At 47.0% G+C, this 107,081-nt stretch carries 104 protein-coding genes, 1 tRNA gene and 1 other annotated feature (1 of these 106 running past the window's edge); of the genes, 61 read left to right on the plus strand and 44 right to left on the minus strand.

Annotated features, from left to right (window positions below; all coding sequences use genetic code 11):
• A protein-coding gene (locus N7U64_RS11630) for a hypothetical protein (protein WP_012369461.1) crosses the window boundary here: on the plus strand, positions 1–649 show its 3' portion. The gene continues 284 nt to the left of window position 1, outside the view; only the last 649 of its 933 coding nucleotides appear in the window; its start codon lies off the left edge, out of view; it ends in the stop codon at positions 647–649.
• Here the strand turns inward: N7U64_RS11630 and N7U64_RS11635 are convergent.
• Positions 638–1,480 (minus strand): GNAT family N-acetyltransferase, encoded by an 843-nt coding sequence (locus tag N7U64_RS11635; protein ID WP_318929861.1) that lies wholly within the window; start codon positions 1,478–1,480, stop codon positions 638–640. The two genes, N7U64_RS11630 and N7U64_RS11635, sit on opposite strands and share 12 nt — an antisense overlap.
• Before the next feature lie 109 nt (positions 1,481–1,589).
• On the opposite strand from N7U64_RS11635, the gene N7U64_RS11640 reads away from it, so the two are divergent.
• Entirely contained in the window at positions 1,590–1,853 is a 264-nt protein-coding gene (locus N7U64_RS11640; RefSeq protein WP_318929862.1) for a hypothetical protein, read from the plus strand.
• 67 nt (positions 1,854–1,920) lie between these two features.
• Here N7U64_RS11640 and N7U64_RS11645 read toward each other — a convergent pair whose 3' ends face one another.
• Positions 1,921–2,832 (minus strand): hypothetical protein, encoded by a 912-nt coding sequence (locus tag N7U64_RS11645; RefSeq protein WP_318929863.1) that lies wholly within the window; start codon positions 2,830–2,832, stop codon positions 1,921–1,923.
• Positions 2,833–3,020: 188 nt separating this feature from the next.
• Here N7U64_RS11645 and nfsA point away from each other — a divergent pair, with 188 nt between their 5' ends.
• The 5 genes from nfsA (at position 3,021) to N7U64_RS11670 (ending at position 6,966) form a co-directional block, all read left to right on the plus strand.
• Positions 3,021–3,767, plus strand: a complete 747-nt coding sequence (nfsA, locus tag N7U64_RS11650; protein ID WP_318929864.1) for an oxygen-insensitive NADPH nitroreductase — start codon at positions 3,021–3,023, stop codon at positions 3,765–3,767.
• Positions 3,768–3,781: 14 nt separating this feature from the next.
• Entirely contained in the window at positions 3,782–4,999 is a 1,218-nt protein-coding gene (locus N7U64_RS11655) for an LCP family protein (RefSeq protein WP_318929865.1), read from the plus strand.
• Positions 5,000–5,078: 79 nt separating this feature from the next.
• On the plus strand, positions 5,079–5,789 hold the full coding sequence (locus tag N7U64_RS11660) for an NAD(P)H-binding protein (RefSeq protein WP_318929866.1): 711 nt from the start codon (positions 5,079–5,081) through the stop codon (positions 5,787–5,789).
• A 177-nt stretch (positions 5,790–5,966) separates the two neighbouring features.
• A complete protein-coding gene (locus N7U64_RS11665; RefSeq protein ID WP_318929867.1) occupies positions 5,967–6,512 on the plus strand; it encodes a TlpA disulfide reductase family protein in 546 nt (181 codons plus the stop codon).
• Between the two features lie 4 nt (positions 6,513–6,516).
• Positions 6,517–6,966, plus strand: a complete 450-nt coding sequence (locus N7U64_RS11670; protein WP_214767334.1) for a hypothetical protein — start codon at positions 6,517–6,519, stop codon at positions 6,964–6,966.
• A gap of 87 nt (positions 6,967–7,053) precedes the next feature.
• On the opposite strand, the gene N7U64_RS11675 is transcribed toward N7U64_RS11670, so the two are convergent.
• Both N7U64_RS11675 and nhaC read right to left on the minus strand, forming a co-directional pair.
• Positions 7,054–7,263: a DUF3006 domain-containing protein gene (locus N7U64_RS11675; protein ID WP_012369470.1), complete on the minus strand. Its 210-nt coding sequence runs from the start codon at positions 7,261–7,263 to the stop codon at positions 7,054–7,056.
• A 427-nt stretch (positions 7,264–7,690) separates the two neighbouring features.
• Positions 7,691–9,064, minus strand: a complete 1,374-nt coding sequence (nhaC, locus tag N7U64_RS11680; RefSeq protein WP_318929868.1) for a Na+/H+ antiporter NhaC — start codon at positions 9,062–9,064, stop codon at positions 7,691–7,693.
• A gap of 502 nt (positions 9,065–9,566) precedes the next feature.
• Here nhaC and argC point away from each other — a divergent pair.
• Genes argC through argF form a run of 7 tightly spaced genes read left to right on the plus strand, consistent with a single transcriptional unit; the run spans position 9,567 to position 18,714 of the window.
• The gene (gene argC / locus N7U64_RS11685) at positions 9,567–10,598 is read left to right on the plus strand and encodes an N-acetyl-gamma-glutamyl-phosphate reductase (protein ID WP_318929869.1); all 1,032 of its coding nucleotides are present in this window, start codon (positions 9,567–9,569) and stop codon (positions 10,596–10,598) included.
• Positions 10,599–10,612: 14 nt separating this feature from the next.
• Positions 10,613–11,830 (plus strand): bifunctional glutamate N-acetyltransferase/amino-acid acetyltransferase ArgJ, encoded by a 1,218-nt coding sequence (gene argJ, locus N7U64_RS11690; RefSeq protein WP_318929870.1) that lies wholly within the window; start codon positions 10,613–10,615, stop codon positions 11,828–11,830.
• Positions 11,827–12,600 (plus strand): acetylglutamate kinase, encoded by a 774-nt coding sequence (gene argB / locus N7U64_RS11695; RefSeq protein ID WP_318929871.1) that lies wholly within the window; start codon positions 11,827–11,829, stop codon positions 12,598–12,600. The genes argJ and argB overlap by 4 nt, the downstream gene beginning before the upstream one ends.
• A complete protein-coding gene (locus N7U64_RS11700) occupies positions 12,566–13,708 on the plus strand; it encodes an acetylornithine transaminase (RefSeq protein WP_318929872.1) in 1,143 nt (380 codons plus the stop codon). The genes argB and N7U64_RS11700 overlap by 35 nt, the downstream gene beginning before the upstream one ends.
• Positions 13,705–14,760 (plus strand): carbamoyl phosphate synthase small subunit, encoded by a 1,056-nt coding sequence (locus tag N7U64_RS11705; RefSeq protein WP_318929873.1) that lies wholly within the window; start codon positions 13,705–13,707, stop codon positions 14,758–14,760. Before N7U64_RS11700 ends, N7U64_RS11705 begins: the two co-directional genes overlap by 4 nt.
• Entirely contained in the window at positions 14,747–17,779 is a 3,033-nt protein-coding gene (carB, locus tag N7U64_RS11710) for a carbamoyl-phosphate synthase (glutamine-hydrolyzing) large subunit (protein ID WP_318929874.1), read from the plus strand. Before N7U64_RS11705 ends, carB begins: the two co-directional genes overlap by 14 nt.
• Entirely contained in the window at positions 17,776–18,714 is a 939-nt protein-coding gene (gene argF, locus N7U64_RS11715; RefSeq protein ID WP_214767349.1) for an ornithine carbamoyltransferase, read from the plus strand. The genes carB and argF overlap by 4 nt, the downstream gene beginning before the upstream one ends.
• Before the next feature lie 53 nt (positions 18,715–18,767).
• On the opposite strand, the gene N7U64_RS11720 is transcribed toward argF, so the two are convergent.
• Together N7U64_RS11720 and N7U64_RS11725 are read right to left on the minus strand one after the other, a co-directional pair.
• The gene (locus N7U64_RS11720; protein ID WP_318929875.1) at positions 18,768–19,577 is read right to left on the minus strand and encodes an MBL fold metallo-hydrolase; all 810 of its coding nucleotides are present in this window, start codon (positions 19,575–19,577) and stop codon (positions 18,768–18,770) included.
• A gap of 171 nt (positions 19,578–19,748) precedes the next feature.
• Positions 19,749–19,822, minus strand: a tRNA-Gly gene (locus tag N7U64_RS11725).
• Positions 19,823–19,994: 172 nt separating this feature from the next.
• On the opposite strand from N7U64_RS11725, the gene N7U64_RS11730 reads away from it, so the two are divergent.
• Both N7U64_RS11730 and N7U64_RS11735 read left to right on the plus strand, forming a co-directional pair.
• Complete coding sequence (locus N7U64_RS11730) at positions 19,995–20,540, plus strand: imm11 family protein (RefSeq protein ID WP_318929876.1); 546 nt, start codon at positions 19,995–19,997, stop codon at positions 20,538–20,540.
• On the plus strand, positions 20,537–20,956 hold the full coding sequence (locus N7U64_RS11735; protein ID WP_214767353.1) for a hypothetical protein: 420 nt from the start codon (positions 20,537–20,539) through the stop codon (positions 20,954–20,956). The genes N7U64_RS11730 and N7U64_RS11735 overlap by 4 nt, the downstream gene beginning before the upstream one ends.
• 42 nt (positions 20,957–20,998) lie before the next feature.
• Here N7U64_RS11735 and N7U64_RS11740 read toward each other — a convergent pair whose 3' ends face one another.
• Positions 20,999–21,970: an alpha/beta hydrolase gene (locus N7U64_RS11740; protein WP_318929877.1), complete on the minus strand. Its 972-nt coding sequence runs from the start codon at positions 21,968–21,970 to the stop codon at positions 20,999–21,001.
• A 10-nt stretch (positions 21,971–21,980) separates the two neighbouring features.
• A complete protein-coding gene (locus tag N7U64_RS11745) occupies positions 21,981–23,660 on the minus strand; it encodes a formate--tetrahydrofolate ligase (RefSeq protein WP_318929878.1) in 1,680 nt (559 codons plus the stop codon).
• Between the two features lie 167 nt (positions 23,661–23,827).
• Between N7U64_RS11745 and N7U64_RS11750 the strand changes: the two genes are divergently transcribed.
• The 5 genes from N7U64_RS11750 to N7U64_RS11770 all read left to right on the plus strand — a co-directional run bounded on the left by N7U64_RS11750 (position 23,828) and on the right by N7U64_RS11770 (position 28,054).
• On the plus strand, positions 23,828–24,718 hold the full coding sequence (locus N7U64_RS11750) for a carbohydrate ABC transporter permease (RefSeq protein WP_012369485.1): 891 nt from the start codon (positions 23,828–23,830) through the stop codon (positions 24,716–24,718).
• Entirely contained in the window at positions 24,715–25,602 is an 888-nt protein-coding gene (locus tag N7U64_RS11755) for a carbohydrate ABC transporter permease (protein WP_290829777.1), read from the plus strand. The genes N7U64_RS11750 and N7U64_RS11755 overlap by 4 nt, the downstream gene beginning before the upstream one ends.
• A 142-nt stretch (positions 25,603–25,744) precedes the next feature.
• Positions 25,745–26,004: a binding site (T-box leader), on the plus strand.
• Positions 26,005–26,071: 67 nt separating this feature from the next.
• Positions 26,072–27,046, plus strand: a complete 975-nt coding sequence (gene asnA / locus N7U64_RS11760) for an aspartate--ammonia ligase (RefSeq protein WP_318929879.1) — start codon at positions 26,072–26,074, stop codon at positions 27,044–27,046.
• Between the two features lie 175 nt (positions 27,047–27,221).
• Positions 27,222–27,443, plus strand: coding sequence for a hypothetical protein (locus N7U64_RS11765; RefSeq protein ID WP_012369488.1), 222 nt, complete (start codon positions 27,222–27,224; stop codon positions 27,441–27,443).
• Positions 27,444–27,460: 17 nt separating this feature from the next.
• The gene (locus N7U64_RS11770) at positions 27,461–28,054 is read left to right on the plus strand and encodes a DedA family protein (protein WP_012369489.1); all 594 of its coding nucleotides are present in this window, start codon (positions 27,461–27,463) and stop codon (positions 28,052–28,054) included.
• Positions 28,055–28,094: 40 nt separating this feature from the next.
• Here the strand turns inward: N7U64_RS11770 and N7U64_RS11775 are convergent, their stop codons facing one another.
• Positions 28,095–29,558, minus strand: coding sequence for a potassium/proton antiporter (locus N7U64_RS11775; RefSeq protein ID WP_318929880.1), 1,464 nt, complete (start codon positions 29,556–29,558; stop codon positions 28,095–28,097).
• 190 nt (positions 29,559–29,748) lie between these two features.
• On the opposite strand from N7U64_RS11775, the gene N7U64_RS11780 reads away from it, so the two are divergent.
• On the plus strand, positions 29,749–31,035 hold the full coding sequence (locus tag N7U64_RS11780; protein WP_012369491.1) for an ABC transporter substrate-binding protein: 1,287 nt from the start codon (positions 29,749–29,751) through the stop codon (positions 31,033–31,035).
• Between the two features lie 49 nt (positions 31,036–31,084).
• Here N7U64_RS11780 and N7U64_RS11785 read toward each other — a convergent pair whose 3' ends face one another.
• Positions 31,085–32,377 (minus strand): NCS2 family permease, encoded by a 1,293-nt coding sequence (locus N7U64_RS11785; RefSeq protein WP_012369492.1) that lies wholly within the window; start codon positions 32,375–32,377, stop codon positions 31,085–31,087.
• Positions 32,378–32,585: 208 nt separating this feature from the next.
• Between N7U64_RS11785 and N7U64_RS11790 the strand changes: the two genes are divergently transcribed.
• The 11 genes from N7U64_RS11790 to N7U64_RS11840 all read left to right on the plus strand — a co-directional run bounded on the left by N7U64_RS11790 (position 32,586) and on the right by N7U64_RS11840 (position 43,610).
• On the plus strand, positions 32,586–34,343 hold the full coding sequence (locus N7U64_RS11790) for a histidine kinase (protein ID WP_318929881.1): 1,758 nt from the start codon (positions 32,586–32,588) through the stop codon (positions 34,341–34,343).
• Positions 34,343–35,047 (plus strand): helix-turn-helix domain-containing protein, encoded by a 705-nt coding sequence (locus N7U64_RS11795; RefSeq protein ID WP_012369494.1) that lies wholly within the window; start codon positions 34,343–34,345, stop codon positions 35,045–35,047. The genes N7U64_RS11790 and N7U64_RS11795 overlap by 1 nt, the downstream gene beginning before the upstream one ends.
• 25 nt (positions 35,048–35,072) lie before the next feature.
• Complete coding sequence (gene deoD / locus N7U64_RS11800; protein ID WP_318929882.1) at positions 35,073–35,780, plus strand: purine-nucleoside phosphorylase; 708 nt, start codon at positions 35,073–35,075, stop codon at positions 35,778–35,780.
• A gap of 101 nt (positions 35,781–35,881) precedes the next feature.
• A complete protein-coding gene (locus N7U64_RS11805; protein ID WP_318929883.1) occupies positions 35,882–37,264 on the plus strand; it encodes an aldehyde dehydrogenase in 1,383 nt (460 codons plus the stop codon).
• Between the two features lie 69 nt (positions 37,265–37,333).
• Positions 37,334–38,551, plus strand: a complete 1,218-nt coding sequence (locus N7U64_RS11810) for a CDP-glycerol glycerophosphotransferase family protein (RefSeq protein WP_318929884.1) — start codon at positions 37,334–37,336, stop codon at positions 38,549–38,551.
• Positions 38,548–38,937 (plus strand): glycerol-3-phosphate cytidylyltransferase, encoded by a 390-nt coding sequence (gene tagD, locus N7U64_RS11815; RefSeq protein WP_012369498.1) that lies wholly within the window; start codon positions 38,548–38,550, stop codon positions 38,935–38,937. Before N7U64_RS11810 ends, tagD begins: the two co-directional genes overlap by 4 nt.
• Before the next feature lie 55 nt (positions 38,938–38,992).
• Positions 38,993–40,135, plus strand: a complete 1,143-nt coding sequence (locus tag N7U64_RS11820) for a CDP-glycerol glycerophosphotransferase family protein (RefSeq protein WP_318929885.1) — start codon at positions 38,993–38,995, stop codon at positions 40,133–40,135.
• A gap of 159 nt (positions 40,136–40,294) precedes the next feature.
• Positions 40,295–41,002 (plus strand): Crp/Fnr family transcriptional regulator, encoded by a 708-nt coding sequence (locus tag N7U64_RS11825; RefSeq protein ID WP_012369500.1) that lies wholly within the window; start codon positions 40,295–40,297, stop codon positions 41,000–41,002.
• Between the two features lie 319 nt (positions 41,003–41,321).
• Entirely contained in the window at positions 41,322–41,435 is a 114-nt protein-coding gene (locus N7U64_RS11830; protein WP_318092086.1) for a cytochrome C oxidase subunit II, read from the plus strand.
• 12 nt (positions 41,436–41,447) lie between these two features.
• Positions 41,448–41,918: a cytochrome c oxidase subunit II gene (locus tag N7U64_RS11835; protein ID WP_318929886.1), complete on the plus strand. Its 471-nt coding sequence runs from the start codon at positions 41,448–41,450 to the stop codon at positions 41,916–41,918.
• Positions 41,919–43,610 (plus strand): b(o/a)3-type cytochrome-c oxidase subunit 1, encoded by a 1,692-nt coding sequence (locus tag N7U64_RS11840; RefSeq protein WP_318929887.1) that lies wholly within the window; start codon positions 41,919–41,921, stop codon positions 43,608–43,610.
• A 106-nt stretch (positions 43,611–43,716) separates the two neighbouring features.
• On the opposite strand, the gene N7U64_RS11845 is transcribed toward N7U64_RS11840, so the two are convergent.
• From N7U64_RS11845 to N7U64_RS11865, 5 genes are read right to left on the minus strand one after another with little or no spacing between them, the layout of a single operon-like run.
• A complete protein-coding gene (locus tag N7U64_RS11845) occupies positions 43,717–44,346 on the minus strand; it encodes a response regulator transcription factor (RefSeq protein ID WP_012369504.1) in 630 nt (209 codons plus the stop codon).
• A complete protein-coding gene (locus N7U64_RS11850; protein WP_214766421.1) occupies positions 44,343–45,368 on the minus strand; it encodes a sensor histidine kinase in 1,026 nt (341 codons plus the stop codon). Before N7U64_RS11850 ends, N7U64_RS11845 begins: the two co-directional genes overlap by 4 nt.
• Positions 45,365–46,084 carry a cell wall-active antibiotics response protein LiaF gene (liaF, locus tag N7U64_RS11855; protein ID WP_012369506.1) on the minus strand — a complete coding sequence of 240 codons (720 nt, stop codon included), beginning with the start codon at positions 46,082–46,084 and terminating at the stop codon, positions 45,365–45,367. The genes N7U64_RS11850 and liaF overlap by 4 nt, the downstream gene beginning before the upstream one ends.
• Positions 46,085–46,143: 59 nt before the next feature.
• Complete coding sequence (locus tag N7U64_RS11860) at positions 46,144–46,767, minus strand: PspA/IM30 family protein (RefSeq protein ID WP_318929888.1); 624 nt, start codon at positions 46,765–46,767, stop codon at positions 46,144–46,146.
• A gap of 58 nt (positions 46,768–46,825) precedes the next feature.
• Positions 46,826–47,206, minus strand: coding sequence for a hypothetical protein (locus N7U64_RS11865; RefSeq protein ID WP_318929889.1), 381 nt, complete (start codon positions 47,204–47,206; stop codon positions 46,826–46,828).
• Positions 47,207–47,477: 271 nt separating this feature from the next.
• On the opposite strand from N7U64_RS11865, the gene rsgA reads away from it, so the two are divergent.
• The gene (gene rsgA / locus N7U64_RS11870) at positions 47,478–48,527 is read left to right on the plus strand and encodes a ribosome small subunit-dependent GTPase A (protein WP_318929890.1); all 1,050 of its coding nucleotides are present in this window, start codon (positions 47,478–47,480) and stop codon (positions 48,525–48,527) included.
• A gap of 80 nt (positions 48,528–48,607) precedes the next feature.
• On the opposite strand, the gene abc-f is transcribed toward rsgA, so the two are convergent.
• The 3 genes from abc-f to pflB form a co-directional block, all read right to left on the minus strand.
• The gene (abc-f, locus tag N7U64_RS11875; protein ID WP_318929891.1) at positions 48,608–50,278 is read right to left on the minus strand and encodes a ribosomal protection-like ABC-F family protein; all 1,671 of its coding nucleotides are present in this window, start codon (positions 50,276–50,278) and stop codon (positions 48,608–48,610) included.
• A 271-nt stretch (positions 50,279–50,549) separates the two neighbouring features.
• On the minus strand, positions 50,550–51,272 hold the full coding sequence (pflA, locus tag N7U64_RS11880) for a pyruvate formate-lyase-activating protein (RefSeq protein ID WP_318929892.1): 723 nt from the start codon (positions 51,270–51,272) through the stop codon (positions 50,550–50,552).
• Between the two features lie 24 nt (positions 51,273–51,296).
• Entirely contained in the window at positions 51,297–53,546 is a 2,250-nt protein-coding gene (pflB, locus tag N7U64_RS11885; protein WP_318929893.1) for a formate C-acetyltransferase, read from the minus strand.
• Between the two features lie 347 nt (positions 53,547–53,893).
• Here pflB and N7U64_RS11890 point away from each other — a divergent pair, with 347 nt between their 5' ends.
• From N7U64_RS11890 to N7U64_RS11900, 3 genes are read left to right on the plus strand one after another with little or no spacing between them, the layout of a single operon-like run.
• Positions 53,894–54,325 (plus strand): hypothetical protein, encoded by a 432-nt coding sequence (locus N7U64_RS11890; RefSeq protein ID WP_318929894.1) that lies wholly within the window; start codon positions 53,894–53,896, stop codon positions 54,323–54,325.
• A 28-nt stretch (positions 54,326–54,353) separates the two neighbouring features.
• On the plus strand, positions 54,354–55,529 hold the full coding sequence (locus N7U64_RS11895) for a DEAD/DEAH box helicase (protein ID WP_318929895.1): 1,176 nt from the start codon (positions 54,354–54,356) through the stop codon (positions 55,527–55,529).
• Positions 55,526–56,167 (plus strand): hypothetical protein, encoded by a 642-nt coding sequence (locus N7U64_RS11900; protein WP_012369515.1) that lies wholly within the window; start codon positions 55,526–55,528, stop codon positions 56,165–56,167. Before N7U64_RS11895 ends, N7U64_RS11900 begins: the two co-directional genes overlap by 4 nt.
• Positions 56,168–56,222: 55 nt before the next feature.
• Here the strand turns inward: N7U64_RS11900 and N7U64_RS11905 are convergent, their stop codons facing one another.
• The 6 genes from N7U64_RS11905 to N7U64_RS11930 form a co-directional block, all read right to left on the minus strand.
• The gene (locus N7U64_RS11905) at positions 56,223–58,013 is read right to left on the minus strand and encodes a GGDEF domain-containing protein (protein WP_318929896.1); all 1,791 of its coding nucleotides are present in this window, start codon (positions 58,011–58,013) and stop codon (positions 56,223–56,225) included.
• 135 nt (positions 58,014–58,148) lie between these two features.
• The gene (locus N7U64_RS11910) at positions 58,149–60,044 is read right to left on the minus strand and encodes an ABC-F family ATP-binding cassette domain-containing protein (RefSeq protein WP_318929897.1); all 1,896 of its coding nucleotides are present in this window, start codon (positions 60,042–60,044) and stop codon (positions 58,149–58,151) included.
• Between the two features lies 1 nt (position 60,045).
• The gene (locus tag N7U64_RS11915; protein ID WP_318929898.1) at positions 60,046–60,744 is read right to left on the minus strand and encodes a lysophospholipid acyltransferase family protein; all 699 of its coding nucleotides are present in this window, start codon (positions 60,742–60,744) and stop codon (positions 60,046–60,048) included.
• A gap of 78 nt (positions 60,745–60,822) precedes the next feature.
• Positions 60,823–61,080, minus strand: a complete 258-nt coding sequence (locus N7U64_RS11920) for a hypothetical protein (protein WP_012369519.1) — start codon at positions 61,078–61,080, stop codon at positions 60,823–60,825.
• 43 nt (positions 61,081–61,123) lie between these two features.
• Positions 61,124–61,429, minus strand: a complete 306-nt coding sequence (locus tag N7U64_RS11925) for a hypothetical protein (RefSeq protein ID WP_012369520.1) — start codon at positions 61,427–61,429, stop codon at positions 61,124–61,126.
• A gap of 124 nt (positions 61,430–61,553) precedes the next feature.
• On the minus strand, positions 61,554–61,721 hold the full coding sequence (locus N7U64_RS11930; protein WP_012369521.1) for a hypothetical protein: 168 nt from the start codon (positions 61,719–61,721) through the stop codon (positions 61,554–61,556).
• A gap of 213 nt (positions 61,722–61,934) precedes the next feature.
• Between N7U64_RS11930 and N7U64_RS11935 the strand changes: the two genes are divergently transcribed.
• The 5 genes from N7U64_RS11935 (at position 61,935) to map (ending at position 67,107) form a co-directional block, all read left to right on the plus strand.
• Positions 61,935–62,789, plus strand: coding sequence for a S1-like domain-containing RNA-binding protein (locus N7U64_RS11935; protein ID WP_214766405.1), 855 nt, complete (start codon positions 61,935–61,937; stop codon positions 62,787–62,789).
• Between the two features lie 338 nt (positions 62,790–63,127).
• Positions 63,128–64,720, plus strand: a complete 1,593-nt coding sequence (locus N7U64_RS11940) for a DEAD/DEAH box helicase (protein ID WP_012369523.1) — start codon at positions 63,128–63,130, stop codon at positions 64,718–64,720.
• A gap of 95 nt (positions 64,721–64,815) precedes the next feature.
• Positions 64,816–65,082, plus strand: a complete 267-nt coding sequence (locus tag N7U64_RS11945) for a hypothetical protein (RefSeq protein WP_012369524.1) — start codon at positions 64,816–64,818, stop codon at positions 65,080–65,082.
• A gap of 73 nt (positions 65,083–65,155) precedes the next feature.
• Positions 65,156–66,346 carry an EAL-associated domain-containing protein gene (locus N7U64_RS11950; protein WP_012369525.1) on the plus strand — a complete coding sequence of 397 codons (1,191 nt, stop codon included), beginning with the start codon at positions 65,156–65,158 and terminating at the stop codon, positions 66,344–66,346.
• A 14-nt stretch (positions 66,347–66,360) separates the two neighbouring features.
• Complete coding sequence (gene map, locus N7U64_RS11955; RefSeq protein WP_290829809.1) at positions 66,361–67,107, plus strand: type I methionyl aminopeptidase; 747 nt, start codon at positions 66,361–66,363, stop codon at positions 67,105–67,107.
• Positions 67,108–67,184: 77 nt separating this feature from the next.
• On the opposite strand, the gene menC is transcribed toward map, so the two are convergent.
• From menC to N7U64_RS11985, 6 genes are all read right to left on the minus strand, one after another.
• Entirely contained in the window at positions 67,185–68,264 is a 1,080-nt protein-coding gene (menC, locus tag N7U64_RS11960; RefSeq protein WP_318929899.1) for an o-succinylbenzoate synthase, read from the minus strand.
• Entirely contained in the window at positions 68,261–69,634 is a 1,374-nt protein-coding gene (gene menE / locus N7U64_RS11965) for an o-succinylbenzoate--CoA ligase (protein WP_318929900.1), read from the minus strand. Before menE ends, menC begins: the two co-directional genes overlap by 4 nt.
• A 73-nt stretch (positions 69,635–69,707) precedes the next feature.
• Positions 69,708–70,532 (minus strand): 1,4-dihydroxy-2-naphthoyl-CoA synthase, encoded by an 825-nt coding sequence (menB, locus tag N7U64_RS11970; RefSeq protein ID WP_012369530.1) that lies wholly within the window; start codon positions 70,530–70,532, stop codon positions 69,708–69,710.
• Complete coding sequence (gene menH / locus N7U64_RS11975) at positions 70,529–71,326, minus strand: 2-succinyl-6-hydroxy-2,4-cyclohexadiene-1-carboxylate synthase (protein WP_318929901.1); 798 nt, start codon at positions 71,324–71,326, stop codon at positions 70,529–70,531. The genes menB and menH overlap by 4 nt, the downstream gene beginning before the upstream one ends.
• Positions 71,323–72,969: a 2-succinyl-5-enolpyruvyl-6-hydroxy-3-cyclohexene-1-carboxylic-acid synthase gene (menD, locus tag N7U64_RS11980; RefSeq protein ID WP_214766393.1), complete on the minus strand. Its 1,647-nt coding sequence runs from the start codon at positions 72,967–72,969 to the stop codon at positions 71,323–71,325. The genes menH and menD overlap by 4 nt, the downstream gene beginning before the upstream one ends.
• Entirely contained in the window at positions 72,959–74,338 is a 1,380-nt protein-coding gene (locus N7U64_RS11985) for an isochorismate synthase (RefSeq protein ID WP_318929902.1), read from the minus strand. The genes menD and N7U64_RS11985 overlap by 11 nt, the downstream gene beginning before the upstream one ends.
• A 160-nt stretch (positions 74,339–74,498) precedes the next feature.
• Here N7U64_RS11985 and N7U64_RS11990 point away from each other — a divergent pair, with 160 nt between their 5' ends.
• The 4 genes from N7U64_RS11990 to N7U64_RS12005 all read left to right on the plus strand — a co-directional run bounded on the left by N7U64_RS11990 (position 74,499) and on the right by N7U64_RS12005 (position 77,949).
• Positions 74,499–75,392, plus strand: a complete 894-nt coding sequence (locus tag N7U64_RS11990) for a 1,4-dihydroxy-2-naphthoate polyprenyltransferase (protein ID WP_012369534.1) — start codon at positions 74,499–74,501, stop codon at positions 75,390–75,392.
• Between the two features lie 196 nt (positions 75,393–75,588).
• Positions 75,589–76,500: a PfkB family carbohydrate kinase gene (locus N7U64_RS11995; protein ID WP_012369535.1), complete on the plus strand. Its 912-nt coding sequence runs from the start codon at positions 75,589–75,591 to the stop codon at positions 76,498–76,500.
• 27 nt (positions 76,501–76,527) lie between these two features.
• Positions 76,528–76,953 carry an NUDIX hydrolase gene (locus N7U64_RS12000; RefSeq protein WP_012369536.1) on the plus strand — a complete coding sequence of 142 codons (426 nt, stop codon included), beginning with the start codon at positions 76,528–76,530 and terminating at the stop codon, positions 76,951–76,953.
• A gap of 87 nt (positions 76,954–77,040) precedes the next feature.
• Positions 77,041–77,949: a YihY/virulence factor BrkB family protein gene (locus tag N7U64_RS12005; RefSeq protein ID WP_012369537.1), complete on the plus strand. Its 909-nt coding sequence runs from the start codon at positions 77,041–77,043 to the stop codon at positions 77,947–77,949.
• A gap of 83 nt (positions 77,950–78,032) precedes the next feature.
• On the opposite strand, the gene N7U64_RS12010 is transcribed toward N7U64_RS12005, so the two are convergent.
• Entirely contained in the window at positions 78,033–79,982 is a 1,950-nt protein-coding gene (locus N7U64_RS12010; protein ID WP_012369538.1) for a heavy metal translocating P-type ATPase, read from the minus strand.
• Between the two features lie 187 nt (positions 79,983–80,169).
• Between N7U64_RS12010 and N7U64_RS12015 the strand changes: the two genes are divergently transcribed.
• Positions 80,170–81,099, plus strand: coding sequence for a DMT family transporter (locus N7U64_RS12015; RefSeq protein WP_318929903.1), 930 nt, complete (start codon positions 80,170–80,172; stop codon positions 81,097–81,099).
• A gap of 153 nt (positions 81,100–81,252) precedes the next feature.
• Positions 81,253–81,549 carry a hypothetical protein gene (locus N7U64_RS12020; protein ID WP_318929904.1) on the plus strand — a complete coding sequence of 99 codons (297 nt, stop codon included), beginning with the start codon at positions 81,253–81,255 and terminating at the stop codon, positions 81,547–81,549.
• Positions 81,550–81,589: 40 nt separating this feature from the next.
• Here the strand turns inward: N7U64_RS12020 and N7U64_RS12025 are convergent, their stop codons facing one another.
• From N7U64_RS12025 to yfkAB, 3 genes are all read right to left on the minus strand, one after another.
• Complete coding sequence (locus tag N7U64_RS12025; RefSeq protein WP_318929905.1) at positions 81,590–82,768, minus strand: MFS transporter; 1,179 nt, start codon at positions 82,766–82,768, stop codon at positions 81,590–81,592.
• Between the two features lie 45 nt (positions 82,769–82,813).
• The gene (locus N7U64_RS12030) at positions 82,814–82,996 is read right to left on the minus strand and encodes a hypothetical protein (RefSeq protein ID WP_012369542.1); all 183 of its coding nucleotides are present in this window, start codon (positions 82,994–82,996) and stop codon (positions 82,814–82,816) included.
• A gap of 79 nt (positions 82,997–83,075) precedes the next feature.
• Complete coding sequence (gene yfkAB, locus N7U64_RS12035) at positions 83,076–84,188, minus strand: radical SAM/CxCxxxxC motif protein YfkAB (RefSeq protein WP_318929906.1); 1,113 nt, start codon at positions 84,186–84,188, stop codon at positions 83,076–83,078.
• A gap of 87 nt (positions 84,189–84,275) precedes the next feature.
• Here yfkAB and N7U64_RS12040 point away from each other — a divergent pair, with 87 nt between their 5' ends.
• On the plus strand, positions 84,276–84,488 hold the full coding sequence (locus N7U64_RS12040; RefSeq protein ID WP_012369544.1) for an SE1561 family protein: 213 nt from the start codon (positions 84,276–84,278) through the stop codon (positions 84,486–84,488).
• 37 nt (positions 84,489–84,525) lie between these two features.
• On the plus strand, positions 84,526–85,911 hold the full coding sequence (rlmD, locus tag N7U64_RS12045) for a 23S rRNA (uracil(1939)-C(5))-methyltransferase RlmD (protein WP_318929907.1): 1,386 nt from the start codon (positions 84,526–84,528) through the stop codon (positions 85,909–85,911).
• A gap of 91 nt (positions 85,912–86,002) precedes the next feature.
• On the opposite strand, the gene N7U64_RS12050 is transcribed toward rlmD, so the two are convergent.
• From N7U64_RS12050 to N7U64_RS12080, 7 genes are all read right to left on the minus strand, one after another.
• The gene (locus tag N7U64_RS12050) at positions 86,003–86,884 is read right to left on the minus strand and encodes an aldo/keto reductase (RefSeq protein WP_318929908.1); all 882 of its coding nucleotides are present in this window, start codon (positions 86,882–86,884) and stop codon (positions 86,003–86,005) included.
• Positions 86,885–86,937: 53 nt separating this feature from the next.
• On the minus strand, positions 86,938–87,528 hold the full coding sequence (locus N7U64_RS12055; RefSeq protein ID WP_318929909.1) for a VTT domain-containing protein: 591 nt from the start codon (positions 87,526–87,528) through the stop codon (positions 86,938–86,940).
• Positions 87,529–87,575: 47 nt separating this feature from the next.
• Positions 87,576–88,970: a sensor histidine kinase gene (locus tag N7U64_RS12060; protein WP_318929910.1), complete on the minus strand. Its 1,395-nt coding sequence runs from the start codon at positions 88,968–88,970 to the stop codon at positions 87,576–87,578.
• Positions 88,967–89,653 (minus strand): response regulator transcription factor, encoded by a 687-nt coding sequence (locus N7U64_RS12065; protein ID WP_012369549.1) that lies wholly within the window; start codon positions 89,651–89,653, stop codon positions 88,967–88,969. The genes N7U64_RS12060 and N7U64_RS12065 overlap by 4 nt, the downstream gene beginning before the upstream one ends.
• 136 nt (positions 89,654–89,789) lie before the next feature.
• Complete coding sequence (locus N7U64_RS12070) at positions 89,790–90,347, minus strand: GNAT family N-acetyltransferase (protein WP_012369550.1); 558 nt, start codon at positions 90,345–90,347, stop codon at positions 89,790–89,792.
• A gap of 259 nt (positions 90,348–90,606) precedes the next feature.
• Positions 90,607–91,752 (minus strand): amidohydrolase, encoded by a 1,146-nt coding sequence (locus tag N7U64_RS12075; protein ID WP_290829845.1) that lies wholly within the window; start codon positions 91,750–91,752, stop codon positions 90,607–90,609.
• A gap of 15 nt (positions 91,753–91,767) precedes the next feature.
• The gene (locus N7U64_RS12080; RefSeq protein ID WP_318929911.1) at positions 91,768–92,676 is read right to left on the minus strand and encodes a TIGR01777 family oxidoreductase; all 909 of its coding nucleotides are present in this window, start codon (positions 92,674–92,676) and stop codon (positions 91,768–91,770) included.
• Positions 92,677–92,802: 126 nt separating this feature from the next.
• Between N7U64_RS12080 and N7U64_RS12085 the strand changes: the two genes are divergently transcribed.
• The 5 genes from N7U64_RS12085 to N7U64_RS12105 all read left to right on the plus strand — a co-directional run bounded on the left by N7U64_RS12085 (position 92,803) and on the right by N7U64_RS12105 (position 98,438).
• Entirely contained in the window at positions 92,803–93,624 is an 822-nt protein-coding gene (locus tag N7U64_RS12085) for a RecX family transcriptional regulator (protein WP_318092146.1), read from the plus strand.
• 347 nt (positions 93,625–93,971) lie between these two features.
• Positions 93,972–95,699 (plus strand): ABC transporter ATP-binding protein, encoded by a 1,728-nt coding sequence (locus tag N7U64_RS12090; RefSeq protein WP_318929912.1) that lies wholly within the window; start codon positions 93,972–93,974, stop codon positions 95,697–95,699.
• A gap of 17 nt (positions 95,700–95,716) precedes the next feature.
• Positions 95,717–97,777: an ABC transporter ATP-binding protein gene (locus N7U64_RS12095; protein ID WP_318929913.1), complete on the plus strand. Its 2,061-nt coding sequence runs from the start codon at positions 95,717–95,719 to the stop codon at positions 97,775–97,777.
• Positions 97,778–97,836: 59 nt separating this feature from the next.
• On the plus strand, positions 97,837–98,151 hold the full coding sequence (locus N7U64_RS12100; protein ID WP_290829854.1) for a DUF1811 family protein: 315 nt from the start codon (positions 97,837–97,839) through the stop codon (positions 98,149–98,151).
• Between the two features lie 2 nt (positions 98,152–98,153).
• Complete coding sequence (locus tag N7U64_RS12105; protein WP_318929914.1) at positions 98,154–98,438, plus strand: YfhJ family protein; 285 nt, start codon at positions 98,154–98,156, stop codon at positions 98,436–98,438.
• Between the two features lie 55 nt (positions 98,439–98,493).
• Here the strand turns inward: N7U64_RS12105 and N7U64_RS12110 are convergent, their stop codons facing one another.
• Positions 98,494–99,477 carry a metal-dependent hydrolase gene (locus N7U64_RS12110; protein WP_318929915.1) on the minus strand — a complete coding sequence of 328 codons (984 nt, stop codon included), beginning with the start codon at positions 99,475–99,477 and terminating at the stop codon, positions 98,494–98,496.
• Positions 99,478–99,591: 114 nt separating this feature from the next.
• On the opposite strand from N7U64_RS12110, the gene mutY reads away from it, so the two are divergent.
• The 4 genes from mutY (at position 99,592) to N7U64_RS12130 (ending at position 103,523) form a co-directional block, all read left to right on the plus strand.
• Positions 99,592–100,608: an A/G-specific adenine glycosylase gene (gene mutY, locus N7U64_RS12115; RefSeq protein ID WP_318929916.1), complete on the plus strand. Its 1,017-nt coding sequence runs from the start codon at positions 99,592–99,594 to the stop codon at positions 100,606–100,608.
• Positions 100,608–101,033 carry a hypothetical protein gene (locus N7U64_RS12120; protein ID WP_318929917.1) on the plus strand — a complete coding sequence of 142 codons (426 nt, stop codon included), beginning with the start codon at positions 100,608–100,610 and terminating at the stop codon, positions 101,031–101,033. Before mutY ends, N7U64_RS12120 begins: the two co-directional genes overlap by 1 nt.
• A 117-nt stretch (positions 101,034–101,150) precedes the next feature.
• Positions 101,151–101,693 (plus strand): DUF402 domain-containing protein, encoded by a 543-nt coding sequence (locus N7U64_RS12125; protein ID WP_012369561.1) that lies wholly within the window; start codon positions 101,151–101,153, stop codon positions 101,691–101,693.
• 42 nt (positions 101,694–101,735) lie between these two features.
• Entirely contained in the window at positions 101,736–103,523 is a 1,788-nt protein-coding gene (locus tag N7U64_RS12130) for an ABC transporter ATP-binding protein (RefSeq protein ID WP_318929918.1), read from the plus strand.
• A 53-nt stretch (positions 103,524–103,576) separates the two neighbouring features.
• Here N7U64_RS12130 and N7U64_RS12135 read toward each other — a convergent pair whose 3' ends face one another.
• Positions 103,577–104,875, minus strand: a complete 1,299-nt coding sequence (locus tag N7U64_RS12135; RefSeq protein ID WP_318929919.1) for a glutamate-1-semialdehyde 2,1-aminomutase — start codon at positions 104,873–104,875, stop codon at positions 103,577–103,579.
• Between the two features lie 174 nt (positions 104,876–105,049).
• On the opposite strand from N7U64_RS12135, the gene perR reads away from it, so the two are divergent.
• Entirely contained in the window at positions 105,050–105,472 is a 423-nt protein-coding gene (gene perR / locus N7U64_RS12140) for a peroxide-responsive transcriptional repressor PerR (RefSeq protein ID WP_251027441.1), read from the plus strand.
• Positions 105,473–105,488: 16 nt separating this feature from the next.
• Here perR and N7U64_RS12145 read toward each other — a convergent pair whose 3' ends face one another.
• Entirely contained in the window at positions 105,489–105,851 is a 363-nt protein-coding gene (locus N7U64_RS12145) for a YgzB family protein (RefSeq protein WP_318929920.1), read from the minus strand.
• Positions 105,852–105,985: 134 nt separating this feature from the next.
• Here N7U64_RS12145 and N7U64_RS12150 point away from each other — a divergent pair, with 134 nt between their 5' ends.
• Positions 105,986–106,855 carry a nucleotidyltransferase-like protein gene (locus N7U64_RS12150; RefSeq protein ID WP_012369566.1) on the plus strand — a complete coding sequence of 290 codons (870 nt, stop codon included), beginning with the start codon at positions 105,986–105,988 and terminating at the stop codon, positions 106,853–106,855.
• Positions 106,856–107,081 lie beyond the last annotated feature (226 nt).

Below are 107,081 nucleotides of genomic sequence, written 5' to 3' on the forward strand. Positions count from 1 at the left end.
GAATCAACTTATCACAGTCGAAGGTCACCGGTCGCTTGTCAGACAGCCGTTATCTTTTCCTGTAGGTTTGTATACAGTCTATGACCACGTCTTGTTTCAACTTGCCGTCGATTCGGGGTTGGACCTAAACTACACAACGACATTGCAACGGAGTGACCGTTTTCTTGAAACGGATGAAATCAATACCCTGGACATCGTGTTGTTGTTGACGCATGAGCAGGCACCGGATGAACAGAGTCTTCCGTTGTTTCAACATCCGGCGACAGTCGGTCTGGCAGAACGGCTCCAACGAGCGAAGTTTGAAAGCCTGCAATCCATCATTGAGAACACCCGGTATGTTACAACATTTCGATATGCCAAACATTTTCCGCTTTTTTATGCGATCGTCGGTCGTCAGACGGAACAATTCCCAAAGATGCTAGACGCTGTTTTGATGGAACAAAATCAGGAGGAAATTCTAAAGGATGCCTTATTGGCATTTCATAATCATCAACCGGGTCTTGCAACAAGTATGGGAACGGATTATTACGAAAGTTTATTTGTCATCGGCGACCATTTAAAGCGACAGGCGGGTATCGATTTCAATACGTTGGATGATCAATATATACTCAGCGAATACTCGGAAATCGTTCAACGGTTACGTAGTTAACGAAACCGGTTCACAGGAATAACGGTGCCAATTCGAAAAAATTTGAATATCACAAAAAGTTGTCGGTTGATACAGGCGAAGAGCTTCTTGATGGGTCGAAAAACAATACACTTCAAAAGATAAGATATTTTTCTTATGTAATTTCATTTGGAACGTATCGAGAATCCGGCGCCCGTATCCTTGATTTTTCAATTGGGGTAAACATGTAATTTCCAAAAGGCGGACGACCTTTTGATGTTGTTCAATCAGAATGGTTCCAACAACGGTGTTCTTGTCGTAGACGAGGTAGGGCAGGACACCTTGATCGACTAAATAATCGAGATGGGCAGCACCATAAGGGAAAAGAAAGTCAGAATAACGGATTGCGTCATTGCGAATCGTCAAGAACAACTGACGGTTGCGCAAGGAGAGTGGTTTAAATTGAACGGAGACGGGTCGGCCACGCGTCAGACCAATCAGCCGAAATTGTTCACAGGACAAAGAGTACCCTAAAGCGTTCCAGGTCGTGATGAATCCAAAGTCGTTCGGCGGTATGATTTGGACATCGATATGACGGGGAGAAAACGAGAGTGCCTGCAAATGGACATGGTGAGCGAGAATTTGAAACGCCTGTAGATCGGTATAGGAAGCATTTAAAAGTTGAACGGTATGTTCGAAAACATGAAATCCGAGAGTTGCCTGGACATGATCTTCATGCCAAATCGTCCATTGCTGGTGTTCGATCGGTGGGTAGGAAAATGATGACGGGGAAGACGGAGTGGTACGGAGTAAGCGATGGACCAAACGCCGTTGTGGATGAGATAATTGATCGTACGATAAAATGTTCAACACGTGCACGTCCTTTCAGAAAAAATGAAAGCCAGTGCATTTAGTATAACAAAAATATGGTGTTTTAATGTATTAAATTGAAATTAAAGGTAAATAATCAGGTGGTGATGAGATGACGAGACTACTGATGGCGACAGGTCTTTTTTTGATCCTGGTCGGTATGAACCCTGTTCACGCACAGGAGATTGAAAAAAAAGAAACGACAGTTCGGCAATCTACCACATACGGCAGTTACGGGACGATGGATGAGATTATCACGGATCAAAAGGAACCGACATATGACGGATTCGACTCTCCAAACGATATGGCTTTTTTATTCGCCTGCATTGCTTTGCTTGCGACAGTTGGATTAGGAATCGTAAATGCGACAGATTAAAGAAAAAGACGATCAGTTCTCGGGACTTGCCGAAGAACGTTTCGTCTTTTTTTGCAGGGATTTCAGCTTAAAAGTGAATATGTTTACGTCGTCCGACCCGTTCAATCCGATCATGTTCATCCTTTAATCCGGCTTGTTCAAGTAAACTAAGATAATACCGGAAGGGCGTCGAACGATGTGAGAAATAAGGAATATATTCCGTAAACAACATCGTTTCAGCACGTTCGAGTTCACGTAAAGCGATCAGGGCATGCAGTTCGGCAAAACGGATTTCTTGATACAAGACCAGCATGTCCGCATCGACACGAACTTTCGCCCGGAGTTTTTTGGCATGCGTGTTTAATAAGGCAACATAAGCCTCCCGTTCATTGACGTCCGTACAATGTGTGAGGACGGCGAGGAAGAGGTCACTGCGTTCCGTGTCGACATCGATCGGTACCTTGACGGCAGTATAGATGGCGCGTTGCATCCAAGTCTGATCCGATGCGTCCAGTTTGTAATAACCGACCAGTTCTTCGAACAGTTCGACTTGTGTGACCTTAATCAATCGGAAGGGATCGTTACTTAAAAAGAGCGGTTCTTCTCCGGCGGCTGAAGAAAGTAAAAAAAAGAATTCCTCAAAAGCAACCCGTGTGCCATTTTTTCGACCGATATAATGGCGCAAATGTTTCAGCAGGCGTTTTGCCGTCACGTACCAATTTTTTTGTTCGCGGACGGAGACCAGCTCATTCGGCTCCAAGTACTGTAAATCATATGCGAGTTGAATGAATTGTTCTGTTTGCTCGATCGCCTGTTCGACAGTCGGTTGATCCTGTTCTTTCTGTAATCCTTTATACTTCGCAAACTGGGATAACATCAAATCAAGATCTTTTTCTTCGATGACTTGTTTCGGAAGTTGACGATAGATTTCTACGATGATGTCGCGAAGGGTCGTATCGCCATATTGTTCAAGTAAAAGACGCAGTTTACGAATTCTCATGATCGCCCTCCTTCGACAAAAAAGACACAATAGTAGTCCTATCCTTTTCCCGATTTTTTTAAGAAGTAATCGGCAGTGCATGGAATTCAAAAATGATTGTTTCGGAACACGGGTAGCTAACATTTGCACTTCCGGAAAGGTTTGCCTATCGTTAAGAGAATCATTAACAAAAAGGGAGCGAATTATTCATGAATGAAACAATCGAACATTTACTTAACCACCGGTCTATCCGTAAATTCAAGCCTCATCAATTAGATCAAGAGACAGTCGAAACGCTCGTCCGTTCGGCCCAGTCTGCCTCTACGTCTTCTTATCAGCAGGCCTATGCCATCATCGGCGTGGAGGACGAAGCACTGAAACGCCAATTGGTCGATGTAGCGAGCGGTCAATCTTACGTCGCTGAGAACAGTTACTTTTTCGTTTTTTGTATCGACTATCATAAACACATCCTGGCAGCGGAAATCGCATCCGGTTCCGTGGACCGGACGGTCGAAACGACGGAAGCCTTGATTGTCGGTGCGGTCGATGCCGGTTTAGCCGCCCAAAATCTAGTCATTGCAGCGGAATCGTTAGGATACGGCACCGTCTATATCGGTTCATTACGAAATGATGCTGCCAAAGTGAGTGAACTGTTGGGCTTTCCGGATCATGTCGTTCCGTTATTTGGAGTCGCAGTCGGTATTCCCGACCAACAGCCGGGGAAAAAACCCCGCCTTCCGATGGATGCGGTCTTCCACCGGAATACGTATACTAATGACGACACGATGCGTGAATTGTTGTCGCAATATGAAGAAGAAACGTCTACGTATTATGGAGAACGAACAGATGGACGCCGGACGGAAGGATGGGTCTATCAGATGGCTGCTTCGATGAAAGAGCCGAAACGGACGTATATGCGTGACTTTTTACAGGAAAAACACTTAGCCCGAGATTGATACGGAGGTAACCTATGGAAGAATTTCATTCAGGACGTTCCCGTTTAGAGCGCAGACGTCAGGAAGAATTGCGTGAATCAGAGAAGATGGATCAGGAGAAAGTATCCCACGAATCCATGGATCAAAATCATGAAAGCGAACGTTCTGCCAGTCAACGGTATTTAGATGAGCCGTCGGAAAGAACGCCTGCCCGGAAAGAGGTATCAAGACCATCTGCAAAGCGCTTGCAGGCCGGAGCCGGAATCATCGTGCGTTCAGGAACAAGACTGGCGAGTATGGCCTTGAATCGTTTCAGCCAACGTCGTGCTTCAAGGAGCAACAGAACGAAAGAGCCGGTGCGTGAAGCAGAAGCTGAACAGCGGTTGAAAAAACAGCCTGTTCCGAAAAAGAAACGTCGCTTCAAGTCAAAGCTGTTCGGTTTATTATTACTCGTCCTGATTGCAGCCGTTCTTTTTAGTTCACAACCGTTTACGTTTCTTCTGATCGGAAGTGACGCCCGGCCGGGAGAATCATTACGCGGTTCGAGATCAGATTCACTGTCCGTCATGCAATTCGTACCGCTCTCACGGACGATTCAATTGACGTCGATTCCTCGTGATACGTATACGCCGATCGCCTGTGAAAACGGCAAAAAGGATAAGATCACCCATGCCTTTGCATACGGCGGCGAAGATTGTACGAGCAGTGCAGTCAGCGGACTTCTCGATCAAGACATTGACAGTAAGATCGTCATTTCATTTGACAGCTTCATCGGATTGATTGATGAAATCGGAGGAGTCGATTTAGTGTCGACAGGAACGTTCTCGGAACAAGATGCGAGTGGAAAAGCCAATCAGTATTCGTTCCAAAAAGGAAAAGAATATCACATGGATGGGGCAATGGCGTTAGCCTATTCCCGTCACCGTAAAACGGATACAGACGTGGCACGGGCAAACCGACAGTCGGAAGTCATCCAAGCCGTGGCGACACATTTGATGAAACCGACGGGATGGTCGAGTATTCCCGGCGCACACCGGTATATGAAGGAAGAAATGAATCTCGATGTCAGCGTCCGTCAGATGATGACGGCGGGGCTATCGCTCGCGTTGTTCTCGAAACGGGAACACCTTGAAGTCGAAGGTGTCAGTGAGCGGATGAATGGTATTTTCTATGACTTCCCTAAGGAAAAAGAATTGAAGGACTTGCGTGCGAAACTCGACACGACGTTTTATGGGACATTAAAAAACGATTAATTTTTCAAAACGGGTTTGTTCTTTCTCGAACAGTGGAAATTAGTAAAGGTGACTAATCTATCGAGGAGGGACCTATCATATGAAAGTATTAGTTGTAGGTGCATCAGGTACAATCGGAGCTCGTGTCGTCAAGTCGCTCGCTAAAGGTCATCAAGTCACGGTTATCGTCCGCCATCAGCATTTAGTGGAACGATTTGAGAAACTTGGTGTTAAAGCGCACTATGTCGATATCGAAACAGAACTCGAAAAAGTCATCGAACAGGGTGTTTCCGGTCAAGACGCTGTCATCTGTGCAGCGACAGCCGGTGTTGACGGGGAACCGACTGAAATCGAGTTACTTGATCGGACGGTTGCTTTAAAAACGATTGATGCTGCGAAAAAGGCGCGTGTTCGTCATTTCGTCCTCCTCAGTGCCTATGGTGCTGATCGTCCGAACCAATTCAAAAAAGAGATGTATCCGTTCTACGCCGCTAAAAATGCAGCCGAAGAACAGATTGAACATAGTGGACTCACATATACCATCATTTGTCCGGTTAACGTCGTTGACGGAGAAGGACGCGGATTGATTGAGGCCGACGAAGACTTGAAGGATGTCAAGGAAGCCACGATTTCCGAAACGGATGTTGCTTCCATCCTGGTCGCAGCCGTCGACAATCGGGCACTCTTTAATCGCCGACTGGAAGTCAAAGAAGGTAAAACCACATTAAACGAAGCACTTGGCGGAGATGAGGCGGTTGGCAGCGTTAAAGATAACCGTCAGGTCAAAAAACAATTGCCGCGTTATAATTAATGAATGAAACGATATGAAAATCGTTGACAGGAGTTGGAGAACATCCGACTCCTGTTTTTTTGTACGTCAAATATATTTCATCCGAGCGGAAAAAAAGTCAGCACCAGTCTGCCTTTTTTGTCACAAATCAAGCGGGCGATTCTGCTACACTACATACATAGAGGAGTGACGAAATCAGTGAAAAAATATGTAGTGTATCTGATGGCGGCAATCATCATTTCGGGAATTGCCTATACAAGTTACAGCGCCTATCAGACGAAACAGGACCAACAACAAATGAAAGCAAAACAACAAGCAGAGGGTGGACTTGAAACAGGAATGAACGCGCCTGACCTCGAAATAGAACAAGACGGTCGAATGATTCATTTGTCTGATTTAACGGATCAGCTCATCGTCATTAATTTTTGGGCAACCTGGTGCCCCCCTTGTCAGCAGGAAATACCGGAATTAAATGCCTTTGCCAAATCGACATCAATCCCGGTGTACGGTATCAACGTGACGACTGCGGAAAGACGGTTGAGTGATGTAAAACAGTTTTTGAAAAAAACGCCTATTACGTACTCGGTACTTTATGATACGAAAGGACAATCGGAAAAAACGTATCAGTTAGTAGCGATGCCGGCGACTTACATTATTGATCAAACAGGGACGATTGTCGGAAAACATGTCGGACCCGTTACGCAAGAGATGCTGAAAGAGATGGTACGGAAGATCGGAGGATAACCGGATGGAATTATATTGTGCGGTATGTACGTATCGTCAAATCATTGAAATCGGTCAGCAGGAAGAGTGGAAAGGATTTCCGTCGGTGTTGACGTATGGGATGGAAAGTTATGCATCAGCATTGCCTTTTTTATTTGTTCCACCGTATCAAGAGCCGCTCGTCAGTCGCCAAAAAATTGATGATCGGATACGGGCCGAGTTGATTCGGACGTACCATGCCCATATTGAGGAAATTGAAGACGGATGGGTACCGCATCAATATGATGTCTTTCAGTGTTTGACCTGTCAGCAAATCTCCACCCGGTTTTGGTGCGCCTTGTTTTTGAAAGGGGCAATCATTGAACCGGTCCATCGCTGTGAACAAGATAATTCTGTTTTGGTTCGACTTTCTTTGGATGAGCTCACCCAAACGCCCTGTCCAAGCTGCGCTGAACAGACGCTCCAGATTCGTTAACAGACAAAAGCCATCTGTCGCAAGAAACGACTATTCGAGACAACGTGTCTGCTAGTCATTTTAAGCGGTCAGATGGCTTTTTAAGTGTCAACCCATTTGCCGAAACGAAAACGTTTGAAAGGAAGACTGGGTAGAGTTAGTTGCATCAATTGAATAATTAGATCCGTCGAATAATATTGTATCACCAAGCCTTGCTTCAGTAGGCAAATAGCGGCGTGGGATGAAACTTGAACCATTCTCCCAGAGAAGAACAGCATATTTGCCATCAAGCCGTTCCAGTGTGCCACGTTTGATCATAATCGAACTCCTCCTACAAAATTACATCGAACGCATCCTTAGGATCAGGTGCAAGTTTCTCTTTTTATAATTCGCTGTAATTTTTTAATCTTATGTTTGGTATATTCCCATTTCCTTTTGAATTTACACATGTTTATTTGCAATTGCTGAATTCTGTACAATATTTGTCAAACAAAGTGAAAAGAAATATATTTTCAAGCAATCTTCAAGAAAAAAGCTCCTTTCAAAAGTAAACAGTTTTTCTTATTTCAACTGTCTACTTTTTGGGGAGCATATCACTGACAGCGCAACATGCGCTTTTTCCTGTAGGAGTGGCGGAAACAAGTGATTCCTATTTAAACGAGATCAAGGTGGCAGAATGATCATCTGCCACCTTGATTTTTGAAGAGACTGACTTTTGAGTCAGCCCCTTCAGGAAATCCGTCGATTAAGCTGCCAAATCTTTTGCAGCTTGTTTGGTAGGGCGGGTAAAGGCAAAAACAAAAGTGAAGAAAGGCGACAGTAACAAGAAAAAGGCGAATGGAACATACGCAGTAACTGGGACACCGAGTGTCGAGGTGAAGAACGCACCGGATACACCCCAAGGAATCAACGGATTCACAAGAGTTCCACCGTCTTCGAGAGCCCGTGAGAGAAAACGCGGATCAATCGAACGGTCTTTAAAGATCTGTTTAAACGCTTGACCGGGTAACAGGATAGACAAGTATTGTTCACCGGCCATGAAGTTGACGCCGATTGAAGCGAGTGCAGCCGATGAGATGATGCTGCCGTCCCGTTTTAATTTTGAAACCGTGTTTTCGATAATGACATCGATGACGCCAATTCCACGAAGGACACCACCGAAAGCCAGGGCAAGCATGACAAGTGAAACGGACCACATCATCGACTGGAGACCGCCTTTGCTGACGATACTTGCGACCGTTTCGTTGGCTGTTTCAATCTTTAATCCGTTTTGGATGACGCTCATCCATTGTCCGATGTTCCAGTTGCCTTGTGTTAATCCAGTCAACAGGAGACCGCTCAGGACCCCGACGATCAGAGTCGGAACGACGGGTGTTTTACGTAATGCAAGAATCATTACGAGTAACGGTGACAGCAGTGTCCATGGTGAGAGATTAAACAGACGCGTCAATTCCTGTTGAGTGGAGCCGATAGTTTGTGAATCAATCGAACCGTCTCCCCGTCCGAAGATAAAGAACAGAATGAACGTGATTGTAATGGCAGGAATTGTTGTGCCCATCATAAAACGAATATGATCAAAGACCGAGACATTGATGATTCCCGGTGCAAAATTCGTTGTATCGGATAAAGGGGACATCTTATCTCCGAAACAGGCACCGCTGATGATGGCACCGGCGGCAAGGGCCGGATTAACACCAAGTGCGACTGCGATTCCCATCAAAGCAACACCGACCGTTCCGATTGTTGTAAAGGAACTCCCGGTAAACGTCGAAACAATCATCGTAATGATTAAAGCACTTGGTGCGAACCATGTTGCAGAAAGTGTTTCCAGTCCGTAGTGAAGGAGTGTCGGAACAGCTCCGCTCATCATCCAGACGGCAATCGTCATACCGACAAGCAACATGATTAAGATCGGTTTGATGGCTTCACGAATTCCGTTAATCATATGTTGTTCAAGTTCTTCATAACGGAAGCCGCGGACAGCAGCATAGGCAACGACAAAAATCAAACTGGATAAGATAGCGAGATGCGGTTCGGCTTTGGCACCGAATATGACGGATAATAAGATAATGATACTAATTCCTAGGACAGCTGCGGATTCACGAAAAGACATGCGCATGCTTCCACCTCCTTGAGTTCTATGTTGCGTTTATGCTTGTTTGCTTTTACGTGTGAAAGTAAAGTGAAGAACAGTTGTTATGTTAAAGGATATGAATTCATTCGTCAACTATCTGGATTCCACTAAAAACGACAGGATAAATAGAAAATGTGACGAAAATTTGTCGTAAACGCTTTCTTTTTCGGCAAAAATCTTGCACAATAAGAAATAAGAGATGTCGATTTTGTGAACAGGAGGAGATACATATGTTTACTGCAATTTTTGTCGTAGTCATTGCGTTAATGGGAGCCAGTGTTTACGGAATTGATCACATGGTCGCTCAACGGGCGGAAAAAAGATAATTTCATTTCGGATAAAAAAAGGCTTTAATCAGTCACATCTATTGAGATGTCATTGATCAAAGCCTTTTTTTTATGTTTAAAATAAATAAAAATTCATTTGACAGTATAAATATACATATGTTTAAATCGAGTTATCATTTAAGGTCAAAGGGGTTTCGACGATGAAATGTACGATTGTAGGTGCGACCGGATATGCTGCGATTGAGCTGATACGCCTGATTGAATTACATCCTCATTTGGAAATCGTCTCGTTGATCAGCGATTCGCAAACCAATCAGGAAATGAATAATTTATACAGTTTCATGAATAATAAACAATTTCCTGTACTGACAGCATTTTCACTGGAACAGATTGAAGCGGTGGAAACAGATCTTTTATTTTTAGCGACGCCGAGCGGAATTTCCACGAAATATCTGAAACAGCTGGATGACTGGAAAGGAACGGTCATTGATTTGAGCGGAGACTTGCGTCTTGAAAAATCATTGTATGAAAAATGGTATCCCCATGAAAGCGTCGATGCGGTTCTCCAGAAAAAAGCAACCTACGGACTGACGGAATGGAAGCGGGAGCAAATCAAGGACAGTCGTTTGATTGCCAATCCGGGTTGTTATGCTACGGCTGTCTTACTCGGATTATTACCGCTATTAGAAGAGCGGGTGATTGATCCGTCGCAAATCATCATTCATGCGAGCTCCGGCTTATCGGGAGCAGGAAAAACATTGACGGAACAAACACACCACGTTCGATCAAGCGAAAATGTCCGATTGTACAAAATGAACCAACATCAACATATTCCGGAAATCGAATCGATTGCTGAAGATATCACCGGACAACAGATTACCGTATCACTTGCGACGTATCTCGTGCCACTCAACCGTGGCATCATGGCGACGATGACGTTGCAACCCGTTGTTGAAAAAACGGAAGCCGAGTGGCGGACATGGTTCATTGAAAAATATAAACAGGAACCGTTTATCCGTATCGGACAAACGGATCCGGAAATCAAATCGGCAGCCGGAAGCAACTATTGTGACATTTCGGTCTATCTGGATACACGTACGGGAAGACTGACGGTCGTATCCGTGCTGGATAACATGCAAAAAGGCGCAGCAGGACAAGCGATTCAAAATGCCAATGTCATTGGCGGATATCCAGAAACACTAGGTCTGACACAACAGCCATTCTTTATATAGAGGGGACCATGACTATGTTAAATATACAACTGACATCACCATTGACCGTGACGACACCAAAAGGATTCAAGGCGACGGGAGTTCATGTCGGGCTCAGACGCAAACGGAAAGATTTAGCTCTTTTATTATGTGAAGCGGGTGCCGATGCGGCAGCTGTCTACACGACCAATCAGGTCCAGGCTGCACCGATTACCGTAACGAAACAGGCGATGGCAACATCGGGTGGAAAAGTCCATGCCGTTTTAGTCAACAGCGGGAATGCCAATGCCTGTACAGGTCAGCTCGGCCTCGAACATGCTTATGCCTCCCAACAAGCCGTTGCCGATCAGTTTCAATTGGCACAGGAACATGTCGTCATCGCTTCGACCGGCATCATCGGACAGCCGCTCGCAATCGATACGTTACTTCAAGGAATTGAACAGTTACAGCCGGATGAAGGTGAAGAACAAGCCGATGATTTTGCCCTGGCTATTTTAACGACCGATACCGGTACGAAGACGGCCGGACGTCAAATCTGGTTAGACGGCGAGTTGGTTTCGGTCTGCGGAGTGGCCAAAGGTTCGGGCATGATTCATCCGAATATGGCGACGATGCTTGGTTTTTTAACGACGGATGCCTCAATTCCTTCACCGTTACTACAGGACATCTTGAAGTCTGCGGTCAACCGGACGTTTAACTGTATCACCGTCGACGGTGACAGTTCGACGAATGACATGGTGATGATTCTTGCAAGTGGAGCCGCACAAACACAGCCGCTTCAACCGGAGACGGACGAAATCGAGCAGTTCCAACAAGCGGTCGAGGAAGTATGTCAAGATTTAGCGAAACAAATTGCACGTGACGGAGAAGGGGCGACGAAGCTGATTGAAGTCAACGTCCATGGTACGGCGAACGAATGGACTGCCCGGAAAATTGCCAAACAGATTGTAGGGTCTTCCCTCGTGAAAACAGCGATTTTCGGTGAAGATGCGAACTGGGGCCGGATCATCGCAGCGGTCGGCAGTATCGATGAACCGATTGATGTCGGACAAATTGATATCCGGATCGGTTCCCAGTGGGTTCTGCGTCACAGCATGCCGGTTCTATTCGACGAATCGTTGGCTTCCCGTGAACTGGCGCAAGAGGTTGTGGAAATCGAAGTGAATTTAAATCAAGGACCTGCCAGCGGTCATGCGTTCGGTTGTGACTTGACGTATGACTATATCAAAATCAATGCGAGTTACCGGACATGACGAAACGTAAATTGATCAAACTGGGCGGAAGTGTCTTCGAACAGCTGGACCCGCGTTATTACGAAGAATGGAGTCAGTGGCTTGTCGAGAAAAATGAATTGATCATCCTCCACGGTGGTGGACCGGCTTTATCGGCTTATTGCCGGGACATGAATATTAAAGCGGAATTCAACAACGGGATCCGGGTGACGACAGAGCAGGTTCTGCTGGGAGCGGAACGGGTGCTTGGAGGAGAAGTGCAATCAAAAATCGTCTATGCATTGAATGAAAACGGGCTGCCGGCAATCGGCTTGACGGGAATTGACGGAGCCAGTATTCGGGGGGAGCAGCAACCGGCGTTCGGAGCAGTCGGAGAAGTGACACAGATTAATCCGAAGTTATTTACGACATTGATGGCATCGGGATTCCTTCCTGTCGTCACCTCCCTGATTACAGGGACGGAAGGGACGTTGAATTGTAATGGGGACACCTGTGCGATTGCTGTAGCGAAAGGACTCGCTGTCGATGAATTCGAACTACTGACGGATGTATCTGGTGTCCGGCTGAATGGCACCTTCCAGTCAGAGGTGACGGTCGCGGAACTGGAGGAGGGAATTGAATCAACGGAAGTCAACGGAGGAATGATTCCGAAAGTCGAAGCCGTCATCGAAGCGGTCCGACAAGGGATACATCAGGTCAAGATTCGTTCCGGACACGACGTGACGAGCCAAGGGACACGGATCAAGGAGGAAACCAATGAGCGCTTTACTACCGACGTATTTACGTCATGACATTGAATTGGTCGAAGGGAACGGATCGTTCGTACAAGACAAAGCAGGCAAAAACTATCTGGATTTCGTGATGGGAATTGCCGTCTGCAACACCGGTCATCGACACCCGCATGTGGAACAGGCGTTACAAGAACAACTTCAAAAATTATGGCATACGTCTAATTTATTCATGAGCAGTAAACAGGAACGTGTTGCCGCGATGTTGACGGAAAACAGTCATTTGAGCCATGTGTTTTTTTGTAACAGCGGGACGGAAGCGAATGAAGGGGCATTTAAGCTAATTCGGAAATGGACACAGAAAAAAGAAATCCTGACGTTCAGTCAGTCGTTTCATGGAAGAACCTTTGCCATGATGGGAGCAACGGGTCAAGACAAGATTAAAGCCGGGTTCGGAGAAATGGTTCCGGATTTCAAGCATCTGACCTTTAACGATTTTGACAGTCTTGAAATGATTACGAATCAGACGGCTGCCGTTTGGCTTGAAGTGATTCAGGGAGAAGGCGGTGTCATCGTAGCGGAAAATGCCTGGTTGGAAGCGTTGATGGAGAAAGCTCGACAGTATGATGTGAAGGTAGTCATCGATGAAGTCCAGACAGGAATCGGAAGAACCGGATCCCGTTTCGCTTTTGAACAGACGCCGCTAAAGCCGGATATCATTACCGTGGCAAAAGGTCTCGGAAGCGGATTCCCGGTCGGAGCCATCATTACAATACCGGAAGCAACGGCTGTTTTCACACCGGGTACCCACGGATCGACGTTCGGAGGGAATCCGTTGGCAATGGCAGCGGCAGAAGCGACACTGGACGTCTTGCTAAACGAGCAACAAATGAAACAAGTTCAACAAAAAGGACTTTATTTGATGCAACAACTGAAGCAATTGCCGGAGACGATGGTCGTTGATGTGCGGGGACGCGGACTAATGATCGGAATTGAATTTCATGAACCGGTTTCATCCCTGATTACAGCGTTGCAACAAGCCGGAATGCTCGTCGTCAGCGCGGGACCGAATGTCATTCGGTTGTTACCTTCACTGTGCGTCACGGAACAGGAGCTTGATCTCGCGGTCGAAAAAATCAAAACAGTATGTCAACAGGAGGTCATGATGTGAAAGGAACAGGGGCATTAACATTAGCGGATGGACATGTATATCCAGGTGAATTGATTGGTTCCTCGTCCGTTCAAGGAGAAGTTGTATTTTTCACGGGAATGACCGGTTATCAAGAAGTATTGACCGATCCTTCCTACCGGGGACAAATCATCGTTTTTACCTACCCGCTCATTGGACAATACGGAATTTCAGAACAGGATTCAGAAAGCCGTCAGATTCAAGTATCCGGTGTAGTCGTTCAGACCTTAGCGAACAACGGATTACGGTCAGACTTGGCGGATTGGTTGGCAGCATCGGATATCCCAGTTTTAACACAAGTCGATACACGGGCATTGGTCCATCATTTACGCAATCAGGGGGATCAGATCGGTATCCTCACATGCGGGACATCTTCTGTTCAGGAACAGTCGAACTTGATTGCCACCCTCTCGACCAAACAGCCGGAGATTTATCCAACCGATTACGAGGCCGGACATATCGTGTGTCTCGATTACGGGGTGAAAAAATCGATGATTGAAGCCTTGCAGGAGCGTCAGATGAAAGTGACGGTCGTGCCGTTCGATACACCGAAAACAGTCATCGATGAATTAAAGCCTGACGGATTACTTTTTTCGAATGGACCCGGAGATCCGAGCCAACTCGATCACTTGATTCCAGAAATCAAGAAACTGGCACTTGCCTATCCGACGCTTGGCATCTGCATGGGACATCAACTGATTGCTAAGGCCTTCGGATGTCGAATCGAAAAGCAACACCATGGTCACCGCGGGGCAAATCATCCGGTCCGTCAGTTGAAAACCGGACGTGTCTTCATGACATCACAAAATCATGGTTATGTCGTTCAAGCGGACAGCGTGCAAAATTCTGAACTGAACGTCGCTTATGAACATATCAATGACGGCTCGATTGAAGGACTGCTTCATCCGACGCATCCTATTTTGACGGTTCAGTTTCACCCGGAAGCTCATCCCGGTCCACTGGAAGCGATGGTGATATTTGATCAATTCGTAGCGGGCATCTTAAAGCAGGAGGTAGCATATGCAGGAAGTTAAAAAAGTCCTGGTCATCGGATCAGGCCCAATCGTGATTGGTCAAGCAGCGGAATTTGATTACTCGGGTACACAGGCATGTCAGACACTTCGGGAAGCGGGATGCGAGGTCATGTTGATGAATTCGAATCCGGCTACGATCATGACGGATCCCTCAACAGCGGACCATATCTATATCGAAGCAATGACGCTTGAAAAAGCGACAGCCATTATCAAACGTGAACGCCCGACCCATTTACTGGCAACAGTCGGCGGCCAAACCGCCTTGAACCTGGCACTATCGCTCGAAGAAGCAGGAGTACTGGATCAGTATCAAGTCAAACTGCTCGGGACATCCCTTGAAACGATCCGAGACGGGGAAGACCGTGAACGATTTAAACAGCGGATGCTGGAACTGGATCAACCGCTCCCGATCAGTCAGACGATCGAGACGTTGGAGGAACTGGAAGGGTTCATGGAAAAAGCGGGCGTCCCGCTTGTTGTCCGTCCGGCGTTTACGCTCGGTGGAACCGGTGGCGGGATTGCTCAAACAAAAGAAGAAGCCCGTAAACTTGCGGCGAATGGACTTCAGGCCAGTCCGATTTCACAATGTCTCGTCGAAGCCAGCATTGCTGGTTATAAGGAAGTCGAGTACGAGGTGATGCGGGATGCCTTTGATACGACAATCATCGTCTGCAATATGGAAAATATCGACCCGGTCGGCGTGCACACGGGAGATTCGGTCGTCTTTGCACCGATTCAGTCGATCTCTGATAAAATGAATCAAATCTTACGGACGGCATCGCGGGAAATCGTTTCTGCGCTCGGTGTCGTCGGTGGCTGTAATATCCAATTTGCAATCCATCCGACAGAACAGACCTACTATGTCATTGAGGTCAATCCCCGCGTCAGTCGGTCTTCTGCTTTAGCCTCCAAGGCGACGGGATATCCGATTGCAAAATTAGCGACCCGTCTTGCGCTCGGTGAGCGTCTTGATGACTGCATCAATCCGGTGACAAAGGAAACGATGGCCAGTTTCGAACCTGTCCTGGATTATGTCACGGCTAAAGTGCCCTGTTTCCCGTTTGATCTTTTCCCGGGAAGTGACCGGTCGCTCGGTACACAGATGAAGGCGACCGGAGAGAGCATGGCAATGGGCAAGACACTCGAGGAAGCCTTGCAAAAAGCATGGCGGGGTGCCGGAATCGAACAAGCGCCGTTATATCCGAATTGGATGAAGCAGGCTGATACGGAGGTCTTGTGGCAGGAAGTCAATCAAATCACGGATCGCCGGTTATTGGCCATGCTGGCATTGCTCGATCGAAAAGCGGCGACGCACGAAGAACTGGCTGAAAAAACGCAGATTCAGTCGTTGTTCCTCACGACGCTTGAGACATTGATTTTGATGCAGGAAACATTGGATCTGGAATCAAAAGAGTCACTTCAACAGGCAAAACGCTTCGGATTTACAGACCAGCAGATCGCACAGATTACCGACGTTCCACTTGAAGTCGTGCAACAGCAACGGAATACTTTTTTAATTCAACCAAGTTTTCAAATGATTGACACTTGTGGGGCGGAATTTTCAAGTCTGACACCGTACTTTTACGGCAGTTGGTCCGGCCGAACGGAAGTGACTCCGTCGAGCCGGAAAAAGGTTGCCGTTCTCGGCGCCGGACCGATCCGGATCGGACAGGGAATTGAATTCGATTATTGTTCGGTTCATGCTGTTCGTGCTTTACAGAAAGCCGGTTATGAAACCATCATGATCAACAACAATCCAGAAACCGTCTCGACCGACTTTGAAGTGGCGGACCGTCTTTACGTTGAACCGCTGACGATTGAAGATGTTGTTCATGTACTGGAAGCAGAACAATGCCGGCAGGTGCTTGTCCAGTTTGGTGGACAGACAGCCATTACGCTGGCTGCAGAACTCGAACAGTTAGGATACCAGCTCTTAGGAACGACAGCCGACACGATTGACGAAATGGAAGACCGTGATCGTTTTTATCAATTCTTGGATCGACTTCAGATTGACCGTATACCGGGTCAGGAAGTGTCGAACGAGGAAGAATTGACGGCAATCGTCAAGGAACTGGGGTATCCGCTGATGATCCGTCCATCGTACGTCATTGGTGGAAAAGGAATGCACCGGTTAACGACAGCAAGCGATTTTGAAAAATTATTACCGGGAATGGCGTTTCCGATTTTAGTGGATGCCTATATCGAAGGACACGAGTTCGAAGTCGATTGTATTTCAGACAAAACGACGACCTACGTACCGGTCATCATGGAACAAATCGAAGCCGCCGGTGTTCACTCCGGCGACTCCACAATGATTTTGCCGCCTGTTTCAGCTCCGGCAAGCTTACAGGATGAAATCGAACGGATTGCGCAAACAATCGGTCAACATCTGGATTACCAAGGTGCCTTCAACATCCAGTTCGTCGTAAAAGATCAAACCGTCTACGTTCTCGAGATTAATCCGCGGGCTTCGCGTACCTTGCCGATTGTCTCGAAGGTGACGGGACAACCGTTGCTCGAGTGGGCGGTTCAAGCCGCCATCGGGATGAAGGTTGAAGCCTTGCCGGCAAACCGGTTGACGTTACCGTTCCATGCGGTCAAGACACCGGTATTCTCAACGCTGAAGCTGCGTGGTGTCGATCCGATGACAGGTCCTGTCATGCGTTCGACCGGGGAAACATTGCAGTGGACGGAAGCGGGACTTGCCAAAGAACGGTTCGTCTTCGACCAGACGACGAAAACAGCGATGGCCAAGCGAACGCTTCGAATCTGTGGAGCGGGAACAGACGCGTGGTCAGAAGGAGCGGCAGTTCAGCCGGATACCGAGTTTGATACGTGTCTTGTGTTCTTCTCGAAATCAGAATCAGAACGGGAACAACGGGAAAAAGCGCTGGCCCAAGGAGCGATTGTCATTACTGAAGAACATCTTGCCCAATACTTCGAATCCGTCCAAACGATACCGATGTGTACCGTTAAGCCATTATCCGAATGGACGACACAAAAGGAGCGAATCCAATGACGACTACACAACGATTAAAGCATTTGCTGACACTGGAAGAACTGACAGCAGAAGGACTGACTGATCTATTGGAACTGGCGAAAGACGTTAAAGCTTCTCCAGCGACATATGCCCAAACACTTGCCGGAAAAAAAGTCGCGTTGCTGTTTGAAAAAGCATCGACGCGGACACGGATTTCTTTTGAGGTCGGTGTCGTCGAATTGGGAGGATATCCGGTCGTCTTAAACGGATCGGATATGCAGATTGGTCGCGGAGAGTCCCTCAGCGATACGATTCAAGTCATGAGCCGTTATGTCGACGCCTTGATGATCCGGACGTTTGCACATGAAACGGTCGAGACGTTGGCAGCGCACGGAACGATTCCGATCATTAACGGATTGACGGACCTCCATCATCCGTGTCAGGTCTTGGCAGATTTATTGACGATCGAGGAGCATTTTGGTCAACGTAAAGGAAAGATATTGGCTTATATCGGGGACGGAAACAACATGGCTCACTCGTTGCTTTTAGGCGGCGCGTTAAGTGGAATGACCGTTCGAATTTGTAGTCCGGCTGCTTATGCACCGGATCAAACGATTATTGACCAGGCGAAGATGCTGGCACAACAATCCGGAGGACAGATTGAACAATATACGGATCCTGTTCAAGCGGTTGCGGGTGCTGATGTCATTTACAGTGATGTATTCGCCAGTATGGGTCAGGAAGAGGAGTCAGAAGCACGTCTCAAGGCATTCGAAGGATATCAAGTGAATCAAACGTTGTTGTCGTCAGCAGCAACGGATGTGATTTTCCTGCATTGTCTTCCGGCGCACCGCGGGGAAGAAGTGACAGCGGAAGTCATTGACGGCAGTCACTCCCTTGTATTTGATCAGGCGGAAAACCGCCTTCATGCGCAAAAAGCTTTAATGATTGAACTGATTGGAGTAATGGATTAAAACAAAAAGACAGGCTCTGTTCCTTTGTGGAAACAACAGCCTGTCTTTTTGTTTTAATCGTATTGCCGCCGGGCGAGTTGCTCGGTCTGTTCTTTCGTAATCTGGCGTTTATTTTTTTCGTGCAGACGTCCCATGAAGGACGTGCGTTGCCACGACGGCGACCAGTCCGACTCTTTGTGTGCACGTAAGGCCAAGATGTAGTCGTAACTCAAATGAAGCCGCTCAATCATTTCCGTGCGAACGTCACAAATATGACCATGTCCCGGAATAAGTAACTTTACCTCATATTCATAAATAAAGGATTCGAGTAATTCAAGGGTCGTTAAGTATTCACTCGAATCATGTTCGATCAACGGAATTTCGACGTCGGAGGCATAGTCACCACAGACAAGGAGATGAAGCGGCATGACGACAAAAGACAAATGGGTTGATTCATGACCGGGAGTCAGGAAAAAAATCAGTTTGGTTTTACCGATCGTCAACGTCGTTTCGGATTCTTCGATGACATGTGTGATATGCGGAAACAGAACGGGAGACTCGATGTAGTACTCGTCATTAAAGTTCTGCACTTCTTCAAGCGCTGCTGCCCGGTCGACATCCACGAAACGACGGGAAGCAATCGCAATTGCATCTTTAAAAGCGTAAGCTCCTAGAATATGATCAAAATGAGCATGCGTATACACGATATAGAGAGGCCGATCGTGCCGGATGATTTCCACATCACGGCGGATCGTTGCGATCTCGTCCGGTAACCAACCCGGATCAACGACGATCAGACAATCGGGAGTCTCAATCAAAGTCGAGGTCGTTTTCATTAATGTACTTTGGTAGACCGTGACACCAGGCATCTTCATTTGAATCATGAGAGTCCTCCTCTTTTCGGGATGTAACGTTTTATATCGAACTATACCCGAAAGCAGGGGAAATCTATCCTGGAGACAACAAAAAAGACGACTTGCAAGTTGCAAGCCGTCTGCCCTCGAAGGCATAAAAGTCATTGACCTATGTGTCGTGACCTATGTTATGTCATAAATTGGAGCGGGTGAAGAGAATCGAACTCTCATCATCAGCTTGGAAGGCTGAGGTTTTACCACTAAACTACACCCGCAAGAGTTGCTACATGAAATATAGTAGCATAGCAAAGCGTTTATTTCCATAACTTTTATGAAAAAAGGTAATTCTTTTGATTTTATGTGTACAATAATAAGAGCTAAATCGTTTACATGGGCTTCCTGTAACGAAAGTGAGTGGCTGAGGATGGAAAGAGGAGCGAATGACTGGTGAACAAAGTTCGAGTTTGGAGCGAACAGCTGATGGGAAAAGGATGGATGGCGACATGTCACCATCAAATCGATCGTTATCGCTTCACGACAGGAGAGTGGTTTCTGAACGCAAGCTTACTTGCCTTTTCAATCGAACAGGATGCAGATATGCTACCGGACGTGCTTCCGAACGAATTGAGGATCCCATTAGTATCTGAACGGATGAAACAGATATTGGAGCGGCTGACACCGTTTTCCGTCCAATGTCTCCGTGTCCAATTGAAGACACGAACGGGACTCGTCAATTACTATCTCATCAATATTCTAGCGGTAAGACGGGTGGAACATCTACATAAGACGGAGATTTTCCGCACGCTTCGGAAAAAACAAGTCTACTTCATGACGGAGCGAATCATCAGTACCTCGCTTGGTCCCCACCACATCTTACGGGATGAACGTACGGAACGTATTTTCCTCTCGGATACGCTAGCACGGTGTTTCCAGCAACTGGCCGTGACCGGCATACATTTTGACGAGATAAATCGAATGGAGGAAATCATATGAAACAGTACACGGTCGATAATTGGATTACACTGCAATATCCAAAAACGTTTGAATATCAAGAAGAAGAAACATTCGTCAGTTTTTATTCGACAGAAGAAAACGCGATGGGAACATTACAATTATCCATCTATGAGTCGGATGCAGAAGAACTCACACCTTTTGAAGCGGCGGAACAGGAAATCAATTTACTGGTGGAAGAGTTTGGAATTGAACTGACGGGACCACTCGAAGCACGTCGGAACTCATCTAAAGAAGCACTTCTTGCTGTAGACGGAAAAGAAGAAGGCGTCTTCATCCGGATTTATGCCTACTCAGACGGAGAACGGCTTGTTCTATTGACGTATTCTGCAGATCGGGAATCGTTGGAACTAGAAGAAATCGAAGCGATGATTTTATCATTAAGCTGGATCCATTAAGGACAAAAACGGGGTGTCTCTCAACTGAGAGCACCCCGTTTTTTATTGATGTCCCTGTTTTCGCATGGAAGAAAGCGGATGTGAGCCGACCTGTTTGTTCAACCAGCCCGCGATATCTGCAAAGACGCGGATCCGTTCGAACTCATGGAATAACTCATGCCGCAATCCACGGTAGACGGTGAGTTGAACGCCTTCGACACGGACACGGTTGTAAGCGTCAAACAGCGTGTGGATTCCTTTACCGTCAAAGGCAACCGGATCATCTTCCCCGGCGATCAGCAACAAAGGCAGATGGCGCGGGTGTTGGTACAGATAAGCTAGTGAGTTGACGGATTTGGTCGCCGACAGCAACTCATGGAAAAAACCGAGAGTTACGGTTTGTCCCGATAAAGGATCTTCGTCGTAACGTAAGACCGATTGAGGATCGGAAGATAACCAGGCATTCGATGAGAGTGCCGGGAAGAAACGTAAGTTGTACCGGCCGAAAATCAGCTTACTGATTCCTTCAGCAGGATGCTGAGAAGAAGTTTGTTCGATGAGACGTCCGACAATTTTTTGACTGACGGTTCCAAGTAAACCGCTGTCCGTCGGAGGACCGCTTGCAATGATACCTGCCAGCTCATGACCAAGTGTCTGACCGAGGCGTCTTGAAATAAGCGACCCGAAACTGTGACCGAATACGAAAATCGGCAAATCCGGATAACGGTCCTTGATATCGTAAACCAGTTCTTCAGCATCCTGTATCAGTTGCGCAAAACCATGATTCGGCTCCAGATGCCCCAGTGACTCCAGTTGCTGCGCACGTGCACCGAAACAACGTAAATCCGGGATGATCGTGTGATAATGGTGGGCATAAAGAAATTCAGCAAACTCTTGATAGCGCGCGCCATGTTCCATCATGCCGTGGAAAACAATGACGACCCCTTTCGGAGCAGTAGCTTCTAACAGATGCATCGTCGTCGTATAGCCGTCTGATGCAACCCAGTGTGTATGGTCGATTGTCACATCTATCATCCTTCCCTGATTAAGAAAGTCCATATATCGTTCCGTCTTCAGAAATTCCCATCTTATTGGCAGCCGGTATTTTCGGTAAACCCGGCATGGTTAATACATTCCCGGTCAAGGCGACGATGAATCCCGCACCGATGGATGGTTTGATTTCACGGACAGTAATCGTAAATCCTTCGACACGTCCGTACTTGCTTGGATCATCCGTCAACGAGAAGGGAGTCTTTGCCATGCAGATCGGCAGATGTCCGAGTCCCTGTTCGGTGCAACGTTCAAGCTCACGTAATGCCTTTTCTTCGAAGTGGACATCTGCTGCACCATAGACCCGTTTGGCAATCCGTTCGATTTTTTGTGTCAGCGGCAGTTCAGCCGGATAAAGCGGTGTAAACTGACTCTCTTCCTCCAAAGCCTCAAAGACCTGTTCAGCCAAAGCTTCTCCGCCGGCTCCCCCTTGGCTGAAGACTTCGCTTTCCGCAACACGGATGTTCCGTTCGCGGCACCATTCAAGCACTGTCTCGCGTTCCGTATCGGTATCGGTTGCGAAACGATTCAAGGCGACGACGGCCGGGACACCGAACAGATCCATTGTCTCGACGTGTTTCTCGAGCAATGCCAGCCCTTCGACTAAAGCAGCTAAATTTTCTTCCGCCAATTGATCTTTTGCCACCCCGCCATGCATTTTCAATGCACGGACGGTCGCGACGACAACAACGGCGTCCGGATGTAAATGACCAATCCTTGATTTGATGTTAAAGAACTTTTCCGCACCGAGGTCGGCGCCAAAGCCGGCTTCCGTAACGACATAATCACTCAATTTCAAAGCAGTACGGGTCGCGATCAGCGAGTTACAGCCGTGGGCGATATTTGCGAACGGACCGCCGTGGATCAAAGCCGGTGTGCCTTCGACCGTCTGGACAAGATTAGGACGGAAGGCTTCTTTTAAGAGTAATGTCGCAGCACCGGAAGCTTTGATATCCTTGACTGTCACCGGCTGTTGGTCGTACGAATAGGCAACGACAATTCGGCTGATGCGTTCCTCTAAATCCGTGATGGAATCCGCTAAGCAGAGAACAGCCATGATTTCCGAAGCGACCGTGATATCAAACCCGTCCTGACGCGGAACGCCGTGGGCCGGTCCGCCGAGTCCAATCGTGATTTGTCGCAAGGCGCGGTCATTCAGATCAAGGACACGTTTCCACGTGACACGACGCGGATCAATCCGTAAGTCGTTGCCTTGATGAAGATGATTATCGAGCAGGGCACTGATTGTGTTGTGGGCTGAAGTGATGGCGTGCATATCACCTGTAAAATGAAGGTTGATTTCTTCCATCGGCAAGACCTGGCTGTATCCGCCGCCGCATGCTCCGCCTTTTAATCCCATCGTTGGTCCGAGTGACGGTTCGCGCAAGCAAATCATCGTCTTATGATTGAGTCGGTGTAACGCTTGACCCAGTCCGACCGTGACTGTCGATTTTCCTTCTCCGGCAGCCGTCGGATTGATTGCCGTGACAAGAATCAGTTTTCCATCTGCTTTCGTCGCCAATCGTTTCACCAGTCCGTCTGTCAACTTTGCTTTGTATTTTCCGTACGTGTCATAATCCGCGTCAGTTAATCCGATATGTTCGGCGATTTCGGAGATGGGGCGTAGGATGGTTTGCTGGGCAATTTCTAAATCAGAACGAATCGTTTTTTCCATGGCGTAATCTTCCTCTCAAGATGAGTTTCTCTATATTTCCTTAATAGTAGCTTATCTGAAACGGACACGCCAAATAATCGTTCAATATATTCCACCCAATGGGTCAAATGGTTGCGTTTTCATTTTATGGAAAGTTGCGTAGTCTAGGGGTAGAGGAGGGATGAGCAATGGCAGTAAGCAATAAGAAAAAAGTAAAGCGCGGACTTGAATTTTGGATGTTTGTCGGACCCGTCTTTTTGGTGTTCGCAGTAATCGTTCTCGTACCTTTTTTTAATGGTGTCATGTATTCATTCACGGATTGGAACGGAATTACCGGTGAGTTAAATTGGATTGGGTTTGACAACTATGTCCGGCTGTTCACGGTGGACGAACAGTTCCAACAGTCCTTCTGGCTGACGACAAAATACACCGTCGTAGCCGTGGTTTTAACGAATCTGGTTGGATTTATCTTAGCGTTTTTACTCACGCAAAATATTCGGACTCGAAATTTCTTACGGACGATTTTCTTCATGCCGAACTTAATCGGCGGATTGATTCTCGGATTCGTCTGGCAGTTCATTTACGTTAAAGGATTTGCTTCGATTGGAGAACTAACAGGTTGGAGTTTATTCGAACTTCCTTGGCTTGGTGACGCTCGAACCGGTTTCTGGGGTATTGTCATCGTTTCGATTTGGCAAGGCGGGGGATATATCATGGTCATCTATATTGCGGCCTTGCAAAATGTCCCGCAGGAACTGATCGAAGCAGCCAAAATTGACGGAGCCAACCGCCTGTCGACGTTACGGAACATTACGATTCCGCTGATCATGCCGTCGGTCACGATCTGTCTGTTCCTGACGATTTCCTGGTCCTTCAAACTATTTGATACGAACTTATCGCTCACGAACGGCGGTCCGTTTAAATCAACGGAAATGCTGGCGCTGAACATCTATAAAGAGTCATTCACAAACAATAATCTGGGTCTCGGTTCCGCCAAAGCCATCATTTTCTTTGTGGTCGTTGCCGCGATTACCGTCACCCAAGTGTACTTGACGAAAAAACGGGAGGTGGAAGCATGAGTACCGCACAACCTTTACCGAAACCGGAGCTGACACCTGAGAAGCCGGCACCGAAAAAGCGCGGCCGTTATTCCGTACGACTCGGAACCGTGGAAATTGCCGCTTTGTTGATGGGTTTGTTGTATATGATTCCGTTTTATTATGTCATTTCGAACTCGTTTAAGACGCAAGGGGATATCTTTACGAATACATCGGGACTTCCGAAAGAATGGATTACGGAAAACTATACAAATGCCTGGGAAGCGATGAATTTCGGGAAAGTGTTCCTGAACTCCGTCATCATCACGGTCGGTGCCAACGCCGTCATCGTGATTTTCTGTTCGATGGCTGCTTGGAAGCTCGTTCGGACCAAAACGCGTCTGTCGACCATCATCTTTTTCCTGTTTGTCGCCGCGATGATCATTCCCTTCCAGTCGATTATGATTCCATTGTCGAAACTGTCGGGGGATCTCGGACTGCAAAACAGTTACTGGGGTCTGATTTTAATGTATCTCGGTTTTGGTTCCGGTCTATCGATTTTCTTGTACCATGGATTCATGAAATCGATTCCGGAAGAAATTGAAGAAGCAGCCATTATCGACGGTTGTTCGCAGTGGGGTGTCTTTTGGAGGATCGTTTTCCCGTTGCTTAAACCGATCACGGTAACGATTGTCATCCTGAACACCCTTTGGATTTGGAATGATTTCTTGTTACCATCGCTGATGTTACGTGATGTTGAACTGCGGACGATCCCGCTTGCGACGTTCTATTTCTTCGGCCAATATACAAAGCAATGGGATTTGGCGTTAGCCGGACTGATTCTTGGTATCATTCCGTTGTTACTGTTCTTCTTCGCCATGCAAAAGCAAATTATTCAAGGAATTACGAGTGGTTCCATCAAGTGATATGTAAGCGCGTTCTCGCTTCTGCGGGAACGTTTTTCTTTTGATTGGTTAATCTGATTAGTCAGATTATTTTATTTTTTTTTGAAAAAAAGGCTTTTCAAATACTTGCCGGATGGTGTACGATGTTCTCAATTCAATTGTAACAACGACGTTGAAGGGAAGAGTAACATCTTGTAAAACCGGATTAGCGAGCTGGGGGCGGTGAAAGCCCAGTCGGAAACAAGTTGCGAAGAACATCCCGGAGTCGCTACCCGAACACTGAAGTCAGTAGGCGTAGCCGGAGTTGCCTGTCCGTTATCATATGGCCGAAGATTGAGATGATAATTGATCATCAGTCTTTTGAGTGAGCAGCTGAGCTGTTAACATGGGTGGTACCGCGGAACCGAGTCTTTCGTCCCATATTCTTGGGAGAGAAGGGCTCTTTTTTATGGCTTCTTTTTCAAACACACAATTGAGGAGGAAGATTACCATGACAACACTCGTATCGATGAAACAGACACAGGAAGCTATCACACTTGTAAAAAAACGCTTTGAGGAGCAATTCTCAGCCCAACTCGGATTGACACGCGTCGAAGCACCGTTATTCGTCGAAAGCACACTAGGAGTCAACGATCATCTGAACGGAATTGAACGCGTCATCCGCTTTGATGCGATTGATCATCAGGCAGAACTCGAAATCGTTCAATCGCTTGCAAAATGGAAACGTCAGGCACTCCACACATACGGATTCGCAAAAGGCGAAGGCTTGTACACATTGATGCATGCCATCCGCCGCGACGAAGTATTGGATGAAACGCATTCGATCCATGTCGATCAGTGGGACTGGGAACGTGTGATTTCAAAAGAAGAGCGGACAATCGACTACTTGCAGAAAACGGTGCAAGCGATTTACGCATCGATTCGTCAAGTGGAACGTGAAGTCGAAGAACAGCTCGCGATTGAAGCGATCTTACCGGAAACGATCCATTTCATGACGACACAGGAACTGGAAGATGCGTACCCGACGCTTTCGACGAAAGAGCGTGAGACGGAAGTGACGAAAGAATACGGGGCTGTCTTCTTGATGCAAATCGGTGGAGCCTTAGCGTCCGGAGAAAAACATGACGGCCGAGCGGCTGACTACGATGACTGGACACTCAACGGCGATATTCTAGTCCATCATCCGGAAATCGGTGCATTTGAACTTTCATCGATGGGCATTCGTGTCGACCGTGAAACGTTACTCGCACAAATCGAGACGACAGGCGAGCATGCGAAACTCGATTTCCCGTTCCATCAAGGGGTACTGGCAGAAACACTTCCACTGACGATCGGCGGCGGAATCGGACAATCCCGGATGGCGATGTTCCTCTTGAAGAAACGTCACATCGGTGAAGTTCAGGCGTCGGTCTGGTCGGAAGAAACACGCGCGTCGTACCGTGAGCAAGGTGTGCACCTGCTGTAAGAACGAGTGATGTACTGATAGATATAATGGCAAACCGTACTGCTGACCATGACTTTATGGATGGCAGTACGGTTTTTCTATGTGTCAAAATAAGTTCATCCGACCTCAGACTGAGGAAAGACGTGTGAAAACACGTTATAATGGGCATATGAACTAATAAGAGAGAGGTGAAGACATGTCAGCGATACTCATTACAGGATTAGTGTTTGCCTTGCTGTTCGTCGCGTTCCTTTGGTTCAACATCAAAGGATTGCGGACGATGTGGCGTGATTACAAGCGTACAGGATCAATGATGGCACTGGGCTTCTTTATCGTCGGAATCATCGGGATTTTTACAGGAGTCTGGACGACGCTCGTCGTCATCATTTATTATCTTCTTCGTCCTGCACGAGGCTGATTTAGAGGAGTGGTTGGATGCTGGAATGGTTATTCTCAGCCGGAGAGTCGAATCTCTGGCTGTTTTTAGGAATTATGATTCTTGGACTCGGGACGGAATTAATTCCGGCTGAAGTCGGTTTGCCGTTACTCGGTCTGTATGTTTCAAACGGAACGATCAGTTGGACGGCAGCTGTCCTAATCGGTTTCATCGGCAGTCTGATGGGCGCGACGCTATTTTACTTTCTCGGTCGTTACGCCGGACGTCCGATTTTGGTTCGCTACGGAAAATGGTTGATGATCAAGGAACGGGAAATCATTCAGGGAGAACGAATCGTATCGAAATACGGTTCATGGTCTGCCTTGTTCGGTCGTTTCTTCCCGGTCGTCCGTTCGGTCGTCTCGATTCCGTGTGGTCTGTTCAACTTGTCGTTCAAACGATACGTCCTCGCCTCGAGCATTGGTTTGTTCCCGGTTTCGTTTTTTTATGTTTGGCTGGGAGAAAAGTTTGGGGTGGAACGGGCAGAGTCCATGCTGAAGGGGCTTGAACAGGAATTATGGTGGATTCTCGGCATCATTGTCGTTGGAATCATCGGCTACATCATGTATCGCCGCTTGAAATCGAAGCGTTAAGAATACAAAAAGGGACTGACTATTTAAGTCAGCCCTTTTTTCATGGAGTTTTAGGGAATAAAAATCGTTTGAGCGTTTTAATCCGGTGTTTCGGAGTTAATAGAAGCAACTGATCCCGACCTTCAAAAATCGTGTCTCCACGAGGTGTCACAATTTGGTCGTCCCGGATGATTGCCGTGATTAAAAATTCCTGCGGAAGATCAATATCCATGATGGCTTTCCCGACGAATGGATGGGAATTCGGAATCGTCAATTCGATGATTTCCGCATTCGGTTTACCAATCGACATGAACTCGATAACCGTTTGAATGGCGGAAGAACCCGTGTCGTTCAAATGAAGGCGATCGGCGAGGAACGTCAGCATGCTCCCTTGAATTAACGTCGATAACAGAACGGTGAAAAAGACGATATTAAAAATCATTCCGGCGTTGTCGATGCCGGCGACAAGCGGATACGTCGCAAGAATGATCGGAACTGCTCCTTTTAAACCGGCGAAGGAAACAAACACTTTTTCCTGCCAAGAATATTTAAAGGGAAGCAGACTGAGCCAGACCGACACCGGGCGGGCGATGAAGATTAAAATCAATGCAAGGGCAATCGAAGATAGAATCACCTGCGGATCAAGCAACTGCTTCGGGAAGACGAGTAATCCGAGCACGATAAACATCCCGATTTGGGCCAAGTGCGCCATACTCATCGTAAAACGGACAAGCGTCTGACGGTAAACCAATTCATGATTGCTGATGTAGATGGCGGTCACATAGACGGCTAAGAAACCACTGGCATGAATCGTATCGGCAATACCGAACGAAAGAAAGGCGAACGACATTAAAAGAATCGGATAAAAGCTCGAGGAACTGAGATCAATCCGGTTAAGTAGTGTCGAAGCAATCCAGCCGATGAACAGACCGAGCAGTAGACCGATCACCATTTCCCAGACTAACGAAGTTAAGCCGGAAACGAGTGAAGCCTCTTTTGGATTCGTCACGAATTCCAGGAAGAAGACTGTCAAAAAAACAGCCATCGGATCATTGGTCCCGGATTCGAGTTCTAACGTTGAACCGACTTTTCGCCGGACGGATTGCCCGCTGAGTACTGAAAAAATCGCGGCAGCATCCGTTGATCCGACAATGGCACCAAGGAGAAAAGCATTAGCCCAGCTGAAGCCGAGAATGTAGTGGGACGCCACGGCAACGATTGTCGTCGCAATAAAGACACCAAACGTGGCAAGTGACAGAGAGGGTGAGAGTTCGGTCTTAACTTCTTTCCAAGTCGTTTGAAGACCTCCCTCGAATAAGATGATGATCAGCGCCACCGTACCGAGTAACTGTGCCAGCTCGGCATCATCAAACCGGATGAACCCGGTAATGTCACTGCCGGCAATCATGCCAAGGGCAATGAAAATCAGGAGAGCCGGAATATTGAGACGACTCGACAATTTCGTCGTCCAGACTGCTGTAAACAACAATAAGCCAATTAATAAAATCGTGAACTGTAGGGACATTGCATCAGACTCCTTCATGGAATATCATAACTACTTTCATCATACACTAATCCCGAGTTTTTTTGTCGGATAACGATTGTTCAATATTTTCCACCGCACCGGACAAAATTATCCGTTTTTATTGCAAGCGTTTTCATTTATTGTAAAAGCGTAGCACGATTATCAACTCGAAAATCAGGGAGGTATCCGAATGCGTAAACGTAAATGGGCAGCACTACCAGTTATGACGACCGCAATGGTCGTAGCACTTGCAGCATGTGGTGGCGGTGGAACACTCAATAGTGATGACTCAAAGGACAGTGGCTCTTCTAAGGACGGGAAGACCCTCAACGTATTCCAATTTAAAGCTGAAATCGCAAAAGACATGGAAAAGATGGCAAAGGCGTATGAAAAAGAAACGGGCGTAAAAGTCGTCGTTCAAACAGTCGGCGGCGGATCGGATTATGGCGCCGCCTTGAAATCTCAGTTTGCTTCGGGTAACGAACCGGATGTTTTCAACAACGGTGGATTTACAGAAGCGAAAACATGGCAAGATAAGCTGGAAGATCTTTCGGATGAAAAGTGGGTCAGTGATTTAACAGATCTATCAAAAGAACCGATGACAATTGACGGGAAACTGTATGGTATGCCGATGAACTTGGAAGGTTACGGTTTCATTTACAACAAAGAAATCTTCAAGAAAGCCGGTATTACAGAGTTGCCGAAAACGTTAACAGAATTAACAGAAGCGTCCAAGAAGCTGAAAGCGGACGGCGTGACACCATTCTCGATCGGATACGGCGAGTGGTGGATTCTTGGAAATCACTTGATGAATATCCCGATGGCCCAACAGGATGATCCGGATCAGTTCATCGCCGATCTGAATTCCGGCAAAGGGAAGTTCGAAGACAATAAACAATTTAAAGAGTTCATGAATCTGTTTGATTTAACGATCGAGTACGGAAACAAAAATCCGTTGACGACAGATTACAATACACAAGTTTCACAGTTTGCTGAAGGAAAAACAGCAATGATCCAACAAGGAAACTGGGCGCAACAATTGATTACGGATGTCAATCCGGATATCGAGATGGGCTTCATTCCGATGCCAATCAATGATGACAAAGAAAAAATGGATCGACTTCCGGTCGGCGTACCGAATAACTGGGTCGTCAACAAAAACTCGAAAAATAAAGAAGAAGGTAAAAAGTTCCTCGAGTGGATGGCGACATCTGATACAGGAAAAGATTATATGGTCAACAAATTCAAGTTTATCCCGGCGTTCAAATCAATCGAAGCAGCCGATCTTGGACCACTTGCTGACGATATCATCAAGTACTCTAAAGAAGATAAAACCATCTCATGGAACTGGTTTAAATATCCGGACGGTGCTGTTAACGAATTTGGTGCCATCATGCAGGCATACGTAGGAAAACAAAAAACATCAGAAGAGATGTTACAAGACTTTACGAAGACTTGGCAAAAAATGAAGAAATAATAAAAAACGTGTTGTTTCCAATAAATGGAATCAACACGTTTTTTATTATTTAATGTAAGAAAAACAATTGAATGAAGAAGAGAACAGCGAACAGATAAATCAAAAAGTGAACGCGTTGCTTTTGGACAGCTTTCATAATCGGATAGATGATGAATCCGAAGGCGATCCCTGTTGCGATACTGCCGGACAGCGGCATGATGATGATGATCATGAACGCTGTAAAGGCTTCGCTGAAATCTTCCCACTGGATTTGTTTAATATTTTGAAGCATCAAGGCACCGACCAGGAGTAATGCAGGTGCTGTAATAGCAGGAACACTTGAAATCGATTGAACGATTGGACCGAACACTGCCGAGAGCGCAAATAAGATGCCGACCGTGACAGATGTCAATCCGGTTCGTCCACCGGCTGCGACACCGGAAGCAGATTCGACGTAAGCCGTCGTTGGACTGGTTCCAAACATCGATCCGACAATCATTGCCGTTGAATCAGACAACAGAGCACGTTCGCTGTTCTTAAGAGAACCGTCTTCTTCGATCAGTCCGGCCTGTTCGCCGACTGCGACCATTGTTCCGGTCGTATCAAACATCGTGACGAGGACAAACGAAAGGACACCACTGAATAGACCATATTGAATGACGTCTTGAACCGCAGAGAGCGGATTCGCGACAAGAATGCCTTCCGGTAAAGTCGGCAAAGCAATCAAGGTTTTTGAGAACGTCAATTCACCTGTTAAGAAAGCGAGTACTCCGGACAGGACCATCGCATACAATAGACCACCCGGAACACGTTTCACCGTCAGAATGGCGGCTACGAGTAATCCGACCAGCGTAATCAGGGCTTCCGGTGACGTCAAAGAGCCGATTGTAATCAAGGTAGCCGGATCGGCCACAAGAATACCGGACATCTTTAAACCGAGGGAAGCAATGAATAAACCGATTCCTCCGGTGATAGCTAACTTAATCGTAGTTGGAATGACTTCGATTAATTTCGTCCGTAAAGGAGACAAGGATAACAAAAGGAAGATGATTCCGGCGACAAAAACGACGGATAAAGCTGTTTGGTAAGGAATTTTTTCGCCGATGACGAGCGTATAAGTGAAATAAGCGTTTAAGCCCATTCCCGGTGCCACCGCAATCGGCAGGTTGGCATAAAAGCCCATCAACAATGTCCCGATCAAAGTAGCGACGATCGTTGCCGAGAAAGCTTGATCCTGCGGAATGCCTGCTTCCGATAAAATAGTCGGGTTGACGAAAAGAATATAGGCCATCGTGATGAACGTAATAAAACCAGCTTGAATTTCACGTTTGACCGTTGTATCGTGTGCTGAAAGTTTAAACATGAGTCAAAGACCACCTTAATCTCAAAAGTTTGTTAAAAACGAACATTAACGATGTTATATCAATATTCATTCGGAATCAAGTATTGTTTTTCGGTTAATCTAAATTGGAGTAAATGACAACAGGTATAAACAAATAAAAGACATACATGTAAGCGGATACAGCTATGCTATACTACTTATTAGAAGAAAAAGGATGGAGGAGACGGCGATGAAGAGCATCCGAACACGTTTGATCCGACTTGTCGTCTTAGCAATTCTGATTCCGACGACGCTTGCTACATCAGCTTCTTATCTCTATGTGCGCCACCAGAACATCGAGCAGGCGGAACGTTCGAGCTTGAGCGGTTTGAAAAGAGGAAGCAGCCAAATCAGTCATTATATGGAAGATGTAAGACGGTTGCCGACAAGTTTGTATGCCAATCGCTCCTTACTCAATATTATGAACGTCGGTGCAGATGCCGAGCTCAGTGAATCGGAAGGTGTGATTTCACGGGCGTTGCTCGGACTTTTTTTATCAAGACAAGACATTGAGCAGCTTCATTTTGTCATCTTAAAAGGAAATTCGGAGTACTCGGTCTATAACATGAAAACATCAAGCCGGGGAAAGTTTGATTGGCTGCAGGAGACCGATTATTTTCGTTTGATGAAACAAAAAAACGGATGGCTGATTGATCCGGCACATCAGATTGCCGCCTATAATACACATACGATGATTTTGGACGAGAAAGAAATCGTCAGCTTCCGTTACCGGATCAATCGGGTGGAAACGGATGAACCGCTCGGTTTTCTTTCAGTCGACATTCCGACGAGTGTGTTTGAACAACAATTGAAGCTGTTCGAAAATTTTCCCGGTGAATCGCTTTGGTTGTTGAATGGAAACCAACTGATTGCGAAAACAGGCAAAGAACTTCCGGTCACGAATGACCGATTGACGGGCAAGAGTGGGAGCATGCGCGTCGGAGACTCCTTTATCGTGTATGCCAAAACGACAACACAAGGAGTTCCTATTACACTGATCAAGACGACCCCATATGCATCGGTCGTCAAAGGTGCCAATGAAACAGCGCTGATTTTAATTTTGATCGGGATCGGCTCGTTAGTCTTGATGATTATCGCGGCCAGTCTTGCAGCCCTTAAAATCACGAAGCCGATCAAACAGCTGACAGCAAACGTTTGGCGTGTCGAACAGGGTGATTTATCGGCACAATTCGTTGCGACGACCAACGATGAGATCGGGTTGCTGAATCGGCAATTCCAGCGGATGATTCAACGAATCGACCGGCTGATCAAACGGGAATACCGTCTGGCACTTGAAAACCGGACAAACGAATTGCGGGCTTTACAATCTCAATTAAATCCTCATTTCTTGTTTAATGCCTTGCAATCGATCGGAACGACTACATTACAGGGTGACCGGAAAATCGCATATCGTTCGATTACAGGATTGTCGCAGATGATGCGTTATTCCATGAATAATGAACAGACGATTGTCACGCTGAAGCAGGAAGTCGATCATCTTCAATCCTACATGCGTCTTCAGCAGCAACGTTTTCCGGATCGGTTCCGTTATATCGTCGATGTGCCGTGGCACATGAATTCGATTGAGATCCCGAAAATGATTTTACAACCCTTTGCTGAAAATTATTTTAAACATGCGTTTAATCAACAGGCAGATGCGACGGAAAATTACCTCGCCTATAAAGTCAGAAGCGATGGTGACCAACTCATCATTCAAGTCGAAAACAGCGGTTCAGTCATGGAAGCAGCAAAACTAGAAAGTATTGATCAAACGATGCGGATGCACCGCCGACCGGAAGACCGTCAAACGTCCGGGATCGGTCTTCACAACATCTACGAACGTCTATTAATCTTTTATGGAGAAGAAGCCAGCATGATCCTGCAGTCTCCGGCTGAAGGTGGTTTTAGAATCGTCATTCGAATTCCCGTTGAACAGGAGGAACTATGATGAATGTATTGATCGTAGACGACGAAAAACATGTGCGCGACGCGGTGAAATTGCTTGGAGAATGGGATACCTGGCAGATTGGTAATATCTTTGAAGCGGATGACGGGGTCACTGCCAAACGTTTCTTGGAACAGGAAAAAATCGATTTGATGTTGACGGATGTCGAAATGCCCGGACTCGACGGACTAAGTTTACTCGAATGGACAAAAAATCATCATCCAAAGGTCGTCACGATTGTATTGACAGGGTATGATGATTATACGTATATGCGTCGGGCGATTTTGCACCAATCGTTTGATTACTTACTTAAGCCGATTGATCCTGATATTTTGAATGATGCTCTCGGGCGCGCGATGGAATTGATCGGTCCTGTTCAAGAACAAGGCGAAGCGATTGATCAAATTGCAAAATACATTTCGACACATTATGCGGAAGAACTAACGCTTCAACTCATGAGTGAACGCTTTTATCTAAGTCGAGAATACATTTCAAGACGATTCAAACAGCGTTTTTCCGTTAATCTATCGGATTATATTCAAACCATCCGTTTAAATCGGGCAAAAGAATTGCTGGGTGAGACGGATGCCCGGATTTACGAGATTGCGCTTGAAGTCGGATACCATGATGATAAATATTTTCGGAAAGTCTTTAAAAAGCAATTCGGAATGACTCCGAATGAGTTCCGAGAGTTGTTGTCGGTTTAGTCACTATTTAGAGGAGGAATCGTACATGAGCGTACACATTAACGCAGCAGAAGGTCAGATTGCAGAAACCGTATTACTTCCAGGAGATCCACTTCGTGCAAAATATATTGCCGATACATTTTTAGAGGACGTTGTTTTGTATAACGAAGTCCGCGGAATGTATGGTTTTACAGGAACGTACAAAGGTAAAAAAGTTTCGGTCCAAGGAACTGGTATGGGTGTTCCTTCGATGTCGATTTACGCCAATGAACTCGTTCAATCATACGGCGCAAAAAACCTGATTCGTGTCGGTACTGCCGGCGGAATTACACCGGACGTCCAAGTCCGCGACGTCGTCATCGCAATGAGTGCATCACACGATATGGCACAAAACCGCGTCCGCTTCAACGGACTCGATTATGCGCCGACAGCATCGTTTGACTTATTGCACAAAGCTTATATGACAGCGAAAGAGCACGGCATCGATGCAAAAGTCGGTCAAATCTTCACGACCGATCAATTTTATCAAGATGATTTCCACCACTTCAAGAAATGGGCGGACTTCGGTTGCCTCGCAATCGAGATGGAAGCGGCAGGCCTCTATACACTTGCTGCCAAACATAAAGTCAACGCCTTGACGATCTTGACGATTTCCGATCACTTGTTGACGGGTGAAGAGACGACAGCGGAAGAACGTCAAACGACGTTTAACGACATGATGAAAGTCGCACTTGAAACAGCCATCCAACTGTAAACGAAAGGCGGAGAAAAGACTCTCCGCTTTTTTTATTTGCCCTGACAGCTATGGTAGAATGAGAAGGTAGAAATGAATGAGCTCACAAGGGGGATTTAAGGATGGGATTGACGACAACGGGATTGGATGTAGCACGCCAGATTGAAGTACAACGGGGTTTCTTTAAGACAGGCGCGACACGAAGCATTGCTTTTCGTTTAAGTATGTTGACGTTCTTGAAACAAGCAATTGAAACACATGAAGCAGCCATTTACGATGCCTTGAAAGCCGACTTGAATAAAGGGCGTCAAGACGCCTTTACGACAGAAATCGGTTTTGTCTACGGCGAAATCAATCGGATGGAAAAACAATTACGCCGTCTTGCAAAACCACGGCGAGTCAAAACGCCGTTGTTGCATTTCGGATCAAAAAGCGAAATCCGTTTTGAGCCTTACGGAAACGTGCTCGTCATCGCACCTTGGAATTATCCTTTCCAACTGGCCCTTGCCCCTGTCGTAGGTGCGATTGCAGCTGGGAATACCGTTGTTCTAAAACCTTCGGAATTGACACCAAACGTCTCGCGTGTGTTGCGGGAAGTGTTTGAAACGGCGTTTCATGAGCGTTTTGGTGTCGTGATCGAAGGCGACGCGGAAGTAAGTACAGCTGTGTTGGAAGAGAAGTTTGATTATATCTTCTTTACCGGCTCGACCCGTGTCGGTAAAATCGTTCATCAAGCAGCTGCCAAACATTTGACGCCGGTCACGCTTGAACTGGGCGGCAAGTCTCCGACGATTATCCACAAGGATGCAGATTTAAGACTCGCGGCCAAACGGATTGCCTGGGGAAAATGGTTAAATGCCGGGCAAACATGTATCGCTCCGGACTATGTTTTTGTTCATCGGGACGTCCAGGAAACATTTCTTCGTTTGATTGAAGAAGAGGCGTTCTCCCAGTATGGCAATGGAGTCGGCGTGGGGTCCTATGTCAAAATCGTTTCGGACGGTCACTTGGAACGATTGACAGGATATCTCGAGCAAGGAAACATCGAATTCGGCGGACAAGTCGATCCGGAAACAAGAAAAATGGCTCCGACCGTTATGACGAACGTTCCTCTTGATTCGAAATTGATGCAGGAAGAAATCTTTGGTCCGATTTTACCGGTGCTCGTATATGACGAAATCGAAGATGTCATCACCTTTGTCACGGATCGTGACAAACCGTTGGCCCTTTATCTGTTTACAGAAAATGAATTCGTGAAGGAACGTGTCTTGAACCGGATTTCCTTTGGCGGCGGATGCGTGAACGATACACTCATGCATGTCGCACAGCATAATTTACCGTTTGGCGGTGTCGGTGCCAGTGGAATCGGCGGATATCACGGCAAATACAGTTTCGAAACGTTCAGCCATCGAAAAGGGCTGGTGCACAATACGACGAAGTTTGATTTACCATTCCGTTATATGCGTTCAAATACTGATTCCAAATGGATGCGCTTTTTGTTATGATGGTTGAGGTTTGATTTATATGAAATTCTATAAAAAGTAAATTTTTTGTTAAATTAAGGGGTATAAGTTTTGAAACGTCAATTACGTCAGTGGATTAAGAGAACGAAGCTGGTCGAAACGGGATTGCATCTCGTGATGCGGGTATTTGCGTGTTTACCGGTTCATCCAAATCGTTTCCTGTTTGAAAGCTTTTTAGGGAAACAATACAGTGACAATCCACGTGCAATCTACGAAGCGCTGAAAAAAGACCATCCGGAATGTGAGTTGATCTTCAGTAAGGATCGACACCGTGTCTTCGATGATCCAGGCGTTCGGACCGTGAATCGGATGACGATTCGTTGGATTTATCTGCTCGCCACGTCGCGGGTCTGGGTTTCGAACAGCAGGCTTCCTTCCTGGTTGTTCAAACGCAAAGGGACCATCTACTTACAAACGTGGCACGGGACGCCGCTCAAAAAACTGGCGCTCGACATGGATGATGTACAGATGGCCGATACGACGACCGAACGCTACAAGCGGGACTTTGCACGTGAAGCATCCAAATGGGATCTGTTGATTTCACCGAATGCGTATTCGAGTCGGATTTTTCGACGGGCATTTGATTTTTCCGGTGAATTGCTTGAAATCGGTTATCCGCGGAATGATTTGTTTTACGAGACGGAACGGCATCCGGAAATACGCGAACGGGTCTATTCCCGTTACAACATCGACCGGACGAAGAAAGTCATTTTGTATGCGCCGACATGGCGAGACAATGAGTACGTGGCGAAAGGATCTTATTCCTTTAAGCTGCCGTTTTCGCTGGAGCAGTTTGAGAAACAATTTGGTGCTGAATATACGTTACTGATCCGGATGCATTATTTGGTAGCGGATCAAGTCGATACGGCGGGTTATCCTTCTGTCCGTAACGCTTCAGATTATCCGGATATTTCAGAACTGTACATTGCGGCAGATGCCATGGTCACGGATTATTCATCCGTCATGTTTGACTATGCCCATTTGAAACGACCGATGATTTTTTACACGTATGACTTAGAACACTATCGGGATCAACTGCGCGGATTTTATTTTGACTTTGAGCAGGAAGCCCCGGGTCCGCTCGTTTTACAGCAATCACGGCTATTTGAAGAGATTGACCGGTTGCACGAATGGAGCGATCGATATGGTCCGGCGTTTAACGTATTTGAAAAGAAATTTTGCCAGTGGGATGACGGAACCGCGTCTGTACAAGCTTATCAACGTCTGTTACAATCTGTCAGCAATCAGCATAAAGGAGAATCATCATGAAAAAAGTCATCACGTACGGCACATTTGATTTACTGCACTGGGGACATATCAACATCCTCAAACGGGCAAAGGAAATGGGCGATTATTTAGTAGTTGCGATTTCTACGGACGAGTTCAACCGCTTAAAACACAAAGAGTCCTATCACAGTTTCGAAAACCGTAAATTGATTTTGGAATCAATTCGCTACGTGGACGAAGTCATTGCCGAGAATAACTGGGATCAGAAAATCACGGATGTACAAGAGCACCAAATCGATACATTCGTCATGGGTGACGACTGGGCCGGCGAATTCGATTTCTTGAAAGAATATTGTGAAGTGGTTTACCTGAGCCGGACAGAAGGCATTTCGACAAGCCAGATTAAAACGGAGTTAGGAAAAGGTTGATGAAAAAAGACCACACCTCGCGTGCGGTCTTTCTTCATGGAAAGGAGGGAGTAACGTGAGAGAGAGTATCGTGCAAATCTATTTGTTGCTTTTTCGGATTTTCTATCGAATCTTCTGCTTGTTGCCTTTGAGACCGGTAACGCTCTTTTGGGTCACTTACGGTGATAATGTGAAACCGATTAATGATGCGCTCCTGACGGAATTCCCGAAAGAAAAACGGTATTTGGTGTATGATAAAAAATTTGTAAAAAATCCGGAAGCCTGGTCGACAGAATACGCTTTGCCTTACCGCAGACTGCGTTTTATTCGACTGGCTTATCTTCTCGCGACATCGAAACACCTTTTCATCGATAACTATATCGGTGAATACAGTGTCGCTCCGGTTCGTCCGGGGACAAAACGGATTCAGTTATGGCATGCTGCAGGAACGCTGAAAAAATTCGGACTGACGTCATCGAGGAGTTTGATGGTGCCGAAACATGTCCTGCGGCGTTTCAAACGGGTGTATCAACGCTATGGGGACTTCATCGTACCTGGAGAAGCATGTGCGAAACAATTCATGGCGCCGCATGATCTTCCCCGGACAGTTTTCAAAACATTGGGTGTTCCTCGGACGGATTATTGGTTTAATGAGCAACATCAGATCGTAAAAAAAAGACTTTCCGACATCTATGTCAAACCGAAACGGCGTATTCTATTATATGCACCGACTTACCGGGAATATAATGGGATGGAAGGACAGACCGTTCATCAACTCGAACAATTGACCGATCAAGGATGGACGATTCTCGTCAAATTACATCCGACGGTTCGTTCCCTGTTCACGCATCAAAAAACGCATGTCCACTTCGTTACGGATGAATATTCAATCAATGATTACTTACTGATCACCGACGTATTGGTCACCGATTATTCCTCAATTCCTTTTGAAAGTTGTCTGCTCGGTGTTCCGACCGTTCTGTATACACCGGATATCGACACGTATCGGCAAATTCCCGGTATCATCGATTCCTATCCGGATCCGTTACCGGTTACTTGCACTGATCAATTTGAGTTCATGCTGAACTGGGTTAATTCAGATACAGCATTACAGGAAAGTCGAATGGCGATGGAAAAATTCAAAACGACTTGGTATACGGAACAGCCGGGCCAAGCGACGCGCCGGATTGTCGATCATTATTATCGAAAAGTACGCTGAACCTAAAATGACCTCCGTTTGTAAACGAATAGAGGTCATTTTTTTATCTGCCTTTTTGTGAAAAGGTGAACAATGTTTGACAATCTTTTGAAAAAACGTTTTTTTGAACTGTGATGTTTTATACTAAGGACAGAAGGAATCAGGAAAGGAGAATGCGAAATGCTTGCTTGCGGAACGACTGAAGCCAATACGTTTGTCTTATCGGCAGAAACACGAATGATACTGGAAGACTTCATGACAGAGGTGACGTTTAAAAAGGATTCCATCGTTTGTTGGGAAGGTGAGTTAAACGATAAGTTGTTTTACGTGAAGCAGGGTGGTGTCAAACTATCGAAACTGACGAAAAAAGGCAGTCCTTTAATGATGTTTTTATACTTTAAAGGAGATTTGTTCGGTGAGTTTGATGTCGGTGAAGCATTTCCCAGTTCTTATAGCATTGAAACGATGGAAGACAGTATACTGGGTGTCATTTCGAAAAGTAAGCTTGAGGAATTGATGAAGCAGGATGGTGTGTTTGCCTTGGAAATCATGCGCTGGCAAGCCTTGATGCGGAAGCAGTCCGAAACGAAATTGCGTGACTTGTTATTGTTCGGGAAACAAGGGGCACTGGCTTCGACCTTACTTCGTTTGATTGCCATGCATGGGAAACAAGTCGGGGAAGATTACGTCATATCCAAACGACCGTCCGACAGCGAACTCGGTCAGTTGATCGGGGCACCACGTGAAACGGTCAATCGTATGTTTTCCCAGTGGAAAAAAGACAAGGTCATTTCATCGACGACAACCAAAATCATCGTCCATGATGCGAACTATTTAAGAGATTTGTGTCATTGTGAAGGATGCCCGGTAGGGGTGTGCCGGATTTAATAAATGAACCGAGGGACTGAGTCAGTCTCTCCGACAAAAAGGGTGGCAGATGACAATTCTGCCGCCTTTTTTTCGTTTAAACAGGAATCACTCTTTTGACGCGACTCTTACAGGAAAGAGCGTAAAAGAACGGGTGATTCCTGTTTGAGTCGATTCCTTTTTTCGTTTCTGCACTAATATGTGAACTTTATGTGTGTTTTTAGAAGAGAAAGCGCGAAATCGTCACAAATGGTGTGACATTTATCACGTTCTCGATGGATCTGTCTTTTCTAGAATAAAGACAAGACATCAAGTTGAAATAAGAAGGGAGCCGGACATTATGAGCAGTAAACCAGAGTCGAATTTATCAGGCACGATCGTCGCCGTCTTTATTGTTGCTTCAGTCATCATCGGGATGTGGGGATCGATTTTTCTATTATTTAGTTCGAGATAAGGAGGAAAGACAATGCACATTCATCGTTTGGAGAAAATTTGGTTGGTGTTTGGCTGTATGATGTTAGCCGTTTTTTTAGTCATCATCGGTATTTCTGCTTTCGCCTCCGGCAATCAACCACCGTCCGATGCTACGTTGATTGATCCGACTCAAGTGGATCAGACCAAACCATTTGATAAACCGGGCTTAAAAAAAATTGACGACAACCGCTATGAAGCGGTCATGGTATCACAAGCATTTCAGTTTACTCCGCAGGACATGGTCATCAAAAAAGGAGCGACAGTGGATTTTCTCGTGACATCAAAAGATGTCGTTCACGGCTTTGAAATCGTCAAGACGAACGTCAATATGATGGTCGTACCCGGTCATATCAATTCGATTGAATACACCTTTAAAAAAGCCGGAGACTATTTGATTGTCTGTAATGAATATTGCGGAAGCGGTCATCATATGATGTCAACAAAAATTAAGGTGGTGGAGTAAATGAATGCCATTTCCAAGAAGTTAAAGGAGTTTGAGGTGGAGCGTGGTCTTCCCGCTACAGCCATTGGATTGAAGGAAGCTAAACTGGCCTTTGCCCATGTCAGCTTTTCGCTGGTGGCGTTGCTGATCGGTGGATTGTGCGGGTTGTTGCAAACCCTCGTCCGGACAGGTGTCATCCCGGAAATTGCAGGCATCGGTTATTACGAATTGTTGACTGCTCACGGATTAATGCTGGCGATTGTGTTTACGACCTTATTTATTTTCGGATTATTATTTTCCTTTTTAGGACAATCGTTTGGTCGTTTTGAGGAATTCCCAAGACGTCTCGGTTGGGTCGGCTTTTGGTTCATGATGCTGGGTGTTGTCCTTGTCACATGGATGGTCCTTGCAGGAGAAGCTTCGGTTTTATATACCTTTTATGCACCGTTAAAAGCACACCCGGTGTTCTATATCGGACTCGTCATTTTCGTTGTCGGGACGTGGATCTCTTCAGGTGCGATGTTCCGGATGTACGCGGATTATAAACGGGAGCATAAAGGTGTCCATCCGCCGCTGCAGGCCTACATGAGTATCATGACAGTGTTATTGTGGGTGGTTGCGACACTCGGTGTCGCTGCAACGATTCTATTTCAGCTGTTACCGTTGTCACTCGGTTGGACGGACAAAGTCGGAATTGAGTTGTCCCGGACACTCTTTTGGTACTTCGGGCATCCGCTAGTGTATTTTTGGCTGCTGCCAGCGTATATCGTCTGGTATACCGTCATTCCGAAAATCGTCGGCGGAAAGATTTTTTCTGATGCCTTGGCCCGGATGTCCTTTTTACTATTCTTATTGTTTTCTTTCCCGGTAGGATTTCATCATCAATTGCTGGAGCCGGGTATCTCGGCCTTTTGGAAATACATTCAGGTTGTTCTCACATTTTTGGTCATCATTCCGTCACTCATGACAGCATTCTCGATGTTTGCGACGTTTGAACTGGCGGGGCGCCGTCAAGGTGCAACCGGACTGTTCGGCTGGATCAAGAAGATGCCGTACCGGGATGTCCGCTTTTTAGCACCGTTTGTCGGGATGTTATTTTTCATTCCGGCCGGAGCCGGCGGGGTCATCAATGCGTCCCATCAATTAAATATCGTCGTCCATAACACACTGTGGGTGACAGGACATTTTCATATCACGGTCGGAGCGGCCGTTGCACTGACGTTTTTTGGAACGGCCTACTGGCTGGTTCCGTTGCTCAGAGGGCGGACATTGACGAAACAAATCAATCGGATCGGACTGGTTCAAACGATGTTATGGACGATTGGTATGCTGTTCATGTCGACAGCGATGCACATCTCAGGACTACTCGGTAACCCGAGACGGACCGGTCCTGCGGCTTACTTCAAGGATTCTCTTGTCGCCGACTGGATTCCTTACCACGTGGCGATGGCGATCGGCGGAACGATTTTATTCCTGTCGATTCTGCTGTTCTTATTTGCGATGTTCCAGCTCGCTTTCCGGGCACCGAAAGGGACGGAAGAGTTTCCGGTCGCTGAAACAGAAGAAGCGGCAATGCAGACGCCGTTATTCTTCGAGAATTGGAAACTCTGGATTTTCGTGACGTTTGCGTTAATTGCGTTTGCCTACACGGTTCCGATTTGGCATATGATTGAAAATGCGCCGCCTGGAGCACCGGGGTGGAAACTCTGGTGATCAAACGAAAATAAATAAATGACCGGATTCCTCTTGTGATACAGAAGGAATCCGGTCATTTTCATTGAGTATGAGAGCAAATATAAGTATAGGAAAATGCTGAAGATTACTTAACGATATTGTGTTTAAAGGCATAAACGACAGCTTGCGTCCGGTCGACGACATCGAGCTTCGACAGGATGTTCGACACGTGGGTTTTGACGGTCTTCAAAGAGATGAACAGCTCATCGGCAATTTCCTGGTTCGCCATGCCGCGTGCCATCAGTTGCAAGACTTCCTGTTCGCGTTCCGTCAAATCATCATGCAGATGACTGGTCGGTTTCCGTAATCGTTCCATCATCTTGCCGGTGACCTGAGCCGCCATGACGGATTGACCGTCTGCTGTTTTACGGATCGCTTCCGCAATTTCAAAGGCACTTGCTGTTTTTAAGACGTAACTCATGGCACCGGCTTCGATGACCGGATAGACTTTTTCATCATCCAAGAAGCTTGTGACGACTAAGATCTTTGCTTCCGGCCATTCTTTTCGAATCAACCGTGTTCCTTCGACCCCGTCCACCGGTTCCATGACTAAATCCATTAAAACGACATCCGGACGATGTTTCAGCGCAAGCTCGGCACCTGCTTGTCCATCCGATGCTTCTGCGACGACCTCGATATCCGGTTGAGTGGACAAAAAGGCAGAAACACCCGCACGGACCATTTCGTGATCATCGACTAATAACACTCGTATCATACTTGCACCATCCGATCTTTTCTTAATTTTACTTCAATTTGTGTTCCTTGTCCCGGAACACTGACAAGGCGGATTGTTCCGCCCATCTCAGCCGTTCGTTCCCGCATTGAGTTGATGCCGTAAGAAGCCAGTTTTTTCTCGTCGACGACGAAGCCGACACCGTCATCATTCATGCTTAAGATGACCGTATCATTAAATTGACGCAACTCGATGTCCATATGTGACGCTTTTGCATGGCGCAACGCGTTGGTCAAACCTTCTTGAACAATCCGGAACAATTCGTTTTCAATCGGGCGGGGCAGTTCAATGGCTTCAAGCTTCCAGCTGAGTTCGGTTGACTGCTTTCTCGATAATTCTTCCAGCAATTGAGTCAGACCTTGCTGAAGGGTCATCCCTTCCAGTTCTACCGGGCGCAGCTGCAACAATAAAGAACGCATTTCTGACTGTGCTGTCTGGGCCATCGTTTCGACCAAATCGATTTGTTTGGCTGCTGTTTCCGGTTGCGTCAGAATCGTCTGTTTGGCTGCAGTCGTCATCATCGAGATGGCATACAGTTGCTGGGAGACGGAATCGTGTAAATCACGGGCAAGGCGCTTGCGTTCTTCTGTAATCGCCTGAACACGGACTTGTTCGATATGTTGCGGACGGGTACTGATTTTTTGAACGGTTTCAACCTGTTCATCAATGCGTTTCCCGATACGTGACAGACGTGTCAGCGTATGGAAATAGGGACCGTTGACAATCGTCACTTCTTTTCCCTGCTCCAGTTCAATAATGGCCGTAGTGACTCGCTTGAAATCACGCCGTAAAAAGAAATAATGGATACTGCCAACTGCCAGGGGCAGCAGAAGCGATAAGCCGATGACCAGCAGGAAAACAGGAAAGTCCTGTTGACGGACGAAAAGTACATGCCAATTGACTTGGCGTGTACTTAAAAATAATAACGTCGTCATTACGGCCGTCAAAAAACCGGTCATCACCTGAAGTGCGATGACACCAAGCGGAAATTGATCGCGTTTCATATCGAGGTCACCTCCACGTTCCCGATACCTAGCATGACATGAATCCGGACTTTTCGGACAGCCTCGTCATACTCGGGGGCACGGTACTGGATGCGGCGGTTGAAGAAAGTCGGAATACGACGGACATCTGTCTTGACGCTCCCGAAACCGATTGATGTGTCGAGCGTGTAGTCATAACCGGACGGCAATAAAATCCGGACATCGCCGACGACACCGCTGACGACGATCAGCGTCTCACCTTCCGGAACATACGCATGCGTCAAGTCGATTTCAAGATCACGGACGATGAACTGTTCGCTTAAATCCTTTAAGACATACGGAAGTTCTTGTTGGGTCGCAAACGAATAGGCCGGCTGGATCTTGATTCCTTCCTCTTCATAAAGACTCGGGGAAATTTTTGAGAAAAAGAATTCCCGGACAGAATGGCGGGTCACGAGAATGATTCCGAGATACAGCAGGATGCCGGCGATGACGAAGCCGATTGCTGCTGAACTGAGAACGACACCGGCTAATATGATTGTACCGACGATATAAAACAGGATGGCCAGTTTTTCATGATTTCTTTTTCGGAAATGAATCCCGACATAGTACAGGAGGAAGGGGAAGAGAACCCCGAATAATACATTCCCCGCGCCTGTCATCAAATCATAGAATAGTCCGAGAGCAAACAGGATCGACACGTAGCCGACTAGTTGTTTTGTACTTAATCGTCGCACGGGCAATCTCCTTCCTGACATGACAAAGGGAGGCAAGAATGCCTCCTTCGTCCAAATACTTATTTTTGGAATCGACGTTCGAGATCGGCGATCCGCGCATCGATATCATCTTCTGCGATCGGAGCTTCCTCTTCCTTCGATTCAGGTTCTTCTGTTGTGAATGGATGTTGTTCTTGTTTAATAGTAGCATTTGGTTCGCGTTCTAGCACCTGGTTCATCTTTGATTTTAAATTTGATACGTTTTCCCGCATCATCCATTCATACCGTTTGTTTTGCAAGTCTTCAAGCTTCAGTTTCAATTCCAATGCTTCCCGTTCGAGCTGATTCAATTCACGTTTCGTTTCAACGATCAGTTCTTCGAAGAAGCGGAACTGTTCCCCGTAATGTTTCGACTCGATGGCAGCCCGTTCCGCCAGTTCTTGTTCGCCTGCTTCTTTGGCGATTTCGACCTGTGCAAAACGTTTGTCCGCCAGTTCCTTCGCTTCATCCTGTTTTTGTGTTAATTCGACGAGTAATGTCCGTTGACGTTCGAGTAAACGGTCGATTTCTTTTAAGTCCGATTCGGTTGTCCGGATGTGACGGACGAGCTTTTTAGCGGGTGCTTCCCCTTGATCCGCTGCTTTCTTGACTTCTGTCATCATCTGATTCGCAAATTCGTTTAATTGATCAAATACATTTTTCATCAAAAATTCCTCCTTGGATGTTGAATCTACGTAATATGTTTAAATAACACGGAATGACTCAGTAACGGTTTTTATCGAGATCTTTCCAGTCAGCTTCAAAGTGTGCCGATGAGGTCTTGCGACGACGGGCGAACAGTTGGTTTAAATCGACCCGTTGCATTTTCATACGCATGTATCCGATGTAAAGTGCCAGTGCGGCGGCGATTCCTAAAACGGCCCAAATGTTCGATAAGGCAAAACCTATGCCGATTGCTGCGAGCAGTCCAAATCCGATTTTCGCAAAAACATTTGAGGTTTGGATAAACTTACTGATGGCATAAAAAGCGAGCAGTGCACCGAGCCCGAGTCCGATCATATGCGGTAATGTACCGATGACGACAGCGAGAAGGGCAAGACCGGCAAGTACCATCAAGACCTGTTTTCCTTTTGATTGCTTCATGATGAAGCCTCCTTTTTCTTGATACTCTTATCTTAAGGGAAGAACAGAAGAGGCACGACGCCCTTCGGACCGGAATCGTCTCCGACTTGAGGCGGAGTAGGGAAGTCTGACTTTAACGATTCTGCTAGGTCGGCAAAATGAGATATGGTAAAATACGGCTATAAGAAACGAGAGGAGTGGTGTTTTTATGTATGCAATCAGCCACGTAAAAGAAAACCGTAACGGAACACAGGGAGGGGTTTCCCTCCCTTAAATCAGAGGAGGAAACCATTTGAACGAATGGGGTAAAGTACCGGCGCATGCAGTCGGAACAAATGAACAGTTGGGCCGCGTGACAGCAGTCTTTCAAAAACAGTACCGTGTGATGACGGCTGACGGGGAAACGTTAAGTGAATTATCCGGAAAGCTGCGGTTTGAAGCGTTAACGAAAGCTGAACTGCCGGCCGTCGGGGACTGGGTGATTCAGAGCGGACGAGAAGCCGGTAAGGGACGGATTGAACGTGTTTTGCCGCGGAGTACGCAATTTTCCAGAAAAGCAGCCGGAACGGAAACCGAGGAACAGGTGATTTGCGCGAATGTCGATATTGCATTGCTCGTCATGGCATTTGGGCACGATTTTAACGTTCGTCGCCTGGAACGCTATTTGACGGTCGCGTGGGAAGCAGGCGCCACACCCGTGATCGTCTTAACGAAAAAGAGTCTGACGGCGTCCGCTGACGAATTTCTGTCAGAGGTGGAGGCAGTTGCCTTTGGTACACCGTATTTTGCTGTCGACTCGCTGACCGGAGAAGGACTGGATGATTTACGTGAAGCATTGCGACCAAACGAAACGATCGTTCTCGTCGGATCATCCGGTGTCGGGAAGTCAACGCTCGTCAATGCGTTGGCGGAAGAACAGTTGATGGAAACGGGCGGCGTTCGCGAAGATGATGAACGGGGCCGGCATACAACGACACACCGGGAGCTGAAACGGTTGTCGAGCGGATTGTTACTCGTTGATACACCGGGGATGCGGGAACTTGGACTATGGGACGGAACGGATGGATTGACGTCCACCTTTTCGGATATCGAGGAGCTGGCGGAATCCTGCCGTTTCCGGGATTGTCAGCACGGCGAAGAACCGGGCTGTGCCGTGCAAGCGGCGCTGACAGCAGGCACGCTGTCACATGAACGGTGGGACAGCTTCCTGAAATTGAAGCGCGAAGTTGCCTATGCAGAACGAAAGCAAAACGCGGCTCTTCAGGCGGCGGAAAAAGAAAAGTGGAAGAAGATCCACAAACAGGCACAGGCACGGACAAAATTAAAATATCAAAAGCGATGATTGAATGTAGTAATAAAACGAAACGAACGACGCCTTTCTGATGAATCAGAGAGGCGTCGTTCGTTTCATTGAATTAGCAGTTAATCAAAATCAATTGTTCCCGTCAAATCATCAAGACGCTTTAAATCGTGTTGAATGGCTTGAATGTCACTGGGCTGCTGTTCCCGCAATGGTTTCGTACCGACCGGATGAACGGTCGCATCCCCATCTAAAGTGATGGTCCGGTTCGAGAGACGATCATTAAAATAACGATCATGCGAAACAAATAACAGTTCACCCGGAAAGACATCAAGGGCGGCTTCAATTTGTTCACGGGTCGTCAAATCCAGATAGTTGGTCGGTTCATCCAAAATCAACAAACGGGCACCGGAAAAGTAAAGTCGTAAGAAAGCAATCCGGCATCGCTCTCCCATGCTCGCTTCAGCAATCGATTTATACACCTGATTTCGGCGAAATAGAAAACACGCAAGCAGCGTCCGGGCATCGGTTTCAGAAATCGTCGTCTCCTGCAGTAACGCATCGAGCAGGGAACCGTCAGTCGGTAAATCGGAAAGCGCCTGTGAAAAGTAGCCGACTGTCAGCGCAGGATGGCGCGTGATTGTTCCTCCCGTCGGATCGAGCTCCCCTTGAATCAGCCGGAGCAGGGTCGTCTTGCCGGATCCGTTCCGGCCGATGACAGCAATCCGGTCACCTTGTTGCATGGAAAAGGTCAGTTTTTTAAATAGCGTCCGACCGTCATACGAAAAAGTAACATCGTTTAACGTAAACAGTTGTTTGGCGGCAAAGGATGCTGCTTCGAAGGACACATGAACGGAGGCTGGCTGTTCCGGCTTGGCGACCCGGTGATCGATTGTCTGTTCGAGTTGTTTTTCTTTTGCCTTGAATTTCTTGGCTTGTTTCGCTGCTTTTTTCTTGGCGTAAGGATCCCGTTCGCTGGCGTGAGCAACAGCCTGTTGATGCCAGTTTTGATACTGGGTGATCATCCGTTTGAGTTCCTTCCGTGTTTTTTCCTGCTTTTCATACTCGCGTTCCTGCGTCAGGCGTTCCTGTTCTTTTTGCTGACGATATGCTTGATAATTACCTTTGTATCGTGTCGCTTGATGCGGTGTCAGTTCGATGACAGCATCGGCTGTCGCATCGATGAAAGCCCGCTCATGCGAGACATAAAAAATAGTGATCGCTGTCTGATTGATCCAGTCGATCAACCAATCAAGCGTCTCCGAATCCAAATGATTGGTCGGTTCATCGAGCAGGATGAAATCGGGCTGCTGGACCAACAGACTGGCCAGCTGAATCCGGGTCTGTTCACCGCCGCTGAGTGTATCAAACGAATGAAGCCAGACATGTTCAGGTAACTGGACTTCTTTTAAAGCCCGTGCCGCATCCGCCTCAAGAGAAAAAGCATCGAGATCGAGTGCCGTTTGGTAGATTTCAAGTGAAGAGGCATGCAGCGCTGCTTCCCGCGCCTGATACCGGAGTCGGTCGGCTTGTTCGACGAGCCGGATGGCAGGTGCACTTGAGGTGAGATGCTGGGCGACGTGACCGATCGTCGTATAGCCGCGGAAGATGTTTCCCTCCGTCGGTTGAAGCTGTTTTAAAATCAGCTGGAAGAGTGTCGTTTTACCGACACCATTGGCACCGACTAAAGCAACATGTTCACCGTGACGGATCGAAAATGAAATGTGTTGAAACAGCGTCTGCTCTGGAAGATCAAAGCGGACATCATGAATGGATAAGATTTCAGCAGGCATAGGTTCAGCTCCTTTGGGGTTCATTTCAAATTGTGATGAAATGAAAACACACCATCCGAAAGCGAGCGGATGGTGTGCAGGAGTGCAAATCAAAGAAGGTATATCCCGCATGACGGAAATACCGAAAATGAGCAGACTCGTAGCGTCAGTCATCCGCAACTCATTGCGAAAGTGATGAATTCTTTCATCATTAGACAGTAGCGAGTAAATGCTTCATTTCGGTATTGTACCTCCTGTTCATAGACTATGTGTTCAGTGTAGCAACTTGTCGTCAGCAAGACAAGTAAGAATCCAGCAAGGTTTGTGCATCCGCAGCTTCTTCCGGACTCGGCGGCAGAACATCCGCCAATGGATAGTCAAGGCCGAGTGCTTCCCATTTGTAGACGCCAAGCTGATGATAAGGAAGGACTTCGACCCGTTCGACATTCCCGAGTGTCCGGATGAATTCGCCGGTCTGTCGAAGGAACGTCTCCGTCATCGTCAAACCGGGCACGAGGACGTGACGGATCCAGACAGGAATATTCCGCTCCGCCAATCGTTTGGCAAAGGCAAGGGTATTGGCATTACTGCGTCCGGTCAGAATCCGGCAGGTGGCGTCATCGATATGTTTAATATCAAGTAAAACAAGATCCGTATAGTCGAGAATCCGGTCAATATTTTTCGGGACGACCGAACCGGCCGTATCGATGACGGTATGCAATCCTTTTTGCTTGGCTTCCCGGAGTGCGTCTTCAAGGAACTCCGGCTGGGCGAGGGGTTCGCCACCGGAAAACGTGATGCCGCCGCCTGTTGCGTCAAAGAAGGAGCGGTAACTTTCCGCTTCTTCAATGATTTCCGTTGCCGAGACGGAACGACCGCATCCGAATTCCCACGTATCCGCATTATGGCAGTATTGGCAACGTAAAGGACAGCCTTGTGTGAAGACGATAAAGCGAATGCCGGGTCCGTCGACCGTACCGCAGGATTCAACAGAATGAATCGTTCCGTGTGTCATGGTTATTCCATCCTTTCTGTTCCGTTAAAGTGCACCGTGGAATGTCCGGTTGATGACGTCGATTTGCTGTTCGCGGGTCAATTTGATGAAGTTGACGGCGTAACCGGAAACCCGGATTGTCAACTGGGGATAAAGTTCCGGATGTTCCATCGCGTCAAGCAACGTTTCCCGGTCAAAGACGTTGACGTTTAAGTGATGTCCTTTTGAAGTAGTTCCGCCCATATAGCCGTCGAGCAATCCGACAGTGTTGCGGATTCGTGTCGGTTCATCTTTCCCGAGGGCTTTCGGGACGATCGAGAACGTATAAGAGATTCCGTCGAGTGCGTGTTCGTACGGTAATTTGCCGACGGATGTCAATGCAGCGACAGCCCCTTTCGTATCGCGTCCGTGCATCGGATTGGCGCCCGGTGCGAACGGTTCACCGGCCCGGCGTCCGTCCGGTGTGTTACCGGTTTTTTTGCCGTAGACGACGTTCGAAGTAATCGTCAGGACGGATTGAGTCGGTAAAGCATCACGGTACGTCGGATGTTTCCGGATTTTTTCCATGAACAGTTTGACGAGATCAACGGCCATCTGATCGACACGTTCATCGTTATTACCGAATTTCGGGAAGTCACCTTCGATTTTAAAATCAACTGCAATTCCGTCAGCATCGCGGATCGGGGAGACGGTAGCGTAACGGATCGCAGACAGGCTGTCGGCCACGACAGACAGACCGGCAATACCGCAAGCCATCGTCCGTAAAATTTCCGGATCGTGTAATGCCATTTCAAGACGTTCGTAACTGTATTTATCATGCATGAAGTGGATAACATTCAGTGTATTGACATAAAGTTCCGCCAACCAGTCGAGCTGGCGGTCGTAAGCGGCCATGACCGTCTCATAATCCAGGACGTCATCGAGAATCAAGTCGGTTTTTGGAGCGACCTGCATTTTGAGTTTCTCATCCATACCTCCGTTTAACGTGTAGAGCAATGCTTTTGCCAGGTTCGCCCGTGCTCCGAAAAATTGCATCTGTTTCCCGATTTTCATCGCGGAAACACAACACGCGATGCCGTAGTCATCGCCATAAATCGGCAGCATCAAATCATCATTCTCGTACTGAATCGAACTGGAGAGAATCGACATCTTGGCACAGAATTCTTTGAATCCGCGCGGCAGTTTGGTGGACCAAAGAACCGTCAGATTCGGTTCGGGAGCCGGACCGAGATTGACGAGTGTCTGCAGGAAGCGGAACGAACTTTTTGTGACGTTGGAGCGTCCGTCTTCACTCATTCCGCCGATCGATTCCGTGACCCAGGTCGGATCGCCGGAGAATAGATCATTGTAATCCGGTGTCCGAAGGAATTTGACGATCCGCAGTTTCATGACAAAATGGTCGACGAGTTCCTGTGCCGTTTGTTCCGTCAAACGCCCTGATTGTAAATCCCGTTCAATGTAGATATCCAGGAATGTCGAGACGCGGCCGAGTGACATCGCGGCACCGTTTTGCTCTTTAATGGCAGCGAGATAAGCCAGGTACACCCATTGGAACGCTTCCCGGGCGGTTTCGGCCGGACGTGATAAATCACAGTCATACCGTTGTCCGAGTTCGGTCAGTTCCTGCAAGGCCCGGATTTGTTCGTTCATTTCTTCGCGGTCGCGAATCATCGATTCGGACAGGAAGCCGCCACGGTCCTGCAAATCCTGTTTCCGCTGTGCAATCAGGAAGGAGGTACCGTAGAGGGCGACCCGCCGGTAGTCTCCGATAATCCGGCCGCGTCCGTATGCATCGGGAAGACCGGTGATGATCCCGGCTTTACGGGCGGCGCGCATTTCAGGAGTATAGGCATCGAATACACCTTGATTATGTGTTTTCCGGTATTCACTGAACGTTTTTGTGACGAGCGGGTCCGCTTGAAAACCATAGGCTTCCAAAGCATCATTGACCATCCGGATACCGCCGTTCGGATGAATCGATCGTTTGAACGGTTCGTCGGTTTGGAGGCCGACGATTTGTTCGAGCTCACGGTTAAGATATCCCGGACCGTGTGACAGAATCGTTGAAGGTGTCGAGGCATCGACGGCATAGACACCGCCGCGTAAGCGTTCTTCACTTGTTAAATTCATGATTTGTTGCCACAGTGTTTCCGTAGCAACGGTTGGGCCGGCGAGAAACTGATCGTCCCCCCGGTACTCTGTCCGGTTGCGGCGAATGAAATCAGCCACGTCAATCTGATTGTTCCACGCGCCTGTTTCGAATTGTTGCCATGCTGGTGTTTTTTCAAGTAACATCATGAACACTCCTTTGGTTGTAAGGTGAACAGTGCAAGATACATCCCTTATGTGAATAGTGTAACAAACATGAAGCGGAAAGAGTTTTACATCCCGGTGAAAGCGTAAGAGACTTCAAAAACGTTGGTATAGAAGGAATCTTTTAAATGTGTACTAGTGGTTGGAAGATGTCCGGAAAACAGAAAAAGGTCGAAATCTAGCCGTTTTTTCAAATCTGTATCACTATTTTTATTCTGTTCTGAACAAGACAGTTTGAATCGTGATAAAAGTCACACCGGGTTATCTTGTATTTTTATGACGTATCGTTGACAATGAAAAAGGGAATATAGACCGTGGAGGTGCATAAAATGGATTTTTCAATGTTGCAAGACCGTGCCGATTATAGAGCAGGTGATTGGGTGACGTTAAAGGTATCAACTGAAGGAACGCCGCGAACGGGTATGATTACGGAGTTTGAGGAAGACGGATTTTGGATTCGTTTTGAAGATGACTTTGATTTTGAAGATTTCATCGGATACAACGAAAAATACTTGGCGAAGCTGATCCGCCGTCCGAGTGATGTCCGGTCCGATTATCCGGTACTCAGTCAGTTTCCGAAACTGGCGGATGAACTTCAAGACCGGGTCATTCAAGGGTTCGATATTTTGACGGAAGAAATAAAGAGTGAGCAGGAAGTGGTATATCATATCCGGCTGATCGACGCCGGAAACGAATATACGCAAACGTTGCGCGGGATGCGTGACGAAACGAACGATCAATTTGAATATGTCACAGACTGATGCAGAAGAGAGTAGGAGAATACACGTTATGGACTTTATGAAACCTTTTATTACGGAAGCATGGGAACGCGCCCGCTTCGAAAAAATGATGCCGGTTCAAGAACAGGCAATTCCGTTACTACGCGAACGAAAAGATGTTTTGGTCGAAGCACCGACCGGGACCGGGAAAACATTGGCCTATGTCATCCCGGCACTGGAATTGATTGATGAAAATGACCCGCATATTCAAGTCGTGATTACCGCACCGACACGTGAACTGGTCATGCAGATTCATCAAGTCATTCAACTGTTTTCGCAAGGAAGCGGCATTAAATCCGGTGCCTTCATCGGCGGTGTCGAACTCAAACGCCAGCACGAACGATTGAAGAAAAAACCGCAAATCATCGTCGGGACTCCAGGACGACTCGTCGAACTGATTGATTCTAAAAAAATGAAGATGCATAAAGTGAAACTGATTGTTTTGGATGAAGCCGATCAAATTTATGAGAGCGGAATGAGCGCTTCGGCAACACGTATTGCCAACAGTGCATTGCGTGATCGTCAGCTGGCATTCATCTCGGCGACGTTGCCGGAACGAACGGCTGAATGGGGCAAAACGTTATTTGCGAACGAGCCGGAACGGATTAAAGTGGAACGCGTCATGAGTACACAAGTGAAGTTCGGTTATATCGAGATGTCACGCCGTCTCAAACCGGAATACTTGCGCCGCCTGGCCAACATGCAAGGGGCAAAAGTGTTGACGTTCATCAACAACCGTTCATTCCTCGGACCGTTAAACGGCGAACTCAGTAAGTTTTCCTTAAAGTACCGTATTCTTGACGCCGAAAAAGGAAAACGTGAACGGATGGAGACGCTTCGTTCATACAAACGCGGAGAGTTCCCGTTACTTGTCACGACGGGGCTTGCAGCCCGTGGACTCGACATCGAAGCGGTCACGCATGTCGTTCATTATGATTTACCCGAATCCTTCGATGATTTCGTTCACCGTTCAGGACGGACAGGACGCGGGAATGCATCCGGTATGGTGCTTGCACTCGTCACGGATCACGATTTGAAACACCTGAAGACATTGACTAAACAAATGGGTGTGGAACTAGAAGAAATGGAGATTTACCGTGGGGAAGTGATTCCGAAACGGGAAGAAACTGAACCAAAAACCATTAAACGCCCGGCGAACCCACACCGGAAAGGACCGACACGATGAAAAGCGAGCGAAAGATCATTCCTTTTCCAACGACCGTATCGGAAGCGGAGATGAATACGGCATTAAAAAAGATGTACCAGGAAGCCGCAACGGCCAGAAGTACTGATTGGGTCGCGTTCATCGAAGAAATTGCAACGGAAGGACGATGGTATTTAAAGGACGCTGAACTGTTCCGTGATCTATTCGTCGATTGGGCAATTTTTTATGAAACAGACGAACAAGGCAAAACACCGCACGGCCGTTTTTTAGAACAGGTCAAGGAAGACATGTCACCGAGTTTGTACCGTGCTTTAAGAGGGTTGGCGGATCCGGTGCCTTCTCTGTTTCTTGTTGAGGAAGACCGTGTCGTCGACATTATGTCAAAACAGACCTATCAGACGGATTTAGGAGAAATTGAAGTCGAACCGGGGGATTTACTGGTCGGTAAACTCCTTTATATCTCGGGGAAATGGCGTTTTGCGATTGCTTACATGAAAGTCGCCAAAGCGTTAGTTCCGGAAGTCCGGATTCTTTTAGCGGACTTTGTGGATGAGGTAGGAGAAGATGCCTTGTTACGCCAATATCCTGAATTTTGTGCCGAATTAATTGATTTATTGCTCGATATTGAAGAAGGAAACATCGCACCACGCCCGGAATAACAAAAAACCGGCCTTTCCGTAATTCGGAATGGCCGGTTTTTTTGAGCGGCAATCATCATTCCGTTTCGGAACGATATACGCCGATGCCGTTTTTATCTTGATGCTTCACACGATACATGGCTAAATCCGCCTGTTTCAGCCATTGTTCTAAATCGGATTCCAAATCGTGGCGTGCGACGCCGACACTGGCAGAAATGCGTAACTGTTGTCCGTGATACTGGTACGGTTTTGACAACAGATTCAAGAAAACTTTACAGCGTCTTCTTAAGGAAACTTCATCTTTTGCCGAGGTCAGCAGAGCAAATTCATCTCCGCCGAGCCGGTAAACCGATTCGCCAGCGGATAATTCATTGGCAAGACGTCGTGCCACTTCTATCAAGATATAGTCACCAGCTTCATGACCGTACGTGTCATTAATTTGTTTGAAACCGTCCAAATCAATCAGGGCCAGATAATTCAAGGTGGCTGTTTTTTCATTAAACGTTTTTTCCAACGATCGGCGATTGCCGATGTGGGTTAAACCGTCATGATAGGCATGGTATTCGATTTGCTGTTGACGTGCCATCCGCTCTGTTACGTCATGGAGGATCAAGAAGTGACCAAAGGCAGTATCGCCAATCTGAATCGGGATCGAAATTAATTCGAATTGTTGATTCGCTTCATTTTGATAATGATTCGACCCTATCTTCAAGGCAGTTTGAACATGGTGCAGTTCGCCCGTCACATCATCAATCGTCATGTCTGAAAGGCCAAAAATCCGTTGAGCAGCCTGATTCGCATAAGTCGGTTCCTGATTCTGATTAAAGCGAACGATTGGATCGGGATGTCCCATGAACAGCGGAATGACTTGTTGTTCACTGGCTTTGATTTGTTCAGTTCGTCGATCCACCCGTATCGCCAATTGTTCATTTCGGGTATCGAGTTGACGAACGATCGATGTATGTTGGCGCGTGATAAGAATCTGGCGAACAATCAATAAAAATAAGATGATGAAGACATCCTGTTTTTGTCCGTCCTCATCCAGGAAATAGTGAAGGAATAATGGTAAAGATAACAGCGGGAGCCAAGCACGTTGGACGATCGGCGACTTATTAACCCCTTCAGCGATATGGTCAATATGCCAAAGGATCGCTGCGCTCTGAGCCAAACGGATAAGGATGGGCGAGAAAACCAGATACTGCATCGTAAATGCCGGAAAATAAACGGACGATATTTCATACAGACCTCGAATGAAAATCGATAAGAACAGTAAAAATAGTGTCGTCCGGGGTACCCAGTGGGTGTCCTGGATAAAGAAAAAGTAAAAGAACACGAACAGACCGAGTGATGTATTGATGATGACGACAAGCGAATAAGGGAACGGATTGACAGCGGGATCGACCAGTTCATTCAGAATATGAAACGCAACTAAAGCAAGAAAGATGACTAAAATGATGGCATCGATAAAAGCCAAAAGGTGTTGACTGAAACTCTTTTTAGAAGCAATCCGGTAAAAAATAGCATACAAAAATAAATAATGAGACAAGGAAAATAAAGCGAGGCTGTAGAGTCCGGAAAAACTTTCGGGCGGACTGAACAAATGAATCGTTTCTAAGACGGATCCGATGACGGATAGACATAAAGAACCAAGCGCAAGCAACCAGAAATTCCGTCTGGGAACGATGAGAAACTGTTCTTTTTTATAGGCGACTAAAATGAAAAAGGCAATCAAGATCATCGACAGATACTGCAGAATTTGTTCGACGACAAGGTTGGGAATCGATTCGTTTGCAGAGGAAATTACGAGCAGCGTAGAAATGATCAGCAACGGCGGAAACCATTTTATGAAATAGGGGGATCGTTGCATGAAACTGCCTCCTCACTTGAAGTGTGTTGTCCTTTTTTTTATCATACACTGCTTTTGTCCGGTTCATGTGAATCAAAAAAATAAATCGTATCCGTTCGTCGTGTTGACGAATGGATACGATTCTTAAGAAAAAAATTAGTTTTTATAGTTTTCGTATGCCTCGACTTTTTCGGATAAATAAGTCCAGTATTCCATCAACTGATCGATTTTTGCTTTCGCTTGTTCGATTTGCTGATAAAGATCGTTGACCTGACCTAAATCACTTCCGGAAGAAGCCAGTTGTTGCTCAAGAGATTCCGCCTGAAGTTCCGCTTCCTCGATTTGAGATTCAATCGTCTTCCAGTCGAGCTGTTCCTGATAACTTAGTTTTTTGGGTGTCTCGGCAGGCGGTGCTTCGACGGTCGGCACGTCTTTTACGACAGGTGCCTCGATGACGGAAGGGAGTTCCCGTTGCTCTAAATAATCGGTGTATTGACCGTAGTACGATACGATTTCACCGTTTTCAAATGCTAATAACCGGTTGACGACACGGTCCAGGAAATAGCGGTCGTGACTGACTGTGATGACGGTTCCCGGGAACGAGTCCAAATAATCTTCCAACACGGATAACGTTTCGGTATCCAAATCGTTGGTCGGCTCGTCAAGGAAAAGAACGTTTGGTTCATCCATCAAAATCGTGAGCAGTTTCAACCGTCGTTTTTCACCACCGGATAATTTACCGATTGGTTTATATTGTGCTTCCGGTTTAAACAAAAATTGTTCCAGCATCTGACTTGCCGTGATTTCCTGACCGTCCAGGGTCGTGATGACTTGGGCGATCCGTTCGACTTCTTCAATGACCCGGCGGTTAGGGTGACTGAATTCTGCGAATTGACCGTAAAAGCCGACTTTTACTGTTTCGCCGTGAATAACTTCACCGCTCGTCGGTTCCAGGCGTTTGGCAAGAATCGATAACAAAGTAGATTTTCCACTCCCGTTTCGTCCGACGATTCCGTATCGTTCCTTCCGGCCAAATAACCAGCTGAAATCATTGAACAACGTCCGATCGCCAAATTGCTGACTGACATCCACTGCTTCGATGACTTTTTTCCCGAGTCGGGTGGAGCCGACCTGAACTTCGAGCGCTGCTTCGTCTTCTTCGTAAGACAGTTCTTGCAGAGCATCCACCCGTTGAATCCGTGCCTTTTGTTTGGTCGTCCGTGCTTTCGCCCCGCGGCGCAGCCAGGCGAGTTCCCGCCGAAGGATGTTTTGTCGTTTTTCTTCCATCGAGGCTGTCCGTTCCCGGCGCTCCGCCCGTTTCTCGAGGAATGACTCATAATTGCCAACATAAAAGTAAGCTGTACCGTTCGCGATTTCCATCATATGATTCGTGACACGGTTCAAGAAGTAACGATCGTGGGTGATCAGTAAGATCGCCCCGCGGTATTCCTTAATTTGCGATTCAAGCCAAGTGATCGTCTCGGCGTCAAGTTCGTTGGTCGGCTCATCGAGGAGTAAAAGATCGGCTTCGTCGAGCAACGCTTCAGCCAGTCCGACCCGTTTTCGTTGTCCGCCTGACAAGGAACCGATCGTAGCTTCAAGATTCGTGATGCCGAGTTTATTTAAAATCATTTTGAGACGGGACTCAGTATCCCAGGCGTTCGCAGCATCGATTTCTGTTTGTGCGCTGATGAACCGTGTCAGTAACGTTTCATTTGCCGGATCTTGCTCAAGAGCCAACCGTGCAACTTCATAATGACGAAGCGCATTGATGGTGGGGGTATTGCCGGATAACAAAACCTGCATGACTGTTTGATCTTCCGGATAATCCGTTGACTGCGAAAGCAGGCGGATCCGGTAGTCATTTGGATGTTGAAGCTCACCGGCGTCCGGTGTTTCTTGTCCAGCTAAGATATGAAGCAACGTTGATTTTCCGGTACCGTTGACACCGATGATTCCGATCCGGTCACCGGGACTCACGGAAAAGGTGACATCCTCGAATACGATTTTATCGGCGAATTCTTTTTTTAGTTGATCGACTTTAAGTAACATGTCAGACTCCTTCTACAATTTCCTTGATTTGTTGTTCGACCAGAACGACCAGTTCTTTTTGCGACATGGATGTCGGGTCGATCGGTTTTAAAATCGTCACATCGACGGTCGCCGGTCGAATGCGTCCGGTTTCCTCCATGACACGATAGCTTCCTGAAATCGCAATCGGAACGACTAATGCTCCGCTCGATGTAGCCAGTGTAAAACTGCCTGCCTTAAACTCGGCGACAGGTCCTCCTTTAGAACGTGTGCCTTCGGGAAAAATAATCATCGATTGACCATCTTTAATCGTGTCGATTCCGGCCCGGATGGCTTTGAGGGACTGTCGGCGATCTTTGCGGTCAATCATGACACATCCCATCAGATTCATCCAGACATTCACAATGGGAATCTTGTTCACTTCAATTTTTGAGATGAAGGCTTTTGGTTTGTCGATTTTTCCGAGGAGGATCGGAACATCAAAATTACCTTGATGGTTAGCGATGAAGACGACCGGTTGGTCGGCCGGGATGTGTTCTTGACCCGTCATCTGGACTTTGACTCCGGCAAGCCGGAGTAATGAGTTTGCCCAGGCGTGAGCCACTTTTTGTGTATAGGCGTAGCGTGCGGCGTGCGTTCGACGTTTTGCCCCCGGAAGAAACGGTAATGTAAGGGGTAGAACCAGTCCGAAATGAATGAACCAGATGATTGTGCGTAACATAGTGGCATCAGACTCCTTTTTTTACTTTCAATGATTATTGTACAAAAAAAGACCGGGTATCGCACCCAGTCTTCGTCATCATTCCCAATAACGAGGTTCCGACTCTTCTTCGGTTTCTCCAAGTTCAAACGTCAAACGACGGGTCGTTGGGTCAATCGAGAAAGAAGCGTTAGTATTATCAATCTGTTTGATTTCCATCGACTCCTCGTCAAGGATCAATGTCAGTCGGACCTTATCTTCGTGATCGACAAGCAGGACGCCGTCTTCTTTTAACCACAGGTCGATGACAGGCGAGTAACGAAGGGTCCAACCGTTGGATAAGGGAATTTCATTCATAATGACTCAGTTCCTCCTAATAATACGAAGTTAAATCGGTTCTTTATTTATCATGCTGTTCTGTCGCCGATAATGCAAGTGGTGGAATGGATTCACGTTGATCGTAAGACAATTGATACGACTGTTCCCGTTTTTTCATCCGTTCATACTGCTTTTTGACTCGGCGATGCTGCACATATTCATGATAGGACTGGTGAGATGTCCGAAGGAGCTGTCTGAAGGAAGAGAGCGATAAGCAGATGGCGAGTGTAAAAACGAATACACCGATTGAATCTGTATAATAGCCGGTCGTATAACTCAAATATGTACTGATGAGACCTGTAAACGTTGTGAAAAGGTAAAACCACATGACATGCCCTCCTTATTTAGATGATGTACATCTTCTAAAAGAATTCGTGACGAAACCGTGATTTCCTGTATCGCCCTGTAAAACTTCGGGAAAAATAAAAAAATCCACACGCTTAGTGTAGATTTTATGGAGTGTCGATATGTTGAAGTGCAGGTGTCTTCGGAGACAGGTCTGTACTGTTCGAACCTTCTGCAAAAACGATTCCGATCGTTGCGAGGAATGCAAAAAAAGCAAATACCAATGTTTTTGTGAAGCGTCTTGCGAAAGAACGCGATTGAATGTTATGAAACATGTTTTTCCCCCATATTTAACTAAACTAAACCTTCTTTTTCCTATTGTTTAATCATATATCTTTTTTTCAAAAAAATCACTCAAATCAGAACCGTTCACAAAAATGTCATATTTGGTCACTTTTGCTTCATGTCGGAGAGGGGAGGAAAAAGAGTATAGTATGATAGGTGATACGCAGGAACAGATGGAAACAACAGAAGGGAGATGACCACTCATGGCATTACGCGCAGGACAGGTTGTCACATTAAAAGTAGAACGAGAAGCAGAGTTTGGTGTTTTCTTAAGTAACGGGGAAGAGGACATCTTACTTCATAATAATGAACAAACAAAAAAACTCGAACTTGACGAAGAAGTGGAAGTCTTTCTTTATCAGGACAACGAAGGGCGTCTCGCTTCTTCGATGACGATTCCGGAAGCATCGTTTGAAGACTATGTCAAAACGACGATTAACGGTACGCGTTACAATACAGGCGTATTTGCAAACATCGGTATTCAAAAAGACGTGTTAGTATCTCTTGATGATTTGCCGCAACGCCGGACATTTTGGCCGGAAGAAGGAGATCAACTCTACATTCGTCTGAAACATGACCAAAAACTTCGTTTACTCGGAGATCCGGCTCCATATGCGTATTTCAACTTACGGGCAAAACCAGCACCGGAAGAGTGGAATAACATGGATGTCGAAGGACTTGTCTTTGCTCAGCGGGATCCCGGCGTCAACGTCTGGGTCAATGAACAGACGATTGGTTTTCTCCATGAACAAGAGATGGAACGGTGGCCGCGACTTGGAGAAGTTATGAAATTACGGGTGACAAATGTGAAGCCAGATGGTACAGTATTACTTTCAGCAAGACCACGTGCTCACGAGGCAATCGACATCGATGCGGATTTGATCATGAATCACCTGCTTGAACATGGTGGTCAGATGTCGTATGGTGATAAGACACCTCCTGAGACGATTGATGAGGTATTTGGCCTAAGTAAGGCTGCCTTCAAACGTGCTTTAGGTCGATTGTTGAAAGACAAAAAAATAGAAAAACATGAAACGGGTATTCGGTTAACGAAATAAGTTAACCAACTTAAGCCTACGTTTCGAATAAATAGTTAGGAATTCATCATTTTGGTGGTTGCGGCTGGTACTTACCGGCGACCATTTCCAAATAAAACCCCATCACTAGTGGGGGCAAACGGCGCAAATTTAAGCGTTGTACGGTCCGGGCATCATGCCTTTCCCTCGCCCTTATGGCAACGATTATGATGGTGACTTCCCTAAACATTATTATACGCAGAAATAGCCCCTATCTTTAAGGAAGAGGTTCTGCTATAATAGGTAGTCGATTGTATTCGTTACGGTAGCGTCTGTTTAGTGGCAGACGCTTTTCATATGACAAAGGAGAGTATTTAGCATTGACAACATTTCGTGAATTAAATCTTAGTGAGGCACTTATCAAAGGTGTCCTAAAAATGGGCTTTGAAGAAGCAACTCCAATCCAAGCAGAAACAATTCCAGTCGGTCTTAGCGGCGTTGACTTAATCGGTCAAGCACAAACAGGAACAGGGAAAACAGCTGCATTCGGTATTCCAACGATTGAGCGTCTTGACGCAAAATCACGTTATATCCAAGCGTTGATCCTTGCACCGACTCGTGAGCTTGCGATTCAAGTAGCAGAAGAACTTAACCGCATTGGTGAAGTAAAACGTGTTCATGCATTGCCAGTATACGGTGGTCAGCAAATCGACCGTCAGATTCGTGCGCTTCGTAAGAACCCGCAAATCGTCGTCGCTACACCTGGTCGTCTAATGGACCACATGAACCGTAAAACATTAAACCTTGACCACGTCCAAACAGTTATCTTGGATGAGGCAGATGAAATGTTGAACATGGGCTTCGTGGAAGATATCGAAAAAATCTTGGGTACACTTCCGCCAACTCGCCAAACACTTTTATTCTCTGCGACAATGCCGCCGCAGATTCGTAAAATCGCAGATCGTTTCATGACGACTCCGACTCACATCAAAGTAAAAGCAAAAGAAATGACTGTCGAAAACATCGACCAATCATTCATCGAATTAAAAGAAAGCCAAAAATTCGACGTTCTTTGCCGCTTGATTGATACGGATTCTCCGGAACTCTCGATCATCTTCGGTCGTACGAAAAAACGTGTTGATGAGATGACAGAAGGTCTGATCCAACGTGGTTATACAGCTGACGGCTTACATGGTGACTTAACACAAGCAAAACGTGACCAAGTCATCCGTCGCTTCAAAAAAGGAACAATCGATATCCTTGTTGCAACTGACGTAGCGGCACGTGGACTTGATATTTCAGGCGTTACACACGTCTACAACTTCGACGTCCCGCAAGATCCGGAGAGCTATGTTCACCGTATCGGTCGTACAGGTCGTGCTGGTAAAACAGGATCAGCAATCACATTCGTTACACCACGTGAGTTTGGTCAAATCAAAACAATCGAACGTGTAACAAACAAAAAAATGTCACGTCGTCATGCACCGACGCTTGACGAAATCTTGGAAGGCAACTTGAAACTTGCTGCACAAGAGTTGATCAAACGTGTAGAAGCGAAAAACTCACAAGAGTATACAACACTCGCTCAAGAACTTCTTGAAGAGTATGAAGCGGTTGAATTAATCGCAGCAGCGCTTAAAGGATTAACGAAAGAGCCGGATGCAACGCCAGTTCAAATTTCGTCAATCGAACCAATCCGTGTTAAACGTTTTGGCAGCAACGGTGGCGGTGGTAACCGTCGTCCTTACGGCAACAAAGGTGGATCAGGTTCTGGTTCTTCTTCTAACCGTGGTGGCGGATACCGTGGCAGCAACCCACGTGGTGGGGAGCGCCGTGAAGGCGGTCGTCCTTCTGAAGGAAACCGTAGTTCTTCATCAGCGTCATCAGATCGCCGTGAAGGTGGATACGCTGGCCGTAACCGCAGTGAAAGTGATCGCAACCGTGGTGGACGTAAACCACGTTTTGAAAAGTAAGAAGTTTGAACCGATTTGTCACAGACAAGTCGGTTCTTTTTTATGAAATCTCGTGCTAAAATGAGCAATGAACGATATAGAGAGGGCGGAATTTTGTGTATATTATCTACGCTTTGGCATTTATTTGTCTCATTGTGCTAGTCGTCGCGACAAAACAGATCAGTGAGCGGACGACGAAAGGGCACTTCCGTTATATTCCTTTAGCAACCCTTCTGTTTGGCGGGATTATCTTTCTTGTCTTGGCGATTGGAAAAGGTGGGGCAACCGGTATTCAATATGGCGTGCTGAGTATCATCTATTTAACGGCGACATTTGGTGTCTATTTGTACATCGCAGTCAGAAAAGATACGACCTTATTTTAAAGACAGGACCTCTCTGATTACAGAGGGGTTCTTTTTTTGATAAGATGGAACAAGAGAAAAGGGGGGCAGAAGAATGGATGCCTTAGATGTCATTGTTCATCCCGAACAAATTGAAGCTTGGTTTCAGCCGATTGTCGGAGCGGCGCCTTTTAAAGTAGAAGGGTATGAAATTCAATCCCATTTCCGGGGAGAACCGTTAAAACCGTTTTTTCAAGAAGATGATGTACCAATCGAATACCAACTCGAAGTGATGAGTCATGTCATTCGACATGCCTTTCAAAAAGTACCGACGGATGCCCATTCGTTTGTTCTGGTCCGCTGTCGCCCGGCCTGGTTATTTGAGAACGGCGGCGAAGATTTTTTAAGTATTCTGCGTGATGCGCAGATTGATTTCCCGGAAGACCGGTTATACGTGACATTGACGGATGTTCAGGTCGATGATTTTGACCGCCTCGGCCGGATTGTCGCCTATTATCAAAATTCCGGTTTGAAGGTAGCGCTCGACCGGGCGGAAGCAACGAGTCTCGAACGGGTATTTTCGATGTCACCGGACATGCTGATTGTCGATTTGGCATCGATGATTGAGAAAAAAACGGTCTCGGCCAGTTATCCGCATTTATTGCAGACGATGGAACATCTCTGCGATCAGCTGGGTGCTCCGCTGTTGTACAAAAACATCAGCCACCTCGGTCAGTTGCGCTATGCCTGGCAGCACGGCGGACGATATTACATGGGGAACCTACTCGGCGAAACGACACCGGATTGGGTGACGACGTGCCCGGGAATGGACATTTTGCTGCATGAGGTTCCGATGTTTTATAAATATGACCGGGAACAGATGAACCGGCTGTTTCAACTCGAACAGGACTGGACCGTTCGATTCAACGAATATTGCCAGTCCGTCAGGCCGGAGGAAGACCTCGACAGTTGGTTGTTAATGTTAGCGAAAAAGATGGAGCCGGAGTTCATTCGATTCTATATTACGGATGCCAATGGGTTCCAGCAGTCATCAAATATCAGTAAAAAAAGCGGCGAATGGAAACGTTATTCGTTTTATCAAGGATACAATTGGAGTTTCCGGCCGTATTTCATCCGTACGACAGTAGCGATGGAACGACGGCATACCGGCTATTTATCGGACCGGTACGTCGACTTCAGTTCCGGGGAGCAGACACGGACTTTCAGTATGCCGCTGAATAATGGGATGTTCTTATTTGCTGATATTTCAGCAGACTATTTATATCAAGAACGATTGAGTGAATGAGGAGGAAATGAATAATGTTGGATTATGATTACGATGCATTACGTGAAATCGGACGGATTGTCGCCATTGCACGCGATGAGATGGCAGATGCCGTCAAACCGGGGATTACGACGAAGGAATTAGACGAGATCGGGGCACGGATCCTGAAAGAACACGGGGCGGAATCGGCACCGATCGTCATGTATGACTTTCCGGGAGCAACTTGTATCAGTGTAAATGAAGTGGCCGCACATGGTATTCCGGGAGCGTACGTCATCAAAGAGGGAGACATTGTTAATGTTGACGTCTCAGCCGTAAAGAATGGTTATTACTCCGATACCGGCAAAACGGTTATCGCAGGACAAGCCCGTCGTCCGGAAGATGTCCGGTTGGTCGAAGTTTCGTTGTCCGCCCTTGAAAAAGGATTGGAGAAAGTAAAAGCCGGAACGAAGGTCAATCAGATTGGGAAAGCGATTTATGCCGAGACACGGAAAAGCGGCTTTACCGTCATTCGGAACTTGGCGGGACATGGTCTCGGAAAGACATTACACGGCGAGCCGGAATCGATTTCGAACTACTTCAGCCGCGAGGAAAATGATTTGTTGAAAGAAGGACAAGTCATTGCCGTCGAAACATTTATCTCGACCGGCGACGAGTTCTGTATGGAAGACGAGAAAGACGGCTGGACCTTATATACACCAAATAAAAGTCTCGTTTCGCAATTTGAACATAGCGTCATCGTCTTAAAAGACGGATATGAGATTTTAACGAAAGTTGATTGAGTCTAAATTTATGAACCGCTGAAAATAAACAGGAGTATCAAGTCCCTTGATTAAAACGGGATTTGATACTCCTATTTTTAAAGTTTTTTTGTTGAAACGGCCAATCGTTCGAGCCGTTCCCGGGAAACCGGATGTTCAGCATATCGGATAGACCCGTTTTCGACGATATAGTCCTGTTCGAGTAAATCTTCAATGAAATACTGATCGGTTCCAGACATATCAATCGGATAAGCAAGTCCCGGTAAGGTGGCGAATGCCAACGTTTGGCGCCGTCCAATCCCGCTCTCGAACATGCCGCCTAACCAGTACGATGGCGAAATGCTTCGCACATCGAGCGCTGCTGTCAGACCGCCGAGACGAGCCGGCTTAATATTGATGATTTGACCCGCCTGCAATGTTCGCATCAGTAAAGCATCCTGTGTCGTCTGGATGGATTCATCGAGACAAAGCGGTGTCTTCAGTAAGGAGGCGGCATGCTGATGACTTAACCAGTCGTCAGCGGGAAACGGCTGTTCCATCATCAGCATCGAAAATGTATCCCACTCTTGAAGGAGCGGTAAATCAGCTACCTGAAAACTTCCGTTGGCATCAAACATTAACGGAGCATCCGGAAAAGATTTGCGAACCTGTTCCAAAACCGCAGTATCCGTCGGAGCGAGTTTCAACTTAATCCGTTCGAATCCATCGTTTAATGCTTGACCTACTGCTTCCACCGTTTGCTCGGCTGAGGAGCGACCGAGTGCTTTTCCGCACGGAATCGACCGGTTTTCGTCACCACCGAGGTAAGCGGCAAGAGAGGTCTGCTCCGCTTGGGCAAATAATTCATGAACAGCCCCGTCGAACATGGCTTTTGCCATCTGATTTCCTTTAATCGGCTGAAAGCGTGCAGCAACGGCAGCGGGTGAGGATAAAGGTGCTACAGCAAGCAAACGGTACAGGAGCGGGGACAAGGCACGAAGAGAATCCTGTGTTTCCGCCGTGTACCAAGGTGTCTCGAAAGCGACGCCTTCCCCGTAGCCGATGCGTCCTTCCTGGTCGGTCAGCCGTAAAATGGTCGTCCGTCGTTTCGACAAGGTAGAGATGGCGGTCTGCATCGGCTGGCGAAACGTCAAATAGACATCAAACAGCTCCGCACTGCGCAGGGTAATGGTCGTCATAGCGACTCCTTGAGCTGGCGCCGAATCAGTTTACCGTTTGCATTGCGCGGTAATGTATCACGGTAAAAGTAGCTGACGGGACATTTATATTTGGCCAGTAAGCGTTCCATTTCTTGCCGGACATCAGTTTCTGACAGTGTACTGACGATGAAGGCAACCGGTACCTGCCCCCAGACCGGATCAAACCGTCCAACGACACCGGCTTCCGTGATGCCGGAGATTGATAATAAGGCGGCTTCGACTTCTGCCGGATAAATATTTTCACCACCGGAAATGATCAAGTCGCTTCTTCGATCTAATACATACAGGTAACCGTCGGCATCGATCCGTCCGAGATCACCGGTCTTCAAATAACCGTCAGCAGTAAAAGCGGCGGCTGTCGCTTCCGGATTAGCGAAATATCCGTTCATGACAGTCGGTCCCTTGACTTCAATTTCCTGATACCGATTGATCCGGATTTCCGTCGGAGCGATGGCTTTACCGGCAGAACCGATTTTCCGGATCGCTTCTTCCGGCAGGAGTGTCGCCACTTGTGAAGCGGTTTCGGTCATACCGTATGTTTGCATGACGGGAATGCCGCGGTCTAACGCCCGTGTCAGAATCGGTAACGGGACAGGCCCTCCGCCCGTCAAAACAACGCGTAAATCAAACCGTCGTAATCCGGCTTCGAGCAACCGATCCAACATGACGGAAACGAGAGAAATATGTGTGATGTGTTCTGTCTGGATCCATGTAATGGTCTTGTTCGGTGAAAAATGAGGCTCAAGGATAAGTGGAACACCATAGATGACGGAACGGTAAACGACGGCAAGACCGCTCATATGAAATAACGGCGTGACGACCAGGAACCGGTCATCCGGATAGGAACCGGTATGGCGGGCCGCATTCATGGCACTTGAAAAATGATTGAGCATTGTCTGTTCGACCGCTTTTGGCCGCCCGGTCGTACCGCTTGTAAATAACATCGACTGAATATAATGTTTTGGCATATGCCGGACGAGAACATCAGGTGCCGGCTTGACGACATGAAACGGCAGCCGTTTAACCGGTGCATCGATCGGACGATCTGAGATGACGAACCGGACATCGGCTTGTTGGAGTTGCAGATGGACTTCCGCTTGGCTCAGACGAATATTGATCGGAACAATCGTCAATTCAAGCAATTGAGCCGCATGGACAGCAATGATATAGCTGCTGCTTGAAGGACCATATAAAGCGATGCGGTCACCGCGTGACAGCAGGGGAGCCCAGGAACTGGCAAGTTCATGCGCTTTTGTATAAAGGGCAGACCAGGTCAGACGCTCGTTGTCCGTGATGAGGGCAAGATCGTCCGGCTGTTCTTTGGCACGCGTGTAAATCCAAGGATACACGGATTGTCACTTCCTTTCTGAATGATGATAAGAAAAAGGTTCAAACGTCTTTCGACATTGAACCTTTTTTGTATTATGGGAATCGTGGGAACTGTCCGAAGTCAGGATCACGTTTTTCTTTAAACGCGTCACGGCCTTCTTTTGCTTCCTCTGTCGTGTAATACAGTAACGTGGCGTCACCTGCAAGTTGTTGAATACCTGCAAGGCCGTCTGAATCGGCATTAAACGCAGCTTTTAAGAAACGAAGTGCTGTTGGTGAATGCTGAAGGATTTCAGAACACCATTGGATTGTTTCTTGCTCCAAATCAGCCAGTGGAACGACCGTATTGACGAGACCCATATCAAGTGCTTGTTGGGCATCGTATTGACGGCAAAGGTACCAGATCTCACGTGCTTTCTTATGACCAACGACGCGAGCGAGGTAACCAGAACCATAACCAGCATCAAACGAACCAACTTTAGGACCAGTTTGTCCAAATTTGGCATTGTCTGCTGCGATCGTCAAATCACAGACGAGGTGAAGAACATGTCCGCCACCGATTGCATAGCCTGCTACCATAGCGATGACCGGTTTCGGAATAACACGGATCAGACGTTGTAAATCAAGGACATTTAAGCGCGGGATTTCATCCTCACCGACATAACCACCATGTCCGCGAACTTTTTGGTCGCCGCCTGAACAGAAAGCAAGATCGCCTTCACCGGTCAAGACGATGACACCGACGTTTTGATCGTCACGTGCACGTGAAAAAGCATCGATCAATTCGTGAACCGTCTTCGGACGGAAAGCATTCCGTACTTCTGGACGGTTGATTGTGATTTTTGCAATTCCATTCCATTTTTCATACTTGATGTCTTCGTAGCTACGGGCAGCTGCCCATTCTGGAACGTATCTCATTTCAATTCCCCCATTTGATTAATTAAGAGTAGTTTCTCTACTATTGTAACAAACTTTTCCGGTTGGTCGATATGTGGGGCATGTGATGCACCTTCAATTAAATGAATTTTTTCCGATGGAGCGGCTTCGATGGCAATTTTTTTAAATTTATCATCGTCGTTTCCGACAATCCAATCAATCGAGGAGGTGTCAAGTAAATGCCAGACCGGAGTCATATTGCCAGTTCCTTGAGCGATCAAAGAAGCGGCCAGCCCTTCCGGTGATTGGGCAAGGCGTCCACGACGAATCGATTCTTGTACTTCAACCGGCAGATGACGTTGGCTTGCAAACAGCGGGAGCGACTCCCAATAATCGATGAAATCGGCTAAACCATCTGTTAGTAAACGATCAGCAAGACGACGGTCGGCTTGACGGCGTAATCGTCGTTCATGTGCCGAGCGGAGACCCGGAGTCGTGCTGACAGCAATCGTCTGCTTTACCTGTTTCGATGTCGCAGCAAGCAGGAGTGCGATTCGTCCGCCCATCGAATAACCGAGAACGGACCAGTCTTCCTCACGGGTCGCAAGCAAACTTTTTAAATCTTTTACTTGTTCCGTCAAGCGCATACGTTGATAAGAAGCGGATGCGGTACGGCCGTGGCCTAGCAAATCAATCCGGTAAACGGTAAAGTCTGACTGCAACCGGCTTCCGAACAGATCCCATGTTGCACTGCTCCCGGTGAAACCGTGCAACAGCAACAGCGGCGGACCGCTTCCGCTGATCTCGACATGGTATTCCTGATGCCGTAGTTTCATCGGAACGTCTCCTGCAGTGCCTCGTTTGTCTGCTCCCAAATCAAACGGTGCAGGCGGACATTCTCCGGACGATCGGTGACGATTTCCAAGACCCGTGTCGCAGTCGCTTGTTGTTGCAGGGTCGAATGAAGATGCGTAATCGAGGAAATCCGTTCATACTCGACACCGTAACCGGCAGCAAGATGACTGAAATCAACGTCTTGTGCTGTTCCGAATAAAGGTTCGAACAACGCCGGATCGAGATTTTGTTGCGGCAGAAAACTGAAAATCCCGCCACCCGTGTTATTCACTAACAGAATCGTAATCGGAACGGTTTGCGCCATCAGCAATCCGTTGATATCATGCAAGAACGCCAGGTCACCGACAAGCAGATAACGGTTTTCGGCTTCATAGGTCGCGCCGAGAGCACTTGAAAGAATGCCGTCAATGCCATTGGCACCCCGGTTGGCAAGAATACGAAGCGGTGTCCCCATCGGTAAAAAGGTATCCAAGTCCCGAATCGGCATACTGTTCGAAACAAACAGACTGCCGTCTGTTAAATCATTTAATGCCCGGACGACATTATATTCCGTCAGCTGATTGGCATCCAGAGAAGAAAAAACAGTCTGTACGGTGTTCTCTGCCCGTTGCAGGGTCTCGAGATAAGAGGTTTCATGCACGGTCACAGGAGCGGTTTTCAGTTGGCTCGGATGACCGCTTAAAAAATGAGCCTGCAACTGGGGATCGCGCCAGTTTCCGGGATGGCCGAGAACTGTCGTCGGAATTCCTTTTGACCAAAGCAGATACGGTTTTGAGGTCGGCATCGCACCGAATCGTAAAATGTGTTCCGGGCGGATTTTATCGTGAATCGCTGTTGCCTTTAACCACGTATCGTAATAGCCGAAAACCGTATCGTTGGAAGAACGGCGGCCTTGACTCAACGGATCGGCCAAAACAGGAATTCGTGCACGGTTTGCATAGTCCAGAATGATTTGTGTATCGGCAAGAGAAATTTGAGGTCCGATGACAATCAAAAGACGCGAGATTGATAAAATTTCAATGAGTTTTTCGGTAGGATTTTCCGCCTGTGGTTGATTCAGTTGTCCGACAGGCTGACCCGTTTGTAAGAGATCCAGTTCGGGAATTAATGGTTCCCGAAGCGGAATATTGATATGAACCGGACCGGCGGGCTCTGAAAGCGCGAGAAGAACGGCTCGTTCCGCCGCGTGCTGGACGTAAGGAAGAGCAGTCTCTTCCGGTAACGGCAAATCAAAGGCATGCCGGACCTGTTTTCCGTAGAGAGCGACTTGATCGATTGCTTGGGGTGCGCCGACACCACGCAACTCGTGGGGGCGATCCGCCGTCAATACGATCAAAGGCAGCTCGAAAATATTGGCTTCCGTCACGGCCGAATAATAATTCGTAGCTGCTGTTCCACTCGTACAAATCAGGGCGACCGGACGCAAGACATCCTCCGTCCGTGTCAAACCAAGGGCAAAAAAACTAGCCGACCGTTCGTCGATGAGGACGTGGGTACGGCTAAAAGGGTGAAGAAAGGCAGCGATGGCAAGTGGTGTCGAACGGGATCCGGGACTGATGACGAAATCCCGGACACCGCTTTTCACTAAATTATCGATTAATGCGTGCATCCATTTACTCAACATAAATATCATCCTTTTCTATCGTACAGAGATGCGACAGAGCCTGCAGCATCGGTGATAGTTTCGTTTCGGTTTCTTCGAGTTCACTGTGAAGAACGGATCCTTCGACGAGTCCACAACCGGCATAAAGAACAGCCGAGCGATCGGTAAACAGACCGGAACGGATGGCGACGATGAACTCACCGTTTTCCTGTCCGTCCATCCAACCGACGGGAGAACCGTACCAGCCACGCTCGAACGTTTCAATTTCGCGGATGGCGGCGACGGCTTCCTCTTTTGGTTCTCCACCGAGAGCAGGTGTAGGGTGAAGTTTTTCAATCAGCTGAAAGAGACTGACTTCAGGTGACAGCGTAGCGTTGATCGGAGTGTACAGATGCTGGATGTGACGATTCTTCAGCAACATCGGTTCATCCGGTTTGTCGATCGTCGTCGAGAGTCCTTGGAGTGTCTGTTCGATTGAATCAACGACAATCGCATGTTCATGACGGTTTTTGTCGTCCTGTAACAGCGACTGTCCGAGTGCGTTATCTGTCGTCTCGATGGCATGTCGAGGAGCAGATCCGGCGACGGCAGCTGTCTTAAGTTCAAGACCGGATTTTAAAATCAATCGTTCCGGTGTCGCACCAAGGAAAGCTTCGTCTGCCGTCGGTTGAAAGAAGAAGATATAGCTGCCTGGCTGCGATGATTCGAGTTCCTGAACAAGTCCGGCCAAGTCGATCGGTTGATCAAGCTCGTAGACGACTTCACGGGCCAAGACGATTTTTTTGAGTGATGTTTTTAAGAGTTGTGTCGCTTGATGGAAAGAAGCTTCGAAAGCATCATTTCCGTCACGCGTCAGTCGAATCCGGGTCACGAACCGGTCGGATTTTGGAGTATGCAGTTCTGCATATTCGACAGCCAACTGATTGAGGATTTTTTCTGCGTTAGATTGCGGTTCAACGAACGCAAAAACCGTTACCGTCGTACGACCATCTTGTTCCAGATAAAGATACTTCGGAATGGTCATTGAAGCTTCCCCAAAAGAAGACCAACGAAATTCAGTGTGTTTCAGTTCCGAAAAAGAGAAGCCGCAAAAGGCAAATAAATCGGTGCCGACATGATCCCGATTCAAATTTGACCACATGGACTGCATCCGTAAAAACCGGTCCTGTCCTGCTGTTTTTAATTGTTGCGTAATACCAAAACCGATGGCGCGCATCGATCGATCAGGTGTCGTAAAATAAAAGCGTTCTTCCGTCCCGAATGACAGCGCGCTAACATCCTGCGCCTCGACATTCCAAGAATACGCGGCGATGATAGACCGTTGATATGCATTCGCATGACCAACAGCACGTTCAATACATTGTTTAAGCTCATGTTGAGCGTAGGCCATACCGCTCATTGCCCCCTAGTCTAAAGATACTGTGATACGTTTCACTTATTCTCAGTGTAAACTTTTTATGTGAAAAAAAGAAGGAATAAGCTATCTTGGATTGAGCATTGACAGTAAAAAACGAAACCCGATACACTTAGACAGGAAAGGGGTTTATTATATGAATAAATCAATCGCTGTATACTGGCGAATGACACGACCACATACGCTGACGGCAAGTTTTGTACCTGTCGTCGTAGGAACGGCTATCGTGGCACCGCGGATCGAATCGTTACGGATGGATCTGTTTTTTGCCATGTTGATCGCATCGATGCTGATTCAGATTGCGACGAACTTATTTAATGAATATTACGACTACAAGCGCGGGCTTGATACGGAAGACTCGGTGGGCATCGGCGGATCGATTGTCCGTGACGGTTTTAAACCGGGAACGATTTTGGCGTTTGCCTTCTCGTTGTATGGTATTTCGGCCTTGCTTGGTATCTATTTGTGCCTTGAAACAACATGGTGGTTACTACTAATCGGCATCGTATCGATGTTCGTTGGTTACATCTATACGGGCGGACCGTTACCGATCGCCTACACACCATTCGGGGAAATCGTCGCCGGTTTCTTCATGGGCTATGTCATCATCGCGATTTCAGCTTATTTGCAGATCGGGTATGTTCCGACGGAAGCGATCGCCATTTCGATTCCGGTATCGATTTTAATCGGCTCGATTTTGCTCGCAAATAACATACGGGATCTCGACAATGATAAAGTCAACGGCCGAAAGACAATCGCCTGTTTAGTCGGGCATCAAAAAGCCGTTTACGTCCTGATTGCCTTTTTTGCCGCTGCAATCATCTCACTTTTGATTGCCGTACTGGCCTTTAACGTCACCTGGTGGGCATTGCTTGCTCTTTTGAGCATTCCGCTGATGATCAAAGCCGTAAAATTATTCTGGCGTGATCTGCCACCGCAGGAATTGATGCCGGGTATGGCTCAGACCGGAAAGGTCAATACGATTTTCGGATTATTGCTTGCGATCAGTTTGACGATTGCCAACTTGTGACCGGAAAACTGTTTTTATGAACGGAATCCCGAATGATGGACGGATAAAACTGTCTTCGTCGGGATTTTTTTGTTGGTATAGTCAATGGTTTGATTGGTTGTAACGGTTTTGAAATTTTACTATAATGGAAGCAATGTGCCTAGAACGCGTATAAAATCCTTCGGGTTCATGAAATTTTTTTAGAGGTGGAACAGGAATGAATAAAATTGCGGTAATCGGAAAAGTATTCGTCGACATAAAAGGAACTTCGTTTGCGCCTTTGCATAAGGATGCCAAAAACGTCGGGGATATCACCTTCTCGAACGGTGGTACAGGACGGAACGTAGCACAAAATCTCGCTGTTCTCGGAAATGATGTTCGTTTTATCTCGACGGTTACGAACGATCAGATTGGTGTCGGGGTACTTGAAGAGTTAAAATCTTACGGGGCCAACGTTGATCATGTAGAGATGCTCGAAGACCATGGAATGGGAATGTGGCTTGCAGTCATGGACAATGAAGGGGATTTACAGACGTCGATTTCTAAACAACCAGACGCAAAACTCCTTGAAGAAGCCATTCTTCGCCAATCTGTCTATGCGCTGGACGGAGTGGACGCAGTCGCAATCGATTTGGATTTATCGGTTACAGTGCTTGAACGATTGATTCACATCTGCCGCAAAATGGAGTTGCCGCTTTACGGTGTCTGTGGACATTTGAGTGTGATTGAGCGTAATCGCCACTTGTTGCAAGGATTTACGGGCTTCATCTGTAGCCGTGAAGAAGCCGAAATTTTATCGGATTTATCGATTGTGACGGTAGAAGACGCAATCCATGTAGCGAACGAACTGGCGAAAAAAGGAGCCCCTTTCACAGTCGTCACGATGAGTGAGTTAGGTGCTGTTTATGTCGATCGCCGGACGGCGACTTCCGGTCATGTCGGGACAAAAAAAGTGAAAGTAGTCGACTCAACAGGTGCAGGAGATTCATTCTTTTCCGCTGTTCTTTCCGAATTGACGGAATCGAAGCGGGCAGAAGAGGCACTACAGCTTGGAATGAAAGTTGCCGCACAAGTCATTGCATCGACGGAAAACGGACTGATTCCGGAAATGCTTGAGACCCTTCGTTGAGTCCTCAGCTTGTGAGGAGGAGAATCAATGCCGATTCAAAGAAGTGCGATTATTTTAATTAATGAAGCAGACGAAGTTGCCTTGATTCGTCGGGATAAACCGGGTGAGACGTATTATGTATTCCCCGGCGGTGGACGGGAAGCCGGAGCGACACTGGAAGAAACGGCGATTCGGGAAGCCCATGAAGAGCTTGGTGTGGACGTAGAACTTGAAGGTGTTGCTGCGAACGTTCACTTTAACGGCTTGGAAAATCCGTATTACTGGGCAAAAATAACGGGTGGTGTATTCGGGACGGGAACCGGAGAAGAATTCGAAGATGAGTCGTCCGGGTATACACCGTTGTGGATCAAACGCGAAGCGTTAACCGATTTACCGATTCGTCCGACATCGCTTGTGCAGGAATTGACTAAGATGACGGATCGTTTCTATAATATCGAGCTCAAGGATAATTGAGGTTTTAGTTGAAATAAACAGGGAAAAAGTATAGTAAGACAATGAGGTGGTCCTAGACTGCCTCTTTTTTATGAAGGAGAGATGACGATGGCGCATACACGTGATCCTAAAGGATTAGCCTTGAATCTAAAGCAACGGATGTCCGATCACAACATTACGGATTATGCAGGAACACTTGCATATTATTGGTTTTTATCCATTTTTCCAGGTATCATTTTTGTTATTTCAGTATTATCATTCTTTGACATTGATCAACAGACGCTTGAATCCCAAATTCGTGATTTAGCGCCGGGTGGGTCGGTGAATACGTTTACTGATGTCATTTTCCAGGCCATTAAAGAACCACAGGGCGGTCTCCTGTCCGTCGGTGCGATTCTTGCCATCTGGTCGGCGTCAAAAGGTGTCGATCGTCTGATTACGACCGCGAACCATGCGTACGGAGATTTCTCGCCGCGCGGATTCGTCGCAGCCCGTGGAATCGCCTTGATTTTAACGATTGTTCTCGGTATCGGCATGTTGCTGTTGATCGTCTTGAACGTTCTGGGCGGTCCGATTATCAGCTACTTAGCCAACTTTGTCATTCCGATTGATATGGGACAAAAAATTCTGCTGACGGTATTGCGGTATGCCATTTCCACTGTACTGTTGATTCTGATTTTGTCGATTTTCTACCGTGTTGCGCCGAAACGTCCCATTACATTTAAGGAAGCCATTCCGGGAGCTGTCTTTGGTGTCATCGTGTGGCAACTGTTATCGGTTGGATTCGGATTTTATGTCTCGAATTTTTCGAACTATAACCAAACGTACGGTTCACTCGGAAGTGTCGTCATTGTACTGTTGTGGTTGTATTTTACAGGACTCATCATTTTACTCGGATCTGAACTGAACGCCTCGTGGGAACGGTTCATGAAAAAAGCAGATCCGCAAAAAATGGAAGAAAAACGATTAAAAGAACAGGCGGATCTGGACTCGATTCCGACCAATACGTTTGGCTAATTTTAATCGTCCCGTATTTTGAGCGACCGTACCAAAAAAGCATCTACTGTCGATAATCCGACGGTAGATGCTTTTTGATTGGATTAAGCTGCCGCTTGTTTTGAAAGCGGAGCGTGAATTTTCTGAGACGGCGTATCTTTTTGGAGCAGGCGTAATCCGTTCAAAATGACGAGGATTGTAGAACCTTCATGACCGACTACTGCAAACGGCATGATCAGGAACTGTGACAAGTTCGAAATGATTAACAACAGGATGACGCCGATGGCGAGCGTGATATTTTGTTTGACGACACGATTCATTTTACGCGCTTTGTTGACAGCGTAAGCGAGGCGTCCTAAATCGTTTTTCATCAAAACGACATCGGCTGTCTCAAGAGCAGCATCGGTTCCTTCACCCATTGCAATCCCGACGTGAGCCAAGGCAAGGGCGGGAGCATCGTTAATTCCGTCTCCAACCATCGCAACGGTTTTTCCTTCAGTCTGATACTGCTTGATATAACGGACTTTGTCTTCAGGAAGACATTCCGCTACATAATCCGTCAGACCTGCTTCTTTCGCAATCGCAGCGGCAGTCACCGGGTTATCCCCGGTCAACATGATTGTTGTGATACCGAGAGCATTTAAAGAGGTGATGGCTGTTTTAGCTTCAGGACGAATCGTGTCCCGTAATGCGTAAAGCGCAATGATTGATTGTCCGTTGCTGACATAAACCATCGTATTCCCTTGTTCTTTTAAGGTTTGCTCCATCGATAGGAAAGGATCAATTAATCCTTCGTGGAACGCATATTTTCCGATCCGGTATGTCTGACCGGAAACCGTGGCTTCGATTCCGTAGCCGGTCACATCCTTAAAAGTGGATGGGTCGATGATATCCGTTTTTAAATGCGTGACAATCGCTTGTGCGAGCGGATGATTCGATTGTGCTTCGATGGACGCGACCGCTTGTTTGACGGCGAATGCATCCACTCCGTCAGCATAATGGCTTTCCGTGACGACAGGTTTTCCGGTCGTTAATGTTCCGGTTTTATCAAAGACGATCGTATCGACTTGTCCGAGTGTCTCGATGTGTGCACCACCTTTAAATAAAACACCGTTTCGGGCAGAGGCAGCGATTGCTGCCAAAGCAGCTGGTGTAATCGAAGCGACCAAAGCACAAGGAGAAGCGACGACAAGCAAAATCATAGCCCGGTAAATGCTCGTTTCAAATGTCCAACCAATTAAGTAGTGGGGAACGACCATCATCAAAGCAACGACGAGTAAGACGATTTTGACATAACGGCTTTCGAACCGTTCAATGAATTGTGCAGAGGGTGATTGCTCGCTTTGAGCGTTTTGAACCATATGAATGATTTTTTGGAACAACGACTCGTCTGCAGCTTTTGTCATCTCAATCGTCAAAACACCGTTCATATTGACGGTTGAATTGTAGACGGTATCCCCGACATGTTTCTCGACAGGAATCGATTCGCCTGTAATCGAGGCTTCCTCAATGGCGGCTTGACCGCGGATGATCGTTCCATCGACAGGGATGCGTTCGCCCGGTCGGACATAGACCAGTTCGCCGACAATCAATTGCTCAAGGCCGACAACTTCAAGCTTACCGTCAGCGTTTAAACGAGTAGCTTCTTCCGGTTGCAGGGACATCAAACTTTGTAATGCCCGTTCGTTTTTATTCATCGTATAGGTTTCAAGGGCACCGGATAAAGCAAAGATGAAAATCAAGATAGCACCTTCCATCCAGTAACCGATCGCCGCTGCACCGATGGCAGCCAAGATCATCAACAATTCTACGTTTAAGGTTTTATCATGATACGTTTCGGTTAAACCTTCTTTTGCTTTCGCATAACCGCCGATCAAATAAGCGGAGAGATAAAGCGTGACATAACCGGTAGCCGGAATGTTGAGCTTCTCGAGTGTGTAGGCAATTAAAATCAATATTCCACTAAAGAGTGCTAAAATCAATTCGTGATGTTCCTCCCAAGCATGGCGGAGAGCGGAACGCTGATGGACATCAGTAGTAGTAGAGGTAGTCATATGGGAAAACTCCTTTCAAGTCTAAATGAGAAAAGAAATCATTATGTTAAAACAATGAGAATGTTAATTACCAACGTTTTCTCATCAATGATAATGAGTTTCATTGTCGCTAGATTATAATAATTATTATCTGTAAAACTACTATACCATGTCTATGTCAAAAGGAACAGGAAAGGAATCAGTAAAAATGAAAAAAATATTGACCGATCGATTTGGTATGGTTGTGCTCGCTTTAGTGACGACATTCCTTTGGGGAAGTGCATTTCCCTTCATTAAAAAAAGTTATGCTTTACTTTCCATCACCTCAACCGAATATGGAGAACAGCTGTTGTTTGCCAGTTACCGTTTTTTCCTCGCCGGTGTCTTATTATTAATTGTCAGCGTCCTGATATTTAAACAGCCGATTACGTTGAAAAAGCGGACACTCGCTTATAGCCGGCTTGGTTTCTTCTTGACGTTTCTCCAGTATGTGTTTTTTTACATCGGGCTCTCCTTATCAACAGGCGTGCAAGGATCAATCATTGCCGGATCGACTTCCTTCTTTCAAATGTTGCTTGCTCATTTCCGGTATGAAGACGACCGGTTAAATCGATTCAAGGGACTCGCTTTATTTTTAGGATTTACAGGCGTTATTTTAGCGAACTGGCCGCAAGGGTCTGCCGGTGTCTCGTTTGGTGCTGGAGAAATCCTGTTGATTTTAGCGATGATTTCCGGGGCATTTGGAAATTTGATCGCCAAGGAATATTCAGCCAGTTATCCGGTCGCACCGATGACAGGTTGGGCCATGGTCATTGGATCAATCGGCTTATTCACCGTCGGAGCGGTCCTGAATGGAGACTGGTTCCCGTTTAACTTCACCAGTACGACCGTCTGGATGCTGATCTATTTAGCATTCTTGTCAGCGACGGGATTTACATTGTGGAATCTCTTGATGAAATACAATCCGGTCAGCCGGGTGTCATTGTTCATGTTTTTTGTACCGATTTATGGTGTGACGTTATCCGCACTCATTCTCGGTGAATCGATTCCACCCCAGGCACTCCTTGGATTAGTATTTGTGGTCGCCGGTATTTTGGTCTCGACCTATCTACCGATTTGGTTTCAAAAGCGTAGTTGACGAAGATTCTGAATCGTGCAAAAATAGTCTCAATCAATCTGTTATTTTTAATCGTTCGTTGCTAAGCCGACTCGTTCGGCTTTTTCTGTACGGTCATAAAACCACCGATTCGGCCTTGCTGCAAAGGCTAGTGCAACTAAAAAACGAGAGGAGATGAGAGAAGTGGAACGGAATGAGATCGTTCGAAAGATCATTGCCAACCGTCGTCCGCGGGATGAGTTTGCCCGGTTTGTCGTCACTTGTGTCAGTCAACAATTAAAGGAGACGCATGGAGATGTCGGTGTGGAAATCGTTGAGGCGGAAAGAGGATACGACTCCGTTTGGTCAATCAACGGTCGAGAGGTCGTCGTCTTGCTGGAAACGGAAGAATTAAAACGGGCAAAAGAACAACCGTATGCAATCGACGATAAGCTCTGGCGCAGTTTTCGGCAAGAAGGAATCGTGAAATAAAAAGACGGTCGTTCCGCATGGGACGATCGTCTTTGTTTGTTTACGACGAGCGGGGAGTCTTTGACTGAAAAAGAAGACAGGCGAGTGTCGCGAGAACGAGGACGAACAAAATAAAGTAGAATCCCGGCGGTAACATGACGAACAAACTACCGGAAATCGGTCCGAGAATCGAACCGAGACTAAAGGAAATCCCGGCAAGCAGGTTACCGGTCGGCAACAGATGACTGGGTAACTGTTCCGTCATGTAAGCGACGCCGAGCGAATAAGTCGAGCCGAGTGCCATACCGCTGACAGCAAAAATCATAAATAATGCTCCGTAACTTTGAAAGAAAAAACAGGCTGCCAAAAACGCAAACGCTCCGATACTGAGGACGGTAATCAGCGTCCGTCGTTTTCCGAAATGATCAGCGAGACGTCCGAGGGGTAATTGCATCAATAAAGAGCTGACGACAAATGTCGTAATTAGACTGCTTGTCTGAGATAATTCATAACCGTTTCGTGTTGCGAAGACCGGGAAGCTGGCATTTAATGTTGCTTCCAAAAAACCATAGGTGAAGCCGGGCAACAACGTAAACCAAGCGCTCGTCAGAACAAGACGGTAACGGGAAGCGGCGGACTGAAGTTCTTCTGGCATGATATCAGACGGTTTTTCATTCGGTAACCGTCTTAAAGCAATCAAAACGAGAACGGTTAATGTTCCCGTCAGAACGAACGGCAGCCAACTGATCCAGTCGACAAGCGGCGCTGCGAGTGGACCAAGAGCGAAACCGAGACCAAAGGCCATACCGTACAGAGACATCGTCCGGCCGAGTTTATGATTGGGTGTAATCGATGTGACCCATACTTGAGAACCGTAATGGAGGGTTTGATCCCCGAAGCCGACTGCAAATCGTAACACCATCCAAGCGAGAACGCTTGGGATGAGCGGAAAAGCAAAGACGGCAACAGCCACTAAGATAAGCCCGAACGAGATGACAGGAACATACCCGTGGCGGCGTAACGGCTTTTCCATTAAAGGCGCTGCGACGATGACACCGACATACAGTACAGCAGCACTCAGTCCGTTTATGTAAGCAGGTGTTCCCTGACGTTCAAGCAAAATGGAAAGAAGAGGGATGAGTAACCCTTGGGTAAAACCAGAAATAAATACAATCGAAAGAATCAGAGCAAAACGACGTGACAAAACAAACAACTGCCTTTCCTTTTTTTGTTTAAGCATAACATGCCCCGGCTGTACGATTGTACACCGGGGCATGTCACACTGTTATGGTTTATTTTGTTCAAAGCGTGTCGGGCGGGGCATGTGTAAAAGGTGCTCGTCCCAGTCCGTTTGGTCAAACACTTCGTCGTGTTCGATACTGTGAGACGCCCGAATCCCGATCATCATGATTCCAAGTACCATACTGAACATCCCGATAATTGCAACGATTCCAACAAGCCATTCCATTTTGAAACCCCCTTCGAACAAGGAAAGTGTGGCGACTTTGTGACAAACTTTTCCCGTTTTAAAAGAGACTCAAACCTGCTTACAGGCGACTGGATTGTTTCAGGAAATCGACTTCCGGATAATAGGCATTTTTGACGAGTGCATTTGGACCGAGGCACTGAACGGCAGGACAGTGACAGGATAAACTCTGATTGAGTTCTGTTTGTTGCCACATCGCATAAGCTTCGTTAAATGATGTGTCATGAATCGTTCCGAGTGAAGCGAGTTCGTCGCCGAAATCCGTCACGATGATTTCACCGTCAAAGATATTGACGTTCAGACGTGAACGACCGTCAGGATCATTTCGGACGGAAACATTTGGTTCCCGGCGCAGGCGGCGGTGGAGCGCTAAATCTTCTTCTTTCATCGAGCAGGCATAAAACGGCAGTGTCCCGAACAGCATCCAGACGTCCGGATCCCGGACATCAAGCAGACGATGGATGCCGTCACGGATTTCATCCAGACTGGCGGCTTCAATCATCGAGGCGAAATCGGCGGGGTACATAGGATGCACTTCATGCCTGACGCATCCCATTTCGACGATTTCCTGGTGGATGGCTTCGAGGTGTGGCAGTGTCCGTTTGTTAATCATCGTCTCGGCAGAAACGAGTACTCCGCGCGCATTTAGAATCCGGGCATTTTCTTTCATCTGTTCAAACAGTTTCGTCCGGGCTTCACGCGACGGTTTCCGTTCCATCATCGCAAATCCGCCATCAATGAAATCGTCTGCGGTTCCCCAGTTATGAGAAATATGTAAGACGTCAAGATACGGGATGATCAGCTCATACCGGGAAAGGGGAAGTGTTAAATTTGAATTGATTTGGGTTTTAGCTCCCCGTTCGTGGGCATACTTAAGTAAAGGCACAACATATTCCCGGACCGATTTCATCGACAGCATCGGTTCGCCGCCTGTAATGGAAAAGGCACGCAGGTGTTCAATCTCATCCAATCGCTTGATGAGCAGTTCGACCGGGATAGCGGGTGTTTCGCTGTTCGACAACATATAGCCGACGGCACAGTGTTCACAACGCATGTTGCAAAGGGTCGTCGTCGTGACTTCGATATTCGTCAGTCGGGCTTTCCCGTACTGTTCGATATCTCGATAGGCTTCCCACGGATCATTTTGGATGGTGATGGGTGATTTTAATGACATGGTGCATGTTCCTCCTTTTTAAAGTTCCACTACGTATCGTATGCTAAATGTACACAGGAATAAAGAACAAGAAAGGAAGTCAGAATAATGGGAAAAGCAAGAACTGATAAACTTGGACAGATGAATGTGCTAAAATCAAGAATGCAGCTTTTATGCCATACGATCGATTCATTGGATGAAACATCAGATATTGAGGATTTGGAACGTTTAGCCGTCTCCTTGGATCAGTTGAAAGCCAAGGTGCTTCGTTATGCAAAAGACATGAAGGAACATGAGGAATCAGAAAGCGGTTCGAAATGACCGCTTTTTGATTTGGATCATGGAAAGGATGAATCAGATGACAAATAAAATTAAATTACAGGTAGGCGAAGTTCGTTCCGTAACCTGCCTACGTATGGGAATCAACGGAGAAGGAATCGCGACACTCGAAAGACAAATTGTCTTCATTCCAGGTTTGCTGGTCGGAGAAACTGCTCAAATTGAGATTACGGAAATCCATAATAATTTTGCGAATGCAAAAATCTTAAAACGTGATGTCCGTTCACCGGACCGTGTGACGCCGTTATGCCCGATCTACAGCCAGTGCGGCGGATGTCAGCTGCAACATATGAGTTATGAAGGACAACTCCGTTATAAGGAAGATATGGTCCGGAATGCCTTTACGAAATCAACGAAGTTGAATGTTGAGAAATCAGACATCCGTCCGACGATTGGCACGACGGAATGGGAATATCGGAATAAGTCACAATTTGCGGTCGGAAAAGAAGGCACACAAATCGTCAGCGGATTGTATTCAGCAAACTCGAACCGTCTGGTGGCAATCGACGAGTGTATCGTCCAGAACAAAGAGACGTTGCGCGTCAACAAAGCCGTGACGAAGATTTTAAATGACTACAATGTACCGGTCTATAATTCAGCGAAACAAGACGGCGTCATCCGGAATATCGTCGTTCGGACCGGCATCAAGACGGGAGAAATTCAAGTCGTGCTGGTTGCCTTTAAAGATGGTTTTAAGGATCTCGAAGGCTTATCACGCGATATTTATGATATTCCCGGCGTCATTTCCGTTGCACTCAATATTAACGATAAGATGACATCACGCGTGTTTGGAGAACAAACGGAAATTTTACGCGGTGTGGAACGAATCGAGGAACAGATGGGCGAGTTCACGTATCAATTGTCACCGCGTGCCTTCTTCCAGTTGAATCCGGAACAAGCCGAGCGGATGTACGGTGAAATCGTCAAAGCGGCAGCCTTGACGGGCGAAGAACGTGTCGTCGATGCCTATGCAGGTGTCGGGTCGATTGGTCTTTGGATTGCGAACGGTGCAAAAGAAGTCCGCGGTATGGAAATCGTCGAGGAAGCCGTCGAAGATGCAACGGCACACATGAAGCAATACGGATTTAACCATGCCCAGTACGTGGTCGGAAAAGCAGAAACCTGGATTCCGCGTTGGGTGAAAGAAGGGTGGATTCCGGACGTCTTCATCGTCGACCCACCTCGTTCAGGGTGTGATACACAACTATTAAACGCAATGATTTCGTCAAAAGCGAAAAAAATCATTTACGTTTCATGTAATCCGCAAACTTTGGCACGCGACTGCGATCATCTGATGAAAGCTGGCTACAAAGTCAGCTATATCCAGCCGTACGATATGTTCCCTCAAACGGCACATGTCGAAGCCATCGTCGTATTGGAAAAAAAGAAAAAGAAAAAGTTTTAAACGGATCGAACGGTTAGGAGAACCGATCTCTATGACAAAAAGGAAAACGGCTGAGTCGCCGTTTTCCTTTTTGTTTTGTCTCGCGATCTTTTTAAGTTTGTTGTAGCCAATTTTCATCCTGTTCCTGAAAACGTCGTTTAAGATCAGCGACCCGTTCTGGCGGTAAAGGTCCTTTTTCCAACAAGCGGATATTTTGGACCAGATGCTCCGAATTTGCTGTTCCGATGATGGCACTTGTGACACCGGGTTCAAAAACGGTAAACCGGAGTGCGGTTTCAAGCCAAGAAGCTTCTTCAAGCGGGAAATCGAGCTGCTGTGCCCGTTCCCAGTAAGGTTCGACATATTGTCCGACCGGTCTGGACTCAAACCGCCATGGCGCATTGGCAATCGGACGTTTGGCGATGATACCTTTCTGTTGCTGATGAATCAGTGGAATCGAATCCATCAATGCCCGCTGATCGTACAAATTAACAGACGTTTGAAAACTGTCGAATCGTCCTGTCGTGATGGCGTAGTCTAAGTCTTCCCGGTCACCGGAATACGCGATCAGGCGGACTTTTCCGGCCTGTTTTGCTCGTTCGAGTGCCTCGATGACGTCATCTTGAGCCAGTATTTCCTTACTACAGGAATGTAGATGAACGATATCAATAAAGTCTGTCTGCATCGTCAAAAGAGCCTGGTCAATCCCGCCGGCGACAGCTTGGAACGTCCAATCCTCCGTGCGCGGGACATCATATCCCACCTTCGTCGACAGCACGACATCGTGGCGACGCTGTTTTAAAAAGTGACCGAGCCGCTTTTCGGATAAGCCGTAGCCGCGAGCGGTATCAAATAGACGGATACCTGCATCCAACGCTTGATGGAGGATATAGCTTGCTTGCTGATCGGATAAATCATCGGAACCGATATGACCGGCACCAAATCCGAGAGGGGAGACTTGGATATCAGTGTTGCCAAATGAACGTAATTCCATGCTGTGTTCCTCCTTTGTTTACTTCTCTACACTATACGAAGAAAACGGTTGCATCAATCGATATCCCTCGATCGATGCAACCGTTTTTTATAAAGATACATCAGGTAGAACACCGCAAACAATCCGGCAATCAACCAAGGAATCATCGAATTCTGTTCAATCAATTCGTTGACGGCAAAGGCTTCGATGACAAGTGCCGGTATTTTCCCGATGGTACTGGCAGTTAAAAAAATCATCGGTGAGACGCGGCTTGTCGCACTTAAAAACGTGACGAGTCCGGAAGGAGCAAACGGCAACAGCCGCAAAAAGATGATTGTCCAAAAGGCATCCCAACCGGTTTGCGCCGTCAGTTTTTCAAGCCACTTCAAGATGAACGGGGATTGAATCAACGGTTCGACCCGCCGGATACCGTAACGATACACGTAAAAGGCAACTCCGGCACCGAGGGCTTCGCCAAGAAACGACAGCATCAAACCTTGCCAAAAACCGAAATACAGTAGATTGGCTGCCGTGACGAAGGCGCTCGGCAAAACACCGAACAGGCTGATGATTACACTGACTAAAAGACTGATTGGTACAGCAAACATTTCTGCTCGTTGCAACCAATCAAGGAGTACGGCTTCGATAGTAAAACTTCCTTTCAACCTTTAACACATCAAGTCAACATCGTTTTCGGACTTACGAAATGACATTAGGAAAATCCATCGTCATCGTCCGGTAACAACGGTAACGTGATCAGGACGGTTGTTCCCTGACCGAGAACAGATTCGAAGGAAATGGTTCCGTCGTGCCGGTCAATGATGTGTTTCGTGATGGCAAGACCGAGACCTGTTCCGCCGTCTTTTCGTGTCCGGGATTTATCAACACGGTAAAACCGTTTCGTTAACCGTTCCAAATGCTCGGGAGGGATGCCTTCTCCTTCGTCCCGAATCGAGCAAATCGTCTGATCGCCGTCTGTTTTTGTCGACAGATAGATATGTTTCGAGGCAGGTGTGTAACGTAAGGCATTGTCCAACAGATTTCCGATGACTTGCTCAAGCCGGTCATTGTCACCGAGAACGATTTGACCTGGATCAAAGTCGGTGACGATGGATACACCTTTCGCCTTCGCAATCGGTTCCATCCGGTAAACGACATCTTCTAAAACCTGGCTGAAGACAAGCGGTTGTTTGGTCATCGGGTAGGAATCCCGTTCCAACTGGGCAAGATCGAGCAGATCATTGACGAGACGTTGCAACCGTTCCGTTTCGCGTTCGATGATCTGGTAATATTGATCGCGTGTTTTTTCATCGAGTGCTTTATCCTGCATCATTTCCGTATATCCCCGGATATAGGACAGGGGCGTCCGCAATTCATGACTGACGTTCGCCAAAAATTCCTTACGTTGTTCATCCACTTCACCGAGGGATTCTGCCATCTTATTCAGGGTTTCGGCCAATTCGCCGATTTCATCATCGGATTGAATCGGAATTCGATAGGCAAAATCTCCTTGGGCGTAGACGGTTGAGGCCCGTTTCATGTCAATCAGCGGACGGATGATCGTATCAATGATCTGCCGACCGAAAATGACGAGATTCAACACGATCAGACCAATCATGAAGAAAATCATCAGGCGAAGCGGTCGGAACGGTTCACTGATTTGACCGAGCTCCAAATAGAGAATCAACGTCCCGACGAGCCGGTTGTTTTCAATGATGGGAAAACCGGTCATCAGGATGTCCGTTCCTTCAATCGGATGTGTTCGACTGGAAACGACGGTTTCACCATTGCGTAACTGTTCAATATCCGCATTCGTCAAGAACCGGAGGCCGGCCGGATTTTTCTTCAGAAAGTCGATGAAAAAGACTTTGGATTCCGTTAATTCATTTGTATACGTCATCCCGTCATAAAACGCACCGGATAGTCCTTCTGATTCATAAATGTTAATCAATTTTTCGCCCCGATTGAGCAATAGATCTTCCTGCGTTTGAAGGTAAAACCGATCGTACAGATAAAATGTCAATAATACGAACAAAACGGCAGAAAAAACGCTTGTGAACCAAATCGTAATCCAAATCCGGCGGCGAATGGTATACCGCTTAATCATACTTCCTCGAATTTATATCCGATGCCCCAGACCGTTTGGATCGAGCCGCCGGCTTCACCGAGTTTCAGACGAAGTGTTTTGATGTGGGTATCGACAGTCCGCAGATTTCCGATGTAGTCGGCGCCCCAAATTTGATCGAGCAACTGTTCGCGTGAAAAGACTTTATCGTTGTTTTGGACAAACAAATGAAGTAAGTCAAATTCCTTCCGCGTTAAACTGATTGGTTTTCCGCTGACGTGGACACTGCGGCTTTCTGTATCAAGCTCCAGTTTGCCGATCGTCAACGTCGCCGATTGATCGACCGTAAAACGATGGGAACGTCGCAACGTCGCTTCGATGCGGGCCAACAGTTCACGAGGGCTGAACGGTTTCGTGATGTAGTCATCGGCCCCAATTTTCAGACCGTGAATCCGGTCGAGTTCGTCCGAACGGGCCGTCAGCATGATGATCGGGACGTTCGAGAATTCACGGATTCGCATGCAAGCCGTCAAACCGTCCATTTCCGGCATCATGACATCCAGCAAAACGAGATGGAAGGCATCACGTTGCATTAAATCAAGTGCTTCTTGACCGTTCGAAGCCGTCGTCGTCTGATAGTTTTCTTTTTGAAGATTTGAGACAAGCAGATCACGCATTTGTGCTTCGTCATCTACGACAAGTATTTTAAAGGATTGTTCTGGCATCAGTTGATCACTCCATTTCATATGGGAAGAAGGGATGGCTTCTTCCGACAGGTGAATTTTCCTTATTATCATACCATTTGAAGCTTTCGATCCGCATCAAAAGTACGAACAAAAAAGCACAAGAGGCAGGTGCCTCTCATGCTTCGAGTTGTTGTTCGTAGACCGTTTCGAATTCGCGGCCGTGGATATACATTTGAAAACTTGATTTGGAGACTTCGTAGAGTGTAAATTGAGTTTCTCCGGTATTCAGCTGTTCCAGTAATGCCGGTCGTAATGCATCGGCGCAAAAAGCATAAGGCAGTTTTTCCGCTGCTTTTTGTGAACGGATGTTAGTCTTGCGGATCTTCATGAAGACACTTTCGAAATCAAGGTCAAAAAATAGTTCTGCAAAAAATGCTTCTTTTGCAAGATTGTTATAACCTTTCCCATGATACGGTTTACCTAACCATGTACCGAGAAACCCATACTGTCCTTCGATATCGAGTAAACTGATTGTACCGATTGGTTGGTCAAATTCGTCTAGGATCGTGCGTGAGACGAGCTCACCGCGTTCTTCCTCTTCGATTGCCTGCTTTGTAGTAAACAGAAATTCATCAAAGTACCGTGTTTTTTGGCGGACGTACGGATATACGTCTTGATGCTGCATCAGTTCGAACAAATCAGCGCAGTCGCTCAGCTCCCGTTGCTTGAGCATACTTCCATTCCTCCTTCTTAAGACCGCTAGAATGATTGTCGAAAGCTACCTGTCTGACTCGTTTGAACCGCGCATGGTATGCCTTCTTCAGTTGTCGGATAAGATAATATTACCTTCTTTTTTTAAAAAAGCAAGTAAATAATTTTTGTGAAAAAACATACGAAAATAAGGCATTTCTTGCAAATGAAAAAGCCTCATTTTCATAATAAAAAAAGCCTATGATTTCCAACGATTTTCCGTTAAAATCATAGGTTTTTTTTTAAGACATGGATGTCAGATGAGTATGTTCAAAAATCACTTTTCCATCAATCATCGTCATCAAAGGCTTCGCGAGATAATCGAGCGGGAAGTGACTCCAAAGAACGAGATCGGCATCTTTGCCGACTTCAATCGAGCCGACGCGGTCCGCGACGCCGATCGAACGGGCCGGATTGATGGTGATGGCGCGAAGCGCGATGTCGACCGGCAGTCCTTCACGCGCAGCAAGACCGGCGCATAAATTTAAATACTGAACAGGTGTATACGGATGATCGGTCGTAATCGACACTTCAAGACCGTGTTCATGAAGAACACGATATGTTTCCCAGGTCTTGTTCTTCAGTTCAATTTTTGACTTTCGTGTAAAGGTCGGACCGACTGTAACGTGTTCAATCGGTAATTGTTGCAGTTCTTTGGCCACGAGATGACCTTCTGTACAATGTTCGATCCGGACATCCAGCTCAAACTCTTCGGCAAAACGAATCGCCGATAAAATGTCATCGGCCCGGTGAGCGTGGACACGAAGCGGCATCTCTTTTTTGAGAACCCGTTCAATCATCCGGTGGGCAAAGGTATCAGCTGTCCGTTGCATCTTGACTTCAAGAAATGCTTCCCGCAACATACCCATGATGCCCATACGTGTCAGTTCACCGGCACGACCGGCACTATGGACACGTTTCGGGTTTTCTCCAAGCGCAATTTTTAATCCGGCATATTTCCGTAAAATCATGTCATCGATAAAACGGCCGTGTGTCTTGATGACACTCGTGACACCGCCGATGATATTCATGCTGCCCGGCATGACCTGGACCGTTGTGACGCCGTGTTCGATAGCTTCCTTGAATCCTTCATCGAGCGGATAGACGCCGTCGATGGCCCGCAAGTGAGGGGTCATCGCAAAAATGGTTTCGTTGGCATCGTTTCCGACCGTTCCGGTTCCTTCATCGTACAGTCCAAGGTGCGTATGGGCATCGATGAAGCCGGGAAGCAGGAAACGTCCTTCTGCTTCGATGACCCGTTCGTGCTCCTCGGCATCCAGCAACTCATTGATTTCATGGATCTTTCCGTCTTTGATCCGGATATCGCCATAAAAATTATCTGATGTGATGGGAAAGATATGTGCATTTCGTATTAAAACATCCAACATTTTTCAACCCCTGTATTAGTTTGTGTGCTCGAGACTCTGCAGTGCATCCTTTAATTCAGCATACCGAAACTTGTAGCCGTTTTCGAGAGCTTTTTTCGGAATAACACGGGCGCCTTCGAGAACGATGACACTTTTTTCTCCGAGAGCCAGCTCGAGAGCGAAGCGTGGAGCCGGTAACCAGTGCGGACGATGCAACACTTTTCCGATCGTTTGACCGAACCGTCGCATCGTTTCCGGATGAGGGGCTGTAATATTGAGAGGACCTTCTACAGAAGCGGTCGTCAGTGCGAACAGGAACAGTTCGACGAGGTCATCGATATGAACCCAGGAAACCCATTGCTTCCCGTCGCCCATTGTCCCGCCGCCAAATAATTGATAAGGCAAACGCATTAATGGATAGGCACCGCCTTCTGTACTGAGGACGACCCCAATCCGCGGATGAACGAGCCGGACACCGCTTTCGGCAATCGGTTGAGCAAGCTCTTCCCAAGCGACACAGACATGGCTGAGGAAGTCGGCAGTCGGAGGCAGTGCCGTTTCTTCCGTAAAGGTTTGATGGCGGTCCTGACCGTAAATTCCAACGGCAGAAGCTGATAAGACGACGTCAGGTTTGGAATCAAGTGCTCTGACAATCCGGACGAGTTCTTTCGTCGAGTCGATGCGGCTTTCCAAGATGACGCGTTTACGCTCTTCTGTCCAGCGTCCTTCATTGATCGAAGCACCTGCCAGGTGGATGAAGGCATCCACATCATTCAGTTCTTGCTCCGGTGTTGCTTTATCCGTCAACCATTCAACGTAGCTGACGGCTCCCGCCGCAGCTTTCGGTGAACGGGTTAAAATAACAATTTGATGGCCTTCGTTAAGTAATCGTTTCGTTAGTGCCTGTCCAATCATTCCGGTTCCGCCTGTAATCGCGATTTTCATGGCGTGAATCATCCTCTCGTCCTGTCTGTAGTAATACTTGTACATATGTTCCCGTTTCTCTGTTTCACTCAAACCTGATTCAACATGTTATCGTTGCAAGAGAAGATAAAAAAAGGAGGAACCGACTTGAAAATCACACGGATTTCGACCCAAAAGAAAAATACGGAGCGCTTCAATATCTATATTGAACGCGAAGGTAAGGAAGAATATGCCTTTGCCGTCGATGCCGATATCTTGATCAAGTATAACCTGCAACGGGACAAGGAGCTTGACGATGATTTCGTCAAAGAAGTACTGACAGCGGAAGAACAGCAAAAAGCATACCGTTTATCACTCAATCATTTGTCATACCGAATGCGGGCGACGAGCGAAGTCGAAGCATACTTGATGGAAAAAGAGACACCGGAACATGCCGTCAAGCATGCCATCAAACGATTGACCGACCAAAAATATTTAAACGATCAACAGTTTGCCGAGGCGTACACAGCGACAAAAAAAGCAACGACACCGCAGGGACCCGGAAAAATCCGGCGTGATTTAGAAGCGCTGAAAGTGAACAAAACGTACATTGATCAAGCGCTGGAATCATTTACGGAAGAAGAGGAACTAGAAAAGGTATTGAAATTTCTCCGGCAAAAACAAAAAGAACTTGCCCGCCGGTCGGTTCGGGAACTGAAACAAAAACTGCAACAAACATTGATGCAACGCGGATTCTCATCAGAGGTTTCAAAACAGGGGATTCAACTCGTATTTGAAGAAGTCGAAGCAGAGACGGAAGAATCGGCTGCTTTATACCAAGCGCGGAAATACTATCCGAAGTACCGGAATCTGGAACCGTTCGCCCGGGTGCAGAAAACGCAACAGGCGTTAGTTCGAAAAGGATTTCCGTATGCACTCGTGTCGGAAGTGATCGAACAGGTCAAGCAGGAAGAAGCGGACGGAATATAAGTTTCGGCTTCATTTTAAAAGTTTAGACACAAAATTGACAATTGTTCGATAATTATGCTATTCTACGCTCAGATTAAGAAAAGGAGGAACCGTCAAATGAAACAGCCAATTGTAAACGCACTTATCAAACAGCTGAATATGGCGGAGACTCTCGAACTCGTATAAACACTATTTTCAGTGTGCGATTGACAGGGAATCCGTTCCCCGAGCACGCAGACCATATCGTCGATTCACATCGTCTTTAGAAAGGCAGATGGATTCTCGGACTGCTCCGGAAATCCGTCTGCCTTTTTTGCGTGCTCGGAAACAACGTAACACCATTATGAACGACAAAGGGGGGAACCATCGTGCGATTGTTTCGCCAACTCAGCTGGTTTCTGAAGGAACATAAAAAATCATATTTGATTGCCGTGTTATTGCTGATTGTGACCGGCTTCATCGACTTGACACCACCATGGTTGATCGGAAAGGTGATTGACGGACTGCGTTCCGGATCCATGGACCGGACGACATTGATTCAGTATGTGGTCGGGCTGACCTTTATTTCCATTATGTCCTTTATTCTGACGTATTTATGGCTTGCGAAATTATTCGGAACAGCCTTTTTACTCGAACGGACATTACGAAGTCAATTTTTTACGCATTTATTAAAGTTAACCCCGACCTTTTATCAACGTAACCGCACAGGGGATTTAATGGCGCTTGCGACCAATGATTTGAAAGCGGTCGAACGGACAGCCGGTTTTGGTGTCCTGACGCTCGTCGACTCGCTGAATATGACGGCGATTACACTTGTCGTCATGGGAGTAGCGATCGATTGGAAACTGACGCTTGCCGCCTTATTGCCGATGCCCATTCTTGCGTACGCGATGAATAAACTCGGCAGTCAGATCCATGGCCGCTTCATGACAGCACAGGATGCCTTTGGCACGATGAATGATCAAGTCGTGGAGTCGATTTCCGGACTGCGGGTCATTCGTTCATTCGTTCAGGAAGACATCGATGTTAAAAAATTTGATGATGTCACGACGGATGTATTTGATAAAAACATGCATGTCGCAAAAATTGATGTCTTGTTCGAGCCGATTATTAAATTACTCGTCGGAATCAGTTATTTGATCGGTCTATCGTTCGGGACGTACCTCGTCTTTACGAACGATATTACGCTTGGACAACTCGTCGCCTTCAATATTTATCTCGGAATGTTGATTTGGCCGATGTATGCGTTCGGAGAGCTGATCAACGTCATCCAGCGCGGAACAGCGAGTCTCGATCGTCTTCAGGCGACGATGCGGGTCAAACCGTTGATTTCATCGACTCCGGTCGTAGAGATTACTACTCCTGAAACGATTGTCTTATCGGATTTGACGTTTACGTACCCGGGAACGAAACAGCCCGCATTGCGCGGAATCAACGTGACGATCGAACAAGGAAAGACAATCGGGATTGTCGGTCCGACCGGTGCCGGGAAAACGACGTTGCTTCGCCAATTTTTACGCGAATATCCACTTGACCGTCATATGCTGCAAGTCAACGGTGTTCCCTATGAAGACGTCGCTTTGGAAACGGTCCGGGGATGGACGGGTTATGTTTCGCAGGAACACCTTTTGTTCTCGAAAACAGTGCGGGATAACATCCTCTTTGGCGCCGGAACGGCAACGGAAGCCGAACTGCAAGAAGCAATTCGTCTGGCGTCATTCACAACGGACATTACCATGCTCGATCAAGGTCTTGAGACGTTGGTCGGTGAACGTGGTGTCACGTTATCCGGCGGTCAGAAGCAACGGCTGTCGATTGCCCGGGCAATGTTGAAAAAACCGAAATTATTATTGCTCGACGATTCGTTGTCTGCGGTCGATGCAAAAACCGAGTCGCATATCATTGAAGCGATTCGAACCAATCGGGAGCAGGCGACGACATTGATTGTCGCACACCGTCTGTCTGCCGTTGCCCATGCGGACGAAATTCTTGTCTTGCAGGACGGTCAAGTGACAGAACGGGGTACGCACGAACAGTTGATGGATCATAAAGGGTGGTACGCCGAACAATTCGAACGGCAAAGTGAAGAAACGTAAGGTAGGAGGTGTCGAACGTGAAGGAAGAAGAATTATATCTATTAGATTCCGTTCGTCGGAAAACGACGATTCGATCACTTGTTCGTTATGCGATGTATGAAAAACAAGCAATTTTCCTCGGATTATTTCTCTTGATTCTGGCAGTCGGAGCAGAATTGACCGGACCATATATTGCGAAAGTCATCATCGATGAACATATTGTTGCGATTGAAAAGGATTGGGTTGAAGTGAAGGACGGAGGAAGGGTCGAGTATGACGGGCGCCAGTTTGCGAAGAAGCAGGATGTGCCGTCTTCCGATGTCATTCAAGCGATTTCAGTTGTTCAATCGAAGAGCGGTTATTATTTTGTGCCCGAACAAGTCGTCAGCGGAGGAGAACGCAACGTGACCGGTGGAACGTTAACCGTCACGCGTGGGGAAGAAACGTTTCGTTATTCGGGCGTCAAGAAGCTGACGCAAGGACAGGTATATGATTTTTATGCCTCTGACTTAAAAGCGGTCGGCTGGCTGTCTTTGCTGTATATCGTCCTGCTGTTAATCGCGGCCGGTTTGAACTGGGTCCAACAAATCCTGCTTCAGCGGTCGGCGCATAAAATCGTCAAACGGATGCGGCTCGACGTCTTTACACATTTACAACGGTTACCGGTCCGCTACTTTGACCAGACACCGATCGGAAAGATTGTCAGTCGTGTCACGAACGATACGGAAACAATCCGCGATTTGTACTTGGGTGTGCTCGCACGCGTCTTTTCGGGATTGATTACTATGGCCGGAATTTTAGTGGCGATGTTTTTCCTCGATGTCCGCCTCGGACTTGTTTCGCTACTGATTATTCCGATCGTCTACTTCTGGATTCAGCTGTTCCAGAAACTCGCGACGGAAAATAACTTCAAAGTCCGGTCACTTGTCGCAGATATGAATGGTCAGTTAAACGAGAACATTCAAACGATGCCGATCATTCAAGCATATGCGCGGGAAAAAGAAGTGTTGGCGGAATTTGAACAGAAAAATGAAGAGAACTATCAAACCCGTTCGAAGTTGTTGCGACTCGATGCCTTAATGTCGCATAACTTATCTTATTTTCTGAAAAACCTGACGCTGGCCTTATTGATCTGGGTCGTGGCGGGTAAAAGTCTGACCGACGGAACATTTTTATCGCTCGGGATTTTATATGCCTACATCGACTATGTTTCGCGTCTCTTTGAACCGGTCACGCAAATCATGAATCAGTTGTCGCCGTTGCAACAAGCACTCGTTTCAGCAGACCGGATGTTCCAACTGCTCGACGAAAAGGGAGAAGACGTCGGAAAAGGACGATTACCCCGTTTCGCCGGACGTGTGGAGTTCAAGCAGGTCGGTTTCAGCTATGATCCGGGTCATCCTGTCTTACAGGACATCGAAATTGATGCCCGTCCCGGAGCGACAATCGCTCTCGTCGGACATACGGGTAGCGGGAAAAGTTCAATCATGAATCTGCTGATGCGTTTTTATGATCCATCATCCGGTCAATTGCTGATTGATGGACAGGATGTCACGTCACTGCCGAAACAGGCGGTCCGCGATCATATGGGTATCGTCCTGCAGGATCCATTTTTATTCACGGGAACAATCCGGTCGAATATCACGCTCGGCAACCCGGCGATTTCCGAAAAACGGATTCGTGAAGCGATCGTCGCTGTTGGGGCAGACCGGTTCATCGACCGTCTTCCTAAGGGTCTGGATGAACCCGTCATCGAAAAAGGCGCGACCTTGTCTGCCGGCGAACGGCAGTTGATCAGTTTTGCCCGGGCTTTGGCGTTTGATCCAGCCATTTTAGTTCTCGATGAAGCGACGGCGAGCGTCGATTCGGAAACGGAAGCGATGATTCAGGATGCCTTATTGACGTTGACGAAAGGACGCACGACCTTCATTATTGCCCACCGCTTGTCAACGATCAAAGACGCCGACGAAATCATCGTCCTCGACCATGGACGCATAGCCGAACGCGGAACGCATGAAGAGTTACTCGCAAAACAAAAAATCTATGCCAAAATGTATGCGTTGCAAAGTAAACGCAATCTCGAATTGAAATCAAGCTAACTCCATCATTTTTCTTCTCCTTTTCGTATATACTAATGACGAAGAGGGGGAGTTTTTTTATGGAGACACGAATGAGTCAGTTATCAAAATATGAATTAGAGATGCTCGTGACGAAATTGAATGAGCAAAAACGTAAAGCGGAGCAACACGGTAACATGAGTGAAGTCGAGGTGATCATCCGCAAGATTGCGATTGCCCAAAGTTATCTTGTCGATGCAAGCCGGTTTGAGACGGGTCGCTTTTACCGGATTAATGGAGAAGATACACGATTTGAACTGCATTTCGTCAACGGTGTGATGGGCTGGGGACATTTTGAGGGAACGGTCAACGAAGTGGCGATTCCGCTCGCGTTGATTCAGGAAGAGGAGGAATGAAGATGGATCAAAATCGTACAGAAGCACTAAACGGATTGGCGGAAGAATTACAAGAAGTCAACGAGACCTTGACGCCGCTTGAAGCCTTGACGTGGGTCGAAGTCTTATGGGAAGATTTCGAAGCGACGCTTGCAAAGGCTGGGGAAAAATATCAGGGTGAGGCGGTTGCCGTTCGTTTCGTTCGGCAACAAATCAAGCAACATGGTCCGATGCTTCACCGTTTTAATACAACAAATGAGAAGTTCAAGCATTTGATGATTGGTCTCGACGATCAGTCAATCAATTGAAAAAAGAACTCGCGGTTCGGAAAAGAAATTTTTCCGAACATGGCGAGTCCTTTTTTTATAATGCAGGTACAAACAATTTTTTTTGCAACGTCCGTTCGCTGAAAACCCATCCTGTATAGGAACTGACGATTTGGCGTGACGTTGCATCAATCCGGACGACCGCGACGAACGGATAGACTTCTTTCGTGAAATAACGTAAGTTCGTGAACCGGTATTCGACGATTCCGTCTTTTCGGGAAACCGTATACGTATGAATTTTTGAAAATTCAAGGAACGCCTGTAGATCCACGTTCTCCTTGACGATGTCATACAATTCATCCCCATGCGGTTCATTTTTGATCCGGAAATTACCGCACTCGACGACTGTTCCGGAATTAATCTTGACGACCGCATATTCATTTCGAAGACGTGCTGCGACATGCCACTCATCCCATTTCATCCCGGGAGAAATGAACAGCTTGTGTGCTCCGCCGTAATAACGGGCGGCCGTCGCCAAAGCATCGTTACGCAACTTAAATTGAACCGCATAATAGATGATGACGATCGCAATCAAAATCGGGAAAATGACAATTGTGGCGCGGGTCAACAGCCAAATGCCGAACGCTCCGTAATACATCGTGAACAGGTAAGGGTCAAATGTATTGATGACGCCCCAACCAATCCAGGTTTTCTTAAAGGGATGAAGCGCCTGCGTGCCGTAAGCATTAAACAGATCGACGAAGACATGAAGGGCGACAGCAATCTGTGCCATCAGCCATAATGAAGTAGGCGGAACGCTGAACAGGGCGCCGATGACGATCGACAGTAACAACGGCCAGGCAATCAAGGCGATCAGACCGTGGGATTTACCACGGTGCTGTCTCAGGTAGGCACTGTTGCCTTTAAATTTAAATACAGTATCAAAGTCTGGAGCATGGGAACCGACCAACGCCGTAGTCGTAACAGCCGCAAACAGCGTAGCGCTTGCTGCGACATCCGGTTCAAGTGTGGAAATGGCGGCGAGGCAAAGTCCCATTCCGATATGCGTCCCAGTATCCAATGCAAATTCGCTCCTCTATCAAAGTATTCGGAATCATAATAAACGTAAATTGATTTTAATTTTTAAGGTTAATTGAACTTACTATAACGTATCAAACAGAAAAGAGGTAATATTTTGACTCTTGTCACAGAATATTTCAGAAACTTTAATAAACAGCATTTTACGACGGAATTGGTGCAATGGTTCTTGCGGGAACAACGGCAGTTGCCGTGGCGTGAAACTAAAAATCCCTATCATATCTGGATCAGTGAAATCATGCTGCAACAAACACGGGTCGATACAGTGATTCCGTATTACCAGCGGTTCACGGAACGGTTTCCGACACCCCACGATTTGGCGTCGGCCGACCAAAGTGAAGTCTTAAAATATTGGGAAGGCTTAGGGTACTATTCCCGGGTTAAGAACCTTCAAATCGCAGTTCAGGAAGTTGTTGAAAAATATGACGGGATCGTACCGGATGAAAAAGAACGGTTTGAAAGTTTACGGGGAGTCGGTCCCTATACGACCGGTGCCGTTCTCTCGATTGCCTACGGCCACCCAGAGCCTGCCGTCGATGGGAACGTCATGCGTGTCTTATCGCGTGTCCTCGGAATTTATGACGACATTGCCGCACCGAAAACACGAAAAGTCTTTGAAGCGGCTGTTCATGAATTGATTGATCATGCGGATCCGTCAAGCTTCAATCAAGGGTTGATGGAACTCGGTGCAATGGTCTGTACACCGAAATCACCGATGTGCGGACTGTGTCCGGTCAATGATGTCTGTTTTGCTTATGACCGCTCGGTTCAGGCGGAATTGCCGGTCAAAACAAAAAAAGGTAAAACTCAGACGATCCGGTACGATGCATTGGTCTATGAAGAAAACGGACAAGTCGCCGTCATGCAACGTCCGGAAACGGGACTGTTGGCCGGCATGTGGCAGTATCCGTTGGTCGAATCGACGGGAGAACAGCCTGGAATCCAAGTCGGTAGTGTGAAACACATCTTTTCGCACCGGATATGGGACATTACGGTCTACCGTGTGGCGACACAACCGGAAGGGACCGTCCTGATGGATGAACAGGCATACGACAAGCAGCCGATTTCGGTCGCCCAAATGAAGATTGATCGCCTATTAAAGGAGGAACTCTGATGAATCGTTTTTATACCGAAACGAAAGTGCCGGCGACGAAGGATCAAGCCTGGTTCTTTTTAAGTGATGCCAAAGCCTTGACGGGACTGACAAAGTTTCCGAAAGTACAGACGACCGGAGATACCCGGACATATGCCGGCAACACGATTCAGCTGAAGGTCGGCATTCCGCCGGTTTTCGTCAAATGGGATTCCATCATTCCAATGGTCGGAAGTGATTTGTTCGTCGATGTCGGAGTCAAGGTTCCGTTTCCTTTCTCGGTCTGGTGGCACACGCACCGTGTCGAAGAGCGTCCGGACGGCGTCTATATGATTGATGACTTGATCTATAAATCGTATTTACCGAAAGCAGTGGTGGATTTATTTATTTTGAAACCGATGTTTCAGCAACGGAAACAGGCGATTTTACATCATTTTTCAAGTTAAATACCAGTCATTTTCCTGAAAAAGTAGCCTTTCGTTTTTCATGTGTTCTGAAAATGGGTATAATAAGCACGAGAGTATTGAAAAAACTGAATAAAAAGCTTCAGAAAGGAGTAGCACATGAGTCGATTCCCAAAAGAAAGTAGCAAGATTGAGATTCAAAGTTTCAAACATAACGGCAGCTTACACAGAGTTTGGGAAGAAACGCTCGTGCTTAAATCGACGGAAGAAGAATTGATTGGATTCAATGACCGGATCATGGTCAGCGAATCGGATGGTCGTCAGTGGCGGACACGAGAACCCGCGATTTGTTATTTTTCGACAGAACTTTGGTTTAATGTAATCTGTATGATTCGTGAAGACGGCATCTACTATTACTGCAACTTGGGTTCACCTTCGACGTTTGATGAAAAGGATCGAGCAGTCAAGTACATTGATTATGATTTAGATATCAAAGTCTATCCGGACATGTCTTACATGATTTTGGATGAGGACGAGTACGAAAAACATCGCCGGGAGATGAACTATCCAAAAGCGATTGATCGTATTCTGAAAGACAACGTTCAGATTTTGATTCAATGGATCCGTAGTCGCAAGGGTCCGTTTAATCCAGCATTCGTTGAAACGTGGTATCGTGAATACGAAACAAGGTATCGGAGATGATGGTTCGCCATCGTCTTTTTTTAGTGGAAAGAAGGGAAACACATGAGTAAAGCAAAGCAAAAACAGTTAAAAAAGAAGGGTTCCATCAGACGGTACATGGAATTCGTCAAACCGTATAAAAAACAAATTCTTTTGACGGTATTCGTCGGAATCATCAAGTTTTCGATTCCGCTCGGATTGCCGCTTCTCTACAAGTACATCATCGACAATCTGCTCGATAATCAAACGGTTCCGCTCGCGGAACGCAGTAAAGAACTTGCCTATTTGATTGGCGCCGGATTCTTCGTTTTTCTCGTCATCAAACCGCCGCTTGAATACATCCGGCAGTATTTGGCCCAGTGGTCGGCATCAAAAATTTTGTTTGATGTCCGGAACCGGCTGTTTGATCATGTCCAAAAACTGTCACTCCGCTTTTATTCGAACACGAAGACCGGGGAAGTCATCTCCCGGATCATCAACGATGTCGAACAGACAAAGGATTTTGTTGTTACCGGGTTGATGAACTTATGGCTCGACATGATTACGATTTTGATAGCGATCGCTATCATGTGGACAATCGATCCGAAGCTGACGCTCGTTGCGATCATTCCGTTGCCGTTTTATGCACTGGCGGTCAAGTTCTTTTATGGACGGCTCCGCAGTCTGACGCGTGACCGTTCGGCAGCACTCGCTGAACTGCAGGGACACTTGACGGAACGGGTCAACGGAATGGCGGTCATCCGCAGTTTTGCCCTTGAACCCCACGAAAATCAGGCGTTTAAGAAACAAAATGACGGCTTCTTGACGGCAGCATTACGTCAAACGAACTGGAATGCCCGGACGTACGTCGTCGTCTCGACGATTACTGATTTTGCTCCGATTCTGATTTTCGGTGCAGCGGCTTTCCTTGTTCTGAACGGTCAGGAATCACTCGGGACGATGGTAGCTTTCATCGCCTATATCGATCGCCTGTACGCACCGCTCGGTCGTCTTGTCAACTCGTCGACGACATTGACGCAGTCGATTGCCTCGATGGACCGGATGTTTGAGTTTTTGGACGAACCCTATGATATTACGGAAAAAGCCAATGCGAAAAATCCGGTTCATGTCAAAGGGAACGTCCAGTTTGAAAATATCAGCTTCTCCTACGAAGAAGGCGGCGAACGGGCGATTGACCGGTTGACGCTCGATGTACAGGCGGGAGAACGGATTGCCTTCGTCGGGATGTCGGGCGGCGGGAAATCCACGCTTGTCAGTCTGATTCCTAGATTTTACGATGTGTCGTCCGGACGGATCACGCTGGACGGAGTCGATATTCGTGATTTGAAGTTACGTGGTTTACGCGATCAAATCGGAATGGTCATGCAGGAATCGATTCTGTTCAGTGAATCGGTCGAAATGAACATTAAGATGGGGAATCCCGAGGCGACGGATGAAGAGGTGGTCGCGGCAGCGAAGGCAGCCAATGCCCATGAGTTCATCGAACGACTGGCGGACGGTTATAAAACACCGGTCGGCGAACGGGGGGTCAAATTATCAGGTGGTCAAAAACAGCGTTTGGCAATTGCCCGGGTCTTCCTTAAAAATCCACCGATTTTGATTTTGGATGAAGCGACGAGTGCCCTGGATCTCGAAAGCGAATCGATGATTCAGGACTCGCTTGCGCGTCTTGCGAAAGGGCGGACGACGTTTACCGTTGCCCACCGTCTTTCGACGATCACCGATGCCGATAAAATCGTCGTCATTGAAAACGGTCAAATCACGGAAATGGGACGTCATGAAGAACTGATGCGAAAACGCGGCGCTTACTTCGAACTGTATGCGATTCAAAATCTCGAGCTGGTTGAATGAAAAAAGGCTGTTCCGCGAAAAACGGAACAGCCTTTTTATTATGAAGGATTGATTTACAGTTGGGCAAATGCGCGGTTGACAGCAACGATTGTTTCTTCGATGTCTGCTTCCGTGTGCGCTGTTGTCAAGAACCAGGCTTCGTATTTCGAAGGAGCTAGGTTGACGCCTTGTTCGAGCATTAATTTGAAGAACCGACCGAACATTTCACTGTCGGCACGTTCGGCACCCAAATAGTCGACGACCGTTTCATCCGTGAAGTAGACCGTCAATGCACCTTTGAGACGGTTGATTGTGATCGTGACACCATGCGTGTTGGCAGCTTCTAAAATGCCTTGTTCGAGTTTCGCACCGAGGCGGTCGAACTCTTCATACACACCCGGCTGTTCGAGTAATTCGAGGCAGGCGATACCGGCTGCCATCGAAGCCGGATTTCCGGCCATCGTACCTGCTTGATACGCCGGACCAAGCGGAGCGACGTGTTCCATGATATCCTGGCGCCCGCCGTAGGCACCAATCGGGAGACCGCCACCGATGATTTTACCAAGCGCTGTCATGTCCGGGCGGATGTTCAGAAGTTCTTGGGCACTACCGTACGTGAAGCGGAAAGCTGTGATGACTTCATCATAGATGACGAGTGCGCCGTGTTCATGCGTAATTTCGTTGATGGCCTCGAGAAACCCGGGTTGCGGTTCGACGATGCCGAAGTTCCCGACAATCGGTTCGACGAGAACGCAGGCGACCTGATCGCCCCATTCTGCCATGATTTGACGATAAGATTCAATATCATTGAACGGTGTCGTAATGACCTCTTTTGCTGTTGCTTTCGTCACACCGGCTGAATCGGGTGAACCGAGTGTTGCCGGACCGCTTCCTGCTGCAATCAGCATCAAATCCGAGTGACCGTGATAACAGCCGCTGAATTTCACGACGAGTTCACGTCCTGTATAAGCACGGGCGACACGGATCGTCGTCATGACGGCTTCCGTCCCTGAGTTTGTGAACCGGACTTTCTCTAACGAAGGAATCGCCTGTTGCAGTTTATGGGCAAAGTCGATTTCTAGGCGATGAGGTGTACCGTATAATAACCCGTTACGTGAAGCATTCGTGATCGCTTCCGTAATATGTGGATGCCCGTGACCGGTAATGATCGGACCGTAAGCTGCTAAGTAATCGATGTAACGGTTGCCGTCGACATCATAGAAGTAAGCTCCTTCTCCTCGTTCCATATAGACGGGCGCACCGCCTCCGACTGCTTTATACGAGCGAGATGGGCTGTTCACACCTCCGACGATACATTTTTGGGCCACTTCATATAAGGATTCCGAAGTAGGACGTTTTGTATGAGTTGACATGATGATTCCTCCAATCATTGATACGTGAAAAATATCACGATATGATTGTATCATGTCCGTCAAACGTGGAGCAGAGCCGTTGACGGAAAGGAAGAATGTAGGTAGACTAATTATAAAGATTACAATCTAATAATCAATGAAAGATAGAAATGAGGGGATGACGTGGCGAACGAGATGTTAGATGATGCAGTACGCTCTTTACGTGAATCAGGCGTTCGGATGACACCACAACGTCATGCGATTTTGGAATATTTAACGACGGGACATACACATCCGACGGCAGATGAAATTTATCGTGCGCTCGAACATCGTTTTCCAAATATGAGTGTGGCGACAGTTTATAATAATCTACGGGTCTTCCGTGAAAAAGGAATCGTAGAAGAGATGAATTATGGAGATGCTTCCAGTCGTTTTGACTTCGTCACGACGCGTCATTACCATATGATTTGCGAAGGATGCGGAAAAATCGTCGACTTCAATTACCCTGTCCTGGATGACGTCGAGACTGTTGCGGCGCATTTAACAGGCTTTAAAGTAGACCGCCACCGTCTTGAGGTTTACGGGACTTGCCCGGATTGCCAATCGAACGTGCATTAAAAAAACGAGCTTCCTTTTAACGGGGAGCTCGTTTACTGTTTTTGTTGTACTTTTCATCGAATTCTTTTCCTTCAAGGTTACGATCCATCGTCAGAGGTTCGTCGCAGTGCATACATAAATCAACGCGTCCGAGGACTTTCGTTTCTTTACCGCAATTCGGGCAGGTGACGACGGCAGCTTTCGTCGAAGTAAGTCCGATCAGGAAATAGAGCGCTGTGCTGGCAAGGACCATGACAAACCCGACAAGCATTAGGATGACCATGATGATTTCGAATTGTTTTAACAAAAGACCGCCATACATGACAAGCATTCCGCCGAATACGAGGAACATTGCCAAGTTACGGGCCCGGTTTATTTTATTCTTACGTTGTTTTTTCACATGAATTCCCCCTGTAGCCAGTCTAGCATATTGTGGGATCGAGTCAGAAGCAGGAACGATTGATTTTTTGTCGAAAATGGTAACGGACGAATGATCAGAGTAACGAGTACGGAGTAGAGAAGGGTGAGAAGGAAATGGAACAGGCAACACGAACAATTTATTCAGAATATGCGGCTTATCCGGAGACACAGGGAATCATCGCCGTTGAGAAAAGACAACCGAGAGACTCTTTAACCGATCAATTTGATGTTTTACTTTTAGTCATTACACGAGATCCTTCCGTCGAGTGGACAGTTAAGCATTATCGATTGAATACATTGCGGGTTTCATTACATCTTGTGCATGAACAAGTCCTCTCCCGTTGGTTAATCTTAAATGCAAATCGCCGGGCCGTCCATTGGGTGTCGGAAGGAACCATCATTTTTGAACGGAATGATTACTTAACGGATTTGAAAAAACAATTACGCAACTTCCCGGAGACGGAACGCTGCTTACAGATGTCGTTGTCATTCGCTAAATTACTGCGTCGTTTTCAGGATGGACGGAATCTATTCAGCCGCGGTAATTATTATGATGCTTATACGCATGTCCATCATGCATTGCATCATCTAGCCCGGCTTTCCGTTCTCGAAAAGGGAGCGCATCCGGAAGTCGTCGTTTGGGAACAGGCCCGGTTGGACGATCCGGATGTCTATAAGTTATATGAACAACTTTTGTTGAGTGAAGAAACACTGGAACAACGGATTCACTTGGCGTTAATCGGATTAGAACATCTGTTGCAGTCAAAAGTCTTGTCCGGTGGTAAATACTTATTTGAAGTCATGCGAGAGCGGGATCGTCCTTGGACGATGCATGAGTTGATGGAAGAAAGTCGTCTGACAGAATTGAAGGTTGATTTAGGGAGCCTGGTTGATTTTTTCATTCGGAAAGGATTGATCCGAATTTCGTATCAACGGACAAAAGGACTTGGTGTGGAACTCGTGACATACGAACCGGTCGTGTGATAGACCGGTTTTTTTGTTTTTTTTTATAAATATAGAACCAGCATATATAGAAGAAAAAAATAATGAAAAGAAAAATTAAGAAAAAGCATTGACGTTATTATCTCGAGATAGTATATTAATAGATGTCGACAGGCACACGCCATTGACGCGATGAAAAAAACAAGAAAAAAGCGGTTGACGCATAAGTTATTCCGTGATATCTTATTAAAGTCGCTGAAAACGACAC

The sequence above is a fragment of the Exiguobacterium sp. K1 genome (genome assembly GCF_033721435.1).
GTDB classification, from domain to species: Bacteria; Bacillota; Bacilli; order Exiguobacteriales; family Exiguobacteriaceae; genus Exiguobacterium_A; species Exiguobacterium_A artemiae.

Coding starts and splice junctions, on each gene's coding strand:
- N7U64_RS11640 (WP_318929862.1), top strand. CDS start 1,590: ATGACGAGACTACTGATGGCGACAGGTCTTTTTTTGATCCTGGTCGGT.
- N7U64_RS11645 (WP_318929863.1), bottom strand. CDS start 2,832: ATGAGAATTCGTAAACTGCGTCTTTTACTTGAACAATATGGCGATACG.
- nfsA (WP_318929864.1), top strand. CDS start 3,021: ATGAATGAAACAATCGAACATTTACTTAACCACCGGTCTATCCGTAAA.
- N7U64_RS11655 (WP_318929865.1), top strand. CDS start 3,782: ATGGAAGAATTTCATTCAGGACGTTCCCGTTTAGAGCGCAGACGTCAG.
- N7U64_RS11660 (WP_318929866.1), top strand. CDS start 5,079: ATGAAAGTATTAGTTGTAGGTGCATCAGGTACAATCGGAGCTCGTGTC.
- N7U64_RS11670 (WP_214767334.1), top strand. CDS start 6,517: ATGGAATTATATTGTGCGGTATGTACGTATCGTCAAATCATTGAAATC.
- N7U64_RS11675 (WP_012369470.1), bottom strand. CDS start 7,263: ATGATCAAACGTGGCACACTGGAACGGCTTGATGGCAAATATGCTGTT.
- nhaC (WP_318929868.1), bottom strand. CDS start 9,064: ATGCGCATGTCTTTTCGTGAATCCGCAGCTGTCCTAGGAATTAGTATC.
- argC (WP_318929869.1), top strand. CDS start 9,567: ATGAAATGTACGATTGTAGGTGCGACCGGATATGCTGCGATTGAGCTG.
- argJ (WP_318929870.1), top strand. CDS start 10,613: ATGTTAAATATACAACTGACATCACCATTGACCGTGACGACACCAAAA.
- argB (WP_318929871.1), top strand. CDS start 11,827: ATGACGAAACGTAAATTGATCAAACTGGGCGGAAGTGTCTTCGAACAG.
- N7U64_RS11700 (WP_318929872.1), top strand. CDS start 12,566: ATGAGCGCTTTACTACCGACGTATTTACGTCATGACATTGAATTGGTC.
- carB (WP_318929874.1), top strand. CDS start 14,747: ATGCAGGAAGTTAAAAAAGTCCTGGTCATCGGATCAGGCCCAATCGTG.
- argF (WP_214767349.1), top strand. CDS start 17,776: ATGACGACTACACAACGATTAAAGCATTTGCTGACACTGGAAGAACTG.
- N7U64_RS11720 (WP_318929875.1), bottom strand. CDS start 19,577: ATGATTCAAATGAAGATGCCTGGTGTCACGGTCTACCAAAGTACATTA.
- N7U64_RS11735 (WP_214767353.1), top strand. CDS start 20,537: ATGAAACAGTACACGGTCGATAATTGGATTACACTGCAATATCCAAAA.
- N7U64_RS11740 (WP_318929877.1), bottom strand. CDS start 21,970: ATGATAGATGTGACAATCGACCATACACACTGGGTTGCATCAGACGGC.
- N7U64_RS11745 (WP_318929878.1), bottom strand. CDS start 23,660: ATGGAAAAAACGATTCGTTCTGATTTAGAAATTGCCCAGCAAACCATC.
- N7U64_RS11750 (WP_012369485.1), top strand. CDS start 23,828: ATGGCAGTAAGCAATAAGAAAAAAGTAAAGCGCGGACTTGAATTTTGG.
- N7U64_RS11755 (WP_290829777.1), top strand. CDS start 24,715: ATGAGTACCGCACAACCTTTACCGAAACCGGAGCTGACACCTGAGAAG.
- asnA (WP_318929879.1), top strand. CDS start 26,072: ATGACAACACTCGTATCGATGAAACAGACACAGGAAGCTATCACACTT.
- N7U64_RS11765 (WP_012369488.1), top strand. CDS start 27,222: ATGTCAGCGATACTCATTACAGGATTAGTGTTTGCCTTGCTGTTCGTC.
- N7U64_RS11770 (WP_012369489.1), top strand. CDS start 27,461: ATGCTGGAATGGTTATTCTCAGCCGGAGAGTCGAATCTCTGGCTGTTT.
- N7U64_RS11775 (WP_318929880.1), bottom strand. CDS start 29,558: ATGTCCCTACAGTTCACGATTTTATTAATTGGCTTATTGTTGTTTACA.
- N7U64_RS11780 (WP_012369491.1), top strand. CDS start 29,749: ATGCGTAAACGTAAATGGGCAGCACTACCAGTTATGACGACCGCAATG.
- N7U64_RS11785 (WP_012369492.1), bottom strand. CDS start 32,377: ATGTTTAAACTTTCAGCACACGATACAACGGTCAAACGTGAAATTCAA.
- N7U64_RS11790 (WP_318929881.1), top strand. CDS start 32,586: ATGAAGAGCATCCGAACACGTTTGATCCGACTTGTCGTCTTAGCAATT.
- N7U64_RS11795 (WP_012369494.1), top strand. CDS start 34,343: ATGAATGTATTGATCGTAGACGACGAAAAACATGTGCGCGACGCGGTG.
- deoD (WP_318929882.1), top strand. CDS start 35,073: ATGAGCGTACACATTAACGCAGCAGAAGGTCAGATTGCAGAAACCGTA.
- N7U64_RS11805 (WP_318929883.1), top strand. CDS start 35,882: ATGGGATTGACGACAACGGGATTGGATGTAGCACGCCAGATTGAAGTA.
- tagD (WP_012369498.1), top strand. CDS start 38,548: ATGAAAAAAGTCATCACGTACGGCACATTTGATTTACTGCACTGGGGA.
- N7U64_RS11825 (WP_012369500.1), top strand. CDS start 40,295: ATGCTTGCTTGCGGAACGACTGAAGCCAATACGTTTGTCTTATCGGCA.
- N7U64_RS11830 (WP_318092086.1), top strand. CDS start 41,322: ATGAGCAGTAAACCAGAGTCGAATTTATCAGGCACGATCGTCGCCGTC.
- N7U64_RS11835 (WP_318929886.1), top strand. CDS start 41,448: ATGCACATTCATCGTTTGGAGAAAATTTGGTTGGTGTTTGGCTGTATG.
- N7U64_RS11840 (WP_318929887.1), top strand. CDS start 41,919: ATGAATGCCATTTCCAAGAAGTTAAAGGAGTTTGAGGTGGAGCGTGGT.
- N7U64_RS11845 (WP_012369504.1), bottom strand. CDS start 44,346: ATGATACGAGTGTTATTAGTCGATGATCACGAAATGGTCCGTGCGGGT.
- N7U64_RS11850 (WP_214766421.1), bottom strand. CDS start 45,368: ATGAAACGCGATCAATTTCCGCTTGGTGTCATCGCACTTCAGGTGATG.
- N7U64_RS11860 (WP_318929888.1), bottom strand. CDS start 46,767: ATGAAAAATGTATTTGATCAATTAAACGAATTTGCGAATCAGATGATG.
- N7U64_RS11865 (WP_318929889.1), bottom strand. CDS start 47,206: ATGAAGCAATCAAAAGGAAAACAGGTCTTGATGGTACTTGCCGGTCTT.
- abc-f (WP_318929891.1), bottom strand. CDS start 50,278: ATGCCTGCTGAAATCTTATCCATTCATGATGTCCGCTTTGATCTTCCA.
- pflA (WP_318929892.1), bottom strand. CDS start 51,272: ATGACACACGGAACGATTCATTCTGTTGAATCCTGCGGTACGGTCGAC.
- pflB (WP_318929893.1), bottom strand. CDS start 53,546: ATGTTACTTGAAAAAACACCAGCATGGCAACAATTCGAAACAGGCGCG.
- N7U64_RS11890 (WP_318929894.1), top strand. CDS start 53,894: ATGGATTTTTCAATGTTGCAAGACCGTGCCGATTATAGAGCAGGTGAT.
- N7U64_RS11895 (WP_318929895.1), top strand. CDS start 54,354: ATGGACTTTATGAAACCTTTTATTACGGAAGCATGGGAACGCGCCCGC.
- N7U64_RS11900 (WP_012369515.1), top strand. CDS start 55,526: ATGAAAAGCGAGCGAAAGATCATTCCTTTTCCAACGACCGTATCGGAA.
- N7U64_RS11905 (WP_318929896.1), bottom strand. CDS start 58,013: ATGCAACGATCCCCCTATTTCATAAAATGGTTTCCGCCGTTGCTGATC.
- N7U64_RS11910 (WP_318929897.1), bottom strand. CDS start 60,044: ATGTTACTTAAAGTCGATCAACTAAAAAAAGAATTCGCCGATAAAATC.
- N7U64_RS11915 (WP_318929898.1), bottom strand. CDS start 60,744: ATGTTACGCACAATCATCTGGTTCATTCATTTCGGACTGGTTCTACCC.
- N7U64_RS11920 (WP_012369519.1), bottom strand. CDS start 61,080: ATGAATGAAATTCCCTTATCCAACGGTTGGACCCTTCGTTACTCGCCT.
- N7U64_RS11925 (WP_012369520.1), bottom strand. CDS start 61,429: ATGTGGTTTTACCTTTTCACAACGTTTACAGGTCTCATCAGTACATAT.
- N7U64_RS11930 (WP_012369521.1), bottom strand. CDS start 61,721: ATGTTTCATAACATTCAATCGCGTTCTTTCGCAAGACGCTTCACAAAA.
- N7U64_RS11935 (WP_214766405.1), top strand. CDS start 61,935: ATGGCATTACGCGCAGGACAGGTTGTCACATTAAAAGTAGAACGAGAA.
- N7U64_RS11950 (WP_012369525.1), top strand. CDS start 65,156: ATGGATGCCTTAGATGTCATTGTTCATCCCGAACAAATTGAAGCTTGG.
- map (WP_290829809.1), top strand. CDS start 66,361: ATGTTGGATTATGATTACGATGCATTACGTGAAATCGGACGGATTGTC.
- menC (WP_318929899.1), bottom strand. CDS start 68,264: ATGACGACCATTACCCTGCGCAGTGCGGAGCTGTTTGATGTCTATTTG.
- menB (WP_012369530.1), bottom strand. CDS start 70,532: ATGAGATACGTTCCAGAATGGGCAGCTGCCCGTAGCTACGAAGACATC.
- menH (WP_318929901.1), bottom strand. CDS start 71,326: ATGAAACTACGGCATCAGGAATACCATGTCGAGATCAGCGGAAGCGGT.
- menD (WP_214766393.1), bottom strand. CDS start 72,969: ATGTTGAGTAAATGGATGCACGCATTAATCGATAATTTAGTGAAAAGC.
- N7U64_RS11985 (WP_318929902.1), bottom strand. CDS start 74,338: ATGGCCTACGCTCAACATGAGCTTAAACAATGTATTGAACGTGCTGTT.
- N7U64_RS11990 (WP_012369534.1), top strand. CDS start 74,499: ATGAATAAATCAATCGCTGTATACTGGCGAATGACACGACCACATACG.
- N7U64_RS11995 (WP_012369535.1), top strand. CDS start 75,589: ATGAATAAAATTGCGGTAATCGGAAAAGTATTCGTCGACATAAAAGGA.
- N7U64_RS12000 (WP_012369536.1), top strand. CDS start 76,528: ATGCCGATTCAAAGAAGTGCGATTATTTTAATTAATGAAGCAGACGAA.
- N7U64_RS12005 (WP_012369537.1), top strand. CDS start 77,041: ATGGCGCATACACGTGATCCTAAAGGATTAGCCTTGAATCTAAAGCAA.
- N7U64_RS12010 (WP_012369538.1), bottom strand. CDS start 79,982: ATGACTACCTCTACTACTACTGATGTCCATCAGCGTTCCGCTCTCCGC.
- N7U64_RS12015 (WP_318929903.1), top strand. CDS start 80,170: ATGAAAAAAATATTGACCGATCGATTTGGTATGGTTGTGCTCGCTTTA.
- N7U64_RS12020 (WP_318929904.1), top strand. CDS start 81,253: ATGAGAGAAGTGGAACGGAATGAGATCGTTCGAAAGATCATTGCCAAC.
- N7U64_RS12025 (WP_318929905.1), bottom strand. CDS start 82,768: ATGCTTAAACAAAAAAAGGAAAGGCAGTTGTTTGTTTTGTCACGTCGT.
- N7U64_RS12030 (WP_012369542.1), bottom strand. CDS start 82,996: ATGGAATGGCTTGTTGGAATCGTTGCAATTATCGGGATGTTCAGTATG.
- yfkAB (WP_318929906.1), bottom strand. CDS start 84,188: ATGTCATTAAAATCACCCATCACCATCCAAAATGATCCGTGGGAAGCC.
- N7U64_RS12040 (WP_012369544.1), top strand. CDS start 84,276: ATGGGAAAAGCAAGAACTGATAAACTTGGACAGATGAATGTGCTAAAA.
- rlmD (WP_318929907.1), top strand. CDS start 84,526: ATGACAAATAAAATTAAATTACAGGTAGGCGAAGTTCGTTCCGTAACC.
- N7U64_RS12050 (WP_318929908.1), bottom strand. CDS start 86,884: ATGGAATTACGTTCATTTGGCAACACTGATATCCAAGTCTCCCCTCTC.
- N7U64_RS12060 (WP_318929910.1), bottom strand. CDS start 88,970: ATGATTAAGCGGTATACCATTCGCCGCCGGATTTGGATTACGATTTGG.
- N7U64_RS12065 (WP_012369549.1), bottom strand. CDS start 89,653: ATGCCAGAACAATCCTTTAAAATACTTGTCGTAGATGACGAAGCACAA.
- N7U64_RS12070 (WP_012369550.1), bottom strand. CDS start 90,347: ATGCTCAAGCAACGGGAGCTGAGCGACTGCGCTGATTTGTTCGAACTG.
- N7U64_RS12075 (WP_290829845.1), bottom strand. CDS start 91,752: ATGTTGGATGTTTTAATACGAAATGCACATATCTTTCCCATCACATCA.
- N7U64_RS12080 (WP_318929911.1), bottom strand. CDS start 92,676: ATGAAAATCGCGATTACAGGCGGAACCGGAATGATTGGACAGGCACTA.
- N7U64_RS12100 (WP_290829854.1), top strand. CDS start 97,837: ATGGAGACACGAATGAGTCAGTTATCAAAATATGAATTAGAGATGCTC.
- N7U64_RS12105 (WP_318929914.1), top strand. CDS start 98,154: ATGGATCAAAATCGTACAGAAGCACTAAACGGATTGGCGGAAGAATTA.
- N7U64_RS12120 (WP_318929917.1), top strand. CDS start 100,608: ATGAATCGTTTTTATACCGAAACGAAAGTGCCGGCGACGAAGGATCAA.
- N7U64_RS12125 (WP_012369561.1), top strand. CDS start 101,151: ATGAGTCGATTCCCAAAAGAAAGTAGCAAGATTGAGATTCAAAGTTTC.
- N7U64_RS12130 (WP_318929918.1), top strand. CDS start 101,736: ATGAGTAAAGCAAAGCAAAAACAGTTAAAAAAGAAGGGTTCCATCAGA.
- N7U64_RS12135 (WP_318929919.1), bottom strand. CDS start 104,875: ATGTCAACTCATACAAAACGTCCTACTTCGGAATCCTTATATGAAGTG.
- perR (WP_251027441.1), top strand. CDS start 105,050: ATGTTAGATGATGCAGTACGCTCTTTACGTGAATCAGGCGTTCGGATG.
- N7U64_RS12150 (WP_012369566.1), top strand. CDS start 105,986: ATGGAACAGGCAACACGAACAATTTATTCAGAATATGCGGCTTATCCG.